We start from the raw sequence: 115,343 nt of genomic DNA on the forward strand, positions 1-115,343 counted from the left end.
TCCCCTGCGTGCATGGCATGAAGGGGAGCACGCCTGCTTCGCCCGCCCGGGGCGTGCCATGGCGGCCGCCACGGGCGTGATTCCAAGCCAAAGAGGACATGCAATGAAACGCAGGGAATTCATCCTGGCCGGCGCCGCGCTGGCCGCCACCAGCCTGTTGCCGGAGACCCCGGCCTGGGCGCGCGGACGCAGGCTGCGGCTGGGCATGATCGGCACCGGCATGCGCGGCCAGGTGCTGCTCAAGGAACTGCTGCGCCGTGACGACGTGGACATGGTGGCGCTGTGCGACATCGAGCCGATCATGCTCGGCCGCGCCACCGCCATGGCAACCCGGGCCGGCAAGCCGGTGCCGCGGACCTACGGCGCCGATGGCGATGCCAACGCCTGGAAACGCCTGCTGGAGCAGCGTGGCCTGGACGGGGTGATCATCGCCACGCCATGGGAACTGCACGCGCCGATGGCGATCGCGGCGATGCAGGCCAGGGTCGCGGTTGGCTGCGAAGTGGTGGCCGGCATCACCCTGCAGGACCACTGGGACGTGCTCAACACCCAGCTGCAGACCGGCACCCCGTACATGCTGCTGGAGAACGTGTGCTACCGCCGCGACGTGATGGCGGCGCTGCAGATGGTACGCGAAGGCCTGTTCGGCGAGCTGGTGCACCTGCAGGGCGGTTACCAGCATGACCTGCGCGGGGTGAAGTTCAACGACGGCAATCCCGACCATCCCTACGGCAGCGGGGTCGAGTTCGGGCCCAAGGGCTGGTCCGAGGCGCGCTGGCGCACCGAACACTCGGTCACCCGCAACGGCGAGCTGTACCCGAGCCATGGCATCGGCCCCTGCGCGATGTACACCGGCATCAACCGCGGCAACCGCTTCACCCACATCAATGCCTTCGCCAGCAAGGCGCGCGGGCTGCATGAATACACCGTGGCCAAGAGTGGCGGCACCACGCATCCGAGCACCCGGGTGCAGTTCAAGCTCGGCGACATCGTCACCACCACCCTGGCCTGCGCCAACGGCGAGACCATCCTGTTGCAGCACGACACCTCGCTGCCGCGCCCGTACTCGCTGGGCTTCCGCGTGCAGGGCACCAAGGGCCTGTGGATGGACCTCAACCACGGCATCCATATCGAGGGCCGCAGCCCGCCGCACGAGTGGGAGGACTTCAAGGCCTACCAGGACCAGTACGAGCACCCGCTGTGGAAGCAGCATGCCGATACCGCCGCCGGCGCCGGCCACGGCGGCATGGACTGGTTCGTGATCCACGCCTTCGTCGAGGCGCTCAAGGCGCAGGCGCCGATGCCGATCGACATCTTCGACGCGGTGACCTGGAGCGCGATCACGCCGCTGTCCGAGCAGTCCATCGGCAACGGCTTCCAGACCCTGGAGTTCCCGGATTTCACCGGTGGCCTGTGGCGCCAGCGCAAGCCGATCTTCGCGTTCGACGGGCGCTATTGAGCCCGCAGCAGCGCACCCCGGTACGCGAGCGGGCTTTGCCCTGATACCCCGCACCTGGGCGTGCCGGCAATGCGAAGGGCCTGCGTGCAGGCCCTTCGCGCACTGAAGTGGGGTCCTGCCGCCTGCCGGTTCTCAGCGGGTGGCGGTTTCCGCATCGGCGTCGGCCACCGGCGAGGGCGGGCACGCCGGCACTTCGGCCGGCGTCGCCAGTTCCCCGGCATGCGCCGGCGGCGCCAGCATCCTGGCCCTGCGCCAGCCGCCCCAGCGGTAGTAGGCCAGCGACAGCAGCATCGAGACCAGCGAACTGACCGGGAAGCTCCACCAGATCGCATCGGCGCCCCAGTACGGCTGCAGCAGTTCGGCAAACGGCACGCGCACGCCCCACAGCGCGGCGGCCAGGATCAGCAGCGGGGCCATCACCGCACCGGTGGAGCGGACCACGCCGGAAATCACGAAGCTCACGCCGAAGAACAGGAACGACCACACCGCGATGTGGTTCAGGTGCCGCGCGACCGCCAGCGCCTGGCTGCCGTCGGGCAGGAACAGGGCCAGCGAGTGCCGGTCCAGCAGGACCAGCGGCAGGATCAGCACCCCGGTGAGCACGAAGTTGTACAGCACGCCCTTGCGCGCGGTGCCGCGGACCCGGTTCCAGTGGCCGGCGCCCACGTTCTGCGCGGCCATGGACGAGCATGCCGCGCCGATCGCCATCGCCGGCATCTGCACGTAGGTCCACAACTGCAGCGACGCGCCATAGGCGGCGGCGGTATCGGTGCCGTAATCGTTGACCATGGTCATCAGCATGATCATCGACAGCGAGATCAGCACCATCTGCAGGCCCATCGGCACGCCCTTGACCACCAGTGCGCGCAGGATCGCCAGGTCGATGCGCAGCAGCCCCAGGTCCTTGCGCCCCAGCCACAGCACATGGCCGCGCTGGCGCATGTAGGCCAGCAGGCCGAGCAGCGACAGCGACTGCGCCAGCAGCGTGGCCCACGCCGCACCGGCGATGCCCAGCCGCGGGAACGGGCCGATGCCGAAGATCAGCAGCGGGTTGAGCACGATGTCCAGCGCCACCGACAGCAGCAGGAAGCGGAACGGCGTGCGCGAGTCGCCGGCACCGCGCAGCGCCGCGCTGAGGAAGGCGAAGGCGTACAGCGTCGGCGTGGCCAGGAAGATGATCCGCAGGTAGGCCTCGGCCAGCGGCAGCGACGCGGCCGGGGTACCCATCGCGCGCAGCAGCGGATGCGCCATGAACCAGCCGGCGATGGCGATCAGCACTGAAATGCCGATGAAGAAGGTGGCGCTGGTGCCCATCACCCGCCGTGCCTGGACCACGTCGCGCGCGCCCATCGCCTGGCCGATGAGGATGGTGGCGGCCATGCCGATGCCGAACACCGAGCCGATCAGGAAGAACATGATGTTGTTGGCGTTGGCCGTGGCGGTCAGCGCCGCTTCGCCGAGGAACCGGCCGACCCAGATCGCGTTGACCGAGCCGTTGAGCGACTGGGCGATGTTGCCGGCCAGGATCGGCAGGGCGAACAGCAGCAGGTTGCGCCCGATGGGGCCTTCGGTCAGCGAGCGGGCGGCAGGGGCGGGGGCGGTCATGGGCGGCGGTCGGCGACTGAATGCGGACACTAGCATTGCCGGTGTGACGGTGGCCGCAGGTCTCGCTACGATGGCGTCCGGGTATGTCCAGTGGAGGAACGGGAGTGCGCAGACAGCTGTGCGGCGCAATGGCGGTGCTGGCCCTGTCGGGCTGCGCCAACAGCGAGCGCCTGATGGACGCCGGCGTGCGTCCGTCCGACCATGCCGACTGCCTGGTCGGCGCCGGGCCCGCCGAGCCGGTGCCCAGGGGGGCCGCGCCATCGATGCGCAGCCGGCGCTGCAACCCCGACGAGGGCCTGAACTGGACCATCGGTTCGTCGCGCAGCGAGACGATGGACGTGGACTTCAAGAAAAAGCATGACTGAAACGCAACAAGTACCGGCGACCATCCGCCTGGACGTGTGGCTGTGGGCCGCGCGTTTCTTCAAGACCCGCAGCCTGGCCAAGCACGCGGTGGAGACCGGCAAGGTCGAGGTGGACGGGCAGCGCCCGAAATCCTCGCGCGCGGTCCGCGTCGGCGACGCCCTGCGCGTGCAGCGCGGCGATGAGGTTTTCGAGATCGGCGTGCGCGGTCTCAGCGACACGCGCGGGCCGGCACCGGTGGCGCAGGCGCTGTACCAGGAGACCGAGGCCTCGCGCAGGGCGCGCGAGGAACAGCGGCTGCAGCGCGCCGCCGCCCGCGACGGCTACCTGCCCCCGGAGCACAAGCCGGACAAGCGCGCGCGGCGGCTGATCCGCGCGCTGGGCGACATCGACGCGCTGTAGGCGAGGCCGCGCCCTGGCGGCGCGTGGCAACGGCCGCCTGCGGCACGGGCGGGGCCGCTCACCGCCGCCAGCGGGTGCCGTTCAGATCGCGTGGGCGCCGGCTCAGCGCTTGCCGCTGCCGAGCAGGCCGCTGCCAAGCCGGATCAGGTCGGATACGCCGAGCTGGCCATCGCCGTCCTGGTCGAGCAGGCTGCCGAGCAGGCCGCCGGCGACACCGCCCTGCTGCACCACCTGTTGTCTTTCCTCGCCAAGCAGGCGGCCCAGGCCACCGGCGTCGACCTGGTCGCCCGCGGACAGGCGCTGGGCCAGGTAGGCCATCACCACCGGTGCCAGGATCCGTAGCAGTTGCCCGGCGCGCTCGCCGCCCAGGCCGGTGGCCTGCGCCAGCCCGGCCTCGGCGCGGCCCTGGTTGCCGCCGAAGATATGACCGAGGATGCCCGCGCCGTTGGTAGCCGGGCTGCTGCCGCCGCCCAGCACCGCGCCCAGCACGCTGCCGATGTCCAGGCCGCTGTGGTTGTCCTGCAGCGCGCCGAACAGCGCCTCGGCGCCCTGTGGCCGCGCGGCGTTGTTGCCCAGGGCGCCCAGCAGCAGCGGCAGTGCCGCGCTGACCGCGCCGGCGGCCTGCCGGCTGTCCAGTCCCAACTGCTGGGAGACCTGTTGCAGCGGCGCGCCCTGCAATTGGGAAAGAAGCTCGTCGGTAAGGCTCATCGGGCGGATCCTTGCGGTGGGTATGCCTGGCCATGGTAGCGCCGGCGGACGCCATGCGCGGCCGCCGGCACACGGGGCACGCGGCAGTGGGGCGCGCTGGATGCGGCCGGTACGCCGGTGCGGTGCGCGCCCGGCGGCCATGCGGCGGGGGCGCGGACCGCCAGCGCAGCGCCACCCCGGCGCCGGCATGTCCGCCCTGGCGGGGAGCGGGCGGTGGGGCGGCAATCGCCCGCTCCGCGTGGCGGCGCAGGCGCCGCTTGCAGGTGTCCGCGGCCCCGCCGCGCAGGGCGGGGCCAAGGGCGTCACAGCGTGATGTCTTCCGCGCCCGGCGTGGCCCTGGGGAACGTCGCTTCCGGCTGTGCCGGCGCGAACGGGTCGGCCGGCCCCGCCTCCGCCAGCTTCTTCAGTGCCGCCGCGACGCCGGCGCCATAGGCCGGGTCGGCCTTGCTGCAGTTGTCCACGTGGCGCTGCTTGATGAAGTCCGGGGCGTCGCCCAGGGCGCGCGCGGTGTTGTCGAACAGGCGCTGCTTCTGCGCGTCGTCGTAGCTGCGGAACAGCGCGCCGGGCTGGCTGAAATAGTCGCTGTCGTCCTCGCGGAAGTTCCAGAAGTCGGCATCGCCGCGGATGCGCAGCGGCGGCTCGCGGTACTGCGGCTGCTCCTGCCACTGGCCGTAGCTGTTGGGCTCGTAGTGCGGCAACCCGCCGTAGTTGCCGTCCACCCGCATGGCACCGTCGCGGTGGTTGCTGTGTACCGGGCAGCGCGCCGCGTTCACCGGGATCTGGTGGTGGTTGACGCCCAGCCGGTAGCGCTGCGCGTCGGAATAGGCGAACAGCCGCGCCTGCAGCATCTTGTCCGGCGAAGGACCGATGCCCGGCACCAGGTTGCTCGGCGCGAACGCCGACTGCTCCACGTCCTGGTACCAGTTCGCCGGGTTGCGGTTGAGCTCGAACTCGCCCACCTCGATCAGCGGGTAGTCGCTCTTGGGCCACACCTTGGTCAGGTCGAACGGGTGGATGCGGTAGGTCTCGGCCTCCAGCTCCGGCATGACCTGCACGAACAGCTTCCACTTGGGGAAGTCGCCGCGCTCGATCGCCTGGAACAGATCGCGGCCGTGGCTTTCGCGGTCGTGCCCGACCAGCACCTGCGCCTGTGCGTCGGTCAGCGCTTCGATGCCCTGCTGGCTGTGGAAGTGGAACTTCACCCAGAAGCGCTCGCCGTCGGCGTTGGTGAAGCTGTAGGTATGCGAGCCGAAGCCATGCATGTGGCGGAACGTGCGCGGGATGCCGCGGTCGCTCATCACCACGGTGACCTGCAGCAGCGCCTCCGGCAGCAGGGTCCAGAAGTCCCAGTTGTTGCGCGCGCTGCGCAGGTTGGTGTGCGGGTCGCGCTTGACCGCCTTGTTGAGGTCGGCGAACTTGCGCGGGTCGCGCAGGAAGAACACCGGGGTGTTGTTGCCCACCAGGTCCCAGTTGCCTTCCTCGGTGTAGAACTTCAGCGCGAAGCCGCGGATGTCGCGCTCGGCATCGGCCGCGCCGCGTTCGCCGGCCACGGTGGTGAAGCGGGCGAACATCTCCGTCTTCTTGCCGACCTCGGAGAAGAGCCTGGCGCGGGTATAGCGGGTGATGTCGTGGGTGACGGTGAAGGTGCCGAACGCGCCGGAACCCTTGGCGTGCATGCGCCGCTCGGGATCACTTCGCGGTTGAGGTTGGCCAGCTTCTCCAGCAGCCACACGTCTTCCATCAGCAGCGGTCCGCGCGGCCCGGCGGTGCGGCTGTTCTGGTTGTCCACCACCGGCGCGCCGAACGCCGTGGTCATCGGCGTGGTCGGCGCGTCACCGTGCTTCTGGGCCGGGGTGGTACTGGTGTCGCGCTGCGACTGCGCGGCCTGCGCCGGCGTGGGCGCGGCATGGTACGGGCAGGTGGGTTTGCTGTCGTTGCTGCTCATGGCGGGCTCCTGGCTGGCATCGGGAAACATCGTGCGACGACGATAGCTACGGGACGGTGAAATGAAAAATCGAATGATCCGCTCGGAACCATAGGTTCGGCCTATGGCGTTGCAGACCGGTCGAGCCCGCCGCCTGCGCTCAGTCGCGGTCCGGCGCGCCCAGCGGGAACAATGCGCGATAGGGACGCGCCGCGGCGACCGCGCGGGCGAACGAAGGGCGGGCGAGCAGCCGCGCCCGGTAGTCGCGCAGCACCGGGTAGCGGGCGTCGATGCGGTGGGTCCAGTCGGCATAGAACAGCGCCGGCGCAGCGGCGCAGTCGGCCAGGGTGAAGTCCGCCCCGGCCGCCCACGGCCTGCCGGCCAGCGCGTCCTCGAGCCAGCCGTAGGCCAGCTCCAGCCGTTCCACCGCGCTGGCCAGGGCATCGCCGGCCTTGCCGGCGTCGCCGCTGAGCGCGCCGCCGACCGCGTGCTGCACCGGGCTCATCACATGCAGGTCGAAGAAGCGGTCGAGGAAGCGCACCTCCAGCGCGGCGCCGGCATCGTCCGGCAGCAGCGGCACCGGTCCGCGGTGCCGCTGCTGCAGGTATTCGATGATGATGCTGCTCTCCACCACGCTGCGCCCGTCGTCCAGCAGCAGCGGGAACCTGCGCAGCGGCCAGCGCTGCAGCCATTCGGCCGCGTTGAGCGGCGCATCCGGGCCGAGCATGCGGAACTCGAACGCGGTGGCGTTCTCGTACAGGGCGATGAGCACCTTCTGGGTGTACGAGGAGAACGGGTGGCCATACAGCAGCAGCGACATGGAAGCCCTCCGCGGCGGATGCCGATGCCGGCAATGTGGGCGCAATGCCGGCGCCGCGCAAGGTGGCCCGGCCGGTGCCGGATGTCGGCGGTGGCCGGTATCTGCCAGACTGCGCCTGCCCCCGGACCGCCCTGGATTGTCCCGCATGAGCGAACGCGCCACCCGCCTGCTGCACCTGCTGGACGAACTGCGGCGGCGGCGCAAGCCGGTGCGCGGCGCGCACCTGGCCGAGCACCTGGGGGTGAGCCTGCGCACGCTGTACCGTGACATCGACGCGCTGCGCGGGCAGGGCGCGGACATCGGCGGCGACCCCGGCGTCGGCTATCAGCTGCGGGGCGGATTCCTGCTGCCGCCGATGATGTTCTCGGCCGAGGAACTGGAGGCGATCGTGCTCGGCGTGCGCTGGGTGGCCTCGCATGCCGATCCGGACCTGGCGGTTGCCGCCGGCGCCGCGCTGGACCGGGTGACCGGGGTGCTGCCGGAGAACCTGCGCCTGCAGGTCGAGACCAGCGGCCTGTACGCGCCGCAGTGGCACCCGACCGAGCCCGAACCCTGGTTGCCGGCGCTGCGCCGTGCGATCCGCGCCGGGCATGCGGTGCGCATCCATTACCGCGATGCCGAAGACCGCGCCAGCGAGCGGGTGATCTGGCCGTTCGCGATGGCCTTCCTGGCCGAGGTCCGGCTGTTGGCGGCCTGGTGCGAGATGCGCGGCGACTTCCGCCATTTCCGCGCCGACCGCGTGCTGGCCCTGCACGACACCGGCCAGTGCTACCCGGAGCAGCGGCACCGCCTGCTCAAGCGCTGGGGCGAGCAGCGGCGGCAGCGCCAGGCACTGGGGGCTGACTGCTGACAGCGGCTGTCAGCAGCCCCCGCGCACACTGCCGGCTCCTTCCCGTACCGGAGCCCGCCATGACCACGCTGACCTTCTACACCCATCCGTTCTCCCGCGGCCGCATCGCGCGCTGGATGCTGGAAGAGGCCGGCCTGCCCTACGAGGAGGTCATCCTCGATTACGGCACCACGATGAAGGCGCCGGCGTACCTGGCGATCAACCCGATGGGCAAGGTGCCCGCGCTGCGCCACGACGACACCGTGGTGACCGAGAACGCGGCCATCTGCCTGCACCTGGCCGACCTGGTGCCGGAAAAGGCGCTGCTGCCGCCGCCCGGCACCGCGGCGCGCGGTGCGTGCTATCGCTGGGTGCTGTTCGCCGCCGGTCCGCTGGAGTCGTTCATCACCGCGCGCCGGCACGGCGCGCTGGCGCCGGCGAGGGAGGCCGGTTATGGCAACGAGGCCGACCTGATGCGCACCGTGGAAGGCGCGCTGGCGGGCAGGCGGTATCTGGTGGGTGACCGGTTCAGCGTCGCCGATCTGTACATGGCGGCGTTGCTTGGCTACTACATGCGTATCGGCGAGCTGGAATCGAGGCCGGTGTTCGAGGCGTATGCGGCCGCGCATCTGCAGCGGCCGGCGGCGCAGCGGGCCAATGCGCGCGACGATGCGCTGGTGGCGGAACGGGCGGAGAGTGCCTGAGTGCGGCACGCTGCCCACCGTTGCCGTTGCCGTTGCCGTTGCCGTTGCCGTTGCCGTGCTTGTGAAGTTGCTCCGCTTTTGACTTCCGGATCCCTTTCCGCAGCGACGGAGCCAACGGACAAGACCCCGCAGGGGCGACGTGCAGGGACGCACGTCGTTTTTCGACACGACAGGGACGACCGGAAATAGGCGAAGCACTGCTTCGCCCCGGTGAGCGGGCTGGCGCCGTGAGGCGACTGCCCCGGCCCCAGTTGCATCGCAGCTGGGTCGTGTCGAAAAATCCCGGCGGCGGAGTGGACCCGGCGCGTGCAGCGCACCGAAGGGGAGCGAAAGCCTTTGATCCTGTTTCTGCCCTTGCTCTGGCTTCTCTTGGAGGCGTGTGTCAAAGCGATAGGCAAAGGACCAAGCCAGAGGCCAAGCCAGCGCCAGAGGAAAGGATAGAGCCCAAAGCTAAGCGCAAGGCGGAGGCCAAGCATGAAGCGGAAGCTTGAAAGCAGAGCTTTCGCCCCTGCTTCGCAGGAGCGAGTTACTTCTCTTTGCTCGTGCAAAGAGAAGTAACCAAGAGAAAGCACGCCCCTGCCTACGCGCCCAGCCCACTGCGCGGGCTGGGTCCACTCCGCCGGTGGGATTTTTCGACGAGACGTCCCTGTCTCGTCGAAAAACGACGCGCGTCCCTGCGCGTCGCCCTTCGGGTTTTTCCCGCCGGCTCCGTCGCTGCGGAAGGGGGCCCGGAAATCAAAAGCTGGAGAGCAACAGCACAATCACGGGCAACCGCAACCGCAACCGCAACCGCAACTGCAACTGCAACTGCAACTGCAACTGCAACTGCAGGGGCGTGCAGCCGGCGGGCGTGCGCTCACAGCAGCGATTTCATCCGGTACAGCGCCTCCAGCGCCTGTTTCGGCGTCAGCTCGTCCGGGTCGATCGCCTGCAGCGCCTCCAGTGCCGCCGAGGACACCGGCGCGAACAATCCGAACTGCTGCGGTGCGTCCAGCGCCTGTGGCGCCATCTGCGCGGCGTGGGTCTCGCCGCCACGCTGTTCCAGCTCGGCCAGGCGGCGCCGCGCCTGCGCCACGGTGGCGCGCGGCAACCCGGCCAGCGCGGCCACCTGCAGGCCGAAGCTGCGGTTGGCCGGGCCGTCCTTGACCGCGTGCATGAACACCAGTGTCTCGCCGCCGCTTTTATCGTGATGTTCCACCGCGTCCAGGTGCACGTTGGCGATACCACTGGGGCCGCCCTCGTGGGTTTCATCGGCCAGCGCGGTCAGTTCGAAGTAGTGGGTGGCGAACAGGGTGTAGCAGCGGTTGACGTGGGCCAGGTGGCGCGCGACCGCGTCGGCCAGGGCCAGGCCGTCGTAGGTGGAGGTGCCGCGGCCGATCTCGTCCATCAGCACCAGCGAGTGCGCGGTGGCGTGGTGCAGGATGTAACTGGTCTCGGCCATTTCCACCATGAAGGTCGACTGGCCCTTGGCCAGGTCGTCGCCGGCGCCGATGCGGGTGAGGATGCGGTCGATCGGGCCGATCACCGCGCGGCTGGCCGGCACGAAGCTGCCGATGTGGGCCAGCAGCACGATCAGTGCGTTCTGCCGCATGTAGGTCGATTTGCCGCCCATGTTCGGGCCGGTGATGACCAGCATGCGCCGCTGTGGGTGCAGGTCCAGGTCGTTGGGCTCGAACGGCGCCTCGCGCACCGCTTCCACCACCGGGTGGCGGCCGCGCTCGATCTTCAGGCACGGCGCGGTGTCCAGTTCCGGTCGCGCCCAGTCCAGCGCCTGCGCGCGCTCGGCGAAGCAGGCCAGCACGTCCAGTTCGCTCAGCGCGGCGGCGCAGCGCCGGAGCGGTTCCAGGCGCTCGCCGATGCTGTCCAGCAGGCCTTCGTACAACAGTTTCTCGCGCGACAGCGAACGCTCCCGCGCCGACAGCACCTTGTCCTCGAAGTTCTTGAGTTCCTCGGTGATGTAGCGCTCGGCATTGGCCAGGGTCTGCCGCCGGGTGTAGTGCACCGGCGCCTTGTCGGCCTGGCCCTTGCTGATCTCGATGTAGTAGCCGTGCACCCGGTTGTAGCCGACCTTCAGGGTCGGGATGCCGCTGCTCTCGCGCTCGCGCAGCTCCAGGTCGATCAGGAACTGGTCGGCGTGGGTGGACAGCCGCCGCAGTTCGTCCAGTTCGGCATCGAAGCCCTCGGCGATCACCCCGCCGTCGGACAGCTTGAGCGGCGGTTGCGTGGCGATGGCGCCGGCCAGCAGCTGCGCGCTGTCGTCATGCGAGCCGAGCTCGGCGCGCAGTTGCTGCAGGCGCGGCGAATCCAGCGCCTGCAACTGCGTGGCGATCGCCGGCAGCATGCCCAGGCCGTCGCGCAGGGTGGAAAAATCGCGCGGGCGCGCCGAGCGCAGCGCCATGCGGGTGAGGATGCGCTCGATGTCGCCAAGCGCGCGGAACGACTCGCGCAGGTCGGCATCGACGCCGCGGTCGATCAACGTCGCCACCGCGTGGTGGCGCTGCTGCAGCACCTCGCGCAGGCGCAGCGGGCGGTGCAGCCAGCGTCGCAGCAGGCGCCCGCCCATCGGCGTCACCGTGCTGTCGAGCACGCCCAGCAGGGTGTTGCGGGTGTCGCCGTCCACGCGCGTGTCCAGCTCCAGGTGGCGGCGGGTGGCGGCATTCATCGCGATCGCCTCGCCGGCGGTTTCCACCGCGATCGAGGTCAGGTGCGGCAGCCGCTGCTTCTGGGTTTCCTCGACATAGCCGAGCAGCGCGCCGGCGGCGGCGGTGGCGCGCGGCTTGTCGTCGATGCCGAAGCCGGAAAGGTCATGCAGCTTGAAGAAGGCCAGCAGCTGGCGGCGGCCGCTGTCGGCGTCGAACAGCCAGGGCGCGCGACGCCGCACGCCACTGCGCTGGCGCAGGAATTCCGGCCAGTTCTCCTCGTCCGGCACCAGCAGCTCGGCCGGCTCCAGCCGTGCCAACTCCGCTTCCAGCGCGTCCTCGGTCTCGACCTCGTTGACCAGGAAGCGGCCGCCGGCCAGGTCGGCCCAGGCCAGGCCGTAGCCCTGCTTGCTGCGCGACAGCGCCATCAGCAGGGTGTCGCGGCGTTCGTCCAGCAGGGCTTCGTCGGTGACCGTGCCGGGGGTGACGATGCGCACCACCTTGCGTTCGACCAGGCCCTTGGCCAGCGCCGGGTCGCCGATCTGCTCGCAGATCGCCACCGACTCGCCCAGCGCCACCAGCCGTGCCAGGTAGCCCTCGTAGGCATGTACCGGCACCCCGGCCATCGGGATCGGCGCGCCGCCGGAGCTGCCGCGCTGGGTCAGGGTGATGTCCAGCAGCCGCGCGGCCTTGCGCGCGTCGTCATAGAACAGCTCGTAGAAATCGCCCATCCGGAAGAACAGCAGCAGGTCCGGGTAATCGGCCTTGGCTGCGAAGAACTGCTTCATCAACGGGGTGTGTTCGGGCTTTTTCTCGGTCACGCGCATTCCACTTCGATAGCCGGACAGGGGCTGCGGCCATTGTAGTGGCTGGGCATGGGCAGCACGAATCGCGGTGCGCCGGTACCGGCGCCGATGTCGCGGCCAGCGCGCGCGGCACGCATCCGCGGCTTGACCGCGCCGGTCACGCCCGGCGCCTCCCGGAAGCCCTGCGCGCATCTGCCGGGCAGGCGCCCGCCGCCGGCCGCGAGGGAGACGCTCAGGTCCAGGCCGGGTCGGAGGTGAAGTCGATGGTCAGCCAGAAACGGCCCGAACGCGCATCCAGGCGTTCGGCGATGCCATCGCGCAGGCGGTCGACATCGCCGATGCTGCCCAGCCGCGCATCGGGCCGGGTGAGCACATGGATCTCGATGAACTGCATCCGGCCGATCTTGGCGACGTGGCTGGTGAAGCCCTCGAAGCCGTGTTCGGTGACGAACGCCCGCATGACCTCGCGTACCTGCCGGTCCAGGTCGTCCGGGGCCACCTGCAGCACTTCGCGCGCGGCCTTCCACGCCGCGCGCAGCGGCACCGGCAGCGCCGCCAGGCTGATGCCGGCCAGCACCAGCGGGTCGATGTAGGGGATCCAGTGCGCATGCGCGCCGCCGCGCAGGGCCAGGGCGATCAGGAACGACAGGACCACCGCCAGGCTCATCAGCCCGGTCAGCAGCCAGGCGCGGGCGTCGAGCGCCAGCAGTCCGGACTGCAGCCGGCGCGCATGGCGGCCGATCCACAGCGCCATGACCAGGTCGACCGCGGCCAGCAGCGCGGCCCAGGCCAGGCCGGGGCCGAGCCGGGGCTCATGGCCGCCATCGCTGAAGCCGATGACGGCGTTGGCCAGCGCGTAGATGCAGGCGAGGCTGAGGATCGCCCCGCCCAGCGCCTCGACCATCGGCTCCAGGTGCCAGAACCCGTACTGGAAGCGCGGGCTCTGCTCGCTGGCCATCAGCCGCAGCACCGCCAGCGCGACCAGGGTGAGGGCGACGTCGACCAGGCTGTAGACGCCGTCGAACAGGATCGCCTGCGAGCGCGCCAGCAGGCCGCCGAAAAAACCGATCGCGGCGACCAGCACGGTGGCCGCGATCGAGCGCTGCAGTACGCGTTGTTCCTGTCGGGTACCGGTCATCGGGCTGTCGGCTGGCGGTTGCGGCGCACCCGGCCGCATGCCGGGCTCACAGTTTCAGTACCTCCACCTTATAGCCGGGCTGCGCGCCGCTGTCATCGATGATCAGGCCGTGCACGTCGGACTCGAAGCCGGGGAAGCGCGCGTTCTGCTCGCGGGCGATGCGCAGCGACTGGATGATCGGCTCGTCCTGCGCACCGAAGCGCTCGCCGGGCATGATGGTCGGGATGCCCGGCGGATACGGCACCAGCATGGTGCCGGCGACGCGGCCGCTGATGTGGTCGATGTCGACCCGCTCGATCTCGCCGCGCACCAGGTGGTCGTACGCCTGCGCCGGGGTCATGACCGGCTCGGGCAGGTCCACGTACATCTCGCGCATGACCTCGGCCACGCGGAACTCGCGGTTGAAGTCGTGCAGCGCCTCGCACAGGTCGCGCAGGCCCCAGTCGGCGTAGGCGGCCGGATGTTCCCGGGCCAGGTCCGGCAGCGCCTGGGCCAGCGGCGCATTGGCGTCGTACAGGTCCTTGAACGCCAGCAGCTCGGTGACCAGCGTGCTCCACTTGCCCTTGGTGACGCCCATCGAGAACAGGAACAGCACCGAGTACAGGTTGGTCTTCTCCACGGTGATGCCGCGGGTCCACAGGAACTTGCTCAGCACCGCGGCGGGGATGCCGCGCCGGCCCATCTCGCCGTCCATGGACAGCCCCGGGGTGAGCAGGGTGACCTTGACCGGGTCGATCAGCACGTAGTCGTCGGCCAGGTTGTCGAAGCCATGCCAGTGCGCGTCGGGGCGCAGGTACCAGTTCGGGCGCGAGGTGGCCATCGGCCGGGCGGCGTCCTCGCGCGCAAGCGCACGTTCCACGCCATCGGGTTGCCACACCTTGAACCACCAGTCGTCGCGACCGAGGTCGCGGCTGACATGCAGCATCGCACGGCGGAACGCCACCGCCTCGTCGTGCATCTCCTGCACCAGCGAGCGGCCGGCTTCGCCTTCCATCATCTTCGAGGCGACATCGCAGGAGGCGATGATCCCGTAGTGCGGGCTGGTGGAGGTGTGCATCATGAACGATTCGTTGAACCGCTCCGCATCCAGCGCGCGGGTGGCGGCATTGCGCACGTGGATCATCGATGCCTGCGAGAACGCGGCCAGCAGCTTGTGCGTGGACTGGGTGGTGAAGATGATCGCGTCCTGCTCGCGCGGCTTTCCCTTGGCCATGCCGTAGTGGTTCTCGTAGAACGGGTGGAACGCGGCGTAGCCATACCAGGCTTCGTCGAAGTGCAGGAAGTCGACCGCGGTGCCGAGGTTGTCGGCGATCTTCTCGGCGTTGTAGCAGAGCCCGTCATAGGTGGAGTTGGTGACCACCGCGATGCGCGGCCGGGCGCCGGGGCGGGCGGCCTTGCTGGCCAGCGGGTTGGCCTGGATCATCCGCTGCATCGCCTCGCCGGAGAACTGCTCCAGGCTGATCGGCCCGATGATGCCGTGGGCGTTGCGGCTGGGGTGAAGTACACCGGAATGCCGCCGGTCATGATCAGCGAGTGCAGCAGCGATTTGTGGCAGTTGCGGTCCACGAACACGATGTCGCCGCGGGCCACGGTGCCATGCCAGACGATCTTGTTGGCGGTGGAGGTGCCGTTGGTGACGAAGAAGGTGTGGTCGGCGCCGAAGTTGCGCGCGGCCTCGGCCTCGGCCGCGCGTATCGGGCCGGTGTGGTCCAGCAGCGAGCCCAGCTCCGGCACCGAGATCGACAGGTCGCTGCGCAGCGTGTTCTCGCCGTAGAACTGGTGCAGCGCACGGCCCACCGGCGATTTGGTGAAGGCCACGCCGCCGGCGTGGCCCGGGGTATGCCAGGAGTAGTTGGACTCGGCGGCATGGTGGATCAGCGCCTTGAAGAACGGCGGCAGCAGCCGGGCCATGTAGTCCTCGGCCGCGCGCATCACCTGGCGGGCGATGAAGCTCTTGGTGTCCTCGAACAGGAAGATGTAGCCGTGCACGAACTTGAGCAGCTTGCTCGGCACTTTCTCGATGGTGCGGCGGTCGCCGTACAGGAACACCGGCAGGTCGGCGCGGCGCTTGCTCTGTTCGCGCAGGAACGCCAGCAGCTGCTGGAACTGCTCGTCGTTTTCCTCGGTGCCATCGATGGAAATCAGCACCGCCGACGCGGCCACGTAGGTGCGGGCGCCGGCGCGCGCGTCGTCCAGGGTCAGCCCGCACAGCACGCGCTGGTCGTTGTGGCGCAGCTCGTCGGCCAGGGCGCGGATCAGGATGCCGTTGATGCGCGGCGAGTCATAGTCCGCGTCGATGATGACGATGGGATAGTCCAGGGATTTGAAGTACATGGCGGTTTCCTTGTGCAGCCGGGCGGGGGATTCAGTTCGACCCGGCACGCGGGGCGCCGGCGGGGGTGAGCCGGGCAAGCCGCTGCCTGCGACGCTCTTCGCTGAAGAACGGATAGAAGACGGTGATGAACAGCACGAACAGGAAGGCGTACTGCACGATCGCGCCGGACGAGCCGAAGATCGCCCACAGGCAATAGACCACGGTGATGCTGGTCAGTACCCAGAACGCGCCGGTGTGCACCAGCGTGTGCGAGCGCTCCACCACGAAGTAGCAGGCCACGCAGGAGTAGATGTAGGGCAGCAGGGTCAGCACCACGGCGGCGGAGGTGATGACGTCGAACTGTGCCGATGCGGTCTTCGAGGTGGAGGTGATCAACACCGCCACGGTCATCAGCACCGCGACGATCAGCACCCCCTTGACCGGCACGTCATCCTGGTTGGTGCGGCTGAACACGCCGGGGAACAGGCCGTCGTCCGAGGCCGCCTTGGCGCTCTGCGCGGTCAGCAGGATCCACCCGCCCAGCGAGCCGGCCGCGCCCAGGAACGCGCACAGGCTCACCAGCGCGCCGCCCCAGCCGCCGACCGCATTGGCCGCCGCCAGCGCGAACGGCGCATCGGAGACCTGCAGCTGCGCGTTCGGCACCATGCCCATGATCACCGAGGAACTGGCGATGTAGGCGATGGCGGCCAGGAACACGCCGGCCAGGGTGGCGCGGGCGACATTCTTCTCCGGGTTCTCGACCACGCCGGCGGTCACCGAGGCCGATTCCACGCCGATGAACGCCCACAGGGTCAGCGCCGCGGCGCTGGACACCGCGCCGAAGTTGGACTGGCCCGAGACGTTGTAGGCGCCCCTGAAGATGGCCGGGTCGAAGAAGAACCAGCCGAACACCGCGATGCCCAGGATCGGCACCAGCGCGAAGCTGGTGGTGACCGTCTGCACGCGGCTGACGAAGGCCGGGCCGACGACGTTGGCCAGGCTCAGCGCCCACACCAGCAGCAGCACCGCGATGCAGCGCGGCAGCGGCTCGGACAGGATCGGGAAGAAATAGCTGAAGTAGCCCACCGCCGCGATCGGGATGGCCACGTTGCCGATCCAGTTGGCGAACCAGTAGATGGTGTTGGTCTGGAAGCCCATGTACGGGCCGAACCAGTCGCGCGCATAGGCGTAGGGGCCGCCGGCCTTGGGCGCGAGCTTGCCGAGCTTGGCGAACACGAACGCCAGCAGCAGCGCGCCGGCGGTGGTGATCAGCCAGCCCCAGATCGAGGCGGTGCCGATCTTGGCCAGGCTGGAGGGCAGCAGGAACACGCCCGAGCCCATCATGTTGCCGGCAACCAGGAAGGTTGCTCCAACCACGCCGATCTTCTTCTGGCCTGCCATGGGGTTCTCCTTTCAACGGGTATGCCGGTGTGACTCCAGTGGAAACGGTGCTGGCGCCCGCGCGGGCGCGGGCTATTTGATGAAGCTGTACTGCAGGCTGCCCTGCACGCGCAGGGTGTCGGCGCTGCGGCCGTCCTGCAGCCGCTGCTGGCCGTAGAGCACTTCCATGCCCATCGTCCACGACGGCGCCGGGCTCCAGATCAGGTTCAATGCGGCGTACTGGCTGCGGCGGAACGCGTCGCCGGCCAGCGCCCCGGCATCGCCCAGGTACAGGCGGCCATAGACCAGGTTCGAGCGCCACATGTCCGACCAGTAGTGGGTGTAGCCGAAGAAGCCGCCGTGCAGCGGCAACGCCCTGAGCCGGCCGTCGGCATCGATCGCCGCATCCAGCCCCGAGCCGGTGAGGTCGGCGGTATAGCGGGCGATGCCCTTGCCGCCGACCAGCCCGAACAGCAGCAGGTCGCGTTCGGCGACGGCGTAGGAGCCGCTGAGCTGCAGCCCGCCGCCGAAGGTCCGGTCGTCGCGTCCATCACCGTCGTAGCCCAGGCTGCGCGCGACCGCTCCCAACTGCAGGTGGCCCCACTCGCGCTCCATGCGCGCCACCAGGCTGATGTCGGGCAGGCGTTCGGTGCTGATGTCGGCATCGCCGGCAGCGGCCAGCTGCGAATCGGGGTCCTCGGCGGCCAGGGTCAGCGTGTTGCCCTTGCCCAGTGCGAAACTGTGGTGGATGCCGGCCACCAGCAGGTAGCCGGCGGCGCCGGGGCCGGCGAAATCCAGCGTGTCGGGCAGCGAATCGGCATCCATGAACGTGGCGTAGCCGTAACCGGCGTAGGTGTTGCCCAGCTGCCCGTAGGCATGCCGCAGACGGAACTGGTAGCCGTCGCTGCTGCCGAAGAAGTCGTTCTCAAGGTAGAAGCGCAGCGCGCCATGGGTGGTCGGCCGGCGCGCCTCGAAGCTGAAACGGGTCTGCTTGGCGTGCATGCCGAAATGCGCGACATCCCGGTGCGGGCCGCCGACCGGGATGGACGAGGGAATGAACTGCTCGTTGTCGCCGGCGGCATGGTTGTCGGCGATGGCGTCGAGCTTGGCATAGCCACCGAGGCGGATCCGGGTCTGGGTGCCGGGGATGGCGAAGAAGCCCTTGAGTTCCGGGTCGGTGGGCGAGGCCGCGCTGTCCGGGCGCGATGCCGCGGTGGACGGGTCGGCGACCGAATCGCGGGGCGGGAGGATGGGCGCCGCGGCCACCGCGGTCCGTGCGCTGGCAGGCGCTGCCGGTGCGGGTGCCGGGGGGGCGTGGCCTGCGCGCCGGTTGCCGCGGGAGTGTCGGGCGGCGCGTGGCCCTGCTGGCGTTCCAGCGCGTCCAGGCGCGCGGTCAGGGCCTGCAGGTGCGCCTGGGCCTGGCTGATTTCCTGCCGCAGTGCGCTGACCGAGTCCTGCGCGAGCGCGGTTCCCGGGGCCAGCAACAACGGCAGCATCGCAAGTGCGCGTGGTTTCATCGCCTGTCCCAAGCTCTGCAAACACCACGTCGCGCCGGGCGCTTGCCCGTGCGCGGCTTCTGTCGGTCGTGGCGGGCGCCCCGGCGATTCCCGATGTCCGGCGACGCCCCGCCTGGTCAGGCTGGCGCGGGTTTCATGACGGGGGTGTGAAACCTGGGGGGAGGCAGTCGTTTCTGGAACGCCAGTCACGCGGCAACCGCGCGTTCATGGACGAAGCGCGGGACCGGCGCGGCAGGACGGCGCGTACAGCGCGCGCCGGCCGGCCGCATGGTGCGGCGAGGGCGGCGCGAGGCACCGTACGGCGGCTCAGCCGTCCGCGTCGGGCGTCCCCTCGGCCAGCGGTGCCCGGGTGCCGTCAAGCAGGCCGCGGCTGAGCTTCCCGTTTTCGATGAACAGCAGTTCGCCGTTGTCACCGTTCTTGATGCTGCTGTCGATGGCGATGACGCGGCCGCCGTGGAAGGTGCTCACGTGCGCCATCGAGGTATGGCCGACGACGATGCGCTCCAGCCCCAGCCGCTCGAGCAGGGCCTGCACGCCGGCGGTATCCAGGCGGCCGTCGAAGTAGCCGCGGTACCAGATCGGGCTGGTCTTGCCGTCGTACAGCGGCGCGGTGGCCGGATCGGCCTTGACCTCCGCCTTGGGGCGCCCGAGCGATGCCTGGTAGGCGGCATTGGTGGCGGCCGGGTCCAGGGCCAGCTGCAGCGCCTCGGGCGAGATGCCGCCGTGCAGGAACAGCGTGTCGCCGACCCGCAGCAGCACCGGGCGGGTGCGCAGCCACTGCCCGATCACCGAATCGGCGCCGTACAGCTGCGGGTAGCTGCGACCGAGCAGCCGCGCGCTGCGCAGGTACTTGGGGTTGACGTAGCGCAGGTCGTCGTACAGCACCATGGTCTCGTGGTTGCCGAGCACGAAATGCACCGCACCGCCGGCCGCGGTGGCCTGCTGCTGCAGGCCGTACAGCAGCCAGAACACGTCGGTGACCTGCGGCCCGCGGTCGAACACGTCGCCGGCGATCACCAGCGTGTCGCGGCCCAAGGTCCAGCGGTCCTGTTCGTCGATGACGCCGTGGGCGCGCAGCAGTTTCACCAGCAGGCCGTACTGGCCGTGGATGTCGGACACCGCGACGATGCGCGCGGCCTGCGGCAGTACCGCCGTGGCCACCGGCAGCGGCGGCGCCACCGCGACCGGGTGCGGATAGCCGCAGCGCGCCGCAACCGTCGCCTGCGCGTCGTCCCATACCTGCTCCTGCACCGCGTCGTTGCAGATCCAGCGGGCGCGCAGATGGCCGTTTTCCCGGAACACGTAGGGACCGTCGGCATCGACATGCGCGGGCTCGGCCAGCGGCGGGGCGGCCAGCGCGGCGGCGCTGGCGAGCAGCACCCAGCAGGCCAAGAGCATGCGGCGGAACGACGGGCGGCAAGTCGGCATCGGGCTTTCCTGTGGCGGTGGCAGCCCGATCATGCCACGTGCCCGGTGCGCTGGCCCGCGTCCGCTCAGCCGCGCTGCAGGGCGATCCGTCCCGGCGCTTCCGGCAGCGAGCCGTCGGCCAGCACCACGCGGTTGCGGCCGCGCTTCTTGGCCTGGTACATCGCCGCGTCGGCACGGGCCATGACCCGCTCGTAGTCCGGGTGGCCGTCATGCACGGCCACGCCGATGCTGGTGGTGATCGCCAGCGCATCGCCGTTGGCCAGCGCCACCGGCGACTCGGCCACGCGTCGGCACAGGCTGTTGGCGATCACCAGCGCCTGCGGCTCGTCCACCGCCACCAGCACCACCACGAATTCCTCGCCGCCGTAGCGGAACACGTAGTCGCTGCCGCGGGTGAACTGGCCGAGGATGGTGGCCACGTGCTGCAGCGCGCGGTCGCCCACTTCGTGGCCGTGTTCGTCATTGATCGCCTTGAAGTGGTCCAGGTCCAGCAGCAGCACCGCGAAGCTGCTCTGCGATTTGGCCGCCAGTTCGATTTCGCGGCGCAGCACGGTGGGCAGGAAGCGCCGGTTGAGCAGGTTGGTCAGCGTGTCGCAGCCGGCGTCGAGTTCGCCGATGCGTTCGAACAGCATGCCCAGCAGGCTGCGGACCTGGCTGACGCGGCTGCGGATGTCCTGCAGCTGGATGGCGCGCACGCGCGCATCGTTCTCGCCGTGCAGGGTCTGCTGCAGGGCGTTGTCGATCTCGCCGATGAGTTCGCAGATCTGCCGGGTTTCGGCGCTTTCGCCAAAGCTGGGCACGCCCTTGTGGGTGAACCACAGCCCGAACTCCGAGCCGGCCAGCGACGGGAAGCCGGCGGTGTCGCACTGGCTCGCCAGGGCGTAGAGCAGGGTGTTTTCCCAGTCCAGCAGCAGCGCGCGCTGGCGCTCGCGCTCGGTGCCGACGTTCTGCACCAGCGAGAACAGGCGGTAGGCGGCATCGGTACGCGAGGAGCGTTCGCGCGCGTTGGAATAAGCCAGGGTCATGCCTTCCAGCGCGATGTCGAACGAGGCGGTGAGGCTGGCCACGGCCGCGTGCGCGACCTGGCCATGGCCGGCCAGTGCGGCGATGGACTGGAACAGGCGCTGCTTGAGCACGCGGGTGCCGCGCGTCACCAGGTCCACCGGGATGCCGACGCGGGCATGCACGTCGCCGATCACCCGCTGCGCGGCGATCAGCCCCTCGACGTCGTCCGGCGTGGCGCGCAGCAGGCCGTTCACCCAGCGTTGCATCGCCGGCTGCAGGCGCGTGCGCACCTGCTCGTGCGACAGCAGGCGCGAGGCGCGCGGGTCGCCCATCATCACCTGGTAGAAATGCACCGCCATCGCCGCCGCGTCGGTTTCCGCCAGCGCCGCCAGCACCTGCGTGGCTTCGGGGCCGGCCTCGACCAGGTTCCTGCGCCAGTCCGCGGCAAGGCTGTTGTCGTCGTGGTCGGCGCGGGCAGGAGCGGTGTTGGGCATGGCGATGGCGGGGGACGTGTCGGGGGCGAAGAGACATTATCGGCCGTAGCGGCTACTGTTTGAGGGCTTATCCGCAACGGTCCATGCCAACGTGTCGTCCAGCGCTTTTGCCCCTGTTTTTCCGCCGGCGCGTCCGCAGCCGCTGCACATGATCCGGCTCGTCCCCGTTCAGCTTTGCCCGCCGCTCGGAGGCGCGCCATGTCCGTGATCAGCGCCGGGCCGTTTCCGCTGATGGCGGTGCTGGGCCTGGTCGCGGCCCTGATCGCCTGGTTGTTCGCGCGTGGCGTCGCCAGCGCCACCGATGGCGGACGCCGCCGCGCCGGCGCGGTGGTGCTCGACGCGTTCCTGCTCGGGGTGCTGGGCGCGCGCGTGGCGCATGTGCTGTGGCATGCCACGGACTACCTGCCGCAGCCGCTGTCGATCATCCGCCTGGGCGATGGCGGGTACTCGGTGTGGGCCGGCGTGGTCGTGGCCGCGGTGTACGCGCTGTGGCGCACCCGGCGCCAGGCGCCACGCAGGCCGGTGCTGCTCGGGTTGGCCGCGGGCGCCGTGTTCTGGCTGGTCGGCGGCATGGCGCTGTTCGCGGTGCAGCGCTCCACCATCGTCCTGCCCGACATCGTGCTCACCGACATGCAGGGCGCCGCGGTGCCGCTGTCCACGCATGCCGGCAGACCGCTGGTGATCAACCTGTGGGCGAGCTGGTGCGGCCCGTGCCGGCGCGAGATGCCGACCCTGGCGCGCGCGCAGGCGGAGCATCCGCAGGTGGCCTTCGTGTTCGCCAACCAGGGCGAGGACGCCGGCGAGGTGGCCGACTACCTGCGCGCCGAAATGCTGGCGCCGGGGAACATCCTGCTGGATCCGGAGTCGGAGCTGATGCGCCTGACCGGCGCGCGCGCGCTGCCGACCACGCTGTTCTTCGACGCCGATGGCCGGCTGCGCCGCGCGCACATGGGCGAACTGTCGCGGGCCACGCTGGAGGCGCGCCTGCGCGAGCTGCAATGACTTCCCGATTCCTTCCGTGAGATATGCGATGACCCGTTCCCGTCCGCTCCTGTTCCTGCTCTCGGCCACATTGCTGGCGCCGGTTGCCTGTGCCCGCGACGGCGGTGCCACGCCACCGGCATCCCCGCCGGCAGGCACCCCCGCCGCCGCCGAGCCGGAGGTGGTCAAGACCCTGCGCGGGCAGGGCGTGGAGTTCATGGGCACGTTCGATACGCCGGTGGGATTGACCGGCTACGCCGGCGTCGCCGGGCAGCGGCCGTTGGCGGTGTACGTGTCCAGCGACGGGCAGCATGCGATCGTCGGCACCTTGGTCAATGCCAAGGGCGAAGACGTCGGTGCCGCCAGGCTCAAGGCGCTGGTGTCCGGGCCGATGGGCGCCAAGCTGTGGCAGCGGGTCGAGGCCAGCCACTGGGTGGCCGACGGCAAGGCCGACGCGCCACGCATCGTGTACGCCTTCAGCGACCCCAACTGCCCGTACTGCAACCGCTTCTGGGAAGCGGCGCGGCCGTGGGTGGAATCGGGCAAGGTGCAGATCCGGCAGATCCTGGTGGGCGTGATCCGCGAGGACAGCGCCAACAAGGCCGCGGCGATCCTCGGCGCGGCGTCGCCGGAGCAGGCGCTGCAGCAGAACGAACGCGACTTTTCCCGCGGCGGGATCAAGGGCGTGGCCAAGGTGCCGGCCGCGATCGAGGCCAAGCTGCGCGACAACGAACTGGCGATGCTGGAGCTCGGGTTCCAGGGCACGCCGGGCATCGTGTTCAAGGACGCCGACGGCAGCGTGCAGACGCGCTCGGGCCTGCCGCAGGGCGATGACCTGCAGGCGGTGCTGGGGCCGCGCTGATCGCGGCGCCCGCGGGCACCGCGGCATGGCGGCCGGCGGCGATGTAATAGTCTCCGCCGCGCCGGGCTGACTAAGCTGGCGGGGTCCTGCACGGAGCCCGCCATGAGCCACGACCACAACCACGTCCCCAGCGAGATACGCCACGAAAAGCCCCTGTGGTGGGCGCTGGCGCTGACCTCGTCCTACCTGGTGGTGGAGGTGGTCGGTGCGTTCATGACCAACAGCCTGGCGCTGTTGTCCGATGCCGCGCACATGGCCACCGACGCGCTGGCGCTGGTGATCGCGCTGACCGCGGTGCGGCTCAGCCGGCGCCCGGCCGATGCGCGTCGCACCTATGGCTACGCGCGGCTGGAAGCGCTGGGCGCGCTGGCCAACGGCGGCCTGCTGTTCGCGGTCGGCCTGTACATCCTGTGGGAGGCCGTGGGCCGCTTCCGCGCGCCGCAGCCCATCGCCTCCACCGGCATGCTGTGGGTGGCCGGCTTCGGCCTGCTGGTCAACCTGATCGCCATGCGCCTGCTCAGCGCCGGCAGCGGCGAGAGCCTGAACGTCAAGGGCGCCTACCTGGAAGTGTGGAGCGACATGCTCGGCTCGGTGGCGGTGATCATCGCCGCGCTGATCATCCGCTTCACCGGCTGGACCCTGGTCGACCCGATCCTCGCCGTGCTGATCGGCCTGTGGGTGCTGCCGCGCACCTGGGTGCTGCTGCGCGACGCGCTGAACGTGCTGCTCGAAGGCGTGCCCAAGGGCATCGCGCTGGCCGAGGTCGAGCAGGCGCTGCGCGGCCATGCCGGCGTCACCGACATCCACGACCTGCATGTCTGGGCGCTGGGCTCGAGCACGCCGGCGTTGACCGCGCACGTGGTGACGGCGGCCACCGGCCAGGACGCGGACACGCTGCGGCGCACCCTGGCGGCCATGCTGCACGAGCGCTTCGGCATCGACCACGTGACCCTGCAGGTGGAGGCCGACCATTGTGGCGATGCCTGCGCCGTGCACGCGCGGCAGGGCGCGCACGCCGATGGCGACCACGACGGCCACGATCACGGGCATTGAGCGGCGTTGCCGGCGGCTGTCCGGAAGCGGTGTATCCTCGCGGCAGGACACCGGGCAGCGGAGGCTGTGCATGAAAACCGCGCAGGAAATCGTCGATTCGCGCCTCGTGCTGCGTTCGCTCTGTGCCGCGCTGGCGCTGATGGGCATGGCGGCGATGGCGTATCGGGTGCATCAGGTCGCCATCGGCCGCATCCCGTTTGATTATTGGCTGCCGGTGTCCCTGCTCGGCGCACTGTATGCCGTATGCCTGTTCGGCCATGTCGCGCTGAAGGGCCGGCTGCCGCGTTCATGGCCAGGGCCGGCGGTCCGGCAGGGGATTGATCAGCGCGGTCACCACCGCCTGCATTGACGCGGCAGGTGCGCGGCTTGCCTCGCACGCTGTTGCCACGACGGAAAGGCCCATGCGGGGCAAGCCCCGCACCTACGCAGGTGGGCGCCTGCCTGCGCCGTGCGCGGATCGTACGAGGTCCCGACCACCGATCATCGAGAGGATCCAACCACCGCCGGCATTGACGCGGCAGGTGCGAGGTTTGCCTCGCACGCTGTTGCCACAACGGAAAAAGCCCCATGCGGGGCAAGCCCCGCACCTACGCAGGTGGGCGCCCGCCTGCGCCGTGCGCGGATCGTACAAGGTCCCGACCACCGATCATCGACAGCATCTGACCACCGGCAGCATTGGCGCGGTAGGTGCGAGGCTTGCCTCGCACGCTGTTGCCCCAACGGAAAAAGCCCCATGCGGGGCAGGCCCGCATCTCCGCGCAGGTGCCGGTGGGGCCATCCGGCAAGTCGTCAATGCCGGGGCATGCAGCCCAGCGCGCTGAGTACGCCATGCAGGGCCGGTACCTGCATCAGCCATGGGGCGGCGATGGTCAGCAGACCGGCGGCGAGGATGAAACCGGCCAGCGCCATGCGCAGGCCCGGGCGTTGCAGCCCACGGCCGATGCGCGCGCCGGACCAGGTCAGCGGCACCATCACCGGCAGGGTGGCCAGGCCGAATACCGCCATCACCAGCGCGCCGCCCAGTGCGTTGGCCTGCAGCCAGGCCACGCTCAGCAGGCTCAGGCTCAGGCCGCACGGCATCCAGCCCCACAGCGCACCCAGCGCCAGGCGGCGCCAGGCGCGGTCCGCCGGCAGCAGGTGCCGGTGCAGGGGCCGCAGCCATTGCCACAGCTGCTGGCCGGGACGGGCCAGCAGGTCCAGGCGGCCGCCGCGGCCGAGCAGGCGCAGCGCCAGCAGCACCAGGGCGAGGCCGGCGGCGACGCGCACGCCCAGCGCCAGGGTGTCGCTGCGTGCCAGCCGCAGGATGCCGCCGCCCAGTCCACCGGCCAGCGCGCCGGCCACGGTGTAGCCGCTGACGCGGCCGAGATTGGCCTGCCAGGCCACGCCCAGGGCACGGCCCGGGGCCATCGCCGGGAAGCCGGTGGCGATGCCGCCACACATCACCGCGCAGTGCAGCCCGCCGAGCAACCCGGCGACGAACGCGGCGGTCAGGACCGGGATGTCCAGTGGCAACACGGTCAGTCTTCGCGGGCCGGTTCCGCGCTGCCGCGGCGGTCGTCGCCCGCCTGGGCCGGGGGCGGCGCGGGGCGGTCGTTGTCTTCCAGGATGTCCAGCGCGGGGGTGTCGAGGTCATCGAACTGGCCGCGCTTGACCGCCCAGACAAAGGCGCCCACGGCCGCGCCCAGCAGCACCAGGCTGATCGGGATCAACATCAGCAGGATGGCCATCAGGATGCCTCCGTGGGGGTCTTGAGCCGCGCCAGGCGCAGCGCGTTGAGGGTGACGATCAGCGACGACAGCGCCATGCCCAGCGCCGCCAGCCACGGCGTGACCCAGCCGGCCGCGGCCAGCGGCAGCGCCAGCAGGTTGTAGCCGGTGGCCCAGGCCAGATTCTGGCGGATGATGCGCTGGGTGGCACGCGCCAGGGTGACCGCGGCCGGAATCCGACGCAGGCCGCCGCCGGTGGTGACCAGGTCGGCGGCGCGGTGCGCCAGCGAGGCGCCTTCGCCCATGGCGATGGAAACGTCGGCGCCCGCCAGCACCGGCGCGTCGTTGAGGCCGTCGCCGACCATCGCCACCACCCGGCCTTCGGCCTGCAGGCGCCGCACCAGCGCCAGCTTGTCCTCCGGCGACTGCCGCGCGTGGGCATCGTCCAGCCCCAGCGCCGCGGCCATGCGCCGCACCGCCGCTTCGCCGTCGCCGCTGGCCAGGTGCACGCGCAGGCCCTGCGCGCGCAGCGCGGCGAGCGCCTGCGCGGCGTCGTCGCGGGCGCGTTCTTCCAGCACGAAGCGGGCGGCGGCGCGCTGGCCGTCGCCGAGCCAAAGCGCACCGTCGTCCGGCTGCGCGGCGGCGAAATCGGCCCGGCCCAGGCGCCAGTGGCGGCCATCGACCATGCCCTGCACGCCGCGCCCGGGAACCGCCTGGACCTGGGTGGCGGGCAGCGCGGCGGCATTGCCGCGGGTGAAGGCGGCGGCCAGCGGGTGGCCGCTGTCGCGCTCCAGCGCGGCGGCGATATCCAGCGCGGCGGCCGCATCCAGCGACGCATCCAGCACCTGGGTGGCGGCCAGCACCGGGCGGCCGTCGCTGAGCGTGCCGGTCTTGTCGAACACGATGTCGGTGGCGCGTGCCAGCGTATCCATCGCGTCCGCGCGTACCGCCAGCAGGCCGATGCGCGCCAGTGCGCCATGCGCGGTGGCCAGCGCCGCCGGCACCGACAGCGACAGCGCGCAGGGGCAGCTGATCACGAGCAGGGCGAGGGTGACTTCCAGCGCGCGTTCGGGCTGGTAGTGCCACCAGCCGGCGAACACGACCAGCGCCACCGGCAGCAGCGCCAGCACGAAGCGGCTGCCGATGCGGTCGGCCAGCCGCGCCAGCGCCGGCCGGTGCGCCTGCGCCTGTTCGACCAGCCGCGCCAGCTGCGACAGGCGGGTGGCGGTGCCGGTGAGGGTGACGCGCAGCCGCGCCGGACGCTCGCGGCAGACGGTGCCGGCATAGACCGGCTCGCCGGGTTGCTTGCGTACCGGTTCGGATTCGCCGGTCAACAGCGCTTCCTCGAACCAGGCCTCGTCGCCGTCGCCGCCGAGCAGCACGCCGTCGGCCGGCACCGCTTCGCCGGCGGCCACGCAGGCCACGTCGCCGACGCTCAGTGCCGCCAGTGGTACCGCCTCGCGCTGGCCGTCGGCGCGCTCGCGGGTGGCGAACGCCGGGCGCGCGCGCGCCAGCGCATCGACCTGGGCGCTGGCCACCGCGCGTGCGCGTTGCTCCAGCATGCGCGCGGCCAGCAGCAGGAACACGAACATCACCGCCGCGTCGTACCACACATGCGGCCCGCCGCGGAGGGTCTCGAACAGGCTGGCGAAGTAGGCGAGCAGGGTCGAGCTGGCGATCAGCACATCCATGCCCAGGCGGCGTTCGCGCAGTTCGCGCATCGCCCCGGACAGGAACGGCCAGCCGGAATAGAACACCACCGGCGTGCACAGCAGGAACGTCAGCCAGCGGAAGAAATCGCGGGTCGGCACCGGCATGGTGCTGTTGAAGTCCAGGTACAGCGCCTCGGCCAGCATCATCGCCTGCAGCATGCCCAGGCCGGCGATGCCCAGCCGCAGCAGCCAGCGCCGGCGTTCGCGGGTGCGCTGCCGCTCGGCGGCCTCGCTGCCGGCCAGGTACGGGCGGTAGCCGAGCATCGCCAGCCGCCGCAGTGGCGCCGACAGCGCGGTGCGCGCCGGGTCCCAGGCGATGCGGATGCGGCCGGTGACGGCGTTGGCGCCGCAGTCGATCACGCCCGGCTCGCGCGCCAGCGCGCGATCGATCAGCCACGCGCAGGCGGCGCAGCGCATGCCGTCGGTGAGCAGGGTGATCTCGCGGCCGCCGTCGACCGGGCGGCTGTGCTCGGCCTGCACGTCGGCGCGGTCCCAGACCGCAAGGTCGGGCAGGTCCTCGCCGACGCGCGCGGCATTGGCGCTGCGCAGGCGGTAGTACCCGTCCAGGTCGGCGCTGGCGATCCACTCGGCGGCGGCGGCGCAGCCATGGCAGCAGAACGCGTGCGTGCCGCCGCCCAGCGTCGCCATGTGGGGCTGGGCCGGCAGTGCTTCGCCGCAGTGGTGGCAGGTGCCGGTGGCCGCCATGACGGCGGGCGACCGCGCCGGATCGGCGATCACGTCCGGGCTCAGTGTGCCCCGCCCAGCGAGGGGGACAGGCGTGCGGCGTGCTGCTGCTTCGGCAGCCGGCCGTGCAGGCGCCAGCGGCCGTCGGCGTCGCGCAGCTGCACGACCCAGTCGTGCTCGCCGTCCACCGCCTGCTCGACGCGCCAGCCCGGGCCCTGCGGCAGCAGTTCCAGGCGCAGGTCGTCGGACTGCCGGGTGGGGTGTTCCAGCACCAGTTGCAGCGCCGCCGCGCTGGCGAACTTGCCGGTGGCCGGCAGCACTTCGACCACGCCATCCTCGACCCGCAGCACCGCGCTCAGGCCCAGCTTGGCGGCCGCTTCATCCGGCCCCAGGTCGGTGGTCTGGATCTGCGACACGCGCTGTACCGGATCGGACACGACATCGGCACCGCCGGAACGCACGGCAACGATCACCAGCCCGACACCGGCCACGATCGACAGCAGCGGCAGGCCGACCACCAGCCAGAACACGGGGACCCGCCAGGGGGATTTCGGACGTTCGTTCATTGCACCGGACCAAAGAAACTGCTTTCGACGACGCGCTTCTCGTCGCCCCCTTCGCGCTCGACCACGAAGCGCAGCGCACGGCGGCCGCTGACCTGGCCGTCGGCGACCACGTTCAGTGCCACCGGCAGCACCTGCTCGGGGCCGGCCTGGACCTCGGTCTGGCCCTGCAGGCGCAGGCCGGCGTCGGCAGGCTCCAGGGTGATGCGGTAACGCCGCGTCTCCTGGCTCTTGTTGATCAGCTTGAGCGTGTAGTCGTTGGCGATGGTGCCGTCGGCGGACTGCCGGTACAGCGCATTGCGGTCGCGCAGCACTTCGGCGATCAGCTCGCTGCGGTGGCCCACGCCCCACACCCAGGCGCTGCACAGGCCCAGCAGCAGCAGGCCGTAGACGAAGATGCGCGGGCGCAGCACGCGGGTCGGCTTGCCGTCGATGGCGTTCTGCGTGGAGTAGCGGATCAGGCCATGCGGGTAGCCCATCTTGTCCATGACTTCGTCGCAGGCGTCGATGCAGGCGCCGCAGGCGATGCATTCGTACTGCAGGCCGTTGCGGATGTCGATGCCGGTCGGGCAGACCTGCACGCAGATGGTGCAGTCGATGCAGTCGCCCAGTTCCTCGGGCGCGAATTTCGGCAGCGGCGCGACTTCGGCCAGGTCGCCGTCCCAGGTGATCGTGCCCTTGGCGTGGGCGGCCTGGGTGGCGGCGGACGGATGGCGGCCGGCACGGAACACGTAGTCATAGGCGACCGACGGGACCAGCAGGCCGCGTGCGCGCTCCAGCACGCTGCCGAGGCCGCGCTTGCGCGGGCCGCGCGGTTCGCCGCGCATCGGGTCGTAGGCGATCAGCAGCGTGTTGCGGTCGAACATCGCGCTCTGGAAGCGCGCATACGGGCACATGTACTTGCACACCTGCTCGCGCAGGACGCCGGCGTTGCCCCAGGTGGCCAGCGCGTAGAACAGTACCCAGAAGGTCTCCCAGCCGCCCCATTCGAACGGCAGCAGGCGTGCGCCCAGGTCCTTGATCGGGGTGAAGAAGCCGACGAAGGTGAAGCCGGTCCACAGCGCGAACAGCAGCCACAGCAGGTGCTTGCTGCCCTTGCGCAGCACCTTTTCGCGGTTCCACGGGCCGGCGTCGAGCTTCATCCGCCGCGGGCGGTCGCCCTCGGTCCAGCGCTCCATCCACAGGAAGGTCTCGGTCCACACCGTCTGCGGGCAGGCATAGCCGCACCACAGCCGGCCGGACAGCGCGGTCGAGAAGAACAGGGTCATGGCCGCGATGATCAGCAGCAGCGCCAGGAACAGGAAGTCCTGCGGCCAGAACACCAGCCCGAAGATGTAGAACTTGCGCGCGGGCAGGTCGAACAGTACCGCCTGGCGGCCGTCCCACGACAGCCACGGGAACACGTAGTACATGCCCAGCAGCCACACCACCGCGGCCACCCGCAGGCGGTTGAAGCGGCCCGAGACATCGCGCGGGTAGACCTTGCGCTCGCTGACGTAGAACGAATTGCCCTGTTCGTCCACGACATCCAGCGGAATGCGCTTGCTCATGGCGTGCGTTCCATGGGGGCTGGCGGGGGAGGGAGCGGGAACGGGCGGTAAGCGGTCATGGGGTCTGCGGGGCGTATTGCTGCGCGGGAGCGCTCAGTATCGGGCCGTAACGGAGGCAAGGAAGCGACGGATTGTCGCAGCCGCCGCTCAGCGGTCTGGCGGCAGGGCGCGGTTGAAGCGGCTGGCGGGCCGCAGCAGGATCCAGGTGAACAGGCTGGAGGACGCGGTGGCCAGCCAGAACATGGCGAAGCCCAGCGTATAGCCGAGCTCGCGTGAAATGGGCAGGTCGGGGAAGGTCATGTCGCGCAGCGTCAGCGGGTCGACGAAGGCGAAGAACACCATCGTCGCCACGCCGGCGGCAAAGAAGCTGGGCCAGGCGATGGCCCCCACGCGCTGGGCCAGCGGACGTGGGGGTGGTCGAAGCGTGGCTCGCTGAAGTCGGTCACTTTGCGCTCGTGCCTGCCGGGGTGTCCGCCTGATTATGCGACAACGACCAGACATAGGCAGCGACCAGCCGGACCCGGGTCTCGCCGAGCAGTTCGCGGTGCGCCGGCATGCTGCCGTGGCGGCCTTCGGTGATCGTCTTGTACAGGCTTTCGCGGCTGTTGCCGTAGAGCCAGTAGTTGTCGGTCAGGTCCGGCGCGCCGATGTCCAGGTTGCCCTTGCCGTCGACCCCATGGCAGGCCACGCAGACGCCCTCGTAGAGCTTCTTGCCGCGGGCGGCCATGTAGTTGTTCTGCAGGGTCTCCGGGGCCGACAGGGTGCGCACGTAGGCGATGGTGTAGTCGATCGCCTCCGGGCCGCCCATGCCGGTGAGCACGGTGCCCCACTCGGGCATGATGCCTTCGCGGCCGTCCAGCACCGTTTCCAGGATGCGCTCGGGCGAGCCGCCCCAGTGCCAGATGTCGTCGGTCAGGTTCGGGTAGCCGATGGCACCCTGGCCCGAGGAGCCGTGGCAGGTGGCGCAGGTGTTGCCGAAGATCGAGCGGCCCAGCGCCAGCGCCTTGGGATCCCTGGCCAGCTGGTCGATCGGCTTGCCGGCATACGGCTTGAAGGTCTGCTCGAGCTTGGCGTCCTCGATGGCCTTCTCCTTGGCATGCTCGCCCTTGGAGGTCCAGCCGCTGTAACCGGGGATATTGCCCAGCCCGCCGTACCAGAACAGGTAGCCAATGCTGAAGAAGATGGTCAGGTAGAACAGGTTGATCCACCAGCGCGGCAACGGCTTGTTGTACTCGGTGATGTCACCGTCCCAGGTGTGCAGCGTGTCCTCGGGCTTCGGGTCGCCCGGGCGGCGGCGTGCGGTCCACCACAGCAGCCACACGCAGCCCAGAATGTTCAGCGCAACCAGGGCGATGACGTACCACGTCCATCCCATGCTCATCATCCGCGCTCTCCCCCGTTGCCGTATTGCACGTTGTCATCTTCCAGCGGCAGGCGTGCCGCATCCTCGAACTCACGCTTGCGCTTCGGGCTCCAGGCCCAGATCCAGCCGCCGACGAACAGCACCAGCAGCAGCGCGGTCACGATGCCGGAGATCATGGCTGGCCTCCCCGCGGCGCATGCCGGCCCAGTCCCTGCAGGTAGGCCACGACCGCATCCAGCTCGGTCTTGCCCTTGACGTCCTCGGCGGCGCTGGCGATCTGCTCGTCGCTGTACGGGTCGCCCAGCGCCTTGAGCGCGCTCATGTGCCGGGCCACGGTGGCGCCGTCGACCTGGTTCTTCTCCAGCCACGGGAAGCTGGGCATGTTCGACTCCGGCACCACGTCGCGCGGATTGATCAGGTGCACGCGGTGCCAGGCGTCGGAATAACGGCCGCCGACACGCGCCAGGTCCGGGCCGGTGCGCTTGCTGCCCCACTGGAAGGGGCGGTCGTAGACCGATTCGCCGGCCAGCGAGTAGTGGCCGTAGCGCTCGGTCTCGAAGCGCAGGGTGCGCACCATCTGCGAATGGCAGTTGTAGCAGCCCTCGCGGACGTAGACGTCACGGCCGGCCAGTTCCAGCGCCGGGTAGGGCTCGACGCCCTCCAGCGGCTTGATCGCCTCGGCCTGGAACATCAGCGGGACGATCTCGGCCAGGCCGCCGAACGACACGGCGACCGCGATCAGCACCGCCATCAGGCCGACGTTCTTCTCGACTTTCTCGTGGGGATTCTTGTTCTCGCTCATGGGGTTCCTTCCTCCTCAGGCACGCACTTCGGAGGCGTCGACGGGCAGCAGCGGCTGCGGTTCGATCGCGGGGGCGGTACGCCAGGTACGCCAGACGTTCCAGGCCATCAGGCACATGCCGCTCAGCACCACCAGGCCGCCGCCGAGGCGGATCAGGTAGTACGGATAGGTGAACTTCAGCGATTCGACGAAGGTGTAGGTCAGGGTGCCGTCGTCATTGGTCGCGCGCCACATCAGGCCCTGCATCACGCCGGCGATCCACATCGAGGCGATGTACAGCACCACGCCGATGGTGTGCAGCCAGAAGTGCGTGTCGATGGCCTTGACCGAATACATCTGCTCGCGGCCCAGCAGCTTGGGCATCAGCGCGTAGATCGAGCCGATCGAGATCATCGCCACCCAGCCCAGCGCGCCGGCGTGGACGTGGCCCACGGTCCAGTCGGTGTAGTGGGACAGCGAGTTGACCGTCTTGATCGACATCATCGGGCCTTCGAAGGTGGCGATCATGTAGAACGACACGGCCACGATCAGGAACTTCAGGATCGGGTCGGTGCGCAGCTTGTGCCACACGCCGGACAGGGTCAGCACGCCGTTGATCGCGCCACCCCACGACGGGGCCAGCAGGATCAGCGAGAACACCATGCCCAGCGACTGCGCCCAGTCGGGCAGGGCCGTGTACTGCAGGTGGTGCGGGCCGGCCCACATGTAGACCGCGATCAGCGCCCAGAAGTGCACGATCGACAGCCGGTAGGAGTACACCGGGCGGCCGGCCTGCTTGGGCACGAAGTAGTACATCATTCCCAGGAAGCCGGCGGTCAGGAAGAAGCCCACCGCGTTATGGCCGTACCACCACTGCACCATCGCGTCCACCGCGCCGCTGTAGACCGAGTAGGACTTGGTCGCGCCGGCCGGCATGGAGATGTTGTTGACGATGTGCAGCAGCGCGATGGCGATGATGAAGCTGGCGTAGAACCAGTTCGCCACGTAGATGTGCTTGACCCGGCGCTTGGCGATGGTGCCGATGAACAGCACCGCGTAGGCCACCCACACCGCGGCGATCAGGATGTCGATCGGCCATTCCAGCTCGGCGTATTCCTTGCCCTGGGTGTAACCCAGTGGCAGGGTGATGGCCGCGGCCACGATCACCAGCTGCCAGCCCCAGAACACGAAGGCCGCCAGTTTGTCCGATATCAGCCGGACGTGGCAGGTACGCTGCACCACGTGCAGGCTGGTGGCGAACAGCGCGCAGCCACCGAAGGCGAAGATCACCGCATTGGTGTGCAGCGGTCGCAGCCGCCCGTAGCCCAGCCACGGTATGCCTTCGCCGAGCGTCGGCCAGTAAAGCTGGGCGGCGATGATCACGCCCACCAGCATCCCCACGATGCCCCAGACCACGGTCATCACCGCGAACTGGCGCACCACCTTGTCGTTATACGTCCCCTGCACGCTTTGCATGCGGCCTGATCCTCGGTCTGAACGGGGAAAATCATCCCCCGTGTGGAGCACTCCGGGCATTGACTTGAATCAATCCGTGTCCCGGGCGGTTGCGGCCATCCATGGATCCTTCCCCGTGGATGCCATCCTGAACAGTATATGACGGAGGCCCGGGCGACAGGGTCGCCCGGGCCTCGGTCCAGGTGCAGCGGAATCAGCGGGTTACGACCAGCTTGCCCTTCATCATGGCCGAGTGGCCGGGGAACGAGCAGTAGAAGCTGTAGTCGCCGCCGGCGGTGAGCTTGTTGCCCGGGAAGCGCACCTGGGTCTTCTGGCCGCCGCCGATCAGGCTGGTGTGGGCGATCACGCGGGCGTCCTTGGCCGGCACGTAGTTGTTGGCCACGCCGGCGCGGATCGCGTCACGGTTGACGCCGGCCATGTCGGCGGTGGTGGACACCACCACGTTGTGGCCCATGGCGGTGGCCGGGAGCTTGCCGGTGTGGGTCAGTTCGAGGGTGATCGTGGCGCAGCCGGCCGAGACGGTGACTTCCTTGAGATCGAACTGCATCGCGTCGTTGCCCTTGAGCGAAACGGTGCAGTTGCCGGCAGCCTGGGCCGCGCCCGCGGCACCGACGAGGGCCAGGGCGAGGAGAAGACGGCGCGAGGTTTTCATGGGTGTTGCTCCTGTGGGATATGCGTGGACGCAGCGTGCGGCCTGGCCGTCACGGCCCGGCGCAGGCGTGTGCCGGGCGACGCGCATAGGGTCGGTCCAGACGCGCCGGATTTCCTTGATCTGGGTCAATCAACCCGGCGGTGGCCGGCATCGGCGCATTCGGCGTGCTTCCCCCGGATGCGGGGGCGACGCCGCGGAAGCCGCGGCGAACGCATGAGGGAACAAAGGAGCAAAAAAGCAAAAGCGCAAAAGCGCAAAAGCGCAAAAGCAGCGCCCCCCGGGGGCATGGCGCGGCCGGGGAGGGCGACCGCCGCCAGCGGTCAGGCCACGGGCGTGCGCAGTACCGGCATGTCCCAGCCCGGACGCGGCGCGAAACGGTCGCCGTGGCGGGCCTGCAGGGTCCTGAGTTTTTCCACCAGGGCGTCGGCGCCGGTGGCGCGGATGTGCTGGATCGGGCCACCGCGGAACGGCGCGAAGCCGGTGCCGAAGATCACCCCGGCATCGAGCAGGTCGGCATCGGCGACCACGCCGTCGTGCAGACAGGCGACCGCCTCGTTGAGCAGCGGCAGGATCAGGCGGTCCTCCAGGTCCGACGGCGCCTGGTAGTCCTTGGCCACCTCCGGCTTCACCGCGCGTCCGTTCTCCCATTTGTAGATGCCCTGGCCGTCCTTCTTGCCGCGCTTGCCGGCGTCCACGGACGCCAGCGCGGCCGGGATCTGCAGGCCCAGGAACGGCGCCAGCTCGCGGCCGACACTGGCGGCCACGTCCAGGCCGACGGTGTCGAGCAGTTCGATCGGGCCCATCGGCATGCCGAACTTCACCGCGGCGCGGTCGATCACCGGGCCGGGGATGCCTTCGGCATAGGCGGTGGCCGCTTCCAGCATGTACGGGAACAGCACCCGGTTGACCAGGAACCCCGGGGTGCCGGCCACCGGCACCGGGAACTTGCCCAGCGTCTTGCAGAACGCGGCCAGCCGCTGTCCGGTCTCCGGCGCCATGCGGTCGTGGTGGATGATCTCCACCAGCGGCATCTGCGCCACCGGGTTGAAGTAGTGCAGGCCGGCGAACCGGGCCGGCTGCGCGATGTGTTCGCGCAGTTCGTCCAGCGGGATCGAGGAGGTGTTGGTGGTCAGCAGCGCGTCGGGCTTCAGCCGCGGCTCCAGCGCCTGGTACAGCGCGCGCTTGGCTTCCGGGTTCTCGATGATCGCCTCGATCACCAGGTCGGCCTGGGCCACGCCGTCGCCGGCCAGATCGGCCTTCAACCGGGCGGCGACATCCGCGCGCCTGGCCGGGTCCTTCACCTTCTTCTCGAACAGCGCCTGGGCACGGGCCATGGCCGGGTCGATGAAGCGCTGTTCGCGGTCCTGCAGGGTCACGTCGAACCCCTTGTAGGCCGCCCACGCGGCGATGTCGCCGCCCATCACCCCGGCGCCGACCACGTGCACGTGGCGGATGTCCGATTCCTTGCCGCCCAGGGCCTTGAGCCGTTCGGTCAGGAAGAAGATGCGGATCAGGTTGCGCGCGGTCGGGCCGCCGGCCAGCTTGACCACCGCGCGGCGCTCGGCGTCCAGCCGCGCCTGGATGCCGCTGCCGCCGCTGCGTTCCCAGGTCGAGATCAGCGCGTACGGCGCCGGGTAATGCTCCTTTCTGGCCTTGCGCGCGACCTGCCTGGCCATCTGCGGGGCCAGGATCCTGCGCGCCAGCCAGGTATTGGTGGCCCAGGCGGTGGCGCGTTGCCTGAACGGCCGGGTCACGCCCGACTGCAGCAGCGCTACCGCCGCGTCGACCAGTACCGCCGGGGCCGCGACCTTGTCGACCAGGCCGATGCCACGGGCGGCCGACGCCGACAGGGTGCGTCCGGTGAGCATCATGTCCATCGCCGCCGGTGCGCCGACCAGGCGCGGCAGGCGCGCGCTGCCGCCCCAGCCCGGGAAGATGCCCAGCTGGGTCTCGGGCAGGCCGATGCGGGTGGATGGATCGCTGGAGGCCACGCGGTAGCGGCAGGCCAGGGCCAGCTCGGTGCCGCCGCCCAGGCAGTGGCCGTGGATCGCGGCCACGGTGGGGCAGGGCAGCTCGGCCAGCTTCTGGTAGGTGGACTGGCCGCGGCGGATGGCGTCATTGACGGTGCCGCGGCGGTCGAACTCCTGGAACTCCTTCAGGTCCGCCCCGGCAATGAAGCCGGCGGCCTTGGCCGAGCGGATCACCACCCCCCTGGGCGGGTCGATCGCCAGCCGCTCGACGATGTCGCCCAGTTCCAGCAGCACGTCCTGGGACATCGCGTTGACCGGACTGTCGCGGCGGTCCAGGGCCAGCACGACGACGCCGTCGTCGCGGATTTCGGCCTGCCAGTGAGTGAAGCGGAGCCCATCGAAACCTGAAAGCATGGGACGTTCCATCCGGTTGTGTATGGAGAAGATCGCTATGATCCAGAGGTTGTTTCCCCGGCGTCAAATCCCAATGCTGGGGAGGCAGGCGCGTTCGCGCCGGCCGGTCGTCAGCGACAGGCTATCCGAACGCGGGTTGCAGCATGTCTACATCCCGTTCGCGCGCGTCACGGCGGCGCGCGCAGGGCAGCCGCTATGCTCGGGTGCAGTGCGCGCCGGCCCGGGCCTGGCGGCCGCAGGGTAAACATGCTCTGAAGGACGGCGCGGCGCTCCGGGGACGGGACGCTGAACTTTTTCCGCCCCAGGCGGTCTCATTGCCCGACGTCGGTTGGGCTGACAGGAGTGCGGCCCCGCATGGCCGAGGTTGAAACACCGCAGGAGCTGGATCTGGAGCTGGTCCGGCGCGTGCAGCGCGGCGAGAGCGCGGCGTTCGATGTCCTGGTGCGCAAGTACCAGCACCGCATCGTCGCGCTGATCGGGCGCTACATCGCCGACTGGAGTGAATGTCAGGACGTGGCCCAGGACACTTTCGTCCGCGCCTATCGCGCGATCGGGAATTTCCGTGGCGACGCCCAGTTCTATACCTGGTTGCATCGAATCGCAGTGAATACCGCCAAGAACTACCTTGCCGCGCACAACCGGCGCCCGCCCACCGATGACGTCGAGATCGGCGATGCCGAACAGTTCGACGCCGGCGCGCGCCTGCGCGACACCGACACGCCCGAGCGCGAACTGATGCGGCAGGAACTGGAACAGACCGTGATGAAGGCGGTCGATGCGCTTCCCGAGGAGCTGCGTTCGGCCATCACGTTGCGAGAGGTGGAAGGCATGAGCTACGAGGAAATCGCACAGAAAATGGGGTGCCCGATCGGCACCGTGCGCTCGCGGATATTCCGTGCCCGCGAAGCCATCGACGCGCAGTTGCGTCCCCTGCTGGACACCGCCAGCGCCACCCGCGAGAGGAGCCGCGCATGAATGTTTCCGGCCGCGTCGATGCGGCGGCGGGCAATGCCGCCGACAAATTCGAACTGCACTACCGGCAGCAGCTGTCGGCGCTGGTCGATGGCGAGCTGGCCACCGACGAGGCGCGCTTCCTGCTGCGCCGGCTCGAGCACGACGACGAGTTGTCCGGCTGCCAGGAACGCTGGCAGCTGTTGGGCGACGTACTGCGCGGCCAGGCCTGCGCGCCGGCACCGGCCGGGTTCGACCGCCGGATCCGTGCGGCGATCGCCGCCGACGCGGAGCAGGGGGGCACGGTCTCCGTGCGCCCGCCGCGTCGCGCGGGCTGGCGGCGCTGGGGCGGCGGTGCCGCCCTGGCCGCGTCGGTCGCGGCCGTGGCGCTGTTCATGGCGCGCGGACAGCTGCCGGCGCCGGGCGTGCCCGAAACCGTGATCGCCACCGCGGCGCAGGTCCCGGCGACCCCCGTCGTCGCCGATGCCGACCCGGCCACGGCCTCCGATGCCGAAGCCGGGCTGGCCGCCGCGGCGCCCGCCGTGGCCGCCGTCGCACTGCGGCGGGCAGATGCCGCCGCACGCCGCGGCAGCGCCACCCGCAACCAGCAGGTGGCACGCAGCGTCGCCTCGCGGCAGGCCGAGCCGGCACGCGCGGTGGCCGTGCAGGCGCCGCTGCCGGTCGTGCGCCATGACCCGTTCGCCGACCCCGGCAGCGTGCTGCAGGCGCGGCCATGGCCGCGCTCGAGCCTGGCGCCGGCGCTGTCGTCGGGCAATGCCCTGAATGCCAGCGCGTCTGCCGAAGGCGGCGCGACCTTCTACCCGTTCGAGCCGCGCCTGCCCCCGCAGGGGGCGCCGGCGCAGCCGGACGCGCAGCCGGCGCGGCCCTGAGCCGGCGTTTGTCCAGGTGCCCGCGGCGCTGTGCGGCGGGTACCGTTTCCCGGGATTTCCCCGTCTGGCGGCCACTGCCGGGCGGAGCGTGTTTCTTCATTTTCCAATCGGAGGCTCGAGTCTGATGACCCACCGTATCCCCACGCGGCTGTTCGGCCTGCTGGCAATGACCCTGCCGCTGGTCGCCTGCGCCCAGAGCAATGCCCCCACCGCCCCCGCCGAACAGGCGGTCGCCGCGCGCCCGGCCACGCCGGCCCCGCAGCTGGTCAGCGGCCTGCCCGACTTCACCCAGCTGGTGGACCGGGTCGGGCCCGGCGTGGTCAACGTCGAGACCGTCATCGGCGCGCGGCGCGGGCCGCGCATGGCCGGCGGCGGACGACCGGACATGGACCAGATGCCGGAATTCTTCCGGCGCTTCTTCGGGCCGGATTTCCAGATGCCGCGCGAGGCGCCTGAGGACGGCCCACGCGGCCGCGGCATGGGCTCGGGCTTCATCATTTCCGCCGACGGCTACGTGCTCACCAACCACCACGTGATCGACGGCGCCGAGACGGTCAAGGTCAAGCTCAGCGATCGCCGCGAGTTCGACGCCAAGGTCGTCGGCAGCGACCAGCAGTACGACGTGGCGCTGCTGAAGATCGACGCCAAGGGCCTGCCGACCGTGCGCGTGGGCGATTCCAACACGCTCAAGCCCGGCCAGTGGGTGGTGGCGATCGGCTCGCCGTTCGGCCTGGATCACTCGGTGACCGCCGGCATCGTCAGCGCCACCGGCCGCAGCAACCCCTACGCCGAACAGCGCTACGTGCCGTTCATCCAGACCGACGTGGCGATCAACCAGGGCAACTCTGGCGGCCCGCTGCTCAACACCCGCGGCGAGGTGGTCGGCATCAACTCGCAGATCTTCTCCGCCTCCGGCGGCTACATGGGCATCAGCTTCGCCATCCCGATCGACCTGGCGATGAGCGCGGTGGAGCAGATCAAGAAGACCGGCAAGGTCAGCCGCGGCCAGCTGGGCGTGGTGGTCGAGCCGCTCGACTCGCTCAAGGCCCAGGGGCTCGGCATGCCCGACAGCCGCGGCGCGCTGGTCAACCAGATGGTCGAGGACAGCCCGGCCCGCAAGGCGGGCCTGGAAGTCGGCGACGTCATCCGCTCGGTCAACGGCACCGAGATCGCCGCCTCCAGCGACCTGCCGCCGTTGATCGGCGCCATGCCGCCGGGCAGCAAGGTGCGGCTGGGCATCCTGCGCGACGGCAAGCCGCGCGAGATCACCGTGACCCTGACCGAACTGGCCGAGGACGCCGCGCGCACGGCCAATGCCCCGGCCACGGCCGGCGAGGACAAGCCGCAGGCCGGTGCCAACGCGCTGCTGGGGCTGGAAGTGGCCGACCTGACCGCCGCCGAGCGCCGCCAGCTGGGCCTGGATGCCGGCGAGGGCGTGCGCATCACCGCCGTGAACAGCCAGGCCGCGCGCGAGGCACGGCTGGCGCCGGGCATGGTGGTGCTGCAGGTCGGGCGTACCCCGGTCGGCAGCGTGGCCGCGCTCAACCGCGAGCTGGCCGGCTACAAGAAGGGCGACGTGGTGATGCTGCTGGTGCGCGCGGGCGGCAACAGCGCCTTCGTCGCGGTCCGTGCCGGCGGCTGAACTCGATATTCATCAAGCTGTACGCAGGGGCCGCCTCCGGGCGGCCCCTGCCGTTGCGGCGGCCGCCCTGTGCGGGCTGCCCGCCGGCCGTGCGATAATGGCGCGTTATCCTGACGACGCGACGCGCCGCCGCCACCTTATGTCTGCCGATTCGATGCGGAACATCCGCAATTTCTCCATCATCGCCCACGTCGACCATGGCAAGTCCACCCTGGCCGACCGCATCATCCAGATCTGCGGCGGCCTGACCGCGCGCGAAATGGAAGCGCAGGTCCTGGACAACAACCCGATCGAGCGCGAGCGTGGCATCACCATCAAGGCGCAGTCGGTGTCGTTGCCGTACACCGCGCGCAACGGCGAAACCTACTACCTGAACTTCATCGACACCCCCGGCCACGTCGACTTCTCCTATGAAGTCAGCCGTTCGCTGGCCGCCTGCGAGGGCGCGCTGCTGGTGGTGGACGCGGCGCAGGGCGTGGAAGCCCAGTCCGTGGCCAACTGCTATACCGCGGTGGAGATGGGCCTGGAAGTGGTGCCGGTGCTGAACAAGATCGACCTGCCCACCGCCGACACCGAGCGCGCCAAGGCCGAGATCGAGGCGGTGATCGGCATCGACGCCACCGACGCGGTGCCGGTGTCGGCCAAGACCGGGCTGAACGTGGAAGAGGTGCTGGAGGCCATCGTCCACCGCATCCCGCCGCCGGCTCCGCGTGATACCGACAAGCTGCAGGCGCTGATCATCGACTCCTGGTTCGACAACTACCTGGGCGTGGTCTCGCTGGTGCGGGTGATGCAGGGCGAGGTCAAGACCGGCGACAAGCTGCTGGTGATGTCCACCGGCCGCAACCACCAGGTCGACGCGGTGGGCGTGTTCACGCCCAAGCGCAAGGTCACCGGCAAGCTGTCGGCCGGCGAGGTGGGCTGGATCACCGCGTCGATCAAGGACGTGCACGGCGCGCCGGTCGGCGACACCCTGACCCTGGCCGCCGACCCGGCGCCGGCGCCGCTGCCCGGCTTCCAGGAAATGCAGCCGCGCGTGTTCGCCGGCCTGTTCCCGGTCGACGCCGAGGACTACCCGGACCTGCGCGAAGCGCTGGACAAGCTGCGCCTGAACGACGCCGCGCTGCGCTTCGAGCCGGAAAGCTCCGAGGCGATGGGCTTCGGCTTCCGCTGCGGCTTCCTCGGCATGCTGCACATGGAGATCGTCCAGGAGCGCCTGGAGCGCGAGTACGACCTGGACCTGATCAGCACCGCGCCGACCGTGGTCTACGAGGTGCTCAAGAGCGACGGCTCCATCGTGATGATGGACAACCCGGCCAAGCTGCCCCGGTCAACCAGGTCGAGGAGATCCGCGAGCCGATCATCCGCGCCAACGTGCTCACCCCCGAGGAGTACATCGGCAACATCATCAAGCTGTGCGAAGAGAAGCGCGGCACCCAGATCGGCATCAATTACCTGGGCAGCCAGGTGCAGATCAGCTACGAGCTGCCGATGGCCGAGGTGGTGCTGGACTTCTTCGACAAGCTCAAGTCGGTCAGCCGCGGCTATGCGTCGCTGGACTACCACTTCGTGCGCTTCGAGGCCGGTCCGTTCGTGCGCGTGGATGTGCTGATCAACGGCGACAAGGTCGACGCGCTGTCGCTGATCGTGCACCGCAGCCATGCCGACCGCCGCGGCCGCGAGCTGTGCGAGAAGATGAAGGACCTGATCCCGCGGCAGATGTTCGACGTCGCCATCCAGGCCGCCGTCGGCTCGCAGATCATCGCCCGCACCACGGTCAAGGCGATGCGCAAGAACGTGCTGGCCAAGTGCTATGGTGGCGACGTTTCGCGCAAGAAGAAGCTGCTGGAGAAGCAGAAGGAAGGCAAGAAGCGCATGAAGCAGGTCGGCCGCGTGGAGATCCCGCAGGAAGCCTTCCTGGCCGTGCTGCAGATGGACAACAAGTAAGAGGCCAGGGGCCTCCGGCCCCCGGTCCCCGCACTCAAGGACTCTGGAATGAAATGGTTTGAAATCGCCCTGGTGGTGCTGACCCTGGGATCGGGCCTGGTCCTGCTGCTGGACAAACTGTTCCTGGCCAAGCGCCGCGCGACCAAGGGCGGCCTGCTGGACAGCGAGGAACCGGCGCTCGTCGATTACTCGCGCGCGTTCTTCCCGGTGCTGGCGGTGGTGCTGGTGCTGCGCAGCTTCATCGCCGAGCCGTACAAGATCCCGTCCAGCTCGATGATGCCCAACCTGCTGATCGGCGACTTCATCCTGGTCAACAAGTTCGCCTACGGCATCCGCCTGCCGATCACCAACACCAAGGTGATCCCGACCGGCGAGCCCAAGCGCGGCGACGTGGTGGTGTTCCAGTTCCCCGGCCACCCGGACATGCCCGGCGACCCGCAGCGCGGCGAGAATTTCATCAAGCGCGTCATCGGTCTGCCGGGCGACCGCATCGGCTTCCATGGCGACACCCTGTCGATCAACGGGCAGCCGCTGGCCTACGAGATCAAGGGCGAGTACGTGGGCAAGGGCCGCGGTGCCGAAATGAATGGCGCCACCCTGCTCGGCGAGGCATTGCCGGGCCGTCCGCACACCGTGCTGGAGTACCTGGGCCGCGCCAATCCGGCCGGCCAGGGCGACTGGCAGGTGCCGCAGGGCCAGTACCTGGTCATGGGCGACAACCGCGACAACAGCGACGACGGCCGTTTCTGGGGCTTCCTGCCGGAGCAGAACCTGCGCGGCAAGGCGTTCCTGATCTGGCTCAACTGCAGCGGCTGGTTCTGCAAGGACGGCTTCGAGCCGTCGCGGATCGGCTCGGGCATCCAGTAACCTAGGCGCAAACCGGGGAGAATGCTATGAATCGCAAACAAGGCGGCATGACGCTGACGTCGTTCCTGATGGTGCTGGCCGTGGTCGGTTTCGCGCTCTACGTGGGCATGAAGCTGTTCCCGATGTACCAGGAGTTCTACGCGGTAAAGACCTCGATGAAGGCCCTGGCCAAGGAGCCGGGCACGTCGGATCCGGCCAAGGCGCAGGAGCTGTTCTTCAAGCGCATGGACATGAACTACTCGGACAGTGTCAAGCGCGACAACATCAAGTTCGACCGCATCGACGGTGGCGTGCGCATGAACGTGAGCTATGAAGTGCGCCGCCCGCTGGTCGGCAACCTCGACATCGTCGGCCGCTTCGAGAACTCCCAGGACCTGACCTCGCACGGTGAGTAGGACGGTGACGCGGGGTGACCGCATCGGCCACCCGTTCCGGGATCCGGGCCTGCTGCGGCAGGCCCTGACCCATCGCAGCGCGGGCGCGCCGCACAACGAGCGCCTGGAGTTCCTCGGCGACAGCATCGTCAACCTGATCGTGGCCGAGGCGCTGTTCGCGCGCTGGCCCAAGGCCGACGAAGGCGCGTTGACCCGGGCGCGGGCGGCGCTGGTGTGCGAAGCCGCACTGGCGGCCATGGCGCGTACCCTGGACCTGGGCGAGCGCCTGACCCTGGGCCCCGGCGAGATGAAATCCGGTGGCCACCGCCGCGATTCGATCCTGGCCGACGCCTTCGAGGCGGTGGTGGCGGCGATCTACCTGGATGCCGGGTTCGAGGCCTGCCGTGCGCGGGTGTTGCCCTGGTTCGAGGCACCGATGGCCGCGGTGCCGGTCGGCAAGCCCGAGAAAGACCCCAAGACCCGGCTGCAGGAATGGCTGCAGGCGCGGCAGAAGCCGCTGCCGGTGTATGAACTGGTATCGGAAACCGGCGATGACCATGCCCGGCATTTCCGGGTACGCTGCCGCCTGACCGACCCGGATGTGACCACCGCGGGCGAGGGCAGCTCCCGGCGGCTGGCCGAACAACAGGCGGCTGCGGCCGCGATCGAGCAACTGGATTCCAAGTGAACGACACCTCCTCCCACCGCTGTGGCAGCGTCGCCGTCATCGGCCGCCCCAATGTCGGCAAATCGACCCTCACCAACGCCCTGGTGGGCGCCAAGGTCAGCATCGTCTCCAACCGGCCGCAGACCACCCGCCACCGCCTGCTGGGCATCGCCACCTTCCCCGAGGGGCAGCTGGTGCTGGTCGACACCCCCGGGCTGCACCGCCAGCAGAAGCGGGCGATGAACCGGGTGATGAACCGCGCCGCGCGCGGGTCGCTGGAAGGCGTGGACGCCGGCCTGCTGGTGATCGAGGCCGGGCGCTGGGACGAGGAGGACACGCTGGCCTTCAACGTGCTGCGCGACGCCGGCATCCCGGTGCTGCTGGTGGTCAACAAGGTCGACCGGCTGAAGGACAAGGGCGCGCTGCTGCCGTTCCTGCAGGAAATCACCGAAGGCCGCGACTTCGCCGGCGTGCACCCGATCTCGGCGCAGAAGCGCAATGGCCTGGAAGCACTGGTGCGCGACGTGCTCAAGCTGCTGCCGGAGGCCCCGCCGATGTTCGGCGAGGACGAGATCACCGACCGCAGCCAGCGCTTCCTGGCCGGCGAACTGGTGCGCGAGCAGTTGATGCGCCAGCTCGGCGAGGAGTTGCCGTATGCGACCACGGTGGAGATCGAACGCTTCGCCGAGGACGGCAACCTGCTGCGCATCGGCGCGGTGATCTGGGTCGAGCGCGAGGGCCAGAAGGCCATCGTGATCGGCAAGGGCGGCGCGCGGCTGAAGGAAATCGGCGCCAAGGCCCGCCTGCAGATGGAGCGCCTGTTCGGCGCCAAGGTGTTCCTGGAAACCTGGGTGCGCGTACGCGAAGGCTGGTCCGACGACGAGGCCGCGCTCAAGGCGTTCGGTTACGAGTGAGGCCGGTAACGGGGGCGGGCGGCCAGGAATGAGGGCGCGCGCGTAGTCGGCTCCGCCCTGTCGTGCCCCGGCCTGCGGGTGGCAGGTGGCCGGCGCTCTGCCAGACTGCGGACGCGGCACGGTTGCATCCCCGACCCCTGCCTCCCACTCCCGGCTCCAGCGCATGCGCATCGACGACGAACCCGCTTACGTGCTGCATGCGCGCCCCTGGCGCGAAACCAGCCTGTTGGTCGAGGCGCTGACCCGCGGGCATGGCCGCATCGGCCTGCTGGCGCGTGGCGTGCATGGCCCGAAAAAGCAGCTCCTGCGCGCCGCGCTGCAGCCGCTGCAGTCGATCCGCCTGGATGCGGTGATGCGCGGCGAACTGGCGCAGCTGCGGCGTGCCGAGAGCCAGGACGCGGCACCGCGGCTGCATGGGCAGGCGATGCTGGCCGCCTTCTACGTCAACGAACTGGTGCTGCGGCTGGCGCCGCGCCACGACCCCTTGCCCGAGCTGCACCATGCCTATGGCCAGGTCCGCGGCCGGCTGGCCGACGCGGCGGGTCTGGCGTGGGCGCTGCGGTGTTTCGAGCGCGACCTGCTCGAGGCGCTGGGGTTCGGTTTCGACTGGACCTGCACCGCGGACGGGCAGCCCATCGATCCGGCGGCCCGCTACCGGCTGGACCCGCAGGAGGGGCCGCTGCGGCTGCTCAGCGAGCGCAACGCCAGCGAACGCCGGGGCCTGGCCACCGGCGCGGCGCTGCTGGCACTGGCCGCGGACCAGCCGCCGGCGGCGGCCGACCTCGCCAGCCTGCGGCCGCAGATGCGCGCGGTGCTGCTGCACCACCTGGGGGGGCGCGGGCTCAAGTCCTGGGAAATGCTGGGGATTTGAAAGGCAGGAGTGAGTGAAGAGGAGTGAGGAATGAGAAGAAGCAAGAGCGATCTCCGCCTTCGCGGAGATGACGGCTTTTGCTCCTGCCTTTTCTCACTCCTCTTCACTCACTCCTGGCTTCAATGCAGTAGCGCGCTCACGGCCGCATCGAACTGGCGCCGCGCCATGTCCGACTCCGGCGCCTGGTGCAGTTGCCGCACCGCGCGGCCGAGCCGCGAGGCACCGACGAAACCGCAGCTGGCCTGCAGCCGGTGCAGCTGCCGGCGTAGGGCGCCATCGTCATGCTGCCGCAGCGCCACCGATACCGCGTCGCGGGCCACCGGCAGTTCGGACAGGAACAGTTCGCGCAACGCCACGACATGCGCCTGCTGGCCATTGAGTGCGCTCAGCGCCGCGCCTTCGTCCCAGTCGGGCGCGGCCGCATCCTCGCTGGCCGGGGCCTCGCCGGCGGTGGCCTGGCCGAGGCCCTCACGCACCGCGGCCTGCAGTTCGGCGCGGGTCATCGGCTTGACCAGTACCCGCTCGAAACCGGCCTCGTGCAGCGACCGCCGGATGTCCGCGCCATTGTCGGCGGTGTGCGCCAGCGCGGGCACCTGCGGGTGCAGCGCGCGCAGTTGCCGCAGCAGCGCGTGGCCGCTGCCATCGGGAAGATGGACGTCCACCAGCCACAGGTCGTGGCGGACGGCGCTGCCCATCCGCAATGCCTGCGCGACCGAGCCGGCGATGTCGACCGTGGCCGGCAACGCTTCCAGCGCGGCCCGGAAAAAGCCCTGGCTGGTCGCGTCGTCCTCGACCAGCAGCAGGCGCGGTGGATGCCCCTGGGCGTGCGTATTCATATGCTGCCTCCATGTCAGCCGTGCCCGGCATCATTGGCGATGTGGCCGTGCCGCGCAAGCGGCGGAAGTCAGGCCGATGTGCATCTGCGACAATGGCGCCCCGCAACCCGCAGCCTTTCGCCACGTGGCCCGATCCAGATCCCGCATCGACAAGACCCCGTTCCAGACCGACATCCTCGACCTCAGCCATGACGGACGCGGCGTTGCCCGCCGTGAAGGCGAGGGCGGCAAGGTGACCTTCGTGGCCGGTGCGCTGCCTGGCGAGACGGTGATGGCCGAACAGACCGGCAAGAGCCGCCATTTCGACGAGGCGCGGACCGTGGAGGTGCTCGCGGCCTCGCCGCACCGGGTGCAGCCCCGCTGCCCGCATTTCGGCGTCTGCGCCGGCTGCGTGCTGCAGCACCTGGACGAGGGCCAGCAGATCGTGGCCAAGCAGCAGGTGCTGATGGACAACCTGACCCGCATCGGCCATGTCAGCCCGGGCACGGTGCTGGCGCCGCTGGTCGGCGACAACTGGGGCTACCGGCGCAAGGGCCGGTTCTCGGTGCGCCGGGTCGAGAAGAAGGACAAGACCCTGGTGGGCTTCCGCGAGCAGGACCCGCGCTTCGTCGCCGACCTGTCGCAGTGCCTGACCGTGATTCCCGAGATCGGTACCCGGGTCGCGGCACTGTCGGCCTTCATCGAGGGCCTGGACGGCAAGCGCGACATTCCGCAGATCGAGTTCATCGGCGGCGATGCCGCCATCGCCCTGACCGTGCGCCACCTGCAGCCGCTGTCCGACGCGGACCGCCAGGCCTGGCAGGCGTTCGGCCAGCAGCATGGCTTCGCCATCTACCTGCAGCCCGGCGGGCTGGAGTCGGTGCATCCCTTGTGGCCGGCCGACGGCGTGCCGCTGTCCTTCGCGCTGCCGCAGTGGGACGTGGAGCTGGCGTTCCGTCCGCTGGACTTCATCCAGGTCAACGCCAAGCTCAACCAGCAGATGATCGCGCATGCGCTGGCGCTGCTGGACGCACAGCCGGACGAGCGCGTGCTCGACCTGTTCTGCGGCCTGGGCAATTTCACCCTGCCGCTGGCGCGCACCGTGCGCGAGGTAGTGGGCGTGGAGGGCGAGGCCGGGCTGGTGGCGCGGGCAAGGGAAAACGCGCAGCGCAACGGGCTGGACAACGCGCAGTTCTTTGCCGCCGACCTCACCCAGGACCAGCGCGCCGCGCCGTGGATGCGGCAGGGCTTCGACAAGCTGCTGCTCGACCCGCCGCGCTCGGGTGCGATCGACGTGCTGCAGCAGCTGCCGCTCAAGCAGTTCAAGCGCATCGTCTACGTCAGCTGCCACCCCGGTTCGCTGGCGCGTGATGCCGGTTACCTGGTCAACGAACAGGGCTTCACCCTGGTCTCGGCCGGCGCGATGGACATGTTCCCGCACACCGCGCACGTGGAAAGCATCGCGGTGTTCGAGAAAAAATGAAATCCGCGCACAGGGATGTGCGCTGCTCCTGTGAAGGACTCGCATAAATAAGATCCGCGCACAGGTAGGTGCGCTGCTCCTGCGAAGGAATCGCACAAATTAAATCCGCGCACAGGCATGTGCAGCCGCTCCTGCGGGGATTGGCGCCGGTTGAATCCGCGCGCACGGACGTGCGCTGCTTCGGCATCAACGAATCGCACGCGCAGCGACGCGCGGGTCACGCGGGAACGCGGGGAACGCGCACCAACGAGCGCACCAACGAGGTGGTGATGGGCATCGAGATCGAACGCAAATTCCTGGTCACCGGCGACGGCTGGCGCGCTGCCGCGCATGCCGTCATCCCGATGGCGCAGGGCTACATCAATGACATGGCGGCGATGGACAGCGGCGCGCAGAAGGCGTCGGTACGGGTGCGCATCCAGGGCGATGCGGCGTACCTGAACATCAAATCGCGCGAGCTGGGCCATACCCGCCAGGAGTTCGACTACCCGGTGCCGGTGGAGGAGGCCCGCGAACTGCTGGCGCTGTGCGTCGGTGGCCTGGTCGACAAGCGCCGCCACCTGGTCAGGCACGCCGGCCTGCTGTGGGAAGTGGACGAGTTCCTCGGCGACAACGCCGGGCTGGTGGTGGCCGAGGTGGAGCTGGAAAGCGCCGACCAGCCATTCGACAAGCCGGACTGGGCCGGTGCCGAAGTGACCGACGCGCCGCGCTACTACAATCTCGCCCTGGCCTCGCACCCCTACACCCGTTGGAGCGCCGCCGAGCGCGGCTGAGCCCCCGGGAGAACAGAAGGAACCCCCATGCGCATCGACATCTGGTCCGACGTGGTCTGCCCCTGGTGCTGGATCGGCAAGCACCGCTTCCAGCGCGCGCTGGCGCTGATGGGCGACAAGGCGCCGCCGGTGGAGGTGCGCTGGCATCCGTTCCTGCTCGACCCCGGCGCCGACGCCACGCCGGTACCGCTGCGCGAGGCCTACGCGGCCAAGTTCGGTGGCGCCGAGCGTACCGCGCAGATGCTGGCGCAGACCCAGTCCACCGCCCGCGCCGAAGGCCTGCCGATGGATTTCGACCGCGGCCAGGTCCGGGTGACCACGCTGCCGGCGCACCGCCTGCTGTGGCTGGCCGGGCGCGAGGGCGTGCAGGACGCGGTCGGCGAGGCGCTGTTCCGCGCCCATTTCGAGCAGGGCCGCAACCTGGCCGACCCGCAGGTGCTGGCGGAGGCCGCGGCCGCCGGCGGCATTCCGGCCGCGCGCGTCGAGGCCCTGCTGGCCTCGGACGAAGGCCTGGCCGAGGTCTGTGCCGGGCTGGGACAGGCGCAGGCGCTGGGCATTCAGTCGGTGCCGACCTTCGTCATCAACGGCCGCTACGCGGTGCAGGGCGCGCAACCGCCGGAGGTGTTCATGCAGGTGCTGGAGAAGGTGGCCGCCGAGCTGGCGCCGGCGCCGGTGGCCGGGAACCATGAACCGGGCTGCGGCGCGGACGGCTGCAGCGTCTGACGCGGCGGGCGCCATCTGCGACAATGCCGGGCTTGGCCGTATGGGAATCCGCACATGCTTCTGATTGGCGTCGCCGGCACCACACTGACCGCGCGGGAACGCGACTGGCTGCAGCATGACGCCGTGGCCGGCGTGGTGCTGTTCAAGCGCAATTTCGCTTCGCGCGACCAGGTGGTCGAGCTGACCGCTGCGATCCGTGCCGCCACCGCGCGTCCGCTGCTGGTGGCGGTGGACCAGGAAGGCGGCCGCGTGCAGCGCTTCCACGCCGGCTTCACCGAACTGCCGCCGCTGGACGGCTTCGGCCGGCTGCACGCCACCGACCCGGACGCCGCGCTGGCGCTGGCCGAGCAGCATGCCTGGCTGATGGCCAGCGAAATCCGCGCGACCGGGCTGGACCTGAGCTTCGCCCCAGTGGTGGACCTGGGGCGCGGCAACCTGGCCATCGGCAACCGCGCCTTCGCCGGGGACCCGCAGGTCGTGGCGGCGCTGGCCCAGGCCTATGTGCGCGGCATGCACGCGGCCGGCATGGCCGCCACGCTCAAGCACTTCCCGGGCCACGGCACGGTGCGCGAGGACACCCACCACGACACCGCCATCGACCCGCGCCCGCTGCACGCGCTGGAAGCGGAGGATCTGCTACCGTTCCGCGCCGGCATCGACGCCGGCGCCGATGCGGTGATGATGGCTCACGTCATCTACCCGCAGGTGGCGCCGGAACCGGCCGGCTACTCGCCGCGCTGGATCAACCAGATCCTGCGCGGGCAGATGGGCTTCCGCGGCGTGGTGTTCTCCGACGACATCGGCATGGCGGCCTCGTCCGCCGCCGGTGGGGTCAAGGCCCGGGTCGAAGCCCACCTGGATGCCGGCTGCGACGTGGTGCTGGTCTGCCACCCGGAGCTGGTCGAAGAATCGCTGCAGGCCGTGGCCGGCCGCAGCCTCAACACCGCCGCGCTGCTGGGCCTGATCGCCCACGGTGCCATGGGCTGGGGCGGCCTGCTGGCCGATGCCCGCCACGGCGATACCCGAACCCGTCTGCTCGAAACTCTTGGAAGAACCGCCTGATGTCCAAACTCACTCTTGCACAAGCCGTGGCCCAGGCCGACCTGCTGGTCGATCGTCCCGCCATCGACCAGGCCATCGCCGGCATCGCCGACGCCATCGCGCGCGATTACAAGGGCGAGGTGCCGGTGTTCCTGTCGATCATGAATGGCGCGCTGCCGTTCGCCGGCCAGCTTGCGCTGGAACTGGGCGCGCGCGGCCAGGATGCGCAGTTCGACTACATGCAGGCCTCGCGCTACCACGGCGAGAGCGGTGGCGAGCTGGTCTGGAAGCACCGCCCGGTATCCTCGCTGTTCGGCCGCCGCGTGCTGCTGGTGGATGACATCCTCGATGAGGGGTTCACCCTGCAGGGCGTGCGCGACTGGTGCCTGGAACAGGGCGCCACCGATGTCCGCATCGCGGTGCTGACGGTCAAGAAGCACGACCGCTGCCTGGACGGCGTCAAGGCCGACTACGCGGGCATCGAGCTGCCGGACCGCTTCGTCTTCGGCTTCGGCATGGACGTGAGCGAATCGCTGCGCTCGCTGCCGGCGATCTACGCGATGAAGCAGTAGCGGCCGGGTAGCCGGTCCGCGCGATCGCGCTGCCGCCTTCCGCGCAACGCGCGCCGACCCGGAGCGGCCGGGGTGCGGGCGGTGTCCCGGGCCGCGGCGCGCTGGTGGGCGCCGGCGCGCGGCCGCTACGATGACGCGGCCACGCCCCGTGTCGCCCCCGACTGCGAACAGAAACCAGGAAACCACGATGGACGATATCGCACTGGCCGTGATCGGCGGCACCGGTGTCTACAAGCTCGCCGCGCTGGACGATGTCCAGGCCCATGAAGTCCCGACCCGCTACGGTGCGCCGTCGGGCCCGGTGCGGGTCGGACGGCTGGATGGCCGTCGGGTGGCGTTCCTCGCCCGCCATGGCGAAGGGCATTCGATCCCGCCGCACAAGGTCAACTACCGCGCCAACCTGGCCGCGTTGAAGCAGCTGGGCGCCACCCGCGTGCTCGCCCTGAACACGGTCGGCGGCATCACCGGCGATTTCGGTCCGCGCGTGCTGGCCTGCCCGGACCAGCTGATCGACTACACCTGGGGCCGCGTTTCCACGCTGTGCGAGGAGGAGGGCAGCGAGGTGCTGCACGTGGATTTCGGCCATCCCTATACGCCTGCGCTGCGCGCGCAGGTGCTGGCCGCGGCACGTGCGCGCGGCGTCGCGGTGCATGACGGCGGCTGCTATGGCGCCACCCAGGGCCCGCGCCTGGAGACCATCGCCGAAATCGCGCGGATGCGCCGCGACGGCTGCGACCTGGTCGGCATGACCGGCATGCCCGAGGCCGGGCTGGCACGCGAGCTGGGGCTGGATTACGCCTGCCTGGCCATCGTCGCCAACTGGGCGGCGGGCTGCGGTGACGCGGCCGAGATCACCATGGAAGAAGTACTGGCCAACGTCGCCGCCGCCTCGGCTGGGCTGCCCGCGCTGGTGGGGGAGCTGGCCCGGGGGTGATTGTCATCGCGGCCCAAGCTTTGCATACTCCGCGAGCGCGCTTCATTCAGCGTGCATCAATCCATTCATCGAACAAGGTCTCGCATCACCATGCCGAACGGTACCGTCAAGTGGTTCAACGACGCCAAGGGATTTGGCTTCATCTCACCGGAGGACGGCAGCGCCGATGTCTTCGCGCACTTCTCCGCGATCAATTCCAAGGGTTTCCGCAGCCTGCAGGAAGGACAGCGCGTCAGCTATGACGTGACCCAGGGCCCGAAGGGCGCCCAGGCTTCCAATATCACGCCGGTCGAGTGATCCACTCGGCTGTGCCGGAAAAACCCGCCGAGGCGGGGTTTTTTTTTAGCCGGCCGCCTCCGGGAAACGCAATGAACAGGTCATTGGATATCGCCATCGTCGGTTACGGCACCGCCGGCCAGTCGCTGGCCGTGCTGCTGTCGCGCGACGGCCACCGCGTGCAGGTATTCGAACGCGCGCCGCGGCCCGGGCCGGTGGGCGCCGGCTTCCTGCTGCAGCCCAGCGGGCTGCAGGTGCTGTGGCGGATGGGCCTGTTGCCGCAGGTGCTGGCCCATGGCGCGGCGGTACGCCGCCTGTACGGCGAGACCTCGTGCGGGCGCGCGGTGATGGACATGCGCTATGCCGGGCTGGATGCGCGCCTGCACGGGGTGGGCATGCAGCGCGGGGCGCTGTTCTCGCTGCTGGACGCGGCGTGGGAGCCTGGCGACGCACTGCACGTGGACTGCTGCATCGGCGCCATCGACGACGGCCTGCGCCGGGTACGCGACCAGCACGGGCAGTGGCACGGCCCCTTCGACCTGGTGGTCGCCACCGACGGCGCGGCGTCGGCGTTGCGCGCGCAGGTGCGGGGCACGCGGCTGGACCGCCCGTACCCGTGGGGCGCGCTGTGGTGCCTGCTGCCGGCCGGCGACTGGCCGTTCGTCGACGAACTGCGGCAGCGCTACGTGGCCGCGCGGCGGATGATCGGCCTGTTGCCGGTGGGCACGCGCCCCGGCGACGCGGTGCCGCGGCTGAGCTTCTTCTGGAGCCTGCCGGGCGATGGCTTCGAGGCCTGGGAGCGGGCCGGGCTCGCGCCTTGGCTCGACGAGATCGCGCAGCTGTGGCCGGAGGCACGGCTGCGGATGCAGGACATCGGCATGCCGTCGCAGCTGGCGCGGGCCAGCTACCGCGACGCGGTGCTGGACCGCTGGTACCGCGGCCGCCTGGTGCTGGCCGGCGACGCCGCGCATTCGATGAGCCCGCAGCTCGGGCAGGGCGTGAACATGGCGCTGCTCGACGCCCTGGCCCTGCGCGACGCACTGCGCGGGCAGCCCGACCTCGATGCGGCATTGGCGCATTACCAGGCAACCCGCCAGGCGCATGTGCGCCTGTACCAGTTCTGGAGCCGCTGGCTGACGCCGCTGTTCCAGTCCGACCGCGACTGGATCGCGCATGCGCGCGATCTCCTGTTCGGGCCGCTGGGGCGCATGCCGGGCGGGCGCGGGCACATGCTGCGCGTGCTCAGCGGCACCCAGCAGGGGGTGTTCGGCACGTTGCCGCTGGCGCCCGGGTTCGTAAAGGCGCTGGCCGCCGGCGGCTGAGCCGGCCGCCCCGGCGCCGCACGGCGCGGTCCCGGCGTGCGGCAGAATGGACGGCATCCTCCCGTGCGCAGGGGCCGGCCATGAACACCGAAGCAGCGCCGTTCGAAACCCACGTGGTATTCAACCAGCCGCCGCCGTTTCCCGAATGCAACCTGTGGCGCGACGACCGGGTGCTGCGCGAGGCGGTCGCACGCGAAGGCGGCGGCGCGTTCGCCACGGCGCTGGACGACTACGGCGCGCTGGCTGGCGGCGAACTGTACCGGCTCGGCTTCGACGCCAACCGCAACCGGCCGCTGCTGCGCACCCATGACGCGCAGGGCCAGCGCATCGACGCCGTGGATTTCCACCCCGCCTGGCACCGCTTGATGGACGCGGCCAAGGCGCACGGCGTGGCCGGGCTGTCGTGGCGGCAGCCGCAACCGGGCGCGCACGTCGCGCGCGCCGCGTTGAGCTTCCTGCACCACCAGGCGGAGGCGGGCAGCAGCTGCCCGTTGACCATGACCCATGCCGCGGTGCCGGTGCTGCGCCGCGAACCGGCGCTGGCCGAGTGGGCGGCCAAAGCCGCCGCGCCGCACTACGACCCGCGCGACCTGCCCATCGCGCAAAAGCCCGGCATCACCGTAGGCATGGGCATGACCGAGAAGCAGGGCGGCTCGGACGTGCGCAGCAACCGCACCTGCGCGACGCCGCTGGCCGGCGAGGGCGAGTACTCGCTGGTCGGGCACAAGTGGTTCCTGTCCGCGCCCATGTCCGACGGCTGGCTGGTGCTGGCGCAGGCGCCGGGCGGATTGAGCTGCTTGCTGATGCCGCGGCGCCTGCCCGACGGTGCGCGCAACGGCTTCCGGCTGATGCGGCTGAAGGACAAGCTCGGCGACTGGGCCAACGCCTCGAGCGAGGTCGAGTTCTGCGGCGCGTGGGCAAGGCGCATCGGCGCCGAAGGGCGCGGCGTGGCGACCATCATCGAGATGGTGATGCTGACGCGGCTGGACTGCATGCTCGGCGCGGCCGCGGAAATGCGCATGGCGCTGGCCCAGGCGCTGCACCATGCACGGCACCGCCGCGCCTTCGGCCGGCGCCTGGTCGAGCAGCCGCTGATGGCCAACGTGCTGGCCGACCTGGCGCTGGAATCGGAGGCCTCCACCGCACTGGCGCTGCGGGTCGCGCGCGCGGTGGATGCGGCCGCGCGCGACCCCGCCGAAGCGGCGTTCGCGCGCGTCGCCACGGCCCTCGGCAAATTCTGGGTCTGCCGGCGCGTGGCGGGCTTCGTCAACGAGGCGCAGGAGTGCCTGGGCGGTGCAGGCTACATCGAGGAGTCGATGCTGCCGCGGCTGTACCGGCAGGCGCCGCTCAATTCGATCTGGGAAGGCAGCGGCAACGTGCAATGCCTGGACGTGCTGCGCGCGCTGTCGCGCGAGCCGCAGTCGCGGCAGGCGCTGCTGCGCGAACTGGAGCAGGCGCGTGGGCGCGAGGCGGCCTACGACGCGGCGCTGGAGGCCTTGCCGCCCTTGCTGGACGGGGCAACGGTGGCCGAAGCCGCGGCACGGCACGTGGCCGCTTCGCTGGCGCTGCTGCTGCAGGCGGCCACGCTGCTGCGGGGCGGCAGCCCGGTGGCGGGCCTGTTCGTGGCCGCGCGGCTGGCGGCGCCGCTGCCGCCAGCCTACGGCATGCTGGAGGCGTCGGTGGCGTTCGCGGACATCCTGGAGCGGGCCGTGCCGGCACCCTGAGCGCGCTGGCCTCGGCAACCGGCACCCGCGGCGCCGGACAGATCGCTGGACGGCGTCGCCGCCGTCGCAGGGATCGCGCAGCCGCCCGCCGGGGACGGCTGCGCGATGGGGTGGGGACGATCAGTGCTTGGCGTCGTCCGCCTTCTGGCGCGCCTTCTCCGCCGCGTCGTGCGCTTCGTCGGCGACCTTCTGCGCGGCGTTGGCGGTGGCGGCGCTGGCATCGGCCGCGGCCTCCTTGGCGGCCGCCGACGCATCTTCGGCCGCGGCGCTGGTGGCGTTGGCCGCGCGGTCCAGCGCATGCTCCGACTTGGCGGCGGCCTCGCGGGTGGCGTCGGCGGCACGGTCGGCGGCGCTGCGGGCGGCGTCGGCCGCCGACTCACCGGCGTTGCGCGCGGCATCGGCGGCGTGGTCGGCCGCGGCTTCGGCATCGCGCTTGGCCTGTTCGGCATTGGGGTCGTTGCAGGCGGACAGGGCCAGCATCAGGCTGCCGGCCAGCAGCGGTACAAACAGCTTCATCGCGTTCTCCTGGGTTTGGGGGACGACGCGCGCAGCGTAGGCGGACGCGGATTCAGATTGCGTCAACGCCGACCCGGCACCGCCGGCTGCGCCGGCCATCGGCGCCCTGGACGATCCGCGGCTGGGTGGCGCGCGCGCCTGGCCCCTGCGGCCGAGGGGGAAAGGCGGGAGAAGGCAAAAAAAAAAGCCGCTGGCGAACCAGCGGCTTTTCCGACTTGCGTCGAAGCAGAAGTTATTACTTCTTGGCTTCTTCGGCAGCGTCCTTGGCCTTGTCGGCCACGTCTTCAGCAGCCTTGGCGGTGTCGGCAGCGGCGCCGGCAGCGGCGTCGGTGGCGGCGCCGGCAGCGGCGGCAGCGGCGTCACCAGCGGCGTCAGCAGCGGTGGCGGCGGTGTCGGCAGCAGCCTGGGCGGCGTCGGCGGTTTCGGCGCCGGCGGCAGCAGCCTGGTCAGCGGCGGCCTGGGCGTCGGTGGCGGCTTCGTTGGCCGAAGCAGCGGCGTCCTGGGCAGCTTCCTGCTTCGAGCAGGCGGCCAGGGCCAGGCCCAGGGCCATCGCGATCAGCAGCTTGTTGATGCTCATTGTGTGAATCCTCGTCGTTAGATTAGGCAACGCGCCATTGCGCGCCTTAAACATGATGACAAGCCCGTTTGGACTGTCAAGCGAACGCGCATTCATTTTTGTAAAAAAGGCATTAAGTCTAATCAAATCAATTCGATGGCGATGGCCGTTGCTTCGCCGCCGCCGATGCAGAGGGAGGCGACGCCACGCTTGAGGCCACGGCTGCGCAAGGCGTGGACCAGCGTGACCACCAGGCGCGCGCCCGAAGCGCCGATCGGATGGCCCAGCGCGCAGGCGCCGCCGTTGACGTTGAGCTTGTCATGCGGGATCCCGAGTTCGCGGATCGGCGCCATTGCCACCACCGCGAAGGCTTCGTTGATCTCGAACAGATCCACGTCGCCGACCTGCCAGCCGGCCTTGTCCAGCACCTGCCTGACCGCACCGATCGGCGCGGTGGTGAACCACTCCGGCTCCTGCGCGTAGGTGGCGTGGGCGACGATGCGGGCCAGCGGCTGCACCCCGCGGCGCGCGGCGTCGGCGGCGTCCATCAGCACCACCGCGGCGGCGCCGTCGGAGATGCTGGAGGAACTGGCCGCGGTGACGCTGCCGTCCTTCTTGAAGGCCGGCTTCAGGGTTGGGATCTTGGCGATGTCGGACCTGCCCGGCTGTTCGTCCTGGTCGACCTCGACCTCGCCCTTGCGGGTAGCCACCTTCACCGCGACGATCTCGTCTTTGAACGCGCCGGTGGCCTGCGCGGCCTGCGCGCGCTTGACCGATTCGATGGCGTAGGCGTCCTGCTCCTCGCGGGTGAAGCCGAACTTGGCGACGGTGCCTTCGGCGAACACGCCCATGGCCTGGCCGTCGTAGGGGTTGGTCAGGCCGTCCCAGGCCATGTGGTCCACCGCCTGGAAGTTGCCGTAGCGGTTGCCGGTGCGCGAGTTCGGGATCATGTGCGGCGCGTTGGACATGGATTCCATGCCGCCGGCGACGACGATGCTGGCCGAGCCGGCCTTGATCAGGTCATGGCCCAGCATGATTGCTTTCATGCCCGAGCCGCACACCTTGTTGAGCGTGGTGCAGCCGGTGCTGGCCGGCAGGCCGGCGGCGAGCGATGCTTGGCGCGCCGGCGCCTGGCCGAGGTTGGCCGGCAGTACGCAGCCCATGATCACTTCGGACACATCGGCGGCGGCAACGCCGGACTGCTCCATGGCCGCGCGGATCGCGGTGGCGCCCATGGTCGGGGTGGGGACGCCGTTGAACTGGCCGAGGAAGGAGCCGATGGCGGTGCGCTTTGCGGCGGCGATGACGATGTCGGACATGTGCGGTCTCGGTTGTATCCTGCAACGATTATCGAAAGCCGCCGGCGGGGTGCCCATTGGACCAACGGCACATCCCGGCAGACAGCGGTTTGTCGTTGCAGTATAGAAGGTGAGCCACCGCATGGCCGGCCGGTGGCCCCGTCCGCAGGGATACCGGTGTCCGGCCAGTCATGGGGAGAGGGCATGCGCAGCACGTTCAGGGGCCACACCGCACTGGCCGCTTCGATGGCACTGGCGCTGGCCGCCTGCGGCGGCGGCGGTGGCAGCAAATCGAGCCCGCCACCGCCGCCCAGTCCGCCGCCGACCTCGCCGCCGCCCACTTCGACCACGCCGCAGCCGGCGATGGACGCGCATCTGGCGCTGACCAACGCCCGCGCCGCGCAGGCCGCCGGCTTCACCGGTGCCGGCGTGCGCATCGGCGTGGTCGATTCGGGCGTGATGCGCAACCATCCCACGCTGGCCGGGCGGGTGGTGGCCAATTTCAGCTACGTGGATCCGCGCCGCAACAACCTGGCGGTGGACGACGTGGTCGGCCATGGCACCACGGTGGCGCAGCTGGCCGCCGGTGCGGCCACCGGGCAATGGCCCGGGGGCATCGCGCCGGGCGCGCAGATCGTCTCGGCGCGCATCATCAACGACGAGCGGCCCAAGGACGATGGCTCCGGGCAGGGCAACGAGGTCACCGGTGGCCTGGGCATGGGCGGCGTCCATGACGACCTGATCCGCGCCGGCGTGCGCATCATGAACAACTCCTGGGGCGGGCTGTACTGGACGCGGCCGACGGTGACGGCGCAGATCGCCGCCGAGTACCGCCCGTTCATCGCCGGCAACGACGGGCTGGTGGTGTTCGCCACCGGCAACGAATCGCGCGCCAATCCCAGCGACATGGCCGCGCTGCCGAGCCAGCCGGGCGAGAATGGCTCGCGCCCGGCGGCCGACCTGGAGCGTGGCTGGCTGGCGGTGGCGGCGCTGGACACGGCCAACCCGGGGCGCCTGGCCGATTACTCCAACGCCTGCGGCGTGGCCCGCAACTACTGCCTGGTGGCGCCGGGCACGTCCGCCTTCGTGGGGCCCAGCGCCACGGCGTCGAACCTGTCCTACTACTACGGCAGCGGCACCTCCTACGCCGCGCCGCTGGTATCGGGCGCGGCGGCGCTGGTGTGGCAGGCGTTCCCGTATTTCGACAACAACCTGGTGCGGCAGACCCTGCTGGGCACCACCACCGACCTGGGCGATCCCGGCCCGGATGCGGTGTTCGGCTATGGCCTGCTCAACGTCGGCAAGGCGGTGAAGGGCCCGGCCCGGTTCGACTGGGGCGACGTGACGGTGGACGTCAACCAGTTGGGGCTGGGATCGGTCTGGAGCAATGACATCAGCGGCGCCGGCGGGCTGGTCAAGCGCGGCGCAGGGGCGCTGACCCTGGCTGGTGCCAATACCTACGGCGGCGCCACCCGCATCGAACAGGGCACGCTGGCCCTGCGCGATGGCGCCTCGATACGCTCCAGCGTCACCCTCGTGCCGCGGTCCGATCCGACGCAGGCAGCCCTGCAGTTCATGGGCGGTGCCACCCGGGTGACCGGCAATGTCGACAACGGTGCCAGCATCGTGATGCTTGGCGGTGGCAACAGCAGCATCATCGACGGCGATTACCTGCAGCGCAGCGGTTCCCGCCTGCTGATCGCGCTGGGCGTCAATGCGCTGCAGGTCACCGGCAGCGCAACCCTGCAGGGCGGCGGGGTGCTGATCAACGGGGTGGTGCCTGGTTACGTGCCACAGGACGGCACGCGGCAGGGCCTGATCCGCGCCGATGGCGGTGTCAGCGGCCAGTTCGACGCGGCCCCTGCCGCCACCCAGAATGCCGGCGTTGCACTGCTGCAGGCCGGCTACGGTTATGACAGCCACAATGCCTGGCTGGACCTGCAGCGGGTCAACGTGACCGCGGCCGCGCGGGTGGCGGGCGCGGATGCCGCGGCAATGGCCGCGGCGCAGCGGGTGGAGCAGGCCTTCGAACTGCTCGATGGCGATGTGACCCTGCAGTCAGGTGCGTTTGCGGCCGGTGCCAGCGCCCTGCAGCGTGGCGGTGGCGGCTTCGACGGGCTGGGCGCGAGCCTGCGCAGCCTCACCGGCCAGGCGCATGCGCTGGCGCTGGCGATGACCTTCGACAGTATCGACATGAACCGGCGGGCCTTGTCCACCCAGTTCGGCGAGGGCGGCAGCCGCGCCGACGGGGCCTGGTCGCGTTCGCTGGGGAGGGCGGCCAGGGCGGCCTTGCCGGTGGCGACTACCGCCTGGGCGGCTGGATGCTGGGCCGCGAGACCGGCATGGGCGATGCCCGGGTGGGCTTCGCGTTCGGGCAGGTGCAGGCGCAGCTGGCCGGCGGCGAGACCGGCGACCGCGGCCGCGACCGCCAGACCCAGGCCCGGTTCTATGCCGGGCGCCAGTGGGGCCAGGCGTACGCGCTCGGGCAGCTCGGTGTGGGTGGCTACCAGCGCGAGCTGGATCGCGGCCTGCTGCTGGGCGGCGAACGTGCCGGGGTGATGGCGCGTTACGCCGGCCGCTTCCTGTCCGGCAGCGCCGAGGCCGGTTACCGCTTCGAGCTGGGACGGGGCGCGTTCACCCCGTACCTGGGCGCCGACTACGCCCGCATCGACAGCGACGCGTTCCAGGAACAGGGCGGCTACGGGTTCGGCCTGAGCGCCGGCGGCTGGCAGGCCAGCCAGGTGCGCGGCCTGGCCGGCCTGCGCGCCGACTACCGCTGGCGCGGGCTGCAGCTGGGCGGCTACGCCGAGTGGCAGCAGGCGCTGTCCGCCGGCGCCGGGCCGCTGCAGGCACGCTTCACCGGTATCGATGCCTGGGCGCCGCTGTATGGCCTGCAGCCCGCGCGCGCCGCCGGATTGTTCGGCGTGTCGCTCGATGCCTGGGTCGCGCGCGATGCGCAGCTGTCGCTGGGCTACGACCAGCGCCTGGGCGGACGCGGCGACAACCGGCAGGTGTCGCTGCGGTTCATGCGCGGGTTCTGAGCCAGCGGCGGCGGACATGCAAAAGGCGGGCGACCGGGTCGCCCGCCTTTTTTGTGCCGGCCGGGTGCGCTGGCTACTCGCCGCGCAGGCGGCTCATGCGCGGGGTGGCGCGGCCCAGCGGCATCTTCAGCTTGCCGATGGCTTCGATGCGGGCCTCGGCGATGCGGTCGGCCGCACGCTGCGGCGAGATCCCGTCGCGCTCGGACGCGTCGAAGATGCGGCCGAGGTTGTGGTAGATGCTGCGGATCAGGCGCATGGCGCGCTCGCGGTTGTAGCCGTCGATCTCCAGCGACACGTTCATCACGCCGCCGGCGTTGACCGCGTAATCCGGTGCCCACAGCACCCCGCGCCGATGCAGTTCGTCGCCCACCGCATGGCTGGCCAGCTGGTTGTTGGCGGTGCCGCAGATGACCTTGGCCTTGAGCCGGTCAAGCTCCTCCATGCCGATGGCGCCTTCCATCGCGCAGGGCGCGAACACGTCGGCGGCGACGTCGTAGATGGCATCGGGCTTGATCGCCTCGCAGCCGTACTCGGTGACCGCGCGCTGCACCAGCACCGGGTCCAGGTCGGTCACGTAGAGCTTGGCGCCGCGCTCGCGCAGCAGCTTCACCAGTTCCATGCCGATGTGGCCCAGGCCCTGCACGGCGATGCTGACCTTGCCCACTTCCTCGTGGCCGAACTTGCGGTTGATCGAGGCCATCAGCGCCTGCAGCGCACCGTAGGCGGTGAACGGGGCCGGGTCGCCGGAGCCGCCATGGACCTGGTGCACGCCGGTGACATAGCCGGTCTCCAGGTAGATCTGCTCCATGTCGTTGACGTCGCTGCCGACGTCCTCGGCGGTGATGTAGCGCCCGCCCAGCGCTTCGACCTGGCGGCCGAAGGCGCGGAACAGCACCTCGCTCTTGTCGGTGCGCGGGTCGCCGATGATCACCGCCTTGCCGCCGCCCACGTTGAGCCCGGCCAGCGCGTTCTTGTAGGTCATGGTGCGGCTCAGCCGCAGCACGTCGCGCAGGGCGTCGTCGCTGTTGGCGTAGGGACGCATGCGCACGCCGCCCAGGGCAGGGCCCAGGGTGGTGTTGTGGATGGCGATGATCGCTTTCAGGCCGGCATCGCGGTTGTGGCAGAACACGACCTGTTCGTGCCCGGAAGTGGCGAGGGTTTCGAAAAGCATGGAAGCTCCGATGGGCGTTACTGCGACAACGTCCGTGATCCTGCAGACAACTGGTGGGCCAGAAAACAAAAATGCGACTTCGTCGTGGCGGTGACGGGTCGCGGGCGGCCATTCTAAAGCATTCGGCGGCCAGCGCATGTTTAGGCTGCCGCCGGCCGCGAAGGGGGCGCCGCCGCCGGGGGGCCGGGCGGTACGGCGGTCGGGTCACGCTGCGCTGCAACCTGACCTGCGCGGCGCGCGGCTCTATCATCGGTTTCAACAGAAACCGAGATGTCGCACGGCCCATGAGTACTCCCGCCCCCCACCTCCCGCAGACGCAGACGGAAACCAGCCCGCTGCGTTTCGTCACCGCCGCCAGCCTGTTCGACGGCCATGACGCGGCCATCAACATCATGCGCCGGCTGATCCAGGCGCAGGGCGCGGAAGTGATCCACCTGGGCCACAACCGCTCGGTGGAAGACGTGGTCCGCGCGGCGCTGCAGGAAGACGCCGACGCCATCGCGCTGTCGTCCTACCAGGGCGGCCATGTCGAGTACTTCAAGTACATGGTGGACATGCTGCGCGAGCGCGGCGCCGGCCACATCCGCGTGTTCGGTGGCGGCGGAGGCACCATCACCCCGGAGGAGATCCGCGAACTGCAGGCCTACGGCGTGGAGCGCATCTACCACCCCAACGACGGCATGAAGATGGGGCTGGTGGAGATGATCGAGGACGTGGTCCGGCGCGCCGGCGACGCCCGCGACGCGGCACCGGCGGCGGACGACGCCAGCGTGCCCGGCATCGGCGACGAGATCGCCATCGGCCGCATGCTGTCGCGGCTGGAGGACGGCGCCTTCGGCGACGCGGAACTGGCGCACCTGCGCCGGCAGTGGCAGCTGGCCGGCGGCAGGACCCCGGCCATCGGCATCACCGGCACCGGTGGCGCCGGCAAGTCCAGCGTTACCGACGAACTGCTCAACCGCTTCCTGGCCAGCTTCCCGCAGATGCGCATCGCGGTGGTCTCGGTCGACCCGACCCGCCGCCGCACCGGTGGCGCGCTGCTGGGCGACCGCATCCGCATGAACTCGCTGCGCAGCCCGCGCGTGTACATGCGCTCGATGGCCACACGCCGCCAGCACGCGGCGATCAATACCGTGCTGCGCGACTGCATCGGTTTCCTCAAGTCGCTGGCCTACGACCTGGTGATCGTCGAGACCGCCGGCATCGGCCAGAGCGACTCGGAGATCGTCGATCTGGTCGATTTCCCGATGTACGTGATGACCAGCGACTTCGGCGCGCCCAGCCAGCTGGAAAAGATCGACATGCTCGACTACGCCGAGCTGGTGGTGCTCAACAAGTTCGACAAGCGCGGCGCCGAGGACGCGCTGCGCGACGTGCGCAAGCAGTGGAAGCGCAACCGCGTGGCGTTCGCGATGAAGGACGAGGACGTGCCGGTGTACCCGACCATCGCCTCGCAGTTCAACGACCCGGGCATCAGCTGGATGTTCGCCAACCTGTGCCGGCTGCTGCGCGACAAGCGCGGCGCCGGGAACGCGGAGGCCGCAGCGCAGAGCGGCTGCGACTGGATGCCGGCCATCGACACCACGCTGAAGGAGCCGCGCGCGACCGTGCTGATTCCCGGCAGCCGGGTGCGTTACCTGGCCGAGATCGCCGAGCAGGGCCGCGCCATCAATGCCCGCATCGAATCGCAGGCCGAGGTGGCCGAGCGCGCCCAGGGCTGCTGGCAGGCGCTGAAGGAGCTGGGCGACGCCGCGCTGCCGGCGGCGCTGGACCTGTACCCGGCGGACGCCCTGACCGATGCCGCCGCCGACACCAGCCTGCGCACCCTGCGCCAGCGCTACAACGACGCGGTGCAGTCGCTGGATTCGGAGGCCCTGCGCCTGCTGCGCGAGTGGCCGGCGCGGCTGAAGTCGATCACCGACGAGGTCAACGAATACCAGGTGCGCGGCAAGACCATCCGCGTGGAGAACTACCGCGAGTCGCTGAGCCACCAGCAGATTCCCAAGATCGCCGCGCCCACCTACCGCAGCTGGGGCGAACTGCTGGTGTTCCTGCAGAAGGAGAACCTGCCCGGTTCCTATCCGTACACCGGCGGCGTCTACCCGTACCGCCGCAGCGGCGAGGACCCGATCCGCATGTTCGCCGGCGAGGGCACCCCGAGCGCACCAACCGCCGCTTCCATTACCTGAGCGTCGGCCAGCCGGCCGCGCGCCTGTCCACCGCCTTCGACAGCGTCACCCTGTACGGCGAGGACCCGGCGCCGCGCCCGGACATCTACGGCAAGATCGGCAACTCCGGGGTCAACATCCCCACCCTGGACGACATGAAGAAGCTGTATTCCGGCTTCGACCTGTGCGCGCCGACCACCTCGGTGTCGATGACCATCAACGGCCCGGCGCCGATGATCCTGGCGATGTTCATGAACACCGCCATCGACCAGCAGGTGGAGAAGTACCTGAAGGCCGATCCGGCGCGCTGGGCCGAGGCCGAGAAGAAGATCGCGGCGATGTTCGAAGGTCGTGCCCGCCCGCAGTACCACGGCGAACTGCCGCCGACCAACAACGGCCTCGGCCTGGGCCTGCTCGGCGTCACCGGCGACCAGCTGGTGGACGCCGACACCTACGCGCGGATCAAGGCCGAGACGCTGTCCACGGTGCGCGGCACGGTGCAGGCCGACATCCTCAAGGAAGACCAGGCGCAGAACACCTGCATCTTCTCCACCGAGTTCGCGCTGCGCATGATGGGCGACATCCAGCAGTACTTCGTCGACCACGGCGTGCGCAACTTCTACTCGGTGTCGATCTCCGGCTACCACATCGCCGAGGCCGGCGCGAACCCGATCAGCCAGCTGGCCTTCACCCTGTCCAACGGCTTCACCATCGTCGAGTATTACCTGGCGCGCGGGATGAAGATCGACGACTTCGCGCCCAACCTGTCGTTCTTCTTCTCCAACGGCATGGACCCGGAATACACCGTCATCGGCCGCGTCGCCCGCCGCATCTGGGCGCGCGCGATGCGTGAGCGCTACGGCGCCAACGAGCGCAGCCAGATGATGAAATACCACATCCAGACCTCCGGCCGTTCGCTGCACGCGCAGGAGATCCAGTTCAACGACATCCGCACCACGCTGCAGGCGCTGTACGCCCTGTTCGACAACTGCAACAGCCTGCACACCAACGCCTACGACGAAGCCATCACCACGCCCACCGAGGAAAGCGTGCGCCGCGCGGTGGCGATCCAGATGATCATCAACAAGGAGCTGGGGCTGAACTTCTGCGAGAACCCGTGGCAGGGCAGCTTCATCGTCGACAAGCTCACCGACATCGTCGAGGAAGCGGTCTACAAGGAATTCGAGGCGATCAGCGAACGCGGCGGCGTGCTCGGCGCGATGGACACCATGTACCAGCGCGGCAAGATCCAGGAAGAGAGCCTGTACTACGAGCACAAGAAGCACGACGGCAGCCTGCCGCTGGTCGGGGTCAACATGTTCCTGCCGAAGGAGCATGCCGGCGAAGTGGCGACCGAGATCGAGCTGATCCGTTCGACCGAGGAGGAGAAGGGGCAGCAGATCGAGAACGTGCGCAACTGGCAGCGCAACCGCAATGCCCTGGCCCCGGCCGGCGAGACCTCGCACAGCCACGAGGTGGCTGGCAGCGCCTGCAGCGACGCCGGTGTCCACGATGGCCACGGCCTGGCCTACCTGCAGAACACCGCGCGCGAGCGCCGCAATGTGTTCGCGGCGTTGATCGAGGCGGTCAAGACCCACAGCCTCGGCCAGATCAGCCACGCGCTGTACGACGTGGGCGGGGAGTACCGGCGGAACATGTGATTGGCCGCGGCGGCAGGGCCCGAAGACGGGCCTCGCCGGTTTGCCGGGCGCACCCGGTGATGCCCGCTGGCCCGCAGCCGGGTCACCCGGGCGGATATCATGCCGTGCGGCCCGCCGCATACGGCATGGCGCGTCGGAATTGGGGGTGTTGCGCGGCCACGCGGGTAGCGGCGGCGGGCGCAGGTGCATCCGCCAGGATGAGCGCCCGCGCGGGCCGCCGCTGGACTGCCCGCTGGCGCTCGGTGACCATAGCCCCGTATGTCCGCCCTCACGCCCTCCACGAGCCTGCTGCGACTGCTGCCCGAGGCGGTGGTGCAGACCGATGCGCTGTGGGCGATCACCTACCTCAATCCGGCTTGGCACACGCTCACCGGGCATGCGGTGGAGGCGGCGCTCGGCCGGTCCCTGCTTGAATTCGTGCATCCCGACGACACCGGCACCCTGCGCTCGGGCATGCCGGTGTTCCGGTTGCGGTTCGCCGACGGGGATTACCGCTGGGTGCGGCTGCAGCTGCAGCCGGAGACCGACGAGGCCGAGCGGGTGCTCAGCCGCCAGGGCGTGCTGATCGAGGTCACCGAGGTCACCGAGCAGGTGCTGGTGGAAGTCCGCCAGCGCTTCCTGCGGTTGCTGGAAACCATCGACGGCGTGGTCTGGGAGGCCGAGCGCGGGGTGGGCAATACCTTCCTCAGCCCGCAGGTGGAGCGGCTGTTCGGCTACACGGTGGAGGAATGGCGCGCCGATCCGGGCTTCTGGCGCTCGCGCGTGCATCCCGACGACCTGGCCGAGGCGCTGGTCATCGACGAGGCCGCGTACAACGCCACGCACAGCTACGCCTACGAGATGAGCTACCGGCTGATCGCCAAGTGCGGCAAGGTGGTGTGGGTGCGCGACCTGTGCCGGGCGGTGGTCGAGCCGGGCCGGCCGAACCGCATGATCGGGCTGATGATCGACGTGACCCGCCAGAAGCACACCGAGCTGGAACTGCTGCGCTCGGACAACCGTTATGCGCTGGCCACCCTTGGCTCCAATGACGGCATCTGGGACTGGGACCTGCGCAGCGATGTCATGCACGTGTCCGAGCGCTTCCGCCGGATCGTGGGGATGGACGACGGCGAGCCGGTGCATCACGGTGGCTGGCACTTCCTGCAGCAGCTCATCGACCCCGACGACCGTGCGCGCGTGCAGCTGGCCTACCGCCGCCACCTGTCGGGGAACAGCCCGAATTTCTCGGTGGATTTCCGCGCCTTCCATGGTTCCGGGCGGCTGCTGTGGGTGAACTGGCGCGGCGTGGCCCAGTTCGACGACGGCGTTGCCGTGCGCATGGCCGGCTCGCTCAGCGACCTGGCCGAACGCGGCAGCTCCTACGACGCGCTCACCAACCTGCCGGGCCGGCCGTTGTTCCGGGCCCGCCTGGCGCATGCCATCGCCGTGCACCGCGGCGAATCCGCGGCCGGGGCCGACGGGCCGGCGCGTGGTGGCACCACCATGTTCGCGGTGCTGCTGCTGGACCTCAACCGGTTCAAGGCGGTCAATGACAGCCTGGGCCACCATGTCGGCGACCAGTTGCTGCAGCAGGTGGCGCGGCGTCTTGAATCGTGCGTGCGCAACGCCGACCTGGTCGCGCGCATGAGTGGCGACGAGTTCAACCTGCTGCTCGAATCGATCGATCCCGGCGAAGCGGCCGAGCGTGCGCGGCAGATCGTCGCGGCGCTGGAGGTGCCGTACCTGATCGGCCCGCATACGGTGAGCAGCAGCGCCAGCATCGGCCTGGTCAGCAGCCAGTCCGGGCTGAAGACGATCGATGACTACCTGCGCACCGCCGATGCGGCCATGTACCGCGCCAAGAGCCGCTCGCTGGGCGTGTGCATCGCTTCATGACCGGCGTGCCGTGCAGCGGCACCGGCCGGCGTTGCCGTCGGACGGCGCCTTGCGTGGCGCTTTCTCCGGTGCCGGGACACTGAGCGCCCGGCGGGCAGGCGTGGTGCCTTTGCTGGCGGGGCATGACAGTTCGTATGCCACCCATGCCGCGTGGTTATGGATGCGCCGCGACAAGCGCTGCATGAAACGCGCCGGTTGCCTTGCGCCAGGCGTGTTTCCGCTGCGCGCACGCGGCTGTGCATGAAGCCGGCGGCGCACTGTCGGGCAGGCGGGCCCGTTGCTACCCTCGGCCGCACTTTCTGCAGACAGGCGGTGGCATGGACAGGCGGCGATTCCTTGGTGGTACGGCATTGGCGGGGGCGCTGTTGCCGCTGATGGGCACGGGCAGCGTGCTGGCGGCGCAACGTGGCGGGCGGTTGCTGCCGCTGCCGCTGGAGAAGGGCGATACGGTGGCGCTGGTCAGCCCGTCTGCGGCCAGCAGCGACCCGCTCAGCCTGCAGCTGGCGCGCGAGGCGATGGAAGCGCTGGGCTTCAAGGTCAAGACCGGCGCCCATTACGATGCGCGGCATGGACATCTGGCCGGTACCGATGCCGAGCGCGCCGGCGACCTGAACGCCATGTTCGCCGACCGCCAGGTCAAGGCCATCGTCTGCGTGCGCGGCGGCTCCGGTGCGGCGCGGCTGCTGCCGCTGCTGGACTATGCCGCCATCCGCGCCAATCCCAAGGTGCTGCTCGGCTACTCGGACATCACCGCGCTGCATTGCGCGATCCAGGCCAGGACCGGGCTGGTGACCTTCCACGGGCCGATCGGCTCGGGCAGCTGGAACCGGTTCAACGTGGACCAGTTCGAGCGCCTGTTCTTCAAGCGCGAACTGATGCAGTACCGCAACAGCGTCGATACCGACGACGAACTGGTGCCGCGCAGGAACCGCACCCGCACCATCACCGGCGGCACCGCGCGCGGCGAGCTGGTGGGCGGCAACCTGACCGTACTGACCGCGCTGGCCGGTTCGCCGTACCTGCCCGATTTCAACGGCAAGATCCTGTTCCTGGAAGACGTGGACGAAGCGCCGTACCGCATCGACCGCATGCTCAGCACGCTCAAGCTGATGGGCGCGCTGGACAGGATCGCCGGCTTCATCTTCGGCGAATGCACCGGCTGCACGCCCGGCGACGGCTATGGCTCGCTGACCCTGGACCAGCTGTTCGCCGACTACATCGCGCCGCTGAAGATCCCGGCCTTCCGCGGGGCGATGATCGGCCACATCCGCGAACAGTTCATCGTGCCGGTCGGCGGCCGCGTGGAGATGGATGCCGACGCCGGTACCTTCCGCCTGCTGGAACCGGTGTTCGCCGGGGGCTGAGCGGCGCCGGCGGCTGCCTGCGCGCGGCCGCCATGGCGATGCCGTCGCGGCCGCCGCCTATACTGGCGCGGCCGCCGGCTGGCGGTACCGGCATGCCACAGGGAGAAACGTCATGTCCATGCTCTGGCTGATGCGAACGCTGTCGTTGTCGTGGGCGCTGCTGCTGGCCGCCCCCGTTTCCGTGCAGGCCGCGGCGGAGGAAGGCGAACTGCTGTTCCGCGGGGTCCGGGTGCTGGACACCGTGCGCGGCTCGCTGGGCGCGCCCACCGACGTGCTGGTGCGCGGGCGGCATATCGCTGCGATCGGCGCGGCGGCGACACCGGCGGCCACGGCCACGGTGATCGAAGGCCGCGGCCGCACGCTGATGCCGGGGCTGATCGACGCGCACTGGCACAGCACGTTCACCGCGCTCTCGCAGGCGGACATGCTGGCCCTGGCGGACACGCCGGACCAGCTGGCCGCGCGGGTGGCGGCCGAATCCGAGCGCACCCTGCTGCGTGGCTTCACCAGCGTGCGCGACGTCGGCGGGCCGATCTTCGAACTGAAGGCGGCGATCGACGCCGGCCATGCGCGCGGCCCGCGCATCTGGCCATCCGGCGCCACCATCAGCCAGACCGCCGGGCATGGCGACATGCGCCTGCCGCACGAGCGCTCGCGGCGCTTCTTCGGCAAGCCGGCGCTGGCCGAGGAAATGGGCGCCACCTTCATCGCCGACGGCCGCGACGAGGTGCTCACCGCGGTGCGCGAGAACCTGCGCCGGGGCGCCAGCCAGATCAAGCTGATGGCCGGCGGCGGCACGTCCTCGGCCTACGACCCGGTGGACGTCACCCAGTACACGCTCGACGAGATGCGCGCCGCGGTGGAGGCCGCCGAGGACTGGGGCACCTACGTCACCGTGCATGCCTATACCGTGCGCGCGGTGCGCCGCGCCATCGAAGCCGGGGTGAAGAGCATCGAACACGGGCAGATGCTGGACGAGGACACGCTGCGGCTGATGGCGCGCCGTGGCGTGTGGCTGTCCAGCCAGACCCTGCGTGCGAGCACCGAGAACATGGATCCGTTGCGCCGCGAGAAGCGCAAGCCGGTGATCGACGGGCAGGCGCGCATGTGGGCCATGGCCAAGCGCGCCGGGGTGCGCATGGCGTGGGGCACCGACTTCCTGTTCGAGCCGGCGCTCAATGTCGAGCAGAACGCCTTCATCCTCGGCCTGCGGGAGTGGTTCACCCCGGCGGAGATCCTGCGCATGGTCACCCACGACAACGCCGAACTGCTGGCGCTGTCAGGCCTGCGCAGCCCCTATCCGGGGCGCCTGGGGGTGGTTGAGGAGGGCGCGCTGGCGGACCTGCTGCTGGTCGAGGGCAATCCGCTGGAGGACCTGCAGGTGATCGCCGATCCGGCGCGCCGCTTCGCGGTGATCGTCAAGGACGGGCGCATCGTCAAGGGCGGCGACTGACCACGCCGGGCCGGGCGGGCATCGCGCCCGCCCGCCGGGGCGCCGCCGCGGCGCCGGCAGACTGCCGCTGCTCGACCGCCGGCAGGGGAGGACCCGATGAGACTGCAGCTCAGGCCTTGGATCGTGCTGTCCTGCGTGGCGCTGGCGGTGCTGGCCGGTTGCGCGCACCGGCGGCCGACGGTGGCCATGGAACCGACGCCGGTGGCGCACATCGTGCCGCTGCCTGGCGCCATCCACGCCGGTCCCGGCGTGCTGCGTATTTCCTCGGCGGTGGCCGTGGAGGACGCGGGCGCCGCGCCCATGGCCCGGCGTGCGCTGGACGAACTGCTGGCGACGCTGCACATCGCCAGCGCGGACGCGGGCACGCCGCTGCGGCTGCAGCGGGTCGACGACCCGGCACTGGGCGAGGAGGGCTACCGGCTGCTGGTGGACGATGCGATCCATCTGAGCGCGCGCACCGATGCCGGGCTGCTGCATGCGGTGCAGACCCTGCGGCAACTGCTGCCGGCGCGCGCCGGCACGGATTACCGGCTGCCGCAGCTGGCGATCACCGACGTGCCCGCCTACCGCTGGCGCGGGCTGTCGCTGGACGTGGCGCGCAGTTTCCTGCCGGTTGATTACCTGGAAAGGCACATCGACCGCATGGCCCTGTTCAAATTGAACCGGCTGCACCTGCACCTGACCGACGACCAGGGCTGGCGGATCGAGATCAAGCGCTATCCCCGGCTGGTGGAAATCGGCGGCGCCAGCGCGGTGCAGGGCGGGCGCGCCGGTTACTACACCCAGGCGCAGCTGAGGCACCTGGTGGCGTACGCGCAGGCACGCGGCGTCACCCTGGTGCCGGAGATCGACATGCCCGGGCACGTGCAGGCGGCGCTGGCCTCGTACAACGCGCTGGCCTGCGACGACGTGGCCAACCGCGGCACCTACGCCGGCGTGGGAGTGGGCTTCAGCGTGTTGTGCCTGGACAAGCCCGAGGTGGTGTATCCCTTCGTCCGCGACGTGCTGGAGGAGGTGGCGGCGATCTTTCCGTCCAATGAAATCCACATCGGCGGCGATGAGATCAGGCACCCGCTGTACGCCGATTTCGTCGCCCGCACCGCGGCGATGGTGGACGCGATGGGGCGTACTCCGGTGGTCTGGGAGGAAGGATCGGTGGCCGCGATGAAGCCCACCGCGCTGGTGCAGCTGTGGAACGACGGCTATGCCATCGAGGCCGCGGTCGCCCGCGGCCACCGCTTGATCCTGTCGCCGTGCTCCTACCTGTACATCGACCACGGCAACCGTGCCGGCCAGCCCGGCGCCGACTGGTGCCGCGCCGCGGGCGTGCCGCTGGCCCGGGTCTATGCCTTCGACCCGACCCCTTACCGGACCGCGGTGGGCGTGGAAGCGGCGCTGTGGAGCGAGTTCGTGCATACCGACGCCGCCGCCGATGCGCGCCTGTGGCCACGCCTGGCGGCCGTGGCCGAGGTGGCATGGAGCCCGGCCACGCAGCGCGGCTATCCGGGGTTCGTGCGGCGCATGGCAGGGCTGCGCGCACACCTGGACGCGCTGGGCGTCCACTACTACCCCGAGCCGGACCTGGGCTGGGGCGACGCCGCCGACACGCGCTGAGGCGTGCGCCGCGGCGTCGCCCGCTCGCCGGGGCCGCACGGGATGCGCGTCCGGCTCGGTTAGCATTGCGCATCCCACCAAGGAACATCGCCCCATGCACCGCCTGCTGGTGGTCGACGACGACAGCGACATCCGCGGACTGCTGGCCGAGCAGCTCGGCCGCGCCGGCTACACGGTGAGCACCGCCGCCGATGGCGCCGGCATGCGCCACGCGCTGGCGCGCGAAGCCATCGACCTGGTCGTGCTCGACCTCAACCTGCCGCGTGAGGACGGGCTGGCGTTGTGCCGCGAGCTGCGCGCGCGCGCCAGCACCCCGGTGATCATGCTCACCGCCCGCGCCGAGCCGATCGACCGCGTGCTCGGGCTGGAAATGGGCGCCGACGACTACCTGGCCAAGCCGTTCGAGCCGCGCGAACTGCTGGCGCGGATCCGCAACGTGCTGCGCCGGACCGAGGCGCTGCCGGCCAACCTGGAGCCGTTGGCGATGCGCCGGGCGACGTTCGCCGACTGGCTGTTCGACCTGGAGCGGCGCCACCTGGTGGATCCGGCCGGGCGCGTGGTGATGCTGTCCGGCGCCGAGTTCCGCCTGCTGCGGGTATTCGTCGGCCATGCCAACAAGGTGCTCTCCCGCGAGCAGCTGGCCGCGCTGGGCGGCGGCCGCAGCCATGAGGCCCAGGACCGCGCCATCGACCTGCAGGTCAGCCGCCTGCGCCAGAAGCTCGGCAGCGCCGGCAGCCTGATCAGGACCGTGCGCAGCGAGGGCTATGTGTTCGCCGGCGTGGTGACGCTGGCATGATGGCCCGGCTGCGGCGGTTCCTGGCCTCGATGACGGGGCGGCTGTTCGTCATCCTGCTGGTCGGCATGCTGTCCGCGGCGATCGGCGCCACCCTGCTGGCCGAGGCGCACCGCCGCCAGGAGTTCGAGCAGCAGAACCTGATGCGCATGGCCGATCGCCTGCAGGGCTTCGTGGCCCTGCTTGAGAGCAACCCCGAGCTGCGCGCGCGGCTGCTGGAAACCGGCGGCGCGAGCGTGCATCCGGCCCGCGGCGAGGTCCATGCCGGCAAGCAGGACGTGGCGCTGATGGCGGTCCTGGACGACCGCGAGGGGCCGGTGGCCGATGCGCGGGTGTATGTCACCGGCTTCCGCGCCTGCCTGCCACCGCTGCCGGAGCTGCTGCCGCAGCGCACGCGCATCCCGCACCACCTGCGCAAGCGCTATCCGGCGGTGGTGCCGCCGCGCTGCCGGCTGGTGGAGCTGACCCTGGGCGATGGCACCCCGCTGCGGCTGACATTGCAGTACCCGGCGACGGCGCGCATCCGCATCTTCGCCTTCGATCCGCTGTTCCTGTCGCTGCTGTCGCTGGCCATCGCCGTGCTCGCCTACGTGGTGGCGCGTATCGCCAGTTCGCCGCTGCAGCGGCTCGCCGACGCCGCCACCGAGCTGGGCCAGGACCTGCAGCGCGATCCATTGCCGGTGACCGGGCCGCAGGAGGTGCGGCGCGCGGCCGAAGCCTTCAACGCCATGCAGCAGCGCCTGCAGCGGCATATCGGCGAGCGCACGCAGATGCTCGCGGCCATCACCCACGACCTGCAGACGCCGCTCACCCGGCTGCGGCTGCGGCTGGAGAACGTGGCCGACGAACCGCTGCGCGAACGGCTGATCGCCGACCTGGCGGCGATGCAGGCGCTGGTGCGCGAGGGGCTGGAACTGGCCCGCAGCGCCGAAAGCGCCGAGCAGCGCGTGGTGCTGGACCTGGATTCGCTGTTGCAGAGCGTGGCCGGGGACGCGGCCGAGGCCGGGCACCCGGTCGAGTTCGAGCAGGGCTGTGGCGCCGTGCTGCGGGTGCGCCCGCTGGCCATGCACCGGCTGTTCTCCAACCTGGTGGACAATGCCGTCAAGTACGGGCACTCGGCGTCCATCCGCGCGCAGGCGCGCGACGGCCAGGTCCAGGTATGCATCCGCGACCACGGCCCGGGCCTGGCGGCGGACGAACTGGAGGCGGTGTTCACCCCGTTCCTGCGCCTGGAGACCTCGCGTTCGCGCGAGACCGGGGGCGCCGGCCTGGGCCTGACCATCGCCCGCACGCTGGCCGAGAAGAACGGCGCCACCCTGGTGCTGCGCAACCATCCCGGCGGTGGCCTGGAAGCGGTGGTCACCTGGCCGGCGCCCGCCCGCCGCGGCTGAGCGGCAATGCGCCGGCCGGCGACGCTGGCCGGTTCCGGGGGCGGGGGGCTGCATGGGGCCGGCAATCCCCCTACCATGTGCGCACTCTCCCCCTGTCCGTGCACATGACGTTGCCGCAGCCGTCCGCACCGCTCGACCGCCCGGCCCCGTCGTTGCAGCGACGCCGCGAATCGCGTCCCGGCCGCATGCGCGGCGGCCGCTGGGTCCGGCGCCTCATGCGGCTTTGGCTGTGCCTGCTGCTGGTGGCCGGGGGCGCGGCCGCGGCCGAACATACGCCGCCGCTGCGCGATTACGCGGTGGACATGTGGACCTCGCGCAACGGCCTGCCGCACAACTCGCTGCGCGGCATCGCGCAGACGCCGGAGGGACACCTGTGGTTCGCCACCTGGGAAGGGGTGGCGCGCTACAACGGGCTCGACTTCGACCTCTATGACCGCAGCACCCGGCCCGGGCTGCTCGACAACGGCATCGGTGCGCTGTACGTGGATCGCGATGGCGCGCTGTGGGTGACCGATTCACGCGGCGACGTCCTGCGGCGCACGCTCGACGGGCGCTGGCGGCAGTGGCCGCAGCACCCGCCGGCGCCGAAGGTGCTGATCCAGGCGATGCAGAAGGACAGCAAGGGCCGGCTGTGGCTGCTCTACGAGGGTCGCGGGCTGGGCTACCTGGCCCCCGACGGACGCCTGGTCTACGAGCCGCCGGCGCCGGGCGCGCCGGTGAACATGACGCTGTCCAACTGGCTGGCCGTGGATGACAAGGACCGGGTCTGGGTCGGCACCATGGATGGCCTGAAGCTGCGTGGCGACGATGGCGTGCTGGGCAACGCGCCGGCCGCGCTGGACCTGCCGCCGGGCCCGGCCTGGCCCTACCGCGCGCCGGACGGCGCGGTGTGGATCGTCACCGATGGCGCGCTGTACCGGATGCACCCGGGCGGTGCGCGCCGGGTGCACGTGCTGCCCGGGGTTTCGCACACCACCGCGATGCTGCAGGACCGCCACGGCGACCTGTGGCTGGGCACCGAGAACCAGGGGCTGTTCCGCATCGGCAGCCATGGCGTGGAGCGCCTGCCGGACAGCCGGCAGATGCAGAACGGGCGCATCACCAGCCTGATGGAGGATGCCGAAGGCAGCATCTGGGTGGGCGGCAACGGTGGCCTGTACCGGCTGCGCGAAACCCTGTTCACCAGCTACACCACCCGCGATGGGCTGAGCGGGGACTACGTGCGCGCGGTGATCGAGGACGACCAGCGGCGCCTGTGGATCGGCGGTGCCGCCGGCCTGGACCGGATGGAGCGCGACGGCCGCATCGCGCCGGTGCCGCTGCGCAACAGCGTCGGCAAGGCGCCGTCGGTGCTGAGCGTGATCCAGAGCCGCGATGGCGCGATGTGGGTCGGCACCTTCGGCGACGGCATCTACCGCATCGACCGCCAGGGCCGCAGCCGCCACTACGGCACCGCCGACGGCCTGGCGGCAGGCAACGTGCGGGTGATGGCCGCCGACCGCGATGGCGATGGCATCTGGGCCGGCACCCAGCGCGGCGTGGTGCGGCTGGGCGCCGACGGCGCGCAGGTGCCCACGGTGGCCGGGCTGCCGGGCGGGCTGGTGACCGCGCTGCGCCACACCGAGGACGGCCTGTGGATAGGCACCATCGAAGGCATCCGCGTGCTGCGCGGGAATACCGTGCAGCGGCTGGACGTGGACGGGCTCGGCGGTGGCCGCAGCATCTTCGGCTTCACCCCGGTCGGCGACGCGATGTGGGCCACCTCCGACCGCGGCCTGTACCGCTACCGCGACGGCCGCCTGGCGCGGGTGGGGCTGGAACAGGGCATGCCGGTGGACACCGTGTTCGAAATGGTGCCCGACCGCCTGGGCAATGTCTGGATCAGCAGCAACCGCGGCATCCTGCGCACCACGATGGCGGCACTGGACGCGGTGGCCGATGGCCGCAGCCCGCGGATCGAGGTCGAGCGCTACAACGAGATCGACGGCATGTACAACGCCCAGGCCAACGGCAGCACCGGGCCGTCCGCGGTACTGCGCGCCGACGGCACCTACTGGGTGGCCACCGCCGGCGGCCTGAGCATGGTCGACCCGTTGCGGCTGCAGCGCTTCCGCGAACGGTTGCCGCCGCCGGTGGTGGTGGAAAGCGTGCAGCTGGACGGGGTGCCGCTGCATTGGCAGGCGCACGGCGTCACCGCCGTGCCCGGCGGGCGCCGGCTGACGGTGGGTTACGTCGGCCTGAGCTACCTGATGTCCGACCGGATCCGTTACCGCACCCGGCTGGAAGGGCTGGACCACGACTGGATCGAGCGCGGCAACCAGCGCAGCGTCGAGTTCATGGGGCTGCCGCCGGGCGACTACACCCTGCATGTCTCGGCGATGCACCCGGGCGGCCGCTGGAGCGAAAGCGAGGCGGCCTGGAAGTTCACCGTCGAGCCGTTGCCGTGGCAGCGCCGCAGCGTGCAGGCCGCGGCCGGCATCGCGCTGCTGCTGGCGCTGGTGGCGCTGTACCGGTACCTGATCCACCGCTACAAGACCAGCAACATGCGCCTGGCGCGCCAGGTTGCCGAGCGCACCGCCGACCTGCAGTTGCAGGCCGAGCGCCTGCTGGCGGCCAACCAGGAGAAGACCGCGCTGGCCGAGCGCCTGCGCCAGCAGGCCGTGGCGTTCGAGCGCCAGGCCCACGAGGACCCGTTGACCGGCCTGCCCAACCGCCGTGCCTTCGACGAGGCGCTGGCGCGCGATTTCGCCCGTTCCCAGCGCAGCGGCCACCCGCTGAGCCTGCTGGTGCTGGACATCGACCATTTCAAGACCGTCAACGACAGCTGGTCGCACAGTGTCGGCGACCAGGTGCTGTGCGAGGTGGCGCGGCTGCTGGCCGCCAGTTGCCGGGATTCCGACCTGCCGGCGCGGCTGGGCGGCGAGGAATTCGCGCTGCTGCTCAACGACACCCCGCTGGAGGAGGCGCAAGGGGTGTGCACGCGCCTGCAGGGGCTGTTCCATGCGCAGCGCAACTGGGCCGGGATCGAGGGCCTGCGGGTGACGTTCAGTGCCGGGCTGGTGCAGCTGGCGGCCGGCGACCGCACCCCGCTGCTGTTGTTCCAGCGCGCCGACAAGGCCCTGTACCAGGCCAAGAGCGACGGCCGCGACCGGATCTGCCTGGGGTGACGACCCCGGCAACGGGTGGACGGGAACCGGGAACGCGTGCAGGCAGCAGCGCCGCGCCGGTTTCCGCCGTTACCCGTTGCGGGTTCCCTGTTCCTGGCTGCGGAAACCGTTGACGATCTGGCAGAACAGGCGCGCGGTCTGCTCGGTGTCGTACACCGCGCTGTGCGCCTGGCTGGCATCCCACTCGAAGCCGGCGGCCTGCAGCGCCCGCGCCAGCACGGTCTGGCCGTAGGCCACGCCGGCCAGGGTCACCGTGTCGAACACGCTGAACGGGTGGAACGGATTGCGCTTGTGGCCGCTGCGGGCAACCGCCGCATTGAGGAAGTTCAGGTCGAAGTGGGCGTTGTGCCCGACCAGGATCGCGCGCTGGCAGCCATGCTTCTTCAGCGCCGCGCGCACCGGCGCGAACACGTGTTCCAGTGCCTCGCGCTCGGGCTTGGCCAGGCGGAACGGGTGGTCCAGCACGATGCCGGTGACCTCCAGCGACTTGGGGTCGATCTCGGTGCCTTCGGCCGGCACCACGTGCGCGCAACTGGTCTGGCCGGGCCGCAGCAGGCCGTTCTCGTCCATGTCCAGCGGAATGGCGGCGATTTCCAGCAGCGCGTGCCGGTTCCAGTCGAAGCCGCCGGTCTCCACGTCCACCACCACCGGCAGGAAGCCGCGGAAGCGTTGCGCCATCGGCGTGAAAACAGGAGCGGTGGCCGGGCGGTCAGCGGTTTGGTTCATCGCGATAGGGTAGCAGAGGCCCGTGCCGGCCCCGCGGCTCAGGCACCGGCGGCCCGCCCGCGGCCGTGCTTGGCCGCGTACATGTCGGCATCGGCGTGGCGCAGCAGGGTTTCCGCGTCGCGTCCGTCGGCCGGGCAGCAGGCCACGCCGATGCTGACGCCGGTGCGCGCGAACGACGGCTGCGCCTGGCGTTGGTCCAGCGCCGCCTGCAGCATGCCGGCCACCGCGCGGGCGTCGTCCGCGCGGCCGCAGTCCGGCAGCAGCGCCACGAACTCGTCGCCGCCGACGCGGGCGATGAAGTCGCCGTGGCGCAGCGCCTGGCGCAGGCCAGCGGCGGTTTCGCGCAGCACCTGGTCGCCCAGCGCGTGGCCATGGCGGTCGTTGATCGCCTTGAAGCCGTCCAGGTCCAGGTACAGCACGGCCAGCGGCCGGGTGCCGTCGGCCAGCAGCCGGTCCAGTTCCTCGCGCAGCCGGTAGCGGTTGGGCAGCCGGGTGAGCGGGTCGTGCGCGGCCATGAACTCCAGCCGCCGCTCCAGGTCGCGCAGTTCGGTGACCGGGTGGCCCACGGCGATGCGCACGCCGTAGTCGGGCAGCCACCTGGCCGACCACTGCATGTCCACCAGCCCGCCGTCGCGGCGGACGTAGCGGTTGCGGAAGTGCGGCAGCGGCCGGCCCTCCATGACCCGCTGCACCGCCTGCGCGGTGGTGGCGTGGTCATCGGGGTGGATGAGTTCGGTCATGCGCCGCCCCAGCACCTCCTCGTGGCGATAGCCGATCAGCCGCTCGAAGGCGGCGTTGACCGCCAGGTAATGGCCTTGCGGGTCGACCACGCACACCACGTCGGGCAACAGGTCGAGGATCTCGCCCGGGGGCGGCAGCGTCGGGGACATGCGGGGACGGCGGGCAGGGGCGGGAAGTGGATTATCGCGCCGCCATGGGGGCCGGCGGAAGACCGGCGGGCGTCGGCCACCGCCCGCGGCGTTTGCTACCCTGTGCCGCTTTTGGATGGCGGCCCCGGCCCGAACCGCGCGAGATAGTCCCCCATGAAATGGTTCCGCATCGTCCCGATCCTGCTGCTGATCGCGCTCAACACCCTGCTGCACTGCCTGCCGCTGTTCGCGGTGGCGCTGTTCAAGGCGTTGCTGCCGCTGGCCGCGGTGCGCCGCGCCTGCAACCCGCTGCTGACCGGGCTGGCCGAGAGCTGGATCGGGGTGAACAGCGCGATGATGCAGGCGTTCACCCGCACTCGCTTCACGGTCGACGTCCCGGCCACGCTGGCGCGCGACGGCCATTACCTGGTGCTGGCCAACCACCAGAGCTGGGTGGACATCCTGGTGCTGCAGAAGGTGTTCAACCGGCGCATCCCGCTGCTGCGCTTCTTCCTCAAACGCTCGCTGTTCTGGGTGCCGGTGCTGGGGCTGGCGTGGTGGGCGCTGGATTTCCCGTTCATGGGCCGCTACAGCCGCAAGCAGATCGCCCGCAACCCGGAGCTTGGCCGGCGCGACATGGAGGCGACGCGGCGTGCCTGCGCGCGCTTCCGCGACATCCCGGTGGCGGTGATGAACTTCGTCGAAGGCACCCGCTTCACCCGCGCCAAGCACGACGGCCAGGGCTCGCCGTTCCGGCACCTGCTCAAGCCCAAGTCCGGTGGCGTGGCCTTCGTGCTCGATGCGATGGGGCAGGGCCTGCATGCGCTGCTGGACGTGACCATCGTCTACCCCGGCGGCATCCCGTCGATGCTGGACCTGATGGCCAACCGCGTCCCGGAAGTGAAGGTGCTGGTGCGACAGCGGCCGATCCCGGCCGATCTGGTTGCCGGCGATTACCAGGGCGACCGCGCTTTCCGCGCACGCTTCCAGCAGTGGATGAACGGGCTGTGGCAGCAGAAGGACGCGGACATCGCCCGGCTGCTCGCCGACCCCGCCCGCCCGGGTGACCGGCGCCGGCATGGCCTCGCCGCCGCGCCGGGCGGTGTAGAGTGCGCGCCTGTCCGTCACCACCAGGAGCCGCCATGACCACCGCTTTTTATCCCATCGGAACCCCCGGCCAGGCCTGGGGCGCGGCGGAAAGGGCGCAATGGCTGGCGCGGCAGCGCGTGCAGCGCAGCTATGCCGACGACGTGCTGGCCCGGATCGACGCGCTGCGCGACCGCTTCGACGTGGCCGGATACGGCGAACTGGACTATCCCTCCGGCCGCTATCCGCTGCTGGCGATCCGCAGCCGCGGCTGGGACGACGCGCTGCCGGTGGCGCTGGTGACCGGTGGCGTGCACGGCTATGAAACCAGCGGCGTGCTGGGCGCGCTGAAGTTCGTCGAGCGGCACGGCGCCGACTACGCCGGCCGCTGCAACCTGCTGGTCGCGCCCTGCGTGAGCCCGTGGGGCTATGAGCGCATCCAGCGCTGGAACGCGCTGGCGCTGGACCCGAACCGCAACTTCACCGCCGCCAGCCCGGCGCCCGAGTCGGCGGCGCTGATGGCACTGGTGCAGCCGCTGGCGGGGCGCTTCGTGATGCACATCGACCTGCACGAGACCACCGACAGCGACGAAGGCGAGTTCCGCCCGGCGCTGGCCGCGCGCGATGGCAAGCCGTTCGAGGCGGACAGCGTCCCCGACGGCTTCTACCTGTGTGCCGACGCGCTCAACCCGCAACCGGCGTTCCAGCAGGCGGTGATCGCCGCGGTGGCCGCGGTCACCCACATCGCGCCGGCGGACGCGCAGGGGCGGATCATCGGCTCGCCGGTGGTCGCGCCCGGGGTGATCGAGTACCCGTACAGGGCACTGGGCCTGTGCGCGGGCATCACCGACGCGCGCTACACCACCACCACCGAGGTCTACCCCGACAGCCCGCGCGCCACGCCCGCGCAGTGCGACGACGCCCAGGTGGCCGCGGTGCGCGGCGGGCTCGGGTACGCGCTGGCCTGACCCGCGCCCGGGGCCAGGCCTGCCTGGCACCGCCGCGCGGCGGCGCCGGGCCCGGGCACGCGCGCAGCGGCGCTAGCTGTGATCTCTCAGTAGGTTGTTCATCCGGGGCATCGCTGGAAGATGGGGGTTACGACACCAACCCAGCCCCAGGAGCCCCGGATGAACCTGCATAAACATGCCCGTTTGACGCCTCGCGGTCGAGCCCTGCTTGTGGACCGCATCCTCGTGCAGGGCCTGCGCATCGCGGAGGCCGCCCATGCAGCTGGCGTGAGCGTGCGCACGGCCTACAAGTGGCTGAAGCGGTACCGGGAAGAGGGTCCTGCTGGCTTGGCCGACCGCAGCTCCCGGCCGCATGCCTGCCCCCATGCCACACCGTCAACCATCGCAGCGCAGATGCTGGAACTGCGACGCTCACGCCAGACCTATCGCCAGATCGCCCAGCGGCTGTCCGTGGCGCCAAGCACCATCGCCCGGTTGCTGCGCCGTGCCGGACTGCACCGCTTGGCCGAACTGGAGCCGGCGCTGCCGGAGAACCGCTATGAACACGCCCGGCCCGGCCAACTGCTGCATCTGGACATCAAGAAGCTGGGGCGGATCGGTTCCCCGGGCCACCGTGTGACCGGTGACCGCTCGCATCGACACAGGGGCATTGGCTGGGAATACGTCCATCTGGCCATCGACGATCACTCGCGCGTGGCCTTCGCCTCCATCGAGCCGGACGAGCGCGGGACCAGCGCCTGCAAAGCCCTTATCCGCACGGTGCGCTACTACCGCAGCCTGGGCGTGTGCTTCGAGCGGGTGTTGACCGACAACGGCACCTGCTACAGGTCGCGCCGTTTCCAGCGCCTGCTCCGTCGCCTTGGCATGCGCCACCTGCGCACGCGTCCCTACACCCGCGCACCAACGGCAAGGCCGAACGCCTGGTCCAGACCAGCCTGCGCGAGTGGGCCTATGCCCGCGCCTATGACAACTCCGGGCAGCGGGCTGGCGCCCTCCATGACTGGCTGCATCACTACAACTGGCACCGCCCTCATGCAAGCCTCGGCTACAAACCACCCATCTCCCGCATACCCCTGAACAACGTGCTGGGTTTACACAGCTAGCGGCGCCTGCGGATCAGGGTGGAGGACGCCTGCAGGATGGCGCGGGTCAGCAGCGCCATCGATGCCACTTCGCCCTTCCAGTGCTGCCAGTACAGCGGGATGTCCTCCCAGGCGCGCGCCTTGACGTAGACCAGGCGCCCGCTGTCCAGGTGGCGGCGAACCAGCGGCAGCGGGTTCATGGTCCAGCCCAGGCCGCCGAGGTTGGCATGGACGAAGGCGCGGGTGGAGGGGATCCACCAGGTCGGCGCCTGCAGCGGTTGCTGCGAGCCGGTCAGGCGCTGGGCATAGCGCGCCTGCAGGTCGTCCTTGCGGTTGAACACCAGTACCGGGGCCTGCGCCAGCGCCTGCGCGGTGACGCCCCTGGCGAAGTGCCGCGCGTGGAACTCGGGGGTGCAGGTGGCGGCGTAGCGCATGCTGCCCAGCGCGTGGATCTGGCAGCCCTGCACCGGCTCGGACAGGGTGGTGACCGCGCCCAGCACCGCGCCCTGGCGCAACAGCGCGGCGGTGTGGTCCTGGTCCTCGGTATGCAGGTCCAGGGTGGTGCTGCCGAGCCGGGCGAACGTCAGCGCGGCCTCGGGAAACCAGGTTTCCATGCTGTCGTGGTTCACCGCCACCGGGATGCTGGCGCGTGGCAGGTCGGCGTCTGACAGGCCGATGCGCTCGAACGCATCGCGCTCCAGCAGCGCGGTCTGCTCGGCCAGGCGCACCAGCACCTGGCCCTCGGCGGTGGCTTCGGTGGGCGTGGTGCGCCGGACCAGCAGCTTGCCGACCCGCTCCTCCAGCGCCTTGATCCGCTGCGATACCGCCGAGGCGGTGACGTTCAACGCCAGCGCGGCGCGCTCGAAGCTGCCTTCGCGGATCACCGCCGCCAGCGCCCGCAACTGGGCATGGTCGATGCGCATGATTAAGTTCTGCTAATGAGGGTTTAAGAAGTTTAGCTCCACTTCTGGATGCTGCACTGCGACAATCGCTGCCGTCGACGCATCCCCGGTGTGTCCTCCCTACCCGCAGACAGGCAGTTTCCCCCATGTTTTCCGTCGTAACCGCCCAGGCCACCAGTGCCGCCTGGCTCAGCGGTGCCGGTACCGGCATCGGTCTTTTCGCCGTGGTCGGCGCGCAGAGCGCCTTCATCCTGCGCCAGGGCATCCTGCGCCAGCACGTGATCCCGGTGATCGCCACCTGCTTCGCCATCGACGCGGCCTTCATCTTCGCCAGCGTGGCGGGCCTGCGCACGCTCACCAGCCAGTTGCCATGGCTGACGACCGTGCTGCTGTGGGGCGGCGTCGCCTTCCTGGTCTGGTATGCGCTGCAGTCGGCGCGGCGGGCCGTGGCCGGCGGTGGCGGGCTGCAGCTGGACGACAGCGCGCAATCCTCGCGCCGGGCGGCGATGATGGCCGCGGCCGGGTTCTCGGTGATCAACCCGCATTTCTGGCTGGACATGGTGGTGATCGGTTCGATCGCCGACAACTTCGGGCACGCGCGCATGGCGTTCGCCGCCGGCGTGGTCACCGCCAGCGCGCTGTGGCTGACCGCGCAGGGCCTGGGCGCGCGCCTGCTGACGCCGCTGTTCCACAAGCCCGGCACCTGGCGCGTGCTGGACGGCACCATCGCGGTGATCCTGAGCGTGCTGGCGCTGACCCTGGCGCTGCGCGGCGTCGGTTGATGGCGCGGGCGTTGCCCAGGCGCATCCGCGCGGGCGCCGGTGCGCTACCGGGGCGCGCACCCAGCGGCGGCGCATGAGCCAGCCGCGGCCCGCGCTGTGGACCCCGGGGTTCGTGTTGGCGTGCATCGCCAACTTCCTGATGGGCATGTCGTTCTACGTGCTGATGCCGACGTTGCCGTTCCATCTCGTGGAGCAGCTGCGGATCGGCGAGGCCACGGTGGGGCTGGTGTTGTCCAGCTACGTGATCGCCGCGCTGCTGGTGCGGCCGTTCTCCGGCTTCATCGTCGATCGCTTCAACGCCAAGCACGCCTACCTGCTGGCGCTGGCGGCCTACGTGCTGTTCACCTCCGGCTACCTGCTGGCGCACACCGTGCTGGTGTTCGTGCTGGTGCGGCTGGGCATCGGCGTGACCTTCGCGGTGATGAGCACCGCGGCCAACACCCAGGCCATCGACATCATCCCCTCGGAGCGCCGCGGCGAGGGCATCGGCCTGTTCGGGCTGATGAGCAGCCTGGCGATGGCGCTGGGGCCGATGGCCGGGTTGTGGCTGATGGACCACCATCCGTTCCAGGTGATCTTCGAGGCGGCGGTGGCCGCCGGCATCGCCGGCCTGCTGGTGGCGTTGCGGGTGCATGCGCCGCGCAAACGGCGCGACGGTGCCGCGGCGGTGTTGTCGCTGGATCGTTTCCTGCTGGTACGCGGCCTCCCGCTGGCGTTGAACCTGGCCGTGATCGGCCTGGGCTACGGCATGCTGCTGGCCTTTGCCGCGCTCCACGGCAAACAGCTGGGCGCGGGCAATACCGGCATCTTCTTCACCCTGATGGCGGTGGGCATGATGGTCTCGCGCGGCTTTTCCGGGCGCCTGATCGACGGCGGCCGGGTGGTGCTGGCGACCAACGGCGGCAGCCTGGCGATCGTCGCCGGGCTCGGGCTGATGGCGTATGCGGCCACACCGGCGACGTACTACCTGTCCGGGCTGCTGGCCGGCTTCGGCTTCGGCGTGGTCTACCCGGCCTACCAGACGATGATGGTCAATCTCGGCGGCCATGCCCGCCGCGGCACCGCGGTGGCCACCTATTTCTGCGCGCTGGACGTGGGCATCGGCGCCGGCATGGTGCTGGCCGGCCTGGTCGCCGCCCGCTTCGGGCTGGCCGCCGCGTTCGCCAGCGGCGCCGGCCTGGCGCTGCTCGCCGGCCTGGTCTATGCGCTGCGGTTGTCGGCGCGCTTCGTGCGCGCGCCGTTGCCGCAGGCCGCGCTCGCCCGCGGCGCACCGGCGGGCGCAGACGACTGACGACCGGCGGCTTGGCCGGCGCTGGCCTGTGGCAGAATCAATCCGCATGCGGCGGCCGTGGATGGCCGCGCCATTACCTCCGGGGGAAGCAATGAAGAAGTACCTGCCCGTCATCGCCGTGCTGTGCCTGCTGTCGGCCTGCAGCCAGGGGATCAAGGGCGTCTATGCCGATGCGATGGGCGTCACCCGGTACAGCTTCACGCCCGGCGGCACGGTCACCATCGAGGCGATGGGCATCTCCCAGGAAACCACCTACGTGCGCGAGGGCGATACCTTGAAGGTGGCGTTGCCGCAGAAGGGCGCGTCGCTGAATTTCACCATCAACGAAGACGGTTCGCTGGGCGGTCCGCTCGGCATCCGCCTGGAAAAAGCCGACAGGTAACGGGGCGCGGCATGCGGCCTTCAGCTCCCGCCCGCCCAGGGTACCAGCCATGCAACCGGTGATCGTCCCGGCGCTGCTGGCCGCACTGCTGGCCGGCGTGGGCGCGGCCTGGTGGTTCGGCCGGCGGCGTCCGCAGGCGGCCTGGAGTTTCGTCCCCGAGGCCGCCGATGCCGACCACGCTGCCGCCCCGGCAATGGACCCGGCGCTGCTGCCGCGGATGCGCCGGCAGTTCCTGCGCGCCGCGCTCGGCATCGAAGGCGACGCGGCGGAGCCGCCCGCTGCGGCCGAGCACCGCCAGATCGCCGATACGGTGATGGCGGTGCTGGAGCGCGCGGACCTGTCGCAACGCTACATCCCGCGGCGCCCGCACCTGCTGCCGCAGCTGATCCAGAGCGTCAACGACAGCACCGCCTCGGCGCGTTCCATCGGCCGCATCATCGGCAGTGACCCGTTGCTGACGGTGAACCTGCTGCGCATCGCCAACAGCGCGCTGTACCGCTTCCAGCAACAGGAAGTGCGCAGCATCGAGCGCGCGGTGACCGTGGTCGGCAACGAAGGCATCCGCCAGATCATTTCCGCGGCGCTGGTGCAGCCGGTGATGAACCCTCCCGACGGCGATGGCGGCCGGTTCTCGCAGCGGGTGTGGGATTACACCCTGCGCATGTCGCTGGCCGCGGCCGACCATGCCCGCAGCGTGGAGCGCGAAGACGGCTTCTCCGCGCAGCTGGCCGGCCTGCTGCGCGGGCTGGCGATGGTGATGGTGGTGCGCGCCACCGCCGACGCCTATTCGCGCCGGCAGACGCTGGCGCCGTCGCCGGCCCTGCTGCTGTCGCTGCTGGAACGCTGCACCCCGCTGCTGGCGGCGCGGATCGCGCGCGCATGGCAGCTTCCCGCCGATGTTGCCGCGGCGCTGGAGGCCGGCGGGCAGGGCGCGCCATCGACGCCATTGGCGCGTTCGCTGGAGGTCGGCGAACTGGCCGCGGCGTTGTCGATGCTGTGCCGGGAAGGACTGCTGGAGGAAGCGCAGGCACTGGAGACGCTGTCCGCCTGCGTTCCCGGCCATGTCGGTGGCTGGCTGTGGAAGCGGGTCAGCCCGGACGCGCCGGGCGAGGGCTGAGCCGCGCCTCGCGGCGCGGCATCACAGTTGTGATTCCAGCGGCAGCCAGCTGATCACCCGGGCGGTGGCGCGCTGCAGCCAGGTGGTGTCCGGTTCGGCGACGTAGCCGGCCGGTGGCGTCCGCGCCCGGTCCAGCCAGCGCAGGTTCCCGTCGCTGTCCAGATACAGGTAGTAGCTCAGCTCGGCGCCGGACAGGCGCAGGTATTCCTCGCGCAGCTGTGCGGCCAGCACCGGATCGTCGAACAGCACGCCCATTTCGGTGTTGAGGTAGGCCGAGCGCGGGTCCAGGTTGAACGAGCCGACGAAGCCGCGCCGGTCGTCGACGACGATGGCCTTGGTGTGCAGGCTGGCGCCGCTGCTGCCGAAGGCCGAGCCGCGGCCGCCGTCGCTGCCGCGCGATTTGAGTTCGTACACGCTGGCGCCGCCGCGCAGCAGCGGCAGCCGGTAGTGCATGTAGCCGCTGTGCACCGCGGCCACGTCATTGGCCGCCAGCGAATTGGTGACGATGCCCACCTGCACGCCGTCGGCGAGCTGCCGCAGCAGTTCGCCGGTGCCGCTGTCGCCGGGGACGAAATAGGGCGATATCAGCAGGGTCTTGTGCCGCGCCTGCCCCAGTTCCTGGCCCAGGCGCGTCACCAGCCAGTCGCCGCGGTCGTTGTCGCGGTGCTTGAGCGGCGGGTCGGAATGGACCTGGAGGCGCCCGGTCCAGTGCAGCGGCAGGCGCCCGCCGACATAGGGGCCGGCCAGCCGCTCGCGCAGCCGTTGCAGGTAGGGCAGCGCCTCTTCCCGGCGCGCGTCCAGCGCCGCGCGGGAAACCAGCTGGTCGAGCTGGCGCTCCGAAGGCGCGGCGAGGGCGGCGATCGGTACGGCGGCGGGGCTGTTCCAGAATGCGTCGAAGATGGCGCTGGCCTCGCCGGCGGCCGGGCCGGCGAGCAGCAGGTCCAGGTCGCGGAAATTGACGTCCTCGCGGGCATCGAAGTACTCGGCGCCGATGTTGCGGCCGCCGACGATGGCCACGCGGCCGTCGGCGATCCAGGCCTTGTTGTGCATGCGGTGGTTGATGCTGAAGACCCGCTGCACCATCTCCACCAGCCGCCACAGGCCCTCGCGGTTGCGGAACGGGTTGTACAGGCGCACTTCGATGCGCGGGTGCGCGTCGAGCGCCAGCAGCTGCGCATCCAGCCCCTTGGCGTTCATGTCGTCCAGCAGCAGCCGCACGCGCACCCCGCGCGCGGCCGCGGCGTATACGTCGTTCACCAGCAGGTGGCCGACCATGTCGTCGTGCCATATGTAGTACTGCAGGTCGAGGCTGCGGCCGGCCTGGCGGGTGACCACCGAGCGCGCGGCGAAGGCTTCCAGGCCGTCGACCAGGTAGGCCGCGCCGCTGCGGCCCGGGTGTGCGGCCAGCTGCGGCTCGAGCGCGCGGTCCAGCGCGGTCTGCCCGGCGCGTGGCGGCAGCGCCGTGGAGGGCTCGCCGACGGCGCGCGGGTGAGCCAGTCGCCCAGCAGCAGGCCGCTGGCGACCAGCAGCAGGAGCGCGGCGAGGATGCGGCCGCACAGGCGCAGCAGGCGCCTGCCGCGGGAAGGGGAAGGTTCCATGGGCGCATCCTAGCGGTGTCCGGGTGATGCCGCTGCGTCGGCCATGACGTTCCGGGGGTGTGGGCGCGGCGGGGTCTGGGCGAGAATCGCGGTTTGTCCTGCCCGAGCCCGCCGATGCGCAACCGTTCCCGTTCCTTCCGTGCCCCCAGCTTGGTGGTCCAGATCATCATCGGCCTGCTCGCCGGCATCGTGCTGGCGCTGGCCTGGCCGCAGGGCGCGCACGCCGCCGGCCTGCTCGGCACGGTGTTCGTGGCCGCGCTCAAGGCGGTCGCCCCGGTGCTGGTGCTGGTCCTGGTGACGGCCTCCATCGCCAACCACCAGCAGGGGCAGAAGACCCACATCCGCACGATCCTGCTGCTGTACGTGGCCGGCACCCTGGCCGCGGCGCTGGTCGGCGTGCTGGCCAGTTACCTGTTTCCCAGCACACTGCTGCTGAAGGTCCCCACCGACGCCGGGCTGAGCGCGCCGGGGGGCATCGGCGAGGTGCTGCGCGCCCTGCTGATGCAGGTGGTGGACAACCCGGTCAACGCGCTGGCCCGCGCCAACTACATCGGCCTGCTGGCCTGGGCCATCGGCCTGGGGCTGGCGCTGCGCCATGCCGGCGCCGGCACGCGCGCGCTGGTCGGCGATCTGTCCGCCGCGATCACCTGGATCGTGCGCATGGTGATCCGTCTGGCGCCGCTGGGCGTGTTCGGCATCGTCGCCTCGCTGCTGGCCGAATCCGGTCTCGGCGCGCTGAAGGTCTACCTGCACGTGCTGTGCGTGCTGGTGGGGGCGATGCTGTTCATGGCCTTCGTCGGCAACCCGCTGATCGTGGCGCTGACCACCCGCCGCAACCCGTACCCGCTGGTGCTGCGGTGCCTGCGCGAGAGCGGCATCACCGCGTTCTTCACCCGCTCCTCGGCGGCCAACATCCCGGTCAACATGGAGCTGTGCCGCAAGCTGGGCCTGCACGAGGAAACCTATTCGGTGGCGATCCCGCTGGGCGCGACCATCAACATGGCCGGCGCGGCGATCACCATCTCGGTGCTGACGCTGGCGGCGGTCAACACCCTGGGCATCGCCGTGGACCTGCCCACCGCGCTGCTGCTGAGCGTGGTGGCGGCGATCGGTGCCTGCGGTGCCTCCGGCGTGCCGGGCGGCTCGCTGCTGCTGATCCCGCTGGCCTGCGGCCTGTTCGGCATCTCCAACGACGTGGCGATGCAGGTGGTGGCGGTGGGCTTCATCGTCGGCGTGGTGCAGGACTCGGCCGAGACCGCGCTCAACTCCTCCACCGACGTGGTATTCGTGGCCGCCGCCGAACAGGCACGCGGGCGCGGCTGAACATGGCGCCGCGCCTCACCCCCGCGGTCCGCATCGGCCTGTCCATCGCCGTGGCCACCGGCCTGTACGGCATTTCCTTCGGCGCACTGGCGGTGGCATCGGGCTTCAGCGTCGGCCAGACCGCGGCGCTCAGCCTGCTGATGTTCACCGGCGGCTCGCAGTTCGCCTTCATCGGCGTGATCGGTGCCGGTGGCGGCGGCCCGGCCGCGTTTAGCGCGGCCACCCTGCTGGGCATCCGCAACGCGGTGTACGGCGCGCAGATCAACCACCTGCTGCGGCCGCGCGGCTGGCTGCGCCCGCTGGCGGCGCAGGTCACCATCGACGAATCGGCGGCCACCGCCGCCGGCCAGGACGCGCCGGCCGAGCAGCGCCGCGGGTTCTGGGTCGCCGGTGTCGGCGTGTACGTGCTGTGGAACCTGTGCACCCTGCTGGGCGCGCTGCTCGGCGATGCACTGGGCGACCCGCGCCGCTGGGGGCTGGACGGCGCCGCGGTGGCGGCCTTCCTGGGTCTGCTGTGGCCGCGCCTGCGCGCCCGCGAAGCGGTGGCCATTGCCGTGGCCTGCGCGCTGGTCACGGTGCTGGCACTGCCGTGGGCGCCACCGGGCGTGCCGATCCTGCTGGCGGCCGCGGTTGCCGCGCTGTGGGGCGGGTTCGGGCGCGGGCCGGCCGATGAAGGGCTGGAACCGGACGTGGCGCCCGGCCACGATGCGGGAGACGCCCGGTGACGCTGTGGGGCTGGGTGCTGCTGGCCAGCGTGGCGGCCTGGGCGATCAAGGTCTGCGGCTATCTGGTGCCGGTGCGCTGGATGCAGTCGCCGCGCATGACCCGCGTGGCCGGTACGCTGACCATCGGCCTGCTGGCGTCGCTGACCACGATGAACGCGGTGTCCGCCGGGCAGGGCGTGGTGCTGGACGCGCGCATCGGCGCGCTGTTGGTGGCCGCGCTGGCCCTGGCGCTGCGGCTGCCGTTCCTGGGGGTGGTGCTGGTGGGTGCGGTGGCGGCGGCTGTGCTGCGCTTGCTGGCGTAGGCCGGCGCGACCGGCGGGGCTTTGGCCGGGAGAGTGTCGTGCAGGGCAAGCCCTGCACCTGCGGAAGTGCGGCTCAGAAGCGCTGGCCGGAGCCGAGATAGCGCCACTGCCCGTCCGGCATCCGGCTCAGGCCGATGCGGCCGATGCGCAGCCGCCGCACCCGGGTGGCGCGCAGGCCGACCGCGGCGCACATGTGCTGCAGCTGGCCCGGCCGCACGTCCTTGATCGCGAAGCGCAGGCGCTGCTCGCTCTGCCAGCTGACCTTGCAGGCGGGCAGTGCGCGGCCCTGGTAATCCAGGCCGTGGGTCAGCCGCGGCAGCGCCCAGGGGCTGCCTTCGCCGTCCACGTCCACCATGTATTCCTGTTCCAGCGTCGCGCCGGTCTCGAGCAGGTGGCGGCGCACGCGCCAGTCCTGGGTGAGCACCACCAGCCCGCAGGCATCGTCGTCCAGCGGCATCGGCGTTTCCAGGCGCAGGAAGTGGCGGTGCAGCAGGCGGATGCCGGAGCCGTCGTCGGCGAAACGAGCCTCCTCGCGCAGCAGCGTGGACATTTCTTCGGTTGTGCAGCCGGCGGGCTTGTTCAGCAGCAGCGTCGCCGGTTCGGCCGGCTCGCTGCTGGCGCCGGCGGCGAGGGTGACGGTTTCGCCGGCCACCAGGGTCTGCGGCGCCTCCACCACCACCCCGTCCACGCTGACCCAGCCGCCCTCGATGTAGTGCCGGGCTTGGGCGCGGGAGCAGTGCAGCTGCGCGGCGAGGCGCTTGTCGAGACGGAGGGGCGTGGTCATGGGGGCGGACAGTACGGCGGGCGGGGAGTGTAGCGCCGTGACGACCGTAGGTGCCGGGCTTGCTCGGCACGAGGCTTTCCCGGCGAGGCGGCATGCGGGGCAAGCCCCCGCCTTACGGGACGTCAGGAGAGCTGGCGGCCTCGTGCTCCAGCGCGGTCAGGTACAGGCGCAGGTCGAACTCCAGCTGGTGGTAATCCGGCTCCATGTGCAGGCACAGCTGGTAGAAGGCCTTGTTGTGTTCGGCTTCCTTCAGGTGCGCCAGCTCGTGTACCACGATCATGCGCAGGAACGGCCCCGGGGCATCGCGGAACACGCTGGCGATGCGGATCTCGCGGCTGGCCCTGAGCCGGCCGCCGTGGTTGCGCGACACCGCCGTGTGCAGTCCCAGTGCATGCTTGAGTACCTGCAGCTTGCCGTCGTACAACACCTTGCCCAGCGGCACCGACTGGCGCAGGTGGCGCTCCTTCAGCGCCTGCACGTAGTCGTAGAGCTGGCGGTCGCTGCGCACCGCGTGCGGCTCCGGGTAGCGGCGGCGCACGGCCTCGCCCAGGGCTCCTCGCGCCAGCAGCGCGCGGGCGTGCTGCTGCAGGTGTTCGGGGTAGCCGGCGAGGTAGGTCAGGGGCTGCATCGGCAGGCGCGGGCGGGGACGGGCCGGTATCATGGCAGCATCGATCCGATCACGTAGTGCGAAACATGGCAAAGGCGAACCCCCTGCAGGAGCAACTGCTCAAGGCCGGCCTGGTGAAGAAATCGCAGGTGGCCCAGGTCGCGCGCGAGCAGAACAAGGCGCGGCACGCCAAGGGGGCGCCCGCCGGCCCCAGCGACAGCCAGCGCGAGGCCGAGCGCGTGCGTGCGGAAAAGGCCGAGCGCGACCGCCTGCTGGCCGCCGAGCGCAACGCCCAGCGCCGCGCCGAGGAACTGCGCGCGCAGGCGCGGCAGATCATCGCCGACCGCCGGGTACCGCGCCGCGGCGAGCTGGAGTACCGCTTCAGCGATGGCGCCGCGATCCGCACCCTGCTGGTGGACGAGGCGCTGCGCAAGCAGCTGGCCGCCGGCACCCTGGTGATCGCGCGCCACGGCGAGGGCTTCGAGCTGCTGCCACGGCTGGCCGCCGAGAAGGTGCGCGAGCGCGACGCCAGCCTGATCGTGCTCGACCACGGCCAGCCCGGCGACGCGCCGGCGTCCAGCGGCAACGCCGAGGACGACGCCTATTACGCGCAGTTCGTGGTGCCCGACGACCTGGTGTGGTGACACCGCGGCGGCGCGTTGGCCCGGGGTACAGGCGTTTGCGCTAGGCTGGCCCCCGGTCACTACGGAGCAGCCAGCCATGGCCACCGGTTGGGCGGGAGATACCGCCGTTCAGGATCAGATCGACGCCACCGTCGAGGACGCGATCAAGCGCGCCCGCAGCCGCCTGCCCAGCGGGCCGGGGCTGGAGCGCTGCGAGGAATGCGATGCGCCGATTCCCGAGGCGCGGCGCAGGGCCATTCCCGGCGTGCGCCTGTGCGTGGCCTGCCAGCAGGCGCTGGATGCGGAGGAGTCGGCCCACAGCGGCTACAACCGCCGCGGCAGCAAGGACAGCCAGCTGCGCTGAGGTCAGTGGTCACTGCCGCCGGCGCTGAAGCCGGTGGCCCAGCGCTGCATCGCGAACAGCCACCACACGCCGCCGGCGACGGCGACCAGCCCGCCGACCAGGCCGATGTGCTGCATGCCCAGGCGCAGGCCGACCTGGCTGCCGATCAGCGCGCCGGCGCCGATGCCGATGTTGAAGATGCCCGAGAACAGCGCCATCGCCACGTCGGTGGCGTCGGCCGCCAGCCGCAGCACCTTGGACTGCATCGACAACGCGAAGCAGATCATCGCCACGCCCCACACCGAGGCCAGTGCGTAGAGCATCCATGCGCCGCCGGTGGCCGGGCGCAGGCCCAGCAGGCACAGCGCCAGGGTGGCGATGGCGGCGAGCAGGAAGCCACGCGGCCAGCGGGTGCCCAGGCGCGCGAACAGCACGCTGCCGAAGAAGCCCATGCCGCCGAACAGCAGCAGCACCCAGGTGGTCACGTGCGCGTCGAAGCCGCCGACCTGCTGCACGAACGGCTCGATGTAGCTGTAGCCGGTGAACTGCGCCGCCACCACCACCATCACCAGCAGGTACAGCGCGAGCAGCGCCGGCCGGCGCAGCAGCAGCGGCAGGCTGCGGGCCGAGCCGCTGTTCTGGCTGGGCAGCGGCGGCAGCAGCCGCGCCAGCACCGTCATCGCCAGCAGGGCGACGCCGCCGATGGCCAGGAAGGTGATGCGCCAGCCCAGCAGTTCGCCGATGACCCGGCCCAGCGGGATGCCCAGCACCATCGCCACCGAGGTGCCCGTGGCCAGCAGCCCCAGCGCCTGCGGGCGCTTGTCCGCCGGCGCGATGCGCACCGCCAGCGAGGCGGTGATCGCCCAGAACACCGCGTGTGCCAGGGCAATGCCGATGCGGCTGAGCATCAACACGCCGAAACTCCAGGCCAGTGCCGACAGCAGGTGACTGGCCACGAACAGCGCGAACACGCCCAGCAGCAGGCGACGGCGGTCGACATCGCGGGTGAGCAGCATGCCGGGCAGCGACGCCAGCGCGACCACCCAGGCGTAGGCGGTGAGCATCAGCCCGACATGCTCGATGGGCATGCCGAAACTGCCGCCGATGTCGCTCAGCAGCCCGACCGGAACGAATTCGCTGGTGTTGAACACGAAGGCTGCCATCGCCAGCGCGACCACGCCCAGCCAGCGCTGGCGGTCGCTGCGGACGACGGCAACGGGCGAGGCGGTGTCCGCCGCGGGAGCGGAGCACGGGGAGAGGGGAGAGCGGGACATTGCGGAAAGGGAGCCGGTGGGGGGCGGCTCTGCTGCGGTGCTGCGGGCGGAATTTTCGCACGCAGCGGCCGTACGCGAACGGAACGCTGTGGTACGTGATGGGCGCAGGCAGCCGGGGATGCCGTTGCCTGCGGCCGAGACTCAGCCGTCGCCCTGGATCGCCTGGGCCTGCGTGGCGGCGGCCGTCCAGCGGCGCAGTCCGCGCTGGAAGAACAGGCTGTTGGGTATCTGCATCAGCGTGCCCTCGGCCGGGCCGCCGATCTCCTGCAGCGTGGTGTAGATCAGGTTGATGTCGATCACCTGGCCCTTCAGCCCGGGCTTCTCGCCGTTCTCCAGCAGTTCGATGCGGTCGCCGAGGCGGAACGGCCGGGTGGTGAAGATCAGCAGCGCGCAGAAGATGTTGGACAGCACGCTCCAGGCGGCGAAGAACGCCACCGCGCCGACCGCGGCGAAACCGGTGAACGCGGTCCACAAAATGGTCGGCGATACCCCGAGCTGGTCGAGGATGGCCACCAGCGCGGCGCTGCCGATCACGAAGTTGGACAGCCGCCGGGCGGCGGTTTCCACCTGCGGCGGCAGCGTGTAGTGCATGCCCAGGCGCGCCAGCAGGCGCCGGGTGAGCAGGCGCAGCAGCCACGCCACCAGCAGGATCAGGATGACCACCAGCGCGGTGTCGAGCAGGCTGATCCATCCATGCATCCATTCGGGCAGGTAGTTCTTCATCGGGTTGTCTCCTTGCGGCGCCGCGCCCGCTCGCGGGCAGCTGCGTTGCAACGTTCGGGTAAGCGGTGCGTGGCCATGCCGCCGGTACTGCCGCGCCACGGCCTGGGTACGGGCCCGCGCGGGGCCGCCGTGCGTACCGCGCACGCCGGGTGCCAGCGGCCGCGGTGGGCTTGCCGACGGGGCGCGGCGCCGGTGTCGGTGCGGGCAGCGGTGGACAGGGACATGGTTGGCAGGCGGGGGGCGAGGCGGGATTGTCGGCCAGCCGGCGCGGCCTTGTCAGCCCATATCGGCGTGGCCGCTGTGCCGCCCCGGCAAAAAGATCGCAGGCGGCTTTAAACCTTTCTGCTGGCCGCCGCATCCAACGGATATGCTCGACGCCACCGTGACCGCCACCTCTCCTTTCCCGCAGGCCGCCGACGATGCCGCGCTGGCGCGTGCCGCCGCCGGTGGCGACCGCCACGCCTACGAGCGCATCTACCGCCGCCACGCCCCGCGCCTGTATGCGCTGCTGTGGCGGCTGTGCGGCGGCAACGCGGCGCGCGCCGATGACGCGCTGCAGGAGACCTTCATCCAGGCCTGGCGCACATTGCCGCAGTTCCGTTTCGAGAGCGCGCTGGGTACCTGGCTGCACCGCATGGCGGTGAACACGGCGCTGATGGAACTGCGCGCCAGCGCCGCGTTCGAGGCGCTGGATATCGGCGAGGAGGGCATGGACCTGCTGGCGCGGATGCCGGCGTCCAGTCGTTGCCAGGCCACCGGGCTGGACCTGGAGCGCGCGCTGGAAACGCTGCCGCCCCGCGCCCGTGCGGTGCTTGTACTGCACGACATCGAGGGCTGGAAGCACCACGAAATCGCCGAGGAACTGCAGATGGCCGTCGGCAGTTCCAAGGCACAGCTGCATCGTGCGCGCGGGTTGTTGCGCGCGCGCCTGGGAGAAACACCATGAACGAACACGATTCCGACCACGACCACGATGACCTGGCCGCGCGCCTGCGCCGACTTCCCAGCGAGCGCGTGCCGCCGGCCGCGGCCTGGCAGCACATCGCCGCACGGCTGCACGAGGCGCCACGCGAGCGGCCCGCCGCGGTGACCCGCGCTCACGCCCGCGCCCGCGCCGTCGGCGCTGGACCTCCGCCGCCGCGGCCGCCGCGGTGGCGGCGCTGGCATTGCTGGGCACCGGCCGCTGGTGGGCCGGGTCCCCGCCGCAGGCCACCCAGGCCACCCAGGCCACCCAGGCGACACGGATGACGCAGGCATCGTCGCTGGCGGCGCAGGCCGACGCGCTGGCCGCGACCTATCGCCAGGCACTGGCGGCGATCCCGCAGGACAGCGTGCCGGCCGAACTCGCGCCGGCGCTGCACGAGCTCGATGCCAGCGCCGGCAGCATCCGCTCGGCGATCGCGCAGAGCCCCGATGCCGGGTTCCTGCTCGGCCAGCTGCGGCGCACCTACGCGCTGCGGCTTGAACTTACCCGGCAGGGCCTGGATGGCGCCGGTCTTTCCACCTGAAGGAGAATCCCCGTGAATGTTTCCCTGCGACACCTGCTGGCCGCCGTCGTGCTGCTGGCCCCCCTGGCACCGGCGCTGGCGCAGACGCCGGTCAACGAACATCACCCACTGTCCAGCGGCGGGCGGGTGGAGATCAGCAACATCGCCGGCTCGGTGAACGTGCGCGGCTGGGACCGCAACGAGGTGCAGCTGACCGGCAGCCTGGGCGAAGGCCAGCGCCTGGAGGTCCAGAACAGCGCCAACCGCGTGCAGCTGAAGGTGGTCTACCCGCGCAACAGCCGCAACAGCCGGGGCGCGGTGCTGGAACTGCGGGTGCCGCGCGGCAGCGAACTGCAGGCCGGTACCGTCAGCGCCACGCTGGACGTGGCCGACGTCGATCTGCGCAGGTTGCAGGCCAACACCGTCAGCGGCGGCATCACCGTGCGCGGGCAGGCCGTGCAGGCCACGCTCAATACCGTCAGCGGCGCGATCCGCTCGCAGCTGCGTACCCCGCGGCTGGAGCTGCGCACGGTCAGCGGCGCGATCAACGCCAGCGGTGGCAGCGGCGGCGAGGTGGCGGCCAATTCGGTGTCCGGGCCGGTCGACCTGGACCTGTCGGCGGTGCAGCGGCTCGACGCCGAAACCGTGTCCGGCGGGCTCGGCGTGCGCAGCGCCGGGTTGCAGCCGGGCGGGCGCATCAGCCTGCAGACGGTGAGCGCGCCGATCGCGCTGGCGCTGCCGGCGCGCACCTCCGCGCAACTGAAGGTCAGCAGCTTCAGCGGCGCCATCCGCTCGGACGTGGGCCAGGTCGAACGCCCGCGCTACGGTCCGGGGAGCAGCCTGGACGCGCGCCTCGGCGGCGGCGACGGCGACATCTCCATCACCTCGCATTCGGGCAATGTGCGGGTGGACCTCGGCGCGCGCTGAGCATCCCCGCCAGGCCCGCCCCGGCGAACCCGGGGCGGGCGGCTACAATAGCGGGCCTGCAACGTCATCGTCTGGAGTCGCCATGCCCGTTTCTTCCTGCCCGCAGTGTTCGTCGCAGAACGTCTATCCCGACGGCGCGCTGTGGATCTGCGCCGATTGCGGCCACGAATGGACCCCGGGCGAGGCGGGCGAAGCGGCGCTGGTGGTGCGCGACAGCAACGGCAACGTACTGGTCGCCGGCGACACCGTCACCGTCATCAAGGACCTGAAGGTCAAGGGTTCGTCGATCCCGCTCAAGCAGGGCACGGTGATCCGCAACATCCGCCTGGTCGAGGACGACGCCGAGCACATCGAAGGCAACTCGGACAAGATCAAGGGCCTGGTGCTCAAGACCTGCTTCCTGCGCAAGGCCTGAGCCTGCGCGTGGCGGCCGCCGGGCGCGTCAATGCCCGGCGTGCCGGGCGGTGAGCCGGCGCAGCGCCTCCAGTTTGGCCTGGTAAATCGCACGCAGGTGGTCGGAGCTGCCCAGCTCGCGGGCCCGCTCCAGTTCGCGCACCGCGCGGCGGTCGTCGCCGCTGAGCGAGTAGGCGCGCGCCAGCCCGAAGTGGAACTGGTGCGCGCTGCCATATACAGTCGCACCGCATGCCGGTAGTAGTGGATGGCGGCGGCGTAATCGGCACGGCGTTCGGCTTCCACGCCCTGGATGAACTGGTAGAACGGGTCGCGCTCGTGTTCGCGCCGCAGCCGCGCGTCCAGCCGCGCGGCACGCGCGTTGTCGCCGATCCGCAGGTACAGCGCGCTGGCGTTGGCGAGCGTGGAGGGCAGGTCGGGGTCGATGGCCAGGGCCCGGTCGAACGCGGCCGCCGCGGCGGCGGTGTCGCCCGCGCGGGTTTCCAGCACGCCCAGGTTGTTCCATGCCGGCGCGAAGCGCGCCTCCTGCTGCAGCGCCACCCGGAAATGCTCGCGGGCCGCCGCGACCTGCCCCTCGGCCAGCAGCTCGGCACCGCGGTTGTTGTAGAAATGGGCCAGTGCGCGCTGGTCGGAAACCGGGCGCGGGCCACGACGGTCGTACAGCACGTCCTGGTCCAGGTCCAGGGTGCCGCGGCGACCGTTCACGCGCAGCCCGACGTTGACGTGCCCGGCGTTGTAGACCACGCCCTGCTCCTGGTACCAGGTGACGACCCGTCCGACCTCCTGGACGTCGGCCTCGATACCCGCTTCGCGCGCCAGGGCCATGAACAGCAGGGTGAAGGAAAGGCAATTGGCGCGGCGCTGGCGCCAGGCCTCGGCGACAGTCAGGGTCGCGGCGGTGTCGTACCGCAGCGCTGCATCCGGGGCCTCCGCCGCGGCCGGCGCGCGGGGCTGGAAGACCAGCTCCATCAGCCGCTGCAGGCGCTGTTCCGGCGAGCGGCTGGGCGCGATGACTTCCTCGCGCACCCGTTGTTCCAGCGCGGGGGAATGGCCATGATCTGTTCGGGCGTCGGTGGCGCCAGCCGCGCGTCCGCCGCGTCCGGCGGGGCGACGCTGATGGCGGCGAGCAGGGCGAAAGCACTCCAGGCGATCATGGCGACCCGGTGGGTTGCGGCGGCGGCACCAGTGTAAGCCCGTCGCCGCCGCCTGGCGCGGCATCCACAGAAGGTGTGGACCGGGGCTTGGCAAAGATGTGGATAACTCGCGGCAGCCCTTGTGCCGCCGGCGTTGCACGCGGCTGGTCATATTTTCGCCATGCGCGTTATGGGCAGCGGCGGCGCACGGCCCGGCACCGCGCCGGGTCTGCTAGTATCCGCGCCCCAGACCAGGCCGGCCGCCGTACCCCGGCGCGCTCCGCCGGCCGGCGTTTCCATTCGACCATGACGAAGTTCATTCCCTCCGCCGAGGCGCAACTGTCGCTGGGTCTCGGCAGCGACATCCCCACCGAGCGCCTGTTCTTCGCGGTGATGCCGGACCCGGCCACCGCCTGGCGCATCGCCGAACTGGCCGAGGGACTGCGTGCCGAACACGGCCTGGACGGACGGCCGCTGGCGCGCGAGCGCCTGCATGTCACCTTGCATCACCTGGGCGATTACGCCGGCCTGCCGCCGAGCCTGCTGGCCAAGGTGCAGCAGGCCGCGGCGCGGGTACGGATGCCGGAATTCGAGGTGTGCTTCGATGAAGTCGGCAGCTTTGCCGGTGGCCGCCAGCATCCGTTCGTGCTGCGCAGCGCGCATGGCGCCGACCTGCTGCAGGGCCTGCACCAGGAGCTGGCGCGCTGCCTGCAGGCCATCGGCAGCCGCCCCGATCCGGGGTTCACGCCGCACCTGACCCTGCTCTACGACAAGCGGCGCCTGCCGGTGCAGCCGGTGCAGCCGATGCGCTGGCTGGTGCGCGAGTTCGTGCTGATCCGCAGCTTCCTGGGACAGACCCGCTACCAGCTGGAAGGGCGCTGGACGCTGGGCTGAGGGCCGTCGCCGGGCGCCGCCGCCGCGCGGTGCCGGCCAGCAGGGCGCGGGCAGGGCACGCGTTGGCGTGAGGTCCGCACCCGGCGTCGCCGCCGCCCCGGCCGTTGCCTAGAATGGCGCATGGACCTGATTCCGATGCCGCTGCCGGCAGGCCAACTGGCCGAGATCGAAGCCGCGCACGCGCAGCCGCCGCGTGCGTACCACAACCTTGGCCACGTGCAGGCGTTGCTGCACCACCATCGCGACGTTGCCGCCGGCCCGGGCTGGCGGCAGCCGCGCGAGGTGGCGCTGGCGATGCTGTACCACGACGCGGTGTACGAGGCCGGGCGCGGCGACAACGAGGCGCGCTCGGCGGCGATGGCGCGGGCCGCGATCGCGCGCTGGCTGCCCGATGCCGGCGTGGATGCGGAGCGGGTGGCGGCGCTGATCACGTTCACCGCGCGCCACGGCCAGGTGCGTGGCGATGAGCTGGACGCGGACGCGGCGCTGTTCCTGGACAGCGACATGGCCATTCTTGGCGCGCCGCCCGAGGTGTTCGATGCCTATGACCGTGGCATCGCCGAGGAGTACCGGGGCAAGGTGCCGGGTTTCCTGTTCCGGCTCAATCGCCGGCGTTTTCTGAAAGGTGTGCTGGCGCAGCCGCGCATTTTCTTCAGCGATTTCTTCCATGCACGGTATGACGCGCAGGCGCGGGTGAATCTGAATCGGGTGACGGGCTGAGGCCTGCTTTGGCTTTGGCTTTGGCTTTGGCTGTTGCTCATTGCTTTTGACTTTCAGGGTCCCCTTCCGCAGCGACGGAGCCGGTGGGAATAACCCGAAGGGCGACGTGCAGGGATGCACGTCGTTTTTCGACGAGACAAGGATGTCTCGTCGAAAAATCCCACAGGCGGAGTGGACCCGGCGCGCGTAGCGCGGCGGGCGCGGAGGCAGGGGCGTGTTGACCAGCCATCCGGCTGTTGAAAAGCGCCTCTTTGGGCCACCTTTCTTTGCACGAGCAAAGAAAGGTGGCTCGCGCCCCGAAGGGGAGCGAAAGCTTTTGATCCTGCTCCAGCCTTTGCTTGCCTTCTCAAACCGGCAGGAGCGGAGGCCAAGGTGATAGCCAAGAAGTTCAATGGGCTTTGGGCAAGTATGAAAGCGGAAGCTTGAAGGCCGAGCTTTCGCCCCTGCTTCGCAGGAGCGAGTTACTTCTCTTTGCTCGTGCAAAGAGAAGTAACCAAGAGAAAGCACGCCCTGCCTCCGCGCCCGTCGCGCTACGCGCGCCGGGTTCACTCCGCCGGCGGGATTTTTCGACGAGACATCCTTGTCTCGTCGAAAAACGACGTGCATCCATGCACGTCGCCCTTCGGGTTATTCCCGCCGGCTGCGTCGCTGCGGAAGGGGACCCGGAAGTCAAAAGCAGTGCAAGATCACGAGCAACAGCAACAGCAACAGCAACAGCAACAGCAACGGCAACGGCAACGGCAGCCACAGCCACGGCCACAGCCACGACCACGGCCATAGCCCGCGCCTTGCCGGACCCCATGGCCTAGAATTGCTCCATCCTGTTTTGACGACGGCCACACCGGCCGAAGCGATGAACCCGATTCCCATCCCCACGCCCGACCCGGACCCGCGGCCGACGCCGCCGGAGGAGCCGGGGCCCAACGAATGCTGCGGCAGCGGCTGTCCGCTGTGTGTGCTGGACCTGTATGCCGACGAGCTGGCGCGCTACCGGCAGGCGCTGGCGGCGTGGAAGCTGCGGCATCCGGACGCGCAGGACTGACGCCGCGTTTCCACCCCGTTCCCGCATCGGCAGGCGTAGGCTTGCCGTTTCCCTGGTCAAGGAAGCTCTCATGGCACATGCGTCGCTCGCTCTGGTGGTGGTGATGGCGTCGGGCCTGCTGGCGGCGCCGGCACTGGCGCTGGAGCCGGTCAGCCATGGCCGTTTCGAACGGGTGCCGGTGCTGTTGCCCGATGGACCGGTGCAGCGGGTGGTGGTCTGGTTCGCCGGTGAGGGCGACGCCGCGCCGCGGCAGGCACGGCTGCAGGCGCTGCGCCGCGATGGCGCGCTGGTGGTGGACGTCGATACCCGCCACCTGGCCGGGGTGCTGGCGAAGGAAGGCGGCAGCTGCGGGTTCTCCGCCGGCGACGTGGAGAACTTCTCGCGCTATGTGCAGGCCTATCTGCGGGTGCCGACCTACCACCTGCCGATCCTCGGCGGCGATGGCGCCGGGGCCGCGCTGGCCTACGCGGTGTCCGCGCAGTCCGGTCCGGACGTGTTCGCCGGCCTGCTCACCGAGGATTTCTGCCCGCGCCTGGGCGATACGCGGATGATCTGCGGCGACGGCATCCACGGTGGCACGCTGCTGCCGGTGGCGCTGGGCTTCCCGTGGCTGGAGGCCGCGCCGGGGCATGCCCCGCGCTGTCCGGCGGGCGAGGTCGAGGCCTTCGTGCGGGCGGTGCCGCTGGCGCGGCGCTTCCAGCGCACTGCCGCCGGCAGCGCGCTGCCCGGCGAGGTTGCCGCGGCGCGGGTACTGGGCGCGCAGCGTGGGGTGAGCCTGCCGCCGGTGCCACATGAGCTGGACGGCCTGCCGCTGGTCGAGGTGCCGGCCGCCGGCAACGGCGACACCTTCGCCGTGTTCGTGTCCGGCGACGGTGGCTGGGCCGGGCTGGACAAGGAGGTCGCCGGCGCGCTGGCGCAGGCCGGCATCCCGGTGGTGGGCGTGGATTCGCTGCGCTATTTCTGGAGTGCGCGCACGCCGGCCGGCTTCGCCGCCGACCTGGACCGCATTGCCCGCCATTACGCGCGGCAGTGGCAGCGCCCGAAGCTGCTGCTGCTCGGCTTCTCGCAGGGCGCCGACGTGCTGCCGGCGGCGATCAACCGGCTGTCCGCCGATACCGCCTCGATGCTGGCGATGACCGCGTTGCTGTCGGTGGGCACGCACGCCGACTACGAGTTCCACGTCAGCAACTGGCTGGGGGGCGATGGCGACGGGCTGCCGATCGCGCCGGAGATGCGCCGGCTGCCGGCAGCACGCACCGTCTGCGTCTACGGCCAGGACGACGACGATGCGCTGTGCCCGCGGCTGCCGGCCGGGTCGGCGCAGGTCGTGCGCCTGCCCGGCGACCATCACTTCCAGGGCGATTACGCCGGGCTGGCGCGGGTGATCCTGCAGCGGCTGCGTGGGCTCAGTTCGACTGCCGGCGCGGATCCAGCGAAATGAGCCGGGTCACGTCCAGCAGCGCGGCGGGCAGGTGCATGCCGCCCGGCGCGGCCAGGTAGCGCGGGCGCCATTCCGGCGCGAACTTGGACTTGAAGCGGCGCAGGCCGCCGAAGCCATAGAAGCGCTCGCCGTGGCGCGCGACCAGGTTGGCGAAGCGGTTCCAGCGCCCGGCCAGGCGGTGTTCGGCCAGCCCCGTCAGCGGTGCCATGCCCAGCGAGAAGCGGGTATGGCCGTTGGCCGCGCCCCACAGGAACAGTTCGATGAACAGGAAGTCCATGGTGCCCTTGGGGGCGTCGGCGGCGTGCCGCATCAGGTCCACCGACAACTCGCGCGCGAGCGGCGCCTGCCACAGGTTGGCGAACGCCACGATCCGGCCCTCGGCCTCGACCAGGGCCATCGGGAAGCGGCACAGGTAGTCGGGGTCGAAGCTGCCCAGCGAGAACCCCTTCTCGTCGCCGGCCTTCTCCTCCAGCCAGGCGTCGGAGATCGCCTCCAGCGCCGGCAACAGCGGCGCGACATCCGCGGCCGGCACCACCCGGAACGCCAGGCCGCTGCGGCGGCCCTTGTTCCACGCCTGGCGCAGTTCCGCGCGCGCGCTGCCTTCCAGGCTGAAGCCGGCCAGCGACACCATCGCTTCCTCGCCGAGCTTGACCAGGGTCAGGCCCAGGTCGAGGTAGGTCTGCCAGTGCTGGTCCCCGGTCTGGTAGAACACCGGGCGCAGGCCGAGCCGGTCGGCTTCCTCGCGGAATTTCCAGATCAGCATGCGCGCGGTGTCCGGCGGGCCGACCGGGTCGCCCATCGACACCAGCGAGCCGCCGTAGCGCTGCATCATCACGAAGCCATTGCCGTCGTCGCTGCGCAGGATCGCCTTGTCGCCGGTCATCGCCAGGCAGGCCTGGGTGTCGTGCGCCTGCGCCAGCAGCGGCCGCAGCTGCTCGAGCTGCGCGGCGTCGGGTAGCGGCAACGGCGCGCGGGTGCTGTGCAGCAGCCGCGCCACCCCGAACACGATCACCACGATGCTGACCAGCAGCAGCGCGCGCAGCGCGCGTGGCGCGTTGCCGGACGTGGCGAACTGCCACCACAGCTCGTTCTGGTACTCGACGTGGCTGTAGACGAAGAACAGCAGCCACACCGTGGCCACCAGCACCAGCGCCACGTTGCGCAGCCACGGCCACGACCAGGCCTCGTCGAGCAGCGCGCCCTGGCGGTAGAACTCCCGCCGCGCCGCCCACAGCGCCACCGCCACCAGCGGCAGGGTCAGCGCCACCAGCGCATGGCCGCCGCGCAGCCAGGCCGGAATCGGCAACAGCACGCTCACTGCCAACGCGATCAGCCACGCCGCATGGCTGCGCCGCTGCAGCCCCTGGCCGATCAGCAACAGCAGCACGCCGCCGAGGCTGCCCAGCAGGTGCGAGGTCTCCACGATCGGCAGCGGCGCATGCAATGCGCGATGCCGCGGCGCCGGCAGGGTGCCGTCGATCACCAGCAGCGCACCGACCGCGAACACCGCCAGCGCGATCACCTGCGGCAGCCAGGGGCGCAGCACGTTCCAGGCGGTGCTGGCGCCGCTGCGCAGCGGCCGGCGGACGGCGGCCAGCCCGGCCAGCAGGGTGGAGAGGAACAGCGGCACCAGGTAATAGGTGACGCGGTAGGCCACCGCCGCGGCCAGGATCGCCGCCGGCGCCAGCTGCGGCAGCAGCTTGAGCAGGCTCCACTCGAACACGCCCAGCCCGGCCGGCACCGTGGAGACCAGCCCGGCGACCACCGCCACCAGGTACAACCCGACAAAGCCGATGTAGCCCACGCCATCCTGCGCCGGCAGCAGCACGTAGAACGCGGCCGACGCCAGGCCCAGTTCCACCAGGCTCAGTGCGGTGACCTCCAGCACCGTGCGCCGGTCCGGTATCCATACCCGGTGCCGGCGCCAGCCGATGCTGCGGCCGTCGGCGCCGACCAGCAGCCACATCGCAGCGAAGCCGAGCAGCAGGGCGATGCCCAGCAGGCGCACCGCCGACGCGTCCAGCGGCAGCGCCAATGCCGCCGCGCCCGGCTCCAGCCACAACGCCAGGCCCAGCAGCACCCAGGCGCCGAACACGAAGCCCAGGGTGCTCATCAGCACCACCTGGCCGATCTCGGCCAGTCCCAACCCGGCGCTGCCATAGCTGCGCACCCGGATCGCGCCGCCGGTGAGCGCGGCGAAGCCCAGGGTCTGCCCGGCGGCATGCGCGAGGAAGGCGGTGATCGCCACCCGGCCCGGCGGCAGGCGCCGGTTGGCGCGGCGCAGCCCGATCGCGTCGAAGCCGATCAGGCAGGCGTAACTGGCCATGCCCAGCAGCAGCGCCAGCCCCAGCTGCGACCACGACAGCGCATGCATGGCGCCGCGGATCTGCCGGTAGCCGTGCTCGCTGAACTCACCGGCCAGCGCGTGCAGGGCCATGCCCATGATTGCCAGGGTCACGGCGACGGCGGCGAACCGGCGCCAGCCGGCGGTCGGGGGAGCGGTGGGTACGGCGGGGTCGGCCATGCGCGGCAACGGGCAGGGCGCCATGCAGGCGCGGGAGTGCAGAGACTATCGGCATGGCGTGACGGTTCTGGCAAGTGGGCGCGTGGCCTTCAGCGGGCGGACGGCTGGCGGCGCGGCTAAGCTGGTGTCCCGACCCTGCGCAAGGAACAGGCCGTGGCCGCCGGCCGCCACCGTCCACATCGCGATCCCGCGCGCCTGGCCGCGCTGCCGGTGCTGGCGGCGCTGCTGCTGTTCACCGTTGTCGCGACCTGGCTGCAGGTGGCGCGTACCGACCTGGACTGGACGCGTGCCACGCTCAGCCTGTACCTGCACGGCCCGTACGCGCCGTGGCTGCGCAGCGCCTACTGCGTGCTGGCCGCGGCGATCGTGGCGCTCGCCATCGCACTGCACCTGCGCTTGCGCGGACCGGCGCGGCGCGGACTGCCGCTGGCCCTGTTCTGCGCGGCCGGCACCGGCCTGGCCACGGTGGCCGTGGGCGACAGCTGGCTGCCGCAGCACGCGCCGGCGCTGGCGCCGCTGGTGCATGCGCTGGCCGCGCAGACCGCATTCCTGTGCGTCACCACGGCGATGCTGCTGCAGGCCTGGTGCTTCGGTCGCGACCGCCGCTGGCGTGGTGCCTATCCGCTGGCGTGGGGATGGGCGTGGCTGGCGTTCGCCGGGCTGTGGCTGCACGTGCTCTGGCGCGACACGCCGCGCGGGCTGGGGCAGAAGGCGGTGATCGCGCTGGTGCTCGGCTGGCTGGCGCTGGCCGCCGTGCAGTTGTGGCGGCTGCCCCGTCTCCGCTGAAACCATCGGTTGCGGGCACAATGGGCCTACATCCACCCACGGGAAAGCCCATGATCGAACGTTTCGATACCGGTCCGCGCATGTCGGAAATGACCATCCACCACGGCGTGGCCTACCTCGCCGGGCAGGTGCCCGAAGACACCAGCGCCGACATCGTCGGCCAGACCGAACAGGTGCTGAAAGCCATCGACGACCTGCTGCGGCTGGCGCCGACCGACAAGCACCACATCCTGCGCGCGGAAATCTTCCTGGCCGACATGGCCGATTTCGCCGGCATGAACCAGGCCTGGGACAAGTGGGTACCGGAAGGCGCCACGCCGGCGCGCGCCACCGTGCAGGCCAAGCTCGCCAACCCGGCGTGGAAGATCGAGATCGTCGTCACCGCGGCGGTGCCGTAAGCGCGGCGGGTGCCGTTCCCGGAGGGTCGATCCGGGAACGGGGCAGCGCCCGTCACCCGGCGTCGCGGCGCATGCGCCGCCGCCGTCAGCAAAGCGCGACCAGCAGTCCGGCGAGCGGCAGCGTCCATGCCAGCGGCACCACCCAGCGCGGCCGGTATGGATGCAGCGCGAGCGCCAGCACCAGTCCGGCGGCGGTCAGCGCGCCGAGCCAGATCACCGGCCCCAGCGCCCAGCCGTGCGCGCGTACGCACAGGCCGGTACCCAGCGCCAGCACCGCCCAGCCCAGCCCGCGCCACAGCCGCCTGCGCGCCGGGCTGGCGGCAGCCTTGCCGTACAGGTCCTGTTGGTGTTTTTCCATGGCCAGCGACAGCGTGGCGAACGCCGCGAACGACAGCCCCAGGGCGAGCGCCATCATGCGCGGGCCTCCTCGCCGGCGCCGTGCTGCCGGCGTTTCCTTTGCGCCGCGCTGGGCGGTGGTTGCCAGTGCTGCACGCGCCAGGCGCAGCACGCCAGCATCGCGCCGAAGCCGATCATGGCCAGGTCGAAGCCGGCCAGCGCCCAGTCGCCGTCGGCGATGGCCGCGACCAGGTGGCTCCGGGTGGTCAGCGCGTTGAGCAACGGCAGCAGCGCGAACGCGGCCGCGCCCAGGTACAGCTGCGCGGCCCACATCGCCCGCCGCGGCCACGCCAGGGCGGCCAGCAGCGCCGCGCCCCAGGCGCAGAAGAACACGTCGGCCTCGGCCGCCGGGCGCCCGGCCAGCTGCAGCGGCAGCAGGCGGTTGCCCCAGAAGTAGGCGGCGAAGGCGATGGGCAGGCCGGCCACGGTGCCGATGTTGAGCGCATCGACCAGGCGCAGGCCGACGCCGGTCTTGCCGGCCCTGGCATGCTTCGGCCGCTCCTTGACCGCCCACAGCACCACGCCGCTGGCCACCATCAGGCAACCGGCCAGCCCGGACAGGAAGAACAGCGCGCGCAGGCCGGGCTCGGCGAAGCGGGCCAGGTGCAGGCCGTACAGCACCCCGCGGGTGCGGGTGGCGCCACCGGCATCCGGGCTGGCGCCGAGCAGCGCGCCACTGACCGCGTCGTAGCGCAGCGACGGCGTGTCGATGCTCAACCGGCGGCCGTCACGCTGCTGGATGTCGACCACCGCGTTGGCGGCGTCGGGACGGTGCACCACGAAACCGGCGATCTGTGCCCCATTCCAGTGCCGCCGCGCGCTGTCCAGCAACTGCTGGATCGGCAGCGGCGCCGCGCGGCCCGCGGCCGGCCCCTGGACCTCGGCCAGGCGCGCGAAGGCGTCGTTGAAGAACGCGTCCTCGTCGTCCGGGTAAGCCGTCTTCACGCCCCACGGCAGGTACAGGAACATCAGCGTCACGATGCCGGTATAGGTGATCATCGCGTGGTAGGGCAGCGCCATCACCGCGCTGACGTTGTGGAAATCCAGCCACGAGCGCAGGCCTTTTCCCGGGCGGAAGGTGAAGAAGTCCCGGAAGATCTTCTTGTGGGTGATGACGCCGGTGACGATGGCCACCAGCATGAACATCGCGCAGAAGCCGACGATCCAGCGCGCCCATAGCACCGGCAGGTAGTGCAGGTCGAAGTGCAGGCGGTAGAAGAAGTCGCCGCCGCGGGTGTCGCGCGCGCTCACCTCGCGCCCGGTGTTGGGGTCCAGGGTGGCGTCGCCGAAGCGCCCACCGCGGCGGCTGCGTCGTTCCCCGCCGTCGGCCGGCGGCGAGGCCATCGACTCGGGGTTGCGCCAGAACGTGCGCATGGCCGGGTTGCGCGGGTCGGGCAGGCTTACGTTCCAGCTCTCGGCGTGCGGCGCCCGTTCGCGCAGGAAGGCGAGCGCATTGGCCGCGGCCTGGTCGGCGTCGACCGCGTTGCGCGGCAGCTCCGGGCGCATCCAGCGGCTGATCTCCTCGCGGTAGTAGCTGGCGGTGCCGGCCATGAAGATCAGCAGCAGCACCCAGCCCACCAGCAACCCGGTCCAGGTGTGCAGCCAGGCCATCGACTGGCGGAACCCCTGCTTCATGCCGGCGCTCCCAGCCACTGCACGCCCAGCCAGAACAGCAGGGCGGGGGTGGCGATGCCGGCCCAGGCGCGCAGCGCGCTGCCGCTGGCGAAGGCCCACAACGCGGCGCAGGCGTACACCACGATGGCCAGCAGCATGCCGGTCAGCACCGCCTGGCTGCGCGCCATCGGCAGCGCCACGGCGAGGAATGCGGCCGACGCGGCGGCCAGGGCGTAGCCGCCGAGGATCGCCGCCAGCGTGCGCGACAACACGCCCGGCCAGGGGCGGGCGAGGAAGGCACCGAGCCGGCGGTGCCACGGGTGGGGGAGGGGTGTCGTGTTGTCCACGGAGTCTGCGGTAGCGGATCGGACGGGCGCCGCGCGCTGCGCGCGGCGGAAGGTGGCCATCCATGGCCGGCGCTGCATCCGGCAGCGGTTCCCTGAAGGGCTTACAGCTTCCAGCGCAGGGTCAGGCGCACGTTGCGCGGCTCGCCCCAGTACACGCCGTCGTAGAAGCCGACGTTGTTGTAGTACTTCCTGTCCAGCAGGTTGCTGATGTTCAGTTGCGCGGAGAGGTTGTCGTTGAAGCGGTAGCTGGCGAAGGCGTTGAGCAGGAAGTACGCGTCCTGGGTGATCGGCGACCTGTAGGTCCTGCCGCTGGTCGCGTAGTCGGCGGCCGGGCGGTTGCTCATGCGCCAGATCGCGCTCTGCCAGGTCGCGCCGCCGCCCAGCGACAGCCGGCTCCAGGCGCCGTCGGGACGCCAGCTGGCATTGAGGCGGAAGGTGTCCACCGGCGTGGTGGTGTTCTGGCGCACGCCCTGCGGGTTGCGCACGGTGGTGTGGGCATAGCCGGCCGACAGGTTCCAGCGCTCGCCCAGGCGGCCCTGGGCTTCGACTTCCCAGCCCTTGACCCGGTTGCCCTTGCCGGTGGAACGGTAGGCGCTGGCGCCGTCGGGCAGCGAGCCTTCAGGCACCGAATCGTCCAGCTCGGCGACGTTGTCCTTCGCGCCCTTGAACAGCGCGGCGGAGGCGTTCAGCAGGCCATCGAAGAATTCGCCCTTGAGGCCGGCCTCCCACATGTCGCCCACCACCGGCTTCAGATAACGGTTGTCCTTGTCGCGGTAGTTCTGCGGCTGGAAGATGTCGGTGTAGCTGGCATAGGCGCTGAAGTGCGCGCCGAGGTCATACACCAGGCCCGCGTACGGGGTCAGCGAATCGTCGGGCCGGTAGCCGCCGCGGCGGGTGCCGAGCAGCTTGCCGGCGCTGTCGCGGGTGTAGTTCCAACTGCGCGTCTCCCAGCTGCCGTAGCGCGCGCCCAGCACCGCCAGCAGCGGGTCGGCCAGCTGCAGGCGCGTGGCCAGGTAGGCGGCGCGTTGCTTCAGTTCGTCCTGCGCGGCCAGCCAGCCGGGGCGGGTGACGCGCAGCGGCGCGACGTTGCCGTCCCAGTGGCGCCAGTCGGCGACCTGGTCGTAGCCGTCGGGATAGGCGTAGTCGGTCGCCGGCACTTCGCCCCTGCGCAGCGACTGGCCGACGCCGACCACCAGTTCGTGTTCGCGCCCGAACAGGCGGAACGGGCCGCCGGCGTTGAGGTCCAGCACCTGCATGTCGCCGCGCTCGCCGAACACGCCCACGTAGGCCCGCACGCCGCTGCCGTCCGGGCGTGGATAGCCGGCGGCGCCGTACCAGACTTCGCCCTGCGTATCGCGCCTGGAGCGGGTATAGCTGGCCCTGGCCGACCAGTCGTGGCCCAGGCTCTGCTCCAGCCGCGCGAACGCGGTCTTCTCCACGATCGGCCACTGGCTCCAGCGCGCGGACAAGTTGGTTGAACGCGGCAGGTTGGCCGGCTGGCCGTCCACGCCCCAGTACGGCACCACGCCCCAGGTCACGCCGGAGGTCTCCGGCGACTGGTATTCGTAGCCGGCCTCGAGCAGGGTGCTGCTGGTGAGGTCGGCCTGGACGATGCCGTAGAACACGTCCTTGTCCAGCCGGTACACGTCGCGGAACGAATCGCTCTGCTGCCTGGCCGCGACCATGCGCGCGCGGACGCGGCCGTCCAGCGCGAGCGGGCCGCCGATGTCGGCCTCCAGGCGCTGGTTGCCCCAGCGCCCGGCCGTCACGCTGGCGCTCATCGCGAACTGGTCGGTGGGGCGTTTGCGCACGTAGTTGATGGTGCCCGACGGATCACCGGCGCCGGTGGTCAGGCCGGTGGCGCCGCGGACCACCTCGATGCGCTCGTAAAGGGCGCTGTCGTTGTTGGTCTTGATGTAGCCGCTGAAGGTGTTGAGCATGCCGTCGACCTGGAAGTTGCTGATGTTGTAGCCGCGCGAGACGTAGTTGATGCGCTCGCTGTCGGTCACCGAGACGTGCACGCCGGTCACCTGGCCCATCACGTCGGACATCGCGTGCAGGCCCATGTCGTCCAGCTGCTGGCGGGTCAGCACGGTGACCGACTGCGGGGTGTGGCGCAGCGACAGGTCGAGCCGGGTCGCGGTGCGCGCGTGCCGCACCGTGTACGCGTCGTCGGCTTCGGCCACGACCTTGACCGCATCGAGCGTGGTGGCGTCGCCCGGCGCGGTCTGGGCCAGTGCGGCGGGCGCGGACAGGGCGGCGCTCAGGGCGAGGGCCAGCAGCGTGGGCCGTGGCGGCGGGAGCAAGCGTGGGGACTGCATCGTGGATTCCTGGTGGGCGGTGGGAAGGCCGACCCGCGGAATCGCCCATGGCAGCGCGCCACGCCCCGCGTGACCGTGCGCTGCACGTCGCCTCTCCCGTAGCCGGCCCACATGCACGGCACGACGCAGGAAGCGTCGCGCCGCATCGGTTTGGTTGGGGGTACACGGGGCGGGCGGCGGGGGATGCGATGCATCGCGCCGCGCAGGGCTGGGCGTACTGCCTACGTATTAACGATAACCATTCTCAATAAATCGGGCAAGCGGTTGCACGCTGGGGTCGGGCACGGGCGCAGCGGCTCGGGCCGCGATCAGAAGCGCAGCCAGACGGTCAGCGCATGCAGCAGCAGGCCGATCAGGCCGCCGACCAGGGTGCCGTTGAAGCGGATGTACTGCAGGTCGCGGCCCACGCTCAGTTCCAGTTGCTCGACCAGCTTGCGCTCGTCCCAGGCCTTGAGCGTCTGCGCGATGTGCGTGGTCACGCCGCTGCGCAGCCGCGTGGTGAGCCGCTCGGCGCCGGCCAGCATGTGCTGGTTGAGCGCGTCGCGCAGCGCCGGGTCGTGGCCGATGCTGGCGCCGAGCTTGCCGAGGTTGCGTTCCAGGTGCGCGGCCAGCACCGACTCCTCGCGCGACAGGTCATCGCGCAGCTGCTGGTGGATGCGCTGCCACAGGCCCTGCACGTAATCCTGCACGGCCGGGTGGTCGATCAGCTGCTGCTTGAGCGCGTCCACCCGCGCGGCCAGCGCGGGGTCCTCGCGCAGCCGCTGCAGGTAGCCGCCCAGCCAGCGTGCGTAGTCCTGGCGCAGCGGATGCCCGGGTTCGGACAGGATCGCCTGCAATTCGTCCAGCCCGGCGCGGGCCATGCGCCCGGCGAGCGAATCGCCGATCTCGTCGATCGGCTTGACCCAGTCCACGGTGCTGGCCAGCTTCGGCCATTCCTTGCGGATGTAGCGCACGATCAGCGCCGAGGCACGCTGGCGCACGGTCTCGCTGTCGAGCCAGCCGGCAATGCGGGTCAGGCCCTCGTCCAGCACCCGCTGGTGGCGGTCGTCGGCGGTCAGCAGGCCGAGCAGGTCGCCGGCGGTGGCCGCGGCGTTCCACTGCCGCAGCTGTTCGACCACGAAGCCCTGGATGGCCCGGCGCACGGCCGATTCGTCCAGCAGGTCCAGTGCCTGCAGCGCCCAGCCGCGGGCCATGCCGGCCAGCATCCGCGCCTGCGGCGGCTGCGCCAGCCATTGGCCCAGGCGGGTGGCCGGGTCGAACACCCTGAGCTTGGCCAGCAGGGCCTCGGGCTCGAGGAAGTGGTCGCGCACGAACAGCGCCAGGCTGTCGGCGATGCGCGCCTTGCTGCGCGGAATGATGGCGGTATGCGGGATGGGCAGGTTCAGCGGGCGCCGGAACAGCGCCACCACCGCGAACCAGTCGGCCAATGCGCCGACCATGGCCGCCTCGCAGAACGCGCCCACCCACGCCCAGGCGCCGTGTTCGCCGTTGAGGTGGCTGAGCACGAAGCCGGCCAGCATCGCCAGCAGCATCGCCAGCGCGTACAGCTTGAGCCGGCGCAACTGGGCGCGGCGCGGATCGGCCGGCGCCACGCTCAATCCTTGTCGCCCGCGCTGCGGCGGAAGCAGTGCGCGCCGGCCGGGTGCGCCCATTGCCCGGCCTGCGGCAGGCGCCAGCGCGCGCGGCGCTGGCCGCTGTCGGTGGCGAAGTCCGCGCACAGCTCGTAGTGGCTGTCGTCGATGCGGCGGTAGCGGTAATCCGCGCCGCCGGCCGGATCGCGCCGCGGCAGGTTGACGCCCGGCTGTGCGGCCAGCGCATCCATGTCCGGCGGCAGCGCGTCGTGTTCGCCGCGCCATGCGGCGATGGCCGACTCCAGGGTCTGCAGATCGCCGATGCGGGCTTCGTCCAGCCGCAGCTGCCGCTGCTGCATCGGCGAATCCATGGTCCATACGCCGGCAGCGACCGCCAGGACCGTGGCGATGCCGGTCGCCCACAGCACGCCGCGACCGGAGCCGGCGTGGCCGCCGTCGGCGACTTCCTCGCGGCGCAGGTCGCGCAGGTAGTGGCCGAATACGGTACCGGCGATCGCCGCCACCACCGCGACCTTGAGCACGAAGCGCAGGCTCAGTTCGCCGCCGAGCAGGTTGAACACCAGCGTGGTCAGGTCGCCGATGAGCACGCTGGCGGCGACGAACAGGGTCAGGTAGGTCAGCCAGCGGCGGACCGGCGACAGCCGCTTGATCGGATTGCGCGCCACGTCGTGGGCAAGGTGGCGGGCGAGCAGGGCGAACACCGGGAAGGCGATGACCAGCGCCGAGATCGACCAGCGGATCGAACCGGTCAGCCGCGCCACCTGCCACTGCGCGTCGGCCGGGTCGGGCAGGGCGTGCTCGAGCAGCGCGAACAGCAGGCTGCCCAGGTTCCAGGCGAAGAAATACAGGGTGCTGAACAGCACCAGGTAGAGGAACGCTTCGCGCGCCGACAGCGAAGCGCGCGGGCGCGGCACCGGCAGCGCGAAGTCCACCTCGGCCCAGCCGTCGAGCACGCCGCGTATCTGTTCGGCGCTCCAGCCGGCGGCGAGCAGCGCCTGCCGCACCTGTTCGCGTTCATGGCCGCGCATCAAGGCGTCGCGGACGAACTGTTCCAGTTCCGGGGATGCCGAGGCCATGGCCGACTCCTGTGGGGACGGGCGCATGGTGACCGCCGCGCCGGTCGTCTTGCAATCGCGCGGGGTCGTGCGCGCAGGACCGGCGCGCGCCGCCTGCGCCCTGGCGGCAGTGCGCGGTGCGCCGGGACGCGGCCGGTCAGGCCTCCGCGGCGTCCGCCGGCGCGGCACCGGCCAGGCGCGCGCGCAGTGCCTCGAGCTCCATGCGCAGCGCCTGGTTCTCGGCCGTCAGCGAGGCCACGCGCTGGCGCAGCGCTTCCACTTCGCCGGCGTCGCCACTGGCCTGCGCGGGCAGGTCCTGTGGCGGCTGCGCGGCGTCCTCCGCCGCCGCCGGCCGCGGCTTGCGGCGCGACTCGCGCACCCGCCGCGCGGCTTCCTTCAGCTGGCTCTTGCCGCCCTGCGCGGCCAAGCGCTGTTCCTCCTCCGGCAGGCTGGCGACCACCGCCGCGGCGCTGAGCGAGATCTCGCCGGCCTTCACCGCCTCGATCACCTCCTGCGCGGCCTGCGCGCTGATCTTCTCGATCAGCGTCACCTGGCTGGCGCTGAGCTTGGCTTCGCGGGCGAGTTCGGC

93 protein-coding genes and 13 pseudogenes (1 of these 106 running past the window's edge) are annotated in these 115,343 nt (G+C 70.7%); 61 read left to right on the top strand and 45 right to left on the bottom strand.

What is annotated here, in order from left to right:
• Positions 1–103 precede the first annotated feature (103 nt).
• Positions 104–1,459: a glycosyl hydrolase gene (locus B1L07_05370; GenBank protein AUZ54628.1), complete on the top strand. Its 1,356-nt coding sequence runs from the start codon at positions 104–106 to the stop codon at positions 1,457–1,459.
• Positions 1,460–1,591: 132 nt separating this feature from the next.
• On the opposite strand, the gene B1L07_05375 is transcribed toward B1L07_05370, so the two are convergent.
• Positions 1,592–3,064, bottom strand: coding sequence for an MATE family efflux transporter (locus B1L07_05375; protein ID AUZ54629.1), 1,473 nt, complete (start codon positions 3,062–3,064; stop codon positions 1,592–1,594).
• Positions 3,065–3,147: 83 nt separating this feature from the next.
• On the opposite strand from B1L07_05375, the gene B1L07_05380 reads away from it, so the two are divergent.
• Positions 3,148–3,429, top strand: a complete 282-nt coding sequence (locus B1L07_05380; GenBank protein ID AUZ54630.1) for a hypothetical protein — start codon at positions 3,148–3,150, stop codon at positions 3,427–3,429.
• Positions 3,422–3,829, top strand: a complete 408-nt coding sequence (locus B1L07_05385) for an RNA-binding protein (GenBank protein AUZ54631.1) — start codon at positions 3,422–3,424, stop codon at positions 3,827–3,829. The genes B1L07_05380 and B1L07_05385 overlap by 8 nt, the downstream gene beginning before the upstream one ends.
• A gap of 102 nt (positions 3,830–3,931) precedes the next feature.
• Here B1L07_05385 and B1L07_05390 read toward each other — a convergent pair whose 3' ends face one another.
• The 3 genes and pseudogenes from B1L07_05390 to B1L07_05400 all read right to left on the bottom strand — a co-directional run bounded on the left by B1L07_05390 (position 3,932) and on the right by B1L07_05400 (position 7,281).
• Entirely contained in the window at positions 3,932–4,537 is a 606-nt protein-coding gene (locus B1L07_05390) for a calcium-binding protein (protein ID AUZ54632.1), read from the bottom strand.
• 302 nt (positions 4,538–4,839) lie between these two features.
• A pseudogene (locus B1L07_05395) lies at positions 4,840–6,353 on the bottom strand (catalase).
• A 268-nt stretch (positions 6,354–6,621) separates the two neighbouring features.
• The gene (locus tag B1L07_05400; protein ID AUZ54633.1) at positions 6,622–7,281 is read right to left on the bottom strand and encodes a glutathione S-transferase; all 660 of its coding nucleotides are present in this window, start codon (positions 7,279–7,281) and stop codon (positions 6,622–6,624) included.
• Positions 7,282–7,426: 145 nt separating this feature from the next.
• Here B1L07_05400 and B1L07_05405 point away from each other — a divergent pair, with 145 nt between their 5' ends.
• Positions 7,427–8,131, top strand: a complete 705-nt coding sequence (locus B1L07_05405; GenBank protein ID AUZ54634.1) for a transcriptional regulator — start codon at positions 7,427–7,429, stop codon at positions 8,129–8,131.
• Positions 8,132–8,190: 59 nt separating this feature from the next.
• Complete coding sequence (locus B1L07_05410; protein ID AUZ54635.1) at positions 8,191–8,814, top strand: glutathione S-transferase; 624 nt, start codon at positions 8,191–8,193, stop codon at positions 8,812–8,814.
• Between the two features lie 856 nt (positions 8,815–9,670).
• On the opposite strand, the gene B1L07_05415 is transcribed toward B1L07_05410, so the two are convergent.
• The 7 genes and pseudogenes from B1L07_05415 to B1L07_05445 form a co-directional block, all read right to left on the bottom strand.
• Entirely contained in the window at positions 9,671–12,280 is a 2,610-nt protein-coding gene (locus B1L07_05415; protein ID AUZ54636.1) for a DNA mismatch repair protein MutS, read from the bottom strand.
• 211 nt (positions 12,281–12,491) lie between these two features.
• Complete coding sequence (locus B1L07_05420; GenBank protein AUZ54637.1) at positions 12,492–13,397, bottom strand: cation transporter; 906 nt, start codon at positions 13,395–13,397, stop codon at positions 12,492–12,494.
• Positions 13,398–13,443: 46 nt separating this feature from the next.
• Positions 13,444–15,731 (bottom strand): annotated as a pseudogene (locus tag B1L07_05425) (lysine decarboxylase).
• A gap of 31 nt (positions 15,732–15,762) precedes the next feature.
• Positions 15,763–17,112: an arginine:agmatine antiporter gene (locus B1L07_05430; protein AUZ54638.1), complete on the bottom strand. Its 1,350-nt coding sequence runs from the start codon at positions 17,110–17,112 to the stop codon at positions 15,763–15,765.
• Between the two features lie 72 nt (positions 17,113–17,184).
• A pseudogene (locus B1L07_05435) lies at positions 17,185–18,608 on the bottom strand (porin).
• A 306-nt stretch (positions 18,609–18,914) separates the two neighbouring features.
• Entirely contained in the window at positions 18,915–20,036 is a 1,122-nt protein-coding gene (locus tag B1L07_05440) for a metallophosphoesterase (protein AUZ54639.1), read from the bottom strand.
• Between the two features lie 65 nt (positions 20,037–20,101).
• Positions 20,102–21,535, bottom strand: a complete 1,434-nt coding sequence (locus B1L07_05445; protein ID AUZ54640.1) for a diguanylate cyclase — start codon at positions 21,533–21,535, stop codon at positions 20,102–20,104.
• Positions 21,536–21,739: 204 nt separating this feature from the next.
• Here B1L07_05445 and B1L07_05450 point away from each other — a divergent pair, with 204 nt between their 5' ends.
• The 4 genes from B1L07_05450 (at position 21,740) to B1L07_05465 (ending at position 24,780) form a co-directional block, all read left to right on the top strand.
• Positions 21,740–22,537 (top strand): hypothetical protein, encoded by a 798-nt coding sequence (locus tag B1L07_05450; protein AUZ56469.1) that lies wholly within the window; start codon positions 21,740–21,742, stop codon positions 22,535–22,537.
• Between the two features lie 28 nt (positions 22,538–22,565).
• Positions 22,566–23,378, top strand: coding sequence for a thiol:disulfide interchange protein DsbG (locus B1L07_05455; protein AUZ54641.1), 813 nt, complete (start codon positions 22,566–22,568; stop codon positions 23,376–23,378).
• 102 nt (positions 23,379–23,480) lie between these two features.
• Complete coding sequence (locus B1L07_05460; protein AUZ54642.1) at positions 23,481–24,431, top strand: cation transporter; 951 nt, start codon at positions 23,481–23,483, stop codon at positions 24,429–24,431.
• Between the two features lie 70 nt (positions 24,432–24,501).
• Positions 24,502–24,780, top strand: a complete 279-nt coding sequence (locus B1L07_05465; GenBank protein AUZ54643.1) for a hypothetical protein — start codon at positions 24,502–24,504, stop codon at positions 24,778–24,780.
• Between the two features lie 440 nt (positions 24,781–25,220).
• Here the strand turns inward: B1L07_05465 and B1L07_05470 are convergent, their stop codons facing one another.
• The 12 genes from B1L07_05470 to B1L07_05525 all read right to left on the bottom strand — a co-directional run bounded on the left by B1L07_05470 (position 25,221) and on the right by B1L07_05525 (position 37,302).
• A complete protein-coding gene (locus B1L07_05470; protein AUZ56470.1) occupies positions 25,221–25,943 on the bottom strand; it encodes a hypothetical protein in 723 nt (240 codons plus the stop codon).
• A 5-nt stretch (positions 25,944–25,948) separates the two neighbouring features.
• Complete coding sequence (locus tag B1L07_05475; GenBank protein AUZ54644.1) at positions 25,949–26,158, bottom strand: cytochrome oxidase maturation protein, cbb3-type; 210 nt, start codon at positions 26,156–26,158, stop codon at positions 25,949–25,951.
• Positions 26,158–28,554 (bottom strand): ATPase P, encoded by a 2,397-nt coding sequence (locus tag B1L07_05480; GenBank protein AUZ54645.1) that lies wholly within the window; start codon positions 28,552–28,554, stop codon positions 26,158–26,160. The genes B1L07_05475 and B1L07_05480 overlap by 1 nt, the downstream gene beginning before the upstream one ends.
• A 41-nt stretch (positions 28,555–28,595) precedes the next feature.
• Positions 28,596–29,099: a nitrogen fixation protein FixH gene (locus tag B1L07_05485; GenBank protein AUZ54646.1), complete on the bottom strand. Its 504-nt coding sequence runs from the start codon at positions 29,097–29,099 to the stop codon at positions 28,596–28,598.
• Entirely contained in the window at positions 29,096–30,646 is a 1,551-nt protein-coding gene (locus B1L07_05490; protein AUZ54647.1) for a cytochrome c oxidase accessory protein CcoG, read from the bottom strand. Before B1L07_05490 ends, B1L07_05485 begins: the two co-directional genes overlap by 4 nt.
• 147 nt (positions 30,647–30,793) lie before the next feature.
• On the bottom strand, positions 30,794–31,048 hold the full coding sequence (locus B1L07_05495) for a hypothetical protein (protein AUZ56471.1): 255 nt from the start codon (positions 31,046–31,048) through the stop codon (positions 30,794–30,796).
• Positions 31,049–31,088: 40 nt separating this feature from the next.
• Entirely contained in the window at positions 31,089–32,027 is a 939-nt protein-coding gene (locus B1L07_05500) for a cytochrome-c oxidase, cbb3-type subunit III (GenBank protein AUZ54648.1), read from the bottom strand.
• Positions 32,027–32,185, bottom strand: a complete 159-nt coding sequence (locus B1L07_05505; GenBank protein AUZ54649.1) for a cbb3-type cytochrome C oxidase subunit 3 — start codon at positions 32,183–32,185, stop codon at positions 32,027–32,029. The genes B1L07_05500 and B1L07_05505 overlap by 1 nt, the downstream gene beginning before the upstream one ends.
• Positions 32,182–32,811, bottom strand: a complete 630-nt coding sequence (locus B1L07_05510) for a cytochrome-c oxidase, cbb3-type subunit II (protein AUZ54650.1) — start codon at positions 32,809–32,811, stop codon at positions 32,182–32,184. The genes B1L07_05505 and B1L07_05510 overlap by 4 nt, the downstream gene beginning before the upstream one ends.
• 15 nt (positions 32,812–32,826) lie before the next feature.
• Positions 32,827–34,266 carry a cytochrome-c oxidase, cbb3-type subunit I gene (locus B1L07_05515; GenBank protein AUZ54651.1) on the bottom strand — a complete coding sequence of 480 codons (1,440 nt, stop codon included), beginning with the start codon at positions 34,264–34,266 and terminating at the stop codon, positions 32,827–32,829.
• Positions 34,267–34,459: 193 nt separating this feature from the next.
• Entirely contained in the window at positions 34,460–34,918 is a 459-nt protein-coding gene (locus tag B1L07_05520) for an azurin (GenBank protein AUZ54652.1), read from the bottom strand.
• 320 nt (positions 34,919–35,238) lie between these two features.
• Complete coding sequence (locus B1L07_05525; GenBank protein ID AUZ54653.1) at positions 35,239–37,302, bottom strand: 3-hydroxyacyl-CoA dehydrogenase; 2,064 nt, start codon at positions 37,300–37,302, stop codon at positions 35,239–35,241.
• Between the two features lie 22 nt (positions 37,303–37,324).
• On the opposite strand from B1L07_05525, the gene B1L07_05530 reads away from it, so the two are divergent.
• The 10 genes and pseudogenes from B1L07_05530 to B1L07_05575 all read left to right on the top strand — a co-directional run bounded on the left by B1L07_05530 (position 37,325) and on the right by B1L07_05575 (position 46,425).
• Positions 37,325–37,546, top strand: coding sequence for a hypothetical protein (locus B1L07_05530; GenBank protein AUZ54654.1), 222 nt, complete (start codon positions 37,325–37,327; stop codon positions 37,544–37,546).
• A gap of 110 nt (positions 37,547–37,656) precedes the next feature.
• Complete coding sequence (locus tag B1L07_05535; protein ID AUZ54655.1) at positions 37,657–38,277, top strand: RNA polymerase sigma factor RpoE; 621 nt, start codon at positions 37,657–37,659, stop codon at positions 38,275–38,277.
• Positions 38,274–39,143, top strand: coding sequence for a hypothetical protein (locus tag B1L07_05540; protein AUZ54656.1), 870 nt, complete (start codon positions 38,274–38,276; stop codon positions 39,141–39,143). Before B1L07_05535 ends, B1L07_05540 begins: the two co-directional genes overlap by 4 nt.
• 124 nt (positions 39,144–39,267) lie before the next feature.
• Positions 39,268–40,785 (top strand): peptidase S1, encoded by a 1,518-nt coding sequence (locus B1L07_05545; protein AUZ54657.1) that lies wholly within the window; start codon positions 39,268–39,270, stop codon positions 40,783–40,785.
• A 154-nt stretch (positions 40,786–40,939) separates the two neighbouring features.
• Positions 40,940–42,732, top strand: a pseudogene (locus tag B1L07_05550) (elongation factor 4).
• Positions 42,733–42,780: 48 nt separating this feature from the next.
• Positions 42,781–43,599, top strand: a complete 819-nt coding sequence (locus B1L07_05555; GenBank protein ID AUZ54658.1) for a signal peptidase I — start codon at positions 42,781–42,783, stop codon at positions 43,597–43,599.
• Between the two features lie 26 nt (positions 43,600–43,625).
• Positions 43,626–43,994: a DUF4845 domain-containing protein gene (locus tag B1L07_05560; GenBank protein ID AUZ54659.1), complete on the top strand. Its 369-nt coding sequence runs from the start codon at positions 43,626–43,628 to the stop codon at positions 43,992–43,994.
• On the top strand, positions 43,987–44,661 hold the full coding sequence (locus tag B1L07_05565; protein ID AUZ54660.1) for a ribonuclease III: 675 nt from the start codon (positions 43,987–43,989) through the stop codon (positions 44,659–44,661). Before B1L07_05560 ends, B1L07_05565 begins: the two co-directional genes overlap by 8 nt.
• Entirely contained in the window at positions 44,658–45,554 is an 897-nt protein-coding gene (locus B1L07_05570; GenBank protein AUZ54661.1) for a GTPase Era, read from the top strand. The genes B1L07_05565 and B1L07_05570 overlap by 4 nt, the downstream gene beginning before the upstream one ends.
• 163 nt (positions 45,555–45,717) lie before the next feature.
• Entirely contained in the window at positions 45,718–46,425 is a 708-nt protein-coding gene (locus B1L07_05575; GenBank protein AUZ54662.1) for a DNA repair protein RecO, read from the top strand.
• Positions 46,426–46,544: 119 nt separating this feature from the next.
• Here the strand turns inward: B1L07_05575 and B1L07_05580 are convergent, their stop codons facing one another.
• Positions 46,545–47,261: a hypothetical protein gene (locus tag B1L07_05580; protein AUZ54663.1), complete on the bottom strand. Its 717-nt coding sequence runs from the start codon at positions 47,259–47,261 to the stop codon at positions 46,545–46,547.
• Positions 47,262–47,385: 124 nt separating this feature from the next.
• Between B1L07_05580 and B1L07_05585 the strand changes: the two genes are divergently transcribed.
• The 9 genes from B1L07_05585 to B1L07_05625 all read left to right on the top strand — a co-directional run bounded on the left by B1L07_05585 (position 47,386) and on the right by B1L07_05625 (position 56,088).
• Entirely contained in the window at positions 47,386–48,723 is a 1,338-nt protein-coding gene (locus B1L07_05585; GenBank protein ID AUZ54664.1) for a 23S rRNA (uracil(1939)-C(5))-methyltransferase, read from the top strand.
• A gap of 269 nt (positions 48,724–48,992) precedes the next feature.
• Entirely contained in the window at positions 48,993–49,496 is a 504-nt protein-coding gene (locus B1L07_05590; GenBank protein AUZ56472.1) for a CYTH domain protein, read from the top strand.
• A gap of 27 nt (positions 49,497–49,523) precedes the next feature.
• Positions 49,524–50,219 (top strand): polyketide synthase, encoded by a 696-nt coding sequence (locus tag B1L07_05595; GenBank protein AUZ54665.1) that lies wholly within the window; start codon positions 49,524–49,526, stop codon positions 50,217–50,219.
• Positions 50,220–50,273: 54 nt separating this feature from the next.
• The gene (locus tag B1L07_05600; GenBank protein AUZ54666.1) at positions 50,274–51,281 is read left to right on the top strand and encodes a beta-N-acetylhexosaminidase; all 1,008 of its coding nucleotides are present in this window, start codon (positions 50,274–50,276) and stop codon (positions 51,279–51,281) included.
• Positions 51,281–51,832 (top strand): hypoxanthine-guanine phosphoribosyltransferase, encoded by a 552-nt coding sequence (locus B1L07_05605; GenBank protein ID AUZ54667.1) that lies wholly within the window; start codon positions 51,281–51,283, stop codon positions 51,830–51,832. The genes B1L07_05600 and B1L07_05605 overlap by 1 nt, the downstream gene beginning before the upstream one ends.
• 187 nt (positions 51,833–52,019) lie before the next feature.
• The gene (locus tag B1L07_05610; protein AUZ54668.1) at positions 52,020–52,766 is read left to right on the top strand and encodes a 5'-methylthioadenosine phosphorylase; all 747 of its coding nucleotides are present in this window, start codon (positions 52,020–52,022) and stop codon (positions 52,764–52,766) included.
• Between the two features lie 90 nt (positions 52,767–52,856).
• Positions 52,857–53,063, top strand: a complete 207-nt coding sequence (locus tag B1L07_05615) for a cold-shock protein (GenBank protein ID AUZ54669.1) — start codon at positions 52,857–52,859, stop codon at positions 53,061–53,063.
• A 71-nt stretch (positions 53,064–53,134) separates the two neighbouring features.
• On the top strand, positions 53,135–54,364 hold the full coding sequence (locus tag B1L07_05620) for an oxidoreductase (GenBank protein ID AUZ54670.1): 1,230 nt from the start codon (positions 53,135–53,137) through the stop codon (positions 54,362–54,364).
• 80 nt (positions 54,365–54,444) lie between these two features.
• Positions 54,445–56,088: a DNA alkylation response protein gene (locus tag B1L07_05625; protein ID AUZ54671.1), complete on the top strand. Its 1,644-nt coding sequence runs from the start codon at positions 54,445–54,447 to the stop codon at positions 56,086–56,088.
• A gap of 120 nt (positions 56,089–56,208) precedes the next feature.
• Here B1L07_05625 and B1L07_05630 read toward each other — a convergent pair whose 3' ends face one another.
• Entirely contained in the window at positions 56,209–56,604 is a 396-nt protein-coding gene (locus B1L07_05630) for a hypothetical protein (protein AUZ54672.1), read from the bottom strand.
• 235 nt (positions 56,605–56,839) lie between these two features.
• Positions 56,840–57,181: a hypothetical protein gene (locus B1L07_05635; GenBank protein ID AUZ54673.1), complete on the bottom strand. Its 342-nt coding sequence runs from the start codon at positions 57,179–57,181 to the stop codon at positions 56,840–56,842.
• Here B1L07_05635 and B1L07_05640 point away from each other — a divergent pair.
• Positions 57,174–57,374 (top strand): annotated as a pseudogene (locus B1L07_05640) (hypothetical protein). The gene B1L07_05635 and the pseudogene B1L07_05640 overlap by 8 nt on opposite strands.
• Here B1L07_05640 and B1L07_05645 read toward each other — a convergent pair.
• Entirely contained in the window at positions 57,304–58,479 is a 1,176-nt protein-coding gene (locus tag B1L07_05645) for an acetyl-CoA acetyltransferase (GenBank protein ID AUZ54674.1), read from the bottom strand. The pseudogene B1L07_05640 and the gene B1L07_05645 sit on opposite strands and share 71 nt — an antisense overlap.
• Positions 58,480–58,662: 183 nt before the next feature.
• On the opposite strand from B1L07_05645, the pseudogene B1L07_05650 reads away from it, so the two are divergent.
• Positions 58,663–61,499, top strand: a pseudogene (locus B1L07_05650) (autotransporter domain-containing protein).
• A 73-nt stretch (positions 61,500–61,572) separates the two neighbouring features.
• On the opposite strand, the gene B1L07_05655 reads toward B1L07_05650, so the two are convergent.
• Complete coding sequence (locus tag B1L07_05655) at positions 61,573–62,670, bottom strand: leucine dehydrogenase (GenBank protein ID AUZ54675.1); 1,098 nt, start codon at positions 62,668–62,670, stop codon at positions 61,573–61,575.
• Positions 62,671–62,954: 284 nt separating this feature from the next.
• Between B1L07_05655 and B1L07_05660 the strand changes: the two are divergent.
• The 8 genes and pseudogenes from B1L07_05660 (at position 62,955) to B1L07_05695 (ending at position 78,159) form a co-directional block, all read left to right on the top strand.
• Positions 62,955–66,499 (top strand): annotated as a pseudogene (locus B1L07_05660) (methylmalonyl-CoA mutase).
• A gap of 258 nt (positions 66,500–66,757) precedes the next feature.
• Positions 66,758–68,377: a diguanylate cyclase gene (locus tag B1L07_05665; protein AUZ54676.1), complete on the top strand. Its 1,620-nt coding sequence runs from the start codon at positions 66,758–66,760 to the stop codon at positions 68,375–68,377.
• A 317-nt stretch (positions 68,378–68,694) separates the two neighbouring features.
• Positions 68,695–69,741: an LD-carboxypeptidase gene (locus tag B1L07_05670; protein AUZ54677.1), complete on the top strand. Its 1,047-nt coding sequence runs from the start codon at positions 68,695–68,697 to the stop codon at positions 69,739–69,741.
• Positions 69,742–69,871: 130 nt separating this feature from the next.
• Positions 69,872–71,194, top strand: a complete 1,323-nt coding sequence (locus B1L07_05675; protein AUZ56473.1) for a hydrolase — start codon at positions 69,872–69,874, stop codon at positions 71,192–71,194.
• A 102-nt stretch (positions 71,195–71,296) separates the two neighbouring features.
• Positions 71,297–72,808: a hypothetical protein gene (locus tag B1L07_05680; GenBank protein AUZ56474.1), complete on the top strand. Its 1,512-nt coding sequence runs from the start codon at positions 71,297–71,299 to the stop codon at positions 72,806–72,808.
• 94 nt (positions 72,809–72,902) lie between these two features.
• A complete protein-coding gene (locus B1L07_05685) occupies positions 72,903–73,604 on the top strand; it encodes a DNA-binding response regulator (GenBank protein ID AUZ54678.1) in 702 nt (233 codons plus the stop codon).
• Positions 73,604–74,992, top strand: coding sequence for a two-component sensor histidine kinase (locus tag B1L07_05690; protein ID AUZ56475.1), 1,389 nt, complete (start codon positions 73,604–73,606; stop codon positions 74,990–74,992). Before B1L07_05685 ends, B1L07_05690 begins: the two co-directional genes overlap by 1 nt.
• A gap of 185 nt (positions 74,993–75,177) precedes the next feature.
• Entirely contained in the window at positions 75,178–78,159 is a 2,982-nt protein-coding gene (locus B1L07_05695) for a GGDEF domain-containing protein (protein AUZ54679.1), read from the top strand.
• Positions 78,160–78,228: 69 nt separating this feature from the next.
• Here the strand turns inward: B1L07_05695 and B1L07_05700 are convergent, their stop codons facing one another.
• Both B1L07_05700 and B1L07_05705 read right to left on the bottom strand, forming a co-directional pair.
• Positions 78,229–78,885: a ribonuclease T gene (locus B1L07_05700; protein ID AUZ54680.1), complete on the bottom strand. Its 657-nt coding sequence runs from the start codon at positions 78,883–78,885 to the stop codon at positions 78,229–78,231.
• 38 nt (positions 78,886–78,923) lie between these two features.
• Positions 78,924–79,775: a diguanylate cyclase gene (locus B1L07_05705; protein AUZ54681.1), complete on the bottom strand. Its 852-nt coding sequence runs from the start codon at positions 79,773–79,775 to the stop codon at positions 78,924–78,926.
• A gap of 153 nt (positions 79,776–79,928) precedes the next feature.
• Between B1L07_05705 and B1L07_05710 the strand changes: the two are divergent.
• The 3 genes and pseudogenes from B1L07_05710 to B1L07_05720 all read left to right on the top strand — a co-directional run bounded on the left by B1L07_05710 (position 79,929) and on the right by B1L07_05720 (position 82,911).
• Positions 79,929–80,801, top strand: a pseudogene (locus B1L07_05710) (acyltransferase).
• Between the two features lie 95 nt (positions 80,802–80,896).
• Complete coding sequence (locus B1L07_05715; GenBank protein AUZ54682.1) at positions 80,897–81,808, top strand: peptidase; 912 nt, start codon at positions 80,897–80,899, stop codon at positions 81,806–81,808.
• 159 nt (positions 81,809–81,967) lie between these two features.
• A pseudogene (locus tag B1L07_05720) lies at positions 81,968–82,911 on the top strand (IS481 family transposase).
• Here B1L07_05720 and B1L07_05725 read toward each other — a convergent pair.
• A complete protein-coding gene (locus B1L07_05725; GenBank protein AUZ54683.1) occupies positions 82,908–83,813 on the bottom strand; it encodes a LysR family transcriptional regulator in 906 nt (301 codons plus the stop codon). The pseudogene B1L07_05720 and the gene B1L07_05725 overlap by 4 nt on opposite strands.
• A 125-nt stretch (positions 83,814–83,938) precedes the next feature.
• On the opposite strand from B1L07_05725, the gene B1L07_05730 reads away from it, so the two are divergent.
• The 4 genes from B1L07_05730 to B1L07_05745 all read left to right on the top strand — a co-directional run bounded on the left by B1L07_05730 (position 83,939) and on the right by B1L07_05745 (position 87,364).
• Positions 83,939–84,574: a lysine transporter LysE gene (locus tag B1L07_05730; protein ID AUZ54684.1), complete on the top strand. Its 636-nt coding sequence runs from the start codon at positions 83,939–83,941 to the stop codon at positions 84,572–84,574.
• A 73-nt stretch (positions 84,575–84,647) separates the two neighbouring features.
• Entirely contained in the window at positions 84,648–85,865 is a 1,218-nt protein-coding gene (locus tag B1L07_05735; protein AUZ54685.1) for a hypothetical protein, read from the top strand.
• 118 nt (positions 85,866–85,983) lie between these two features.
• On the top strand, positions 85,984–86,247 hold the full coding sequence (locus B1L07_05740) for a hypothetical protein (protein ID AUZ56476.1): 264 nt from the start codon (positions 85,984–85,986) through the stop codon (positions 86,245–86,247).
• Between the two features lie 49 nt (positions 86,248–86,296).
• Positions 86,297–87,364: a hypothetical protein gene (locus B1L07_05745; GenBank protein AUZ54686.1), complete on the top strand. Its 1,068-nt coding sequence runs from the start codon at positions 86,297–86,299 to the stop codon at positions 87,362–87,364.
• A 21-nt stretch (positions 87,365–87,385) separates the two neighbouring features.
• On the opposite strand, the pseudogene B1L07_05750 reads toward B1L07_05745, so the two are convergent.
• A pseudogene (locus B1L07_05750) lies at positions 87,386–88,962 on the bottom strand (phospholipase D family protein).
• 114 nt (positions 88,963–89,076) lie between these two features.
• On the opposite strand from B1L07_05750, the gene B1L07_05755 reads away from it, so the two are divergent.
• The 3 genes from B1L07_05755 to B1L07_05765 are packed head-to-tail and all read left to right on the top strand — an operon-like array spanning position 89,077 to position 91,312.
• Positions 89,077–90,285 (top strand): serine/threonine transporter SstT, encoded by a 1,209-nt coding sequence (locus tag B1L07_05755; protein ID AUZ54687.1) that lies wholly within the window; start codon positions 89,077–89,079, stop codon positions 90,283–90,285.
• A gap of 2 nt (positions 90,286–90,287) precedes the next feature.
• Positions 90,288–91,010: a branched-chain amino acid ABC transporter permease gene (locus B1L07_05760; protein AUZ54688.1), complete on the top strand. Its 723-nt coding sequence runs from the start codon at positions 90,288–90,290 to the stop codon at positions 91,008–91,010.
• Positions 91,007–91,312 carry a branched-chain amino acid transporter AzlD gene (locus tag B1L07_05765; protein AUZ54689.1) on the top strand — a complete coding sequence of 102 codons (306 nt, stop codon included), beginning with the start codon at positions 91,007–91,009 and terminating at the stop codon, positions 91,310–91,312. Before B1L07_05760 ends, B1L07_05765 begins: the two co-directional genes overlap by 4 nt.
• Positions 91,313–91,385: 73 nt before the next feature.
• Here B1L07_05765 and B1L07_05770 read toward each other — a convergent pair whose 3' ends face one another.
• Together B1L07_05770 and B1L07_05775 are read right to left on the bottom strand one after the other, a co-directional pair.
• Entirely contained in the window at positions 91,386–92,096 is a 711-nt protein-coding gene (locus tag B1L07_05770; protein AUZ54690.1) for an RNA-binding protein, read from the bottom strand.
• A gap of 112 nt (positions 92,097–92,208) precedes the next feature.
• On the bottom strand, positions 92,209–92,724 hold the full coding sequence (locus tag B1L07_05775; GenBank protein AUZ56477.1) for a metal-dependent hydrolase: 516 nt from the start codon (positions 92,722–92,724) through the stop codon (positions 92,209–92,211).
• Between the two features lie 65 nt (positions 92,725–92,789).
• Here B1L07_05775 and B1L07_05780 point away from each other — a divergent pair, with 65 nt between their 5' ends.
• Together B1L07_05780 and B1L07_05785 are read left to right on the top strand one after the other, a co-directional pair.
• Positions 92,790–93,347: a nucleoprotein/polynucleotide-associated enzyme gene (locus B1L07_05780; protein AUZ54691.1), complete on the top strand. Its 558-nt coding sequence runs from the start codon at positions 92,790–92,792 to the stop codon at positions 93,345–93,347.
• 76 nt (positions 93,348–93,423) lie between these two features.
• Positions 93,424–93,690 (top strand): hypothetical protein, encoded by a 267-nt coding sequence (locus B1L07_05785; GenBank protein ID AUZ54692.1) that lies wholly within the window; start codon positions 93,424–93,426, stop codon positions 93,688–93,690.
• A gap of 2 nt (positions 93,691–93,692) precedes the next feature.
• On the opposite strand, the gene B1L07_05790 is transcribed toward B1L07_05785, so the two are convergent.
• Together B1L07_05790 and B1L07_05795 are read right to left on the bottom strand one after the other, a co-directional pair.
• Positions 93,693–94,943, bottom strand: coding sequence for a sugar transporter (locus B1L07_05790; protein ID AUZ54693.1), 1,251 nt, complete (start codon positions 94,941–94,943; stop codon positions 93,693–93,695).
• Between the two features lie 141 nt (positions 94,944–95,084).
• Positions 95,085–95,666: a mechanosensitive ion channel protein MscS gene (locus tag B1L07_05795; GenBank protein ID AUZ54694.1), complete on the bottom strand. Its 582-nt coding sequence runs from the start codon at positions 95,664–95,666 to the stop codon at positions 95,085–95,087.
• A gap of 367 nt (positions 95,667–96,033) precedes the next feature.
• Between B1L07_05795 and B1L07_05800 the strand changes: the two genes are divergently transcribed.
• The 4 genes and pseudogenes from B1L07_05800 to B1L07_05815 all read left to right on the top strand — a co-directional run bounded on the left by B1L07_05800 (position 96,034) and on the right by B1L07_05815 (position 98,495).
• Positions 96,034–96,612 carry an RNA polymerase subunit sigma-24 gene (locus B1L07_05800; GenBank protein AUZ54695.1) on the top strand — a complete coding sequence of 193 codons (579 nt, stop codon included), beginning with the start codon at positions 96,034–96,036 and terminating at the stop codon, positions 96,610–96,612.
• A pseudogene (locus tag B1L07_05805) lies at positions 96,609–97,174 on the top strand (hypothetical protein). The gene B1L07_05800 and the pseudogene B1L07_05805 overlap by 4 nt, the downstream one beginning before the upstream one ends.
• Positions 97,175–97,198: 24 nt before the next feature.
• Entirely contained in the window at positions 97,199–98,080 is an 882-nt protein-coding gene (locus tag B1L07_05810) for a hypothetical protein (protein ID AUZ56478.1), read from the top strand.
• A gap of 82 nt (positions 98,081–98,162) precedes the next feature.
• A complete protein-coding gene (locus B1L07_05815) occupies positions 98,163–98,495 on the top strand; it encodes a phosphonoacetate hydrolase (protein AUZ54696.1) in 333 nt (110 codons plus the stop codon).
• A 27-nt stretch (positions 98,496–98,522) separates the two neighbouring features.
• On the opposite strand, the pseudogene B1L07_05820 reads toward B1L07_05815, so the two are convergent.
• Positions 98,523–99,645 (bottom strand): annotated as a pseudogene (locus B1L07_05820) (hypothetical protein).
• 285 nt (positions 99,646–99,930) lie between these two features.
• Here B1L07_05820 and B1L07_05825 point away from each other — a divergent pair.
• The 5 genes and pseudogenes from B1L07_05825 to B1L07_05845 all read left to right on the top strand — a co-directional run bounded on the left by B1L07_05825 (position 99,931) and on the right by B1L07_05845 (position 103,721).
• Positions 99,931–100,518, top strand: a complete 588-nt coding sequence (locus B1L07_05825) for a 2'-5' RNA ligase (GenBank protein AUZ54697.1) — start codon at positions 99,931–99,933, stop codon at positions 100,516–100,518.
• A 120-nt stretch (positions 100,519–100,638) separates the two neighbouring features.
• A complete protein-coding gene (locus B1L07_05830) occupies positions 100,639–101,238 on the top strand; it encodes a hypothetical protein (GenBank protein AUZ54698.1) in 600 nt (199 codons plus the stop codon).
• A 674-nt stretch (positions 101,239–101,912) separates the two neighbouring features.
• Positions 101,913–102,029, top strand: a pseudogene (locus B1L07_05835) (pyridoxamine 5'-phosphate oxidase).
• 62 nt (positions 102,030–102,091) lie between these two features.
• Positions 102,092–102,280, top strand: a complete 189-nt coding sequence (locus tag B1L07_05840; protein ID AUZ54699.1) for an oxidoreductase-like protein — start codon at positions 102,092–102,094, stop codon at positions 102,278–102,280.
• A 70-nt stretch (positions 102,281–102,350) separates the two neighbouring features.
• On the top strand, positions 102,351–103,721 hold the full coding sequence (locus B1L07_05845) for an acid virulence protein B (protein AUZ54700.1): 1,371 nt from the start codon (positions 102,351–102,353) through the stop codon (positions 103,719–103,721).
• On the opposite strand, the gene B1L07_05850 is transcribed toward B1L07_05845, so the two are convergent.
• A complete protein-coding gene (locus B1L07_05850; GenBank protein ID AUZ56479.1) occupies positions 103,687–106,245 on the bottom strand; it encodes a hypothetical protein in 2,559 nt (852 codons plus the stop codon). The two genes, B1L07_05845 and B1L07_05850, sit on opposite strands and share 35 nt — an antisense overlap.
• Positions 106,246–106,398: 153 nt before the next feature.
• On the opposite strand from B1L07_05850, the gene B1L07_05855 reads away from it, so the two are divergent.
• Together B1L07_05855 and B1L07_05860 are read left to right on the top strand one after the other, a co-directional pair.
• On the top strand, positions 106,399–107,031 hold the full coding sequence (locus B1L07_05855) for a hypothetical protein (protein ID AUZ54701.1): 633 nt from the start codon (positions 106,399–106,401) through the stop codon (positions 107,029–107,031).
• A 50-nt stretch (positions 107,032–107,081) separates the two neighbouring features.
• Positions 107,082–107,429: a hypothetical protein gene (locus B1L07_05860; protein AUZ54702.1), complete on the top strand. Its 348-nt coding sequence runs from the start codon at positions 107,082–107,084 to the stop codon at positions 107,427–107,429.
• 85 nt (positions 107,430–107,514) lie between these two features.
• On the opposite strand, the gene B1L07_05865 is transcribed toward B1L07_05860, so the two are convergent.
• From B1L07_05865 to B1L07_05895, 7 genes are all read right to left on the bottom strand, one after another.
• Positions 107,515–107,844 carry a hypothetical protein gene (locus tag B1L07_05865; protein AUZ54703.1) on the bottom strand — a complete coding sequence of 110 codons (330 nt, stop codon included), beginning with the start codon at positions 107,842–107,844 and terminating at the stop codon, positions 107,515–107,517.
• Positions 107,841–109,460 carry a hypothetical protein gene (locus B1L07_05870; GenBank protein AUZ56480.1) on the bottom strand — a complete coding sequence of 540 codons (1,620 nt, stop codon included), beginning with the start codon at positions 109,458–109,460 and terminating at the stop codon, positions 107,841–107,843. The genes B1L07_05865 and B1L07_05870 overlap by 4 nt, the downstream gene beginning before the upstream one ends.
• Positions 109,457–109,786, bottom strand: a complete 330-nt coding sequence (locus B1L07_05875) for a hypothetical protein (GenBank protein ID AUZ56481.1) — start codon at positions 109,784–109,786, stop codon at positions 109,457–109,459. The genes B1L07_05870 and B1L07_05875 overlap by 4 nt, the downstream gene beginning before the upstream one ends.
• 101 nt (positions 109,787–109,887) lie before the next feature.
• Positions 109,888–112,107: a ferric-rhodotorulic acid/ferric-coprogen receptor FhuE gene (locus B1L07_05880; GenBank protein AUZ54704.1), complete on the bottom strand. Its 2,220-nt coding sequence runs from the start codon at positions 112,105–112,107 to the stop codon at positions 109,888–109,890.
• A gap of 308 nt (positions 112,108–112,415) precedes the next feature.
• Positions 112,416–113,699, bottom strand: a complete 1,284-nt coding sequence (locus B1L07_05885; GenBank protein AUZ54705.1) for a hypothetical protein — start codon at positions 113,697–113,699, stop codon at positions 112,416–112,418.
• 2 nt (positions 113,700–113,701) lie between these two features.
• Positions 113,702–114,775 (bottom strand): hypothetical protein, encoded by a 1,074-nt coding sequence (locus B1L07_05890; GenBank protein AUZ54706.1) that lies wholly within the window; start codon positions 114,773–114,775, stop codon positions 113,702–113,704.
• Between the two features lie 136 nt (positions 114,776–114,911).
• Positions 114,912–115,343, bottom strand: the 3' end of a protein-coding gene (locus tag B1L07_05895) for a plasmid replication/partition related protein (GenBank protein AUZ56482.1). The gene runs 447 nt beyond the window's last position; the window shows 432 of its 879 coding nt (coding positions 448–879); its start codon lies off the right edge, out of view; it ends in the stop codon at positions 114,912–114,914.

Origin of the sequence: Stenotrophomonas acidaminiphila (assembly GCA_002951995.1) — a bacterium.
GTDB lineage: Bacteria > Pseudomonadota > Gammaproteobacteria > Xanthomonadales > Xanthomonadaceae > Stenotrophomonas > Stenotrophomonas acidaminiphila_A.

Coding starts and splice junctions, on each gene's coding strand:
- B1L07_05880 (AUZ54704.1), bottom strand. CDS start 112,107: ATGCAGTCCCCACGCTTGCTCCCGCCGCCACGGCCCACGCTGCTGGCC.
- B1L07_05525 (AUZ54653.1), bottom strand. CDS start 37,302: ATGCTTTCAGGTTTCGATGGGCTCCGCTTCACTCACTGGCAGGCCGAA.
- B1L07_05655 (AUZ54675.1), bottom strand. CDS start 62,670: ATGCTTTTCGAAACCCTCGCCACTTCCGGGCACGAACAGGTCGTGTTC.
- B1L07_05785 (AUZ54692.1), top strand. CDS start 93,424: ATGGCCACCGGTTGGGCGGGAGATACCGCCGTTCAGGATCAGATCGAC.
- B1L07_05760 (AUZ54688.1), top strand. CDS start 90,288: ATGGCGCCGCGCCTCACCCCCGCGGTCCGCATCGGCCTGTCCATCGCC.
- B1L07_05850 (AUZ56479.1), bottom strand. CDS start 106,245: ATGGCCGACCCCGCCGTACCCACCGCTCCCCCGACCGCCGGCTGGCGC.
- B1L07_05825 (AUZ54697.1), top strand. CDS start 99,931: ATGACGAAGTTCATTCCCTCCGCCGAGGCGCAACTGTCGCTGGGTCTC.
- B1L07_05610 (AUZ54668.1), top strand. CDS start 52,020: ATGGACGATATCGCACTGGCCGTGATCGGCGGCACCGGTGTCTACAAG.
- B1L07_05405 (AUZ54634.1), top strand. CDS start 7,427: ATGAGCGAACGCGCCACCCGCCTGCTGCACCTGCTGGACGAACTGCGG.
- B1L07_05685 (AUZ54678.1), top strand. CDS start 72,903: ATGCACCGCCTGCTGGTGGTCGACGACGACAGCGACATCCGCGGACTG.
- B1L07_05755 (AUZ54687.1), top strand. CDS start 89,077: ATGCGCAACCGTTCCCGTTCCTTCCGTGCCCCCAGCTTGGTGGTCCAG.
- B1L07_05555 (AUZ54658.1), top strand. CDS start 42,781: ATGAAATGGTTTGAAATCGCCCTGGTGGTGCTGACCCTGGGATCGGGC.
- B1L07_05665 (AUZ54676.1), top strand. CDS start 66,758: ATGTCCGCCCTCACGCCCTCCACGAGCCTGCTGCGACTGCTGCCCGAG.
- B1L07_05860 (AUZ54702.1), top strand. CDS start 107,082: ATGATCGAACGTTTCGATACCGGTCCGCGCATGTCGGAAATGACCATC.
- B1L07_05370 (AUZ54628.1), top strand. CDS start 104: ATGAAACGCAGGGAATTCATCCTGGCCGGCGCCGCGCTGGCCGCCACC.
- B1L07_05380 (AUZ54630.1), top strand. CDS start 3,148: ATGTCCAGTGGAGGAACGGGAGTGCGCAGACAGCTGTGCGGCGCAATG.
- B1L07_05475 (AUZ54644.1), bottom strand. CDS start 26,158: ATGGCCATCCTGCTGATGTTGATCCCGATCAGCCTGGTGCTGCTGGGC.
- B1L07_05460 (AUZ54642.1), top strand. CDS start 23,481: ATGAGCCACGACCACAACCACGTCCCCAGCGAGATACGCCACGAAAAG.
- B1L07_05830 (AUZ54698.1), top strand. CDS start 100,639: ATGGACCTGATTCCGATGCCGCTGCCGGCAGGCCAACTGGCCGAGATC.
- B1L07_05780 (AUZ54691.1), top strand. CDS start 92,790: ATGGCAAAGGCGAACCCCCTGCAGGAGCAACTGCTCAAGGCCGGCCTG.
- B1L07_05400 (AUZ54633.1), bottom strand. CDS start 7,281: ATGTCGCTGCTGCTGTATGGCCACCCGTTCTCCTCGTACACCCAGAAG.
- B1L07_05535 (AUZ54655.1), top strand. CDS start 37,657: ATGGCCGAGGTTGAAACACCGCAGGAGCTGGATCTGGAGCTGGTCCGG.
- B1L07_05700 (AUZ54680.1), bottom strand. CDS start 78,885: ATGAACCAAACCGCTGACCGCCCGGCCACCGCTCCTGTTTTCACGCCG.
- B1L07_05840 (AUZ54699.1), top strand. CDS start 102,092: ATGAACCCGATTCCCATCCCCACGCCCGACCCGGACCCGCGGCCGACG.
- B1L07_05545 (AUZ54657.1), top strand. CDS start 39,268: ATGACCCACCGTATCCCCACGCGGCTGTTCGGCCTGCTGGCAATGACC.
- B1L07_05520 (AUZ54652.1), bottom strand. CDS start 34,918: ATGAAAACCTCGCGCCGTCTTCTCCTCGCCCTGGCCCTCGTCGGTGCC.
- B1L07_05445 (AUZ54640.1), bottom strand. CDS start 21,535: ATGCCCAACACCGCTCCTGCCCGCGCCGACCACGACGACAACAGCCTT.
- B1L07_05730 (AUZ54684.1), top strand. CDS start 83,939: ATGTTTTCCGTCGTAACCGCCCAGGCCACCAGTGCCGCCTGGCTCAGC.
- B1L07_05870 (AUZ56480.1), bottom strand. CDS start 109,460: ATGAAGCAGGGGTTCCGCCAGTCGATGGCCTGGCTGCACACCTGGACC.
- B1L07_05845 (AUZ54700.1), top strand. CDS start 102,351: ATGGCACATGCGTCGCTCGCTCTGGTGGTGGTGATGGCGTCGGGCCTG.
- B1L07_05415 (AUZ54636.1), bottom strand. CDS start 12,280: ATGCGCGTGACCGAGAAAAAGCCCGAACACACCCCGTTGATGAAGCAG.
- B1L07_05515 (AUZ54651.1), bottom strand. CDS start 34,266: ATGCAAAGCGTGCAGGGGACGTATAACGACAAGGTGGTGCGCCAGTTC.
- B1L07_05790 (AUZ54693.1), bottom strand. CDS start 94,943: ATGTCCCGCTCTCCCCTCTCCCCGTGCTCCGCTCCCGCGGCGGACACC.
- B1L07_05480 (AUZ54645.1), bottom strand. CDS start 28,554: ATGGCGGCCACCGGCACCTGCCACCACTGCGGCGAAGCACTGCCGGCC.
- B1L07_05440 (AUZ54639.1), bottom strand. CDS start 20,036: ATGCCGACTTGCCGCCCGTCGTTCCGCCGCATGCTCTTGGCCTGCTGG.
- B1L07_05725 (AUZ54683.1), bottom strand. CDS start 83,813: ATGCGCATCGACCATGCCCAGTTGCGGGCGCTGGCGGCGGTGATCCGC.
- B1L07_05705 (AUZ54681.1), bottom strand. CDS start 79,775: ATGTCCCCGACGCTGCCGCCCCCGGGCGAGATCCTCGACCTGTTGCCC.
- B1L07_05800 (AUZ54695.1), top strand. CDS start 96,034: ATGCTCGACGCCACCGTGACCGCCACCTCTCCTTTCCCGCAGGCCGCC.
- B1L07_05560 (AUZ54659.1), top strand. CDS start 43,626: ATGAATCGCAAACAAGGCGGCATGACGCTGACGTCGTTCCTGATGGTG.
- B1L07_05675 (AUZ56473.1), top strand. CDS start 69,872: ATGCGAACGCTGTCGTTGTCGTGGGCGCTGCTGCTGGCCGCCCCCGTT.
- B1L07_05615 (AUZ54669.1), top strand. CDS start 52,857: ATGCCGAACGGTACCGTCAAGTGGTTCAACGACGCCAAGGGATTTGGC.
- B1L07_05490 (AUZ54647.1), bottom strand. CDS start 30,646: ATGAGCAAGCGCATTCCGCTGGATGTCGTGGACGAACAGGGCAATTCG.
- B1L07_05510 (AUZ54650.1), bottom strand. CDS start 32,811: ATGAGCGAGAACAAGAATCCCCACGAGAAAGTCGAGAAGAACGTCGGC.
- B1L07_05715 (AUZ54682.1), top strand. CDS start 80,897: ATGACCACCGCTTTTTATCCCATCGGAACCCCCGGCCAGGCCTGGGGC.
- B1L07_05630 (AUZ54672.1), bottom strand. CDS start 56,604: ATGAAGCTGTTTGTACCGCTGCTGGCCGGCAGCCTGATGCTGGCCCTG.
- B1L07_05600 (AUZ54666.1), top strand. CDS start 50,274: ATGCTTCTGATTGGCGTCGCCGGCACCACACTGACCGCGCGGGAACGC.
- B1L07_05485 (AUZ54646.1), bottom strand. CDS start 29,099: ATGAACGAACGTCCGAAATCCCCCTGGCGGGTCCCCGTGTTCTGGCTG.
- B1L07_05890 (AUZ54706.1), bottom strand. CDS start 114,775: ATGGCCTCGGCATCCCCGGAACTGGAACAGTTCGTCCGCGACGCCTTG.
- B1L07_05745 (AUZ54686.1), top strand. CDS start 86,297: ATGCAACCGGTGATCGTCCCGGCGCTGCTGGCCGCACTGCTGGCCGGC.
- B1L07_05795 (AUZ54694.1), bottom strand. CDS start 95,666: ATGAAGAACTACCTGCCCGAATGGATGCATGGATGGATCAGCCTGCTC.
- B1L07_05815 (AUZ54696.1), top strand. CDS start 98,163: ATGCCCGTTTCTTCCTGCCCGCAGTGTTCGTCGCAGAACGTCTATCCC.
- B1L07_05500 (AUZ54648.1), bottom strand. CDS start 32,027: ATGAGCATGGGATGGACGTGGTACGTCATCGCCCTGGTTGCGCTGAAC.
- B1L07_05580 (AUZ54663.1), bottom strand. CDS start 47,261: ATGAATACGCACGCCCAGGGGCATCCACCGCGCCTGCTGCTGGTCGAG.
- B1L07_05595 (AUZ54665.1), top strand. CDS start 49,524: ATGCGCATCGACATCTGGTCCGACGTGGTCTGCCCCTGGTGCTGGATC.
- B1L07_05865 (AUZ54703.1), bottom strand. CDS start 107,844: ATGATGGCGCTCGCCCTGGGGCTGTCGTTCGCGGCGTTCGCCACGCTG.
- B1L07_05625 (AUZ54671.1), top strand. CDS start 54,445: ATGAACACCGAAGCAGCGCCGTTCGAAACCCACGTGGTATTCAACCAG.
- B1L07_05605 (AUZ54667.1), top strand. CDS start 51,281: ATGTCCAAACTCACTCTTGCACAAGCCGTGGCCCAGGCCGACCTGCTG.
- B1L07_05420 (AUZ54637.1), bottom strand. CDS start 13,397: ATGACCGGTACCCGACAGGAACAACGCGTACTGCAGCGCTCGATCGCG.
- B1L07_05430 (AUZ54638.1), bottom strand. CDS start 17,112: ATGGCAGGCCAGAAGAAGATCGGCGTGGTTGGAGCAACCTTCCTGGTT.
- B1L07_05695 (AUZ54679.1), top strand. CDS start 75,178: ATGCGCGGCGGCCGCTGGGTCCGGCGCCTCATGCGGCTTTGGCTGTGC.
- B1L07_05410 (AUZ54635.1), top strand. CDS start 8,191: ATGACCACGCTGACCTTCTACACCCATCCGTTCTCCCGCGGCCGCATC.
- B1L07_05670 (AUZ54677.1), top strand. CDS start 68,695: ATGGACAGGCGGCGATTCCTTGGTGGTACGGCATTGGCGGGGGCGCTG.
- B1L07_05465 (AUZ54643.1), top strand. CDS start 24,502: ATGAAAACCGCGCAGGAAATCGTCGATTCGCGCCTCGTGCTGCGTTCG.
- B1L07_05770 (AUZ54690.1), bottom strand. CDS start 92,096: ATGACCACGCCCCTCCGTCTCGACAAGCGCCTCGCCGCGCAGCTGCAC.
- B1L07_05635 (AUZ54673.1), bottom strand. CDS start 57,181: ATGAGCATCAACAAGCTGCTGATCGCGATGGCCCTGGGCCTGGCCCTG.
- B1L07_05385 (AUZ54631.1), top strand. CDS start 3,422: ATGACTGAAACGCAACAAGTACCGGCGACCATCCGCCTGGACGTGTGG.
- B1L07_05575 (AUZ54662.1), top strand. CDS start 45,718: ATGCGCATCGACGACGAACCCGCTTACGTGCTGCATGCGCGCCCCTGG.
- B1L07_05375 (AUZ54629.1), bottom strand. CDS start 3,064: ATGACCGCCCCCGCCCCTGCCGCCCGCTCGCTGACCGAAGGCCCCATC.
- B1L07_05530 (AUZ54654.1), top strand. CDS start 37,325: ATGGAGAAGATCGCTATGATCCAGAGGTTGTTTCCCCGGCGTCAAATC.
- B1L07_05620 (AUZ54670.1), top strand. CDS start 53,135: ATGAACAGGTCATTGGATATCGCCATCGTCGGTTACGGCACCGCCGGC.
- B1L07_05590 (AUZ56472.1), top strand. CDS start 48,993: ATGGGCATCGAGATCGAACGCAAATTCCTGGTCACCGGCGACGGCTGG.
- B1L07_05505 (AUZ54649.1), bottom strand. CDS start 32,185: ATGATCTCCGGCATCGTGACCGCGCTGCTGCTGGTGCTGTTCGTCGGC.
- B1L07_05775 (AUZ56477.1), bottom strand. CDS start 92,724: ATGCAGCCCCTGACCTACCTCGCCGGCTACCCCGAACACCTGCAGCAG.
- B1L07_05690 (AUZ56475.1), top strand. CDS start 73,604: ATGGCCCGGCTGCGGCGGTTCCTGGCCTCGATGACGGGGCGGCTGTTC.
- B1L07_05390 (AUZ54632.1), bottom strand. CDS start 4,537: ATGAGCCTTACCGACGAGCTTCTTTCCCAATTGCAGGGCGCGCCGCTG.
- B1L07_05540 (AUZ54656.1), top strand. CDS start 38,274: ATGAATGTTTCCGGCCGCGTCGATGCGGCGGCGGGCAATGCCGCCGAC.
- B1L07_05455 (AUZ54641.1), top strand. CDS start 22,566: ATGACCCGTTCCCGTCCGCTCCTGTTCCTGCTCTCGGCCACATTGCTG.
- B1L07_05735 (AUZ54685.1), top strand. CDS start 84,648: ATGAGCCAGCCGCGGCCCGCGCTGTGGACCCCGGGGTTCGTGTTGGCG.
- B1L07_05645 (AUZ54674.1), bottom strand. CDS start 58,479: ATGTCCGACATCGTCATCGCCGCCGCAAAGCGCACCGCCATCGGCTCC.